Source organism: Pseudomonas sp. RIT-PI-S (assembly GCF_025642975.1).
In the GTDB taxonomy this organism is placed as follows: Bacteria; Pseudomonadota; Gammaproteobacteria; order Pseudomonadales; family Pseudomonadaceae; genus Aquipseudomonas.
This window is the reverse complement of sequence record NZ_JANZKJ010000010.1, coordinates 1-112,892: the sequence shown is the minus strand read 5'-3', so window position 1 is coordinate 112,892 and position 112,892 is coordinate 1. Positions and strand designations below refer to the sequence as shown.

The following is a 112,892-nucleotide window of genomic DNA, read 5'->3' as shown; positions in this document are numbered from 1 at the left end:
GCTCGAAGCTGCCGATCTTGAGGATCTCGACGTCGGTCAGGAAACCACGCTCGGCGGCGTACAGCGACAGGGACATCTCAGCGATGGACATTGGCGCATATTGCTTCTGCTTCATCAGCTCGGTAACGCGCTGACCATGCTCGAGCTGCTTGCGGGTCGCTTCGTCCAGGTCGGAAGCGAACTGCGCGAACGCAGCCAGTTCACGGTACTGGGCCAGCGCGGTACGAATACCACCGGAAAGCTTCTTGATGATCTTGGTCTGAGCGGCGCCACCCACACGGGATACCGACACACCGGCGTTGACCGCCGGGCGGATGCCCGAGTTGAACATGGCCGACTCCAGGAAGATCTGGCCGTCGGTGATCGAGATCACGTTGGTTGGAACGAACGCCGAAACGTCGCCAGCCTGGGTTTCGATCAGCGGCAGAGCGGTCAAGGAACCGGTCTTGCCAGTGACTGCGCCATTGGTGAACTTCTCTACGTATTCCTCGGAAACGCGCGAAGCACGCTCCAGCAGGCGGGAGTGGAGATAGAACACGTCGCCTGGGTACGCTTCGCGTCCTGGCGGACGGCGCAGCAGCAGGGAGATCTGGCGGTAGGCCACGGCCTGCTTGGACAGGTCATCGTAAACGATCAGCGCATCTTCGCCGCGATCGCGGAAGTACTCGCCCATGGTGCAGCCAGAGTACGGTGCCAGATACTGCAGCGCGGCCGATTCGGAAGCCGAGGCGGCAACGATGATGGTGTTGGCCAGTGCGCCGTGCTCTTCGAGCTTGCGAACGATGTTGGCGATGGTCGATTGCTTCTGACCGATAGCTACATATACGCAGAAGATACCGCTGTTCTTCTGGTTGATGATGGCGTCGATGGCCATCGCGGTCTTGCCGATCTGACGGTCGCCAATGATCAGCTCGCGCTGGCCACGGCCGACAGGGATCATCGCGTCGACGGCTTTATAGCCGGTCTGCAGAGGCTGATCTACGGATTTACGCCAGATCACGCCCGGCGCGACTTTCTCGACCGCGTCGGTTTCGGTGTGGCCCAAAGGGCCTTTGCCGTCAACCGGGTTACCCAAGGCATCGACCACACGGCCCAGCAGTGCCTTACCGACTGGCACTTCGAGGATACGGCCGGTGCACTTGGCGCTCATGCCTTCGGCCAGGGTGGTATAGGCACCCAGAACCACGGCACCCACCGAGTCTTGTTCCAGGTTGAGCGCCATACCGAAGACGCCATCCGGGAACTCGATCATCTCGCCGTACATGACGTCGGTCAGACCATGAATCCGCACGATACCGTCAGACACGCTGACCACGGTACCTTCGTTGCGGGCTTGAGAGGTGACATCGAGCTGGTCGATGCGCCCCTTGATAATTTCGCTAATTTCGGAAGGATTGAGTTGCTGCATTGCTCTGCTGCCCCTTCAAACTCAAGATTTCAGTGCTTCGGCCAGTTGCGCGACTTTCCCGCGCACCGAGCCATCGATTACCAGGTCACCGGCGCGAATGACGACACCACCTATAAGGCTGGCGTCCTCCGCAGCGTGCAGTCGCACTTCCCGGCCGAGCCGTGCACTGAGAACCTTGGCGAGTTTGTCTTGCTGTTCTTGGTTCAATGCGAAGGCACTGGTGACTTCCACATCCACGGACTTTTCCTGTTCGGCCTTGTACAGGTCGAACAAGGCCGAGATCTCCGGCAACAGCAGGAGACGGTCGTTTTCCGCGGCAACGTGGATGAAATTACGTGCCTGTGCATCAAACTTTTCACCGCATACCTGAATAAAGGCTGCGGCCTTTTCTGCGCTCGTCAGTCGCGGGGCCTTGAGCAATTGCCGCATGGTGTCGTCTTCCGACACCGCTGCAGCCAGGCCGAGCATGGCTGACCAATTGGCCAGTTGCTGGTGGGCCTGGGCATGCTCGAAGGCCGCCTTGGCGTAAGGTCGGGCCAACGTGGTCAGTTCTGCCATGATCGCCCTCGCTTAAATTTCAGCGGCCAGTTTATTGACCAGCTCCGCGTGCGCGTTTTGATCGATAGACGATCCCAGGATCTTCTCGGCGCCCGAGACTGCCAGCAAGCCCACTTGGGCACGCAAGGCGTCCTTGGCGCTGTTGAGTTCCTGCTCGATCTCCGCCGAAGCTTGTGCCTTCACGCGTTCAGCCTCGAGACGCGCCTGTTCACGGGCCTCGTCGACGATCTGGGTACCGCGCTTCTTGGCCTGCTCGATAATCTCGGCAGCTTGTGCCTTGGCTTCGCGCAGTTGTTGACCCGCTTTGTCTTGGGCCAATTCCAGGTCGCGAGCAGCACGGCTGGCAGCGTCCAGACCATCAGCGATCTTCTTCTGGCGTTCCTGCAGAGCCGCGATGACCGGAGGCCATACGCACTTCATGCAGAACCACACGAAAATGAAGAACGCAACGGACTGGCCTATCAGGGTTGCATTAATGTTCACGCCAACACCTCGCTCGTTCGTTGTACATCACACCAATCACTCAAAATGAGTGATCAGCCGGCGATCTGACCAACGAAGGGGTTCGCGAAGGTGAAGAACAGAGCGATACCAACACCGATCATGGTCACGGCGTCGAGCAGGCCGGCGACGATGAACATTTTGACTTGCAGCATTGGGACCATTTCTGGCTGGCGAGCTGCGCCTTCCAGGAACTTGCCGCCCAACAGGCCGAAGCCGATAGCGGTACCCAGTGCGCCCAGGCCGATCAGCAGAGCAACAGCGATAGCGGTCAGACCAACTACAGTTTCCATCTTTCCTCCCGACTTTTTACGTCGTATTGGTTAGGTTTTCTTAGGTTTAAAGCGGTAAAGCAAAGTATTTACAAAGCCGTCTCGGCACAGCGCCGGGTGCGGCCCTCTTTCCCTGGAACCGAAGCTCTGGGAAAAGACATAAGACGCGCCAGACGAGCCTTAATGGTTATCTTCGTGCGCCATCGACAAGTAAACGATGGTCAACATCATGAAGATGAACGCTTGCAGGGTGATGATCAGGATGTGGAACACCGCCCACGCCCACTGCAGCACTACACCCAGGCCACTGAGCCAGAGCAGGCCGCTACCGAACATCACCGCGATCAGGATGAACACCAGCTCACCGGCATACATGTTGCCGAACAACCGGAGGGCCAGAGAAATAGGCTTGGCGATCAGGGTCACGAACTCGAGCAGGAAGTTCACCGGAATCAGAAGAATCTGCACGGCCATGTTCTTGCTGCTGAATGGGTGCAGGGTCAGTTCACCGATGAACCCGCCCAGGCCCTTGATCTTGATGCTGTAGAAGATGATCAAGGCAAACACCGAGAACGCCATAGCCAGCGTGGCGTTCGGATCGGTCGTGGAAACGGCACGGAAGGGAATTTCGTGGTCGCCGGTCAGCTTTGCTGCGATCTGGGGAATCCAGTCGACCGGGATCAGGTCGATGGCGTTCATGAGGAACACCCATACGAAGATGGTTAGCGCCAGGGGAGCGATTACGGCGCTACGGCCGTGGAAGCTGTCCTTCACGCTGCCATCGACGAACTCGACCAACACTTCGACGAAGTTCTGCAGGCAACCAGGCTGGCCGGAAGTCGCCTTGCGTGCCGCCAGGCGGAACAGCAAGACGAAGATCAGGCCGAGCGCCACGGACCAGCCGAGCGTATCGACGTGGAATGCCCAGAAGCCCATTGCCTTGGCTTCGACGGCATTGTGGGCAAAGCCCCAGCTACCGTCAGCAAGCTTGCCGAAGGTAAGGTTCTGAAGGTGGTGCTGTATATAGCCCGAAGCGGTTTCTGCTGCCATGGTTGCCTCAAACGCCCTAAGGTCTCGAAAATCTTGTTCTCATGAGCAGAGGTGCGAACCAGTTGACCCCTTGGGTCAATAGGAACACGCCGAACAACGCCAGTGGCGCCAGCGGCTTTACCCCCACGAACGCCAGCGCGAAGAGCACTGCCGTTAAAATCAGTTTGCCTGCCTCGCCGGCATAAAAGGACCGGACGATAGCCTGTGCCGCTCGGGCGCCGCTAAAGCGGAATGCCTTCGTGGCGAAATAAATATTAGGTAACCAGCCAATCAGGCCCCCACATAAGCCTGAATACCCGCTGACCGCCCCATGCCACTGCCACAACACCAGCGCTGCAACCAGCAGCGTGATCAATTGAGCCAGCAGAACCGGAAACACTGCCCACCGATGGAAGGGCAAGCGGTTTGGCGTGCGGGTTTCCATTGATTCGGCTCCTCGGGGTCGGCCCGCCATACAACGACGACTTGGCATAAAATGTGCCGACAAAATGCGCGCAGAGTATAGGGGCGGTTCAGCCCCTGTTCAACTGCCGGGTAGGCTTTTCCGACTGGCCGCTAGAAACTCAATTGTTTCAGCGGATGTGGGCAAGAACACCTTGTAGTTCATCGAGCGAGTTATAGCGGATCACCAGCTGCCCCTTGCCTTTCTGCCCATGGCGAATCTGTACCGCCGAGCCCAGCCGCTCTGCCAGGCGCTGTTCCAGCCGAGTGATATCGGGGTCAAGGCGTGGTACCGCCTGGGGTTGCTCGGTAGTGTTCAGCCACTGACGCACCAATGCCTCAGTCTGGCGCACGGTAAGGCCCCGTGCGACAACATGTCGCGCCCCGTCCAACTGCCGATCTTCTGGTAAACCCAGCAAAGCACGAGCATGGCCCATTTCTAGATCACCGTGGGCGAGCATCGTCTTGATGCCTTCGGGAAGGCTGATTAGCCGTAATAGGTTGGTGACAGTCGCCCTGGACTTGCCCACTGCTTCGGCCACCTGCTGCTGGGTAAGCTGAAATTCCTGCTGTAAGCGCTGAAGCGCGATGGCTTCTTCAAGGGGGTTCAGGTCTTCGCGCTGAATGTTTTCGATCAGCGCCATGGCGATGGCTGTTTCATCTGGCACTTCGCGTACCATGGCCGGGATCCGCTCCTGCCCTGCCTGTTGGCTAGCGCGCCAACGACGTTCACCAGCAATGATCTCAAAGCGGCCACCGCCGATCGGGCGTACCACGATCGGTTGCATTACCCCCTGGGAACGGATGGACTGAGCGAGCTCTTCCAGCGCCTGAGGATCCATATCGCGGCGTGGTTGGTATTTACCGCGCTGGATCACGTCCAGGGGTAGGTACTGCAGTTCCTTTTCGTCGAGCCGAACGGCCTGCGCTTCAAGCGCAGAGGCGGTGGGGCCGCTTAGCAGTGCATCGAGCCCCCGCCCCAGTCCTCGTTTCTTCACAGCCATTGCGTTTCCTTAAACCGCCGCAGCGGTACGAGCCTTGCGGCGTTGACGGCGGACCATTTCATTGGCCAGTTCCAGGTAAGCCAAGGCGCCCCGGGATTGCTTGTCGTAGGCCAACGCCGGCATACCGAAGCTCGGCGCTTCGGCCAGACGGATGTTGCGCGGGATGACGGTGTCGTACAGCTGCTCGCCGAAATGCTCCTTGAGCTGCGCCGACACATCATTGATCAGGCTCAACCGCGGGTCGTACATAGTGCGCAGCAAGCCCTCGATCTTCAGCTCAGGATTTATCTTCGCGCCGATTCGCTTGATGTTATCCACAAGGTCGCTAAGACCTTCGAGAGCAAAGTACTCGCACTGCATGGGGATAATTACCCCATCAGCGGCGACCAGGGCATTGAGAGTGAGCATCGACAACGAGGGTGGGCAGTCGATGAGGATGTAGTCATAGTTTTCTCTGATCGGCGCCAAGGCATTACGCAGACGGCTTTCTTTCATCTGCATTTCGAGAAGCACCACCTCAGCGGCCGTGAGGTCTCGGTTCGCTGGCAACAGCTGATAACCGCCGTGCTCGGAAAAATGCATGGCTTCGCCCAGGTCGCACTCCCCGATCAACAGGTCATAAACCGAGCGCTCGAGGGCATGCTTATCCACACCACTGCCCATGGTGGCGTTGCCCTGCGGATCGAGGTCAATCAACAGCACCCGCCGCTTGGTAGCGACCAGCGAAGCCGCGAGGTTGATGCAGGTTGTGGTTTTACCGACCCCGCCTTTCTGGTTCGCGATCGCGAATACCTTAGCCATTGTCGCTCGTATTCCCCGTCATGCCTTGCGGCGCAGTATCAATAGGTGCCGTTGGCCTTGGCAACCTGGCACGGCCAAAGCATGCGCGCTATCTATTTCAAAGTCAGCGGGCAATGCTACCAGTTCGTCCGCCGGATGCAGCCCTTTCATTGCCAGCCAATGGGTGTTGCTATCGCCAAGATGGCGCGTCCAGTTGGTGAAATCCTCAAGGCTACTGAAGGCTCGCGAGATAATGCCTTGATACGGCTGCTGAGGAGTATGGCCTTCTACCCTGCTGTGGATAACTTCAAGATTGCCTAGCTTCAGCTCGAGCTTCACCTGGGTTTGGAAGCGGGTTTTTTTGCCATTGCTGTCCAGCGTCGCGATGACCTTGTGTGGATAAAGAATCGCCAGCGGTATGCCTGGCATACCTCCTCCGCTGCCTACGTCGAGCCATCGATCAGCAGCGCCGATGTAGGGAGCGATGCTCAAGCTGTCCAGCAGATGACGGGACACCATCTCGTCCGGATCCCTAACGGCGGTAAGGTTATAAGCCTTGTTCCACTTGATCAGCAAAGCTAGATAACCAAGCAGAAGATCTTCTTGCTGCGGACTCAGGGCAACGCCCAGCGCTTGAGCACCTGTGGACAACTCTTCACGCTGGCGCGCAGTAATCGAACTGATCAAGCACTGTGCTCCACTTGCCGGGCCGCGCCGCGTTTTTTCAGGTGAATCATCAACAGCGAAATAGCCGCAGGCGTCACACCCGGGATACGCGAGGCTTGGCCGAGGGTTTCTGGACGAGCCTGGCTGAGCTTCGCCTGAATTTCCTTAGACAAGCCCGAGATCGTTGGATAGTCGATATCCACAGGCAGGCGCACGCTTTCGCTGGCGCGCAGCCGTTCGATTTCTTCCTGTTGACGATCGATATAACCGGCATATTTCACTTTGATTTCCACCTGCTCAGCCACCTGTGGATCGATTTCCTCGGCCCCCGTGAGGGCGGTCAGGCTTGCGTAATCCACTTCGGGCCGGCTGAGCAGGCTCAACAGATTGTATTCATGGGTCAACGGTGTGCCGTAATGCTCTGCCACGGCTTCACCAACGCTGGTACCAGGCCGCACCCATGTGGTTTTCAAACGCTGCTCTTCACGTTCGATCGCTTCGCGCTTCGTGCAGAACGCGGCCCAACGGGCATCGTCGACCAAGCCAAGGCGCCGACCAGTTTCGGTCAGGCGAAGATCCGCGTTGTCCTCACGCAGAATCAGCCGATATTCCGCCCGAGAAGTGAACATCCGGTAGGGCTCTTGGGTACCCAATGTAATCAGGTCATCTACAAGCACACCGATGTACGCTTCATCACGGCGCGGGCACCAGGCGTCTTGGCCCCTAGCGCGCAACGCGGCATTTGTTCCCGCCAGCAGGCCTTGAGCGCCCGCCTCTTCGTAGCCGGTGGTGCCGTTTATCTGCCCGGCAAAGAACAGCCCGCCGATTGCCTTGGTTTCCAGGCTGTACTTCAGATCCCGTGGATCGAAGTAGTCGTATTCGATGGCATACCCGGGGCGCATGATGTGTGCGTTTTCTAGCCCGCGAATCGAACGCACGATCTGCAGTTGCACGTCGAAGGGTAGCGAAGTGGAAATGCCGTTCGGGTACAGCTCATGGGTGGTCAAGCCTTCCGGCTCGATGAACACCTGGTGGCTGTCCTTGTCGGCAAACCTGTGGATCTTGTCTTCGATGGATGGGCAATAGCGCGGCCCGACTCCTTCGATAACCCCGGAATACATCGGCGAGCGGTCCAGGTTCGCGGCAATGATTTCATGGGTGCGTGCATTGGTGTGGGTAATCCAGCAACTGACCTGCCGCGGATGCAGGCTGGCATCCCCCATGAACGACATGACTGGAATCGGCGTATCGCCTGGCTGCTCGGTCATCACCGAGAAATCCACAGTCTTGCCGTCGATGCGCGGTGGGGTGCCTGTTTTCAAGCGGCCTACGCGCAGCGGCAATTCGCGCAGCCGCCTGGCCAATGCGATGGAAGGTGGGTCCCCGGCGCGACCCCCAGAATAGTTATCCAGCCCGATGTGGATAAGCCCACCCAGGAAGGTGCCTGCCGTTAGGACAACCGAGTCTGCAAGAAAACGCAGGCCCATTTGCGTGACAACTCCGCAGACCTGATCAGCTTCCACGATCAGATCGTCACAGGCCTGCTGAAATATCCACAGGTTCGGCTGGTTTTCCAGAATGTCGCGAATGGCAGCTTTGTAGAGCACACGGTCCGCCTGAGCGCGAGTAGCCCTCACGGCTGGGCCTTTGCGGTTATTCAGTACACGGAACTGAATGCCACCTTTATCGGTGGCCAACGCCATGGCTCCGCCCAGCGCATCGATTTCCTTTACCAGGTGGCTCTTGCCAATCCCACCGATGGCTGGATTGCAGCTCATCTGGCCAAGGGTTTCGACGTTATGTGTCAGCAGCAAGGTCTTGGCGCCCATACGCGCGGAAGCGAGTGCGGCCTCGGTACCGGCATGTCCACCGCCGATGACGATCACTTCAAAACGGGAAGGGAAATCCACCACGCACCTCGTGCCTGTTCATATGGGTAATTAGGGATAGCTGCGCAGTATAGGGAATTTGCCCGCTTGAAAGAAACCATCTGTGCAAAAAATAGCCAGCCCTGATGAATGGTTGTTAACAAAAACATAAAAGAAGAGAGATTTATAAAAGCTTTGTTTTTATGTTTATTCTTATGTACGCCTTCTTCTGTGGATAACCATTGAAAGACCTACAGCGCTGCGATTTACAGGGATGCGGAAAACTGTCGATAGGTGCCCTTGGGGCCTCTTGATAAGCTGCTATAAGCTGTGCATAAAACCGTACTTATCCACTCGTCAGTTCTATGCCCAGGTTGAACGATGGGTTATCACAAGGGCTCGGTGATGCTTATCCACAGAGCTCCTGCAGGGCGGGCGCAAAAAAAACCGGCCTTCTAGGCCGGCTGAGTCGAGCGAAGGCGATTATTTGCCGATGCAAAAGCTCGTGAATATTCGCCCCAATAGGTCGTCGGAACTGAATGCCCCAGTGATCTCACCCAGGCAGTGCTGGGCTTGCCGCAAGTCATCAGCCAGAAGCTCCCCAGCCTGTGCGTGGACAAGTTGCTCCCGACCATGCTCCAGGTATCGTTGCGCTTGTCGTAGGGCGTCCAGATGCCTGCGGCGGGCGCTGAAGCTGCCTTCCGTGGTCTGTTCGTACCCCATCACCGCTTTCAAGTGATCCCGCAGTAGCGCCAGGCCTTGCCCAGTGTCCAGTGCACTCAGGGTCAGCGTGGCTTGCCCGTTGGGCTCCAGGCGAAGCTGAGGGGCCTCCCCGGTGAGGTCGGCCTTGTTTCGCACCACGGTCACCTTACCCGCCGGGGGCGCGTTATCCGTGAATTCCGGCCACAATGCGTGCGGGTCCCCGGCGTCAGGGCTATTGGAATCCACCACGAGGAAAATCCGGTCCGCATCCTGTATGGCTTTGAGCGCGCGCTCTACACCAATCTTTTCCACAAGGTCGCCTGTTGCCCTCAACCCTGCTGTATCGATCACGTGCAGCGGCATGCCGTCGATGTGGATATGTTCCCGGAGGATGTCCCGCGTGGTACCCGCGATATCGGTGACAATCGCTGCGTCGCGCCCGGCCAGCAGGTTAAGCAGGCTCGATTTACCGGCATTAGGCCTACCGGCGATCACCAAGGTCATGCCATCGCGCACCAGTGCACCCTGGCTGGCTTCCTGCAGCACTGTAGCCAGGGCGGTGCGGACACCGTCCAGGCGCGTTAATACTACGCCGTCTGCCAGAAAATCGATTTCTTCCTCCGGGAAATCAATCGCCGCTTCCACGTAGATGCGTAGCTGGATCAACGCCTCGGTCAGCGCTTCCACGCGTGTCGAGAAAGCCCCCTGGAGCGAACGCACTGCATTGCGTGCCGCCTGTTCGGAACTGGCCTCGATAAGGTCCGCGATGGCCTCGGCCTGGGCCAGATCGAGCTTGTCGTTAAGAAAGGCGCGTTCGCTGAATTCACCTGGGCGAGCGAGCCGGCAGCCAAGACCGACACAACGTTTGAGAAGCATATCCAGCACAACCGGGCCGCCGTGGCCGTGCAGTTCAAGCACGTCTTCACCGGTAAAGGAATTCGGGCCCCGGAAGAAAATGGCGAGCCCTTCGTCTAGCAGATCGCCCCCGCTGCCATGAAATACACCATGGTGTGCATAGCGCGGCTCGAGAGGACGCCTCAGCACCTCGTCAGCGACTCGTTTAGCCGCAGGCCCAGATACTCGAACAATTCCCACGCCCCCCCGACCTTGGGCGGTGGCGATCGCAGCAATAGTGTCTTTCGAAAGGCTCATGAGTTATCCACAGTTCCGGAAAGCAAAACGCCCCTATCAAGGGGCGTCGTGCGTAAGTGTAGCGGTCAGGCCGAAGCGTTGGCGTTTGCTCGCTCGATGCTGCGGGTGATGAACCACTGCTGAAGGATGGACAAAGTATTGTTAGTGATCCAGTACAGCACCAGGCCAGCTGGGAACCAGAGGAAGAAGAACGTGAAGACGATCGGCATCAGCTTCATGACCTTCGCTTGCATCGGATCAGGCGGCGCCGGGTTCAGACGCTGCTGGATGAACATGGTAGCGCCCATGATGATTGGCAGGATGAAGAACGGATCCTTGATCGACAGGTCGGTGATCCAGAACATCCAAGGTGCCTGACGCATTTCCACGCTTTCAAGCAGTACCCAGTACAAGGCAAGGAAGACCGGCATTTGAACCACGATAGGCAAGCAGCCGCCCAGCGGGTTGATCTTCTCTTTCTTGTACAGCTCCATCATCGCCTGGGACATTTTCTGGCGATCATCGCCAAACTGCTCTTTCAGCGCGGCGAGGCGAGGGGCAACGGCACGCATGCGCGCCATCGACTTGTAGCTGGCAGCCGAAAGCGGGAAGAACAGCAGCTTGATCAGCACCGTCAGGCAGATGATCGACCAGCCCCAGTTACCAAGCAGGGCGTGGATATGTTTTAGCAGCCAGAAGATCGGTTGAGCGATGAACCACAGGAATCCATAGTCGACCGTCAGCTCCAGCCCTGGGGACAACTCTTTAAGACGGTTTTGAATTTTCGGACCCGCGTACAACGTGGCACTGGTTTCAACTTTCGCACCTGGTGCAGCTGTCAGTGTGGGGCCAGTGAAACCAACGATGTAGTTACCCTGGCTGTCCTTGCGGGTCATTACATTGTTGCTGTCACCCTTGGCAGGTACCCATGCGGTAACGAAGTAGTGTTGCAGCCATGCGACCCAGCCACCTTGGACCGTTTCTTTGAACTGACCCTTGTCGATGTCCTTCATCGGGACTTTCTTGTAGGGCTCAGAAGTTGTCCACAGCGCGGCGCCGAGGTAGGTCGCGGTGCCGGTGGCGGTGCTCGACGACGGGTCGGCACTGGCATCGCGCTTGAGCTGTGCGAACAGGTTGCCCACCCAGGCCTGATTGCTTTGGTTGTCGATCAGATAGCTGACCGTTAGGTCGTATTCGCCGCGGGTGAAAGAAAAGCGCTTGATGTAATTTACGCCGCCTTGGCTGAACGCCAAGTCAACTGCCAGTTGGTCCTGGCCGTCAGCCAGTTGATAACTGGGTTTTGCACTGGTGTACAAAGGCCGGCCTGCAGCCTGCACATCCGGGCCATTCGCACCGGTAAGGCCACTCTGTGCGAGATAAAGTCGTTCACCGCCATTATCGAACAGCTGGAACGGGATCTCAGGATGGTCCTGGCGGCGAGGATACTGAGGCAGGGTCAGTTGAACGATGTCGCCACCCTTGGGATCGATGGCCAAGTCCAGCACGTCGGTGCGAACACGGATCAGTTCCTGGCTCGCGGGGGCAGCTGGCGTCGCCGTCGCGACCGCTGGCGCACTGGTATCAGGCACATCGGAAGCATTGGCATTAGCTCCGGGAGCCTGCGGCAAATCCGAAGGGATCGCCGCCTGGCTCGCCACGCTCTGGGTTGGCAGAGCAGCTTGGCCGTAATCCTGATTCCACTTCAGGACCAGAACGTAGGCCACGACTGCCAGGGCGCCCATCAGGATCGTACGTTTTATATCCATGATTACTCGGCTATCGAATTATTACGAAGGGTGGACACGGGCGGGACCGGATCGAAGCCGCCAGCATTCCAGGGATGACAGCGCCCCAGCCGGCGAACGGTCAGCCAGCTCCCACGCCAAACGCCGTGCAGGCTAATGGCTTCATGGGCGTAGCAGGAGCAACTGGGATAGAAACGGCAATGGCTGGCCATCAGGGGACTAATGGCATAGCGGTAAAACTGGATCGGAAGCAGGACCAGTTTACGCATCTTGGCTGTGCTGTTCCTTCGGTTCGGTGTGGGCAGCTGGCCGAGTTCGGGCCAGACGCTTCCAAAGCTTGGCGAAATGCTGGTGCAGCTCGGTATTTTCGACGTCTCCGAGCCCCTTTCGAGCCACGATGACGACGTCCCAGCCAGCCAGGGAAGCCTGGTGATGGCGGAAGGATTCACGAATCACGCGCTTGATGCGGTTGCGCTGCACGGACAGCTTGACGCTTTTTTTGCCGATCACCAGCCCGAGGCGTGGATGATCGAGCTGGTTGTCCTTGGCAAGGATCAGGAGATGCTTCCCCGGGACCTTACCGGTCGGGGAGTCAAAGACTGCCTTGAATTGCTTCGGAACGAGCAGTCGCTTGTTCCGGCTGAAGTCCTGACTCACCTACCTGTGCCGGCAAATCAGACAGCCAGACGCTTACGGCCCTTGGCGCGACGACGCGACAGGACTGCGCGACCGTTCTTGGTAGCCATGCGGGCACGGAAACCGTGGGTGCGAGCGCGCTTGATGGTGCTGGGTTGGAAAGTACGTTTCATGGAAGTTTACCTGGTTGGGCGGTTGGGCCCCAATGGCCCGGTTTTCAAGAGACCGGCGATTCTATTGAAAGCACGGGCATAGGTCAATTTCCGACCAGCTTTTCCTTACATATGGTTACAGCCGCCGTACGGGTAGGAACGCTCGCAGAAATAGAATTAAAAGAAGGACGTATAAAAAGCTTTTTTGAAGAGTTTATAGAGCTTGAGGAGCCGTTTCTTTGTGGATAACCTCTTCAAGCCCTTTAGCCATAGTGGTTTACAGGCATCAAAAGGTTGTCCACAAGCCGCTTGTATCCTGTTTGATGGATGGAGACAGGCTGTTGATAAAACGTGAAGATATCCCCAGACGAATTATCCACAGGCAAAGCAGCCTTGTAATCCCCTGGGCTTAACCTGCGTTTTCCACAGGGCTCGGCCGACCGCTTGCGTTCCATTTCTCATGGGTTGCGGCCTGGATAATCTCGCCACTGGGCCCACAGGTGTGGATAACTAGCCAAGCGCTAGGTACAATGGCCGACGCTTTCTTGCCCACCGGGGCTTATCTATCTCAGGGGATTCCTGTGTCAGTGGAAATCTGGCAGCAGTGCGTGGAATTGCTCCGCGAGGAACTGCCTGCTCAACTGTTCAATACCTGGATACGTCCGCTTCAAGCCGAAGCGGAAGGTGACGAGCTGCGCATTTATGCGCCTAACCGCTTCGTCCTGGATTGGGTCAACGAAAAGTATCTGGGCCGTTTGCTCGAATTGATGTCCGATCATGGGGATGGAGCAGTGCCAGCGCTCTCCCTTTTGATCGGTAGCCGTCGCAGTTCCGCTCCACGGGCTGCCTCAACTGCTCCTATCGCTTCGGCAGCGATGCCAACCCCACCGCAACCGGCTTCGCCTGCACCTCTCGCGGCAGCGGTTGCTGCGATTGCCGAGGCGGACCCGGCTCCTTCGCGCGACAGCTTCGATTCGATGACCGCGCCGGCGAGTAACCGTGGCGAGGCTCGTAGCGTGCAGGTTGAGGGGGCTTTAAAGCACACCAGCTATCTGAACCGGACATTCACCTTCGAAAACTTTGTAGAAGGTAAGTCGAACCAGCTGGCCCGTGCCGCCGCGTGGCAAGTTGCTGACAACCCTAAGCATGGATATAACCCGCTCTTTCTATATGGCGGTGTCGGCCTGGGTAAAACCCACCTCATGCATGCAGTGGGGAATCACCTGCTCAAGAAGAACCCGAACGCCAAGGTGGTTTACCTTCACTCCGAGCGGTTCGTTGCTGATATGGTGAAGGCGCTGCAGTTGAACGCAATCAACGAGTTCAAGCGTTTCTATCGGTCGGTAGATGCGTTATTGATCGACGATATTCAGTTTTTCGCCCGTAAAGAGCGATCTCAGGAAGAATTTTTCCACACCTTCAACGCCTTGTTGGAAGGTGGCCAGCAGGTCATCCTGACCAGCGATCGTTATCCGAAGGAAATCGAAGGGCTTGAAGAACGGCTCAAGTCTCGGTTCGGATGGGGCCTGACTGTGGCGGTAGAGCCTCCTGAATTGGAGACCCGCGTAGCCATCCTGATGAAGAAAGCCGACCAGGCCAAGGTCGAACTACCTCACGATGCAGCATTCTTTATCGCCCAGCGAATCCGCTCCAACGTGCGTGAACTCGAGGGCGCGCTAAAGCGGGTGATTGCCCATGCGCACTTCATGGGGCGTGATATTACTATCGAGCTGATCCGCGAATCACTCAAGGACCTGCTCGCCCTTCAAGACAAACTGGTCAGTGTGGATAACATCCAACGAACGGTTGCCGAATACTACAAAATAAAAATCTCTGACCTGTTGTCCAAACGCCGTTCGCGTTCAGTAGCCAGGCCCAGGCAGGTCGCGATGGCGCTCTCCAAGGAGTTGACGAACCATAGCCTTCCGGAAATTGGTGATGTGTTTGGAGGCCGTGATCACACCACCGTGCTACACGCCTGCAGAAAGATCAATGAATTGAAAGAATCTGACGCGGATATTCGCGAGGATTACAAGAACCTGCTCCGTACGTTGACTACTTGACGCTTACGTAGCCGCCACAAAAGGCCAGGGAACAGACGCCATGCATTTTTCCATTCAACGTGAGGCTTTGCTCAAGCCGTTGCAACTGGTTGCCGGAGTGGTCGAACGCCGCCAAACGCTGCCCGTGCTCTCCAACGTCCTGCTGGTCGTCCAGGGGCAACAGTTGTCTCTAACCGGTACCGACTTGGAAGTTGAACTCGTAGGGCGGGTACAACTCGAGGAGCCGGCGGAACCCGGTGAGATCACGGTACCTGCTCGCAAGCTTATGGATATCTGCAAAAGCTTGCCTAACGATGCGCTGATAGACATACGGCTTGATGAGCAAAAGCTGTTGGTAAAGGCTGGGCGCAGTCGGTTCACTTTGTCTACCTTGCCCGCCGATACTTTTCCTACCGTGGAAGAAGGTCCTGGATCGCTGACCTGCACCTTGGATCAAGCCAGGTTACGTAGGCTTATCGAGCGCACTGGCTTCGCAATGGCGCAACAGGATGTCCGTTACTATCTCAATGGAATGCTCCTTGAGGTGTCCAGCGGAGTTATCCGCGCCGTAGCCACTGATGGGCATCGCTTGGCGATGTGCTCGATGACTGCTGACCTGGGCCAAGCGGACAAGCATCAAGTTATCGTACCGCGCAAAGGTATCCTTGAGCTTGCTCGCCTGCTCACCGAACCCGACGGCACGGTAAGCATCGTATTGGGTATGCATCATATCCGCGCCACCACGGGTGAATTTACATTCACCTCTAAACTGGTGGACGGTAAATTCCCTGATTACGAGCGCGTGCTTCCTAAAGGTGGAGACAAGCTCGTGCTAGGCGATCGTCAAGCGCTGAAGGAAGCTTTCAGCCGCACCGCTATTCTCTCTAATGAAAAATACCGCGGGATCCGCTTGCAACTAGGGGCCGGGCAATTAAAGATTCAGGCCAATAACCCGGAGCAGGAAGAAGCCGAGGAAGAGATCAGCGTTGACTACAACGGTGGTAGCCTGGAGATCGGCTTTAACGTCAGTTATTTGCTGGATGTACTTGGGGTCATGACCACTGAACAGGTTCGCTTGGTACTTTCTGATTCCAATAGCAGTGCTTTGCTTCAAGAGGCAGACAACGACGATTCTTCTTACGTCGTGATGCCAATGCGGCTTTGATCGCGCCTGAATGTCCCTTTCTCGTGTTTCAGTCACCGCGGTGCGCAATCTGCACCCGGTGACCCTGCTCCCCTCCCCCCGTATCAATATCCTCCACGGTGCTAACGGCAGCGGGAAAACAAGCGTCCTGGAAGCCGTGCATCTATTGGCGTTGGCGCGCTCATTTCGTAGCACTCGCCTGCAGCCGGTGATTCAATATGATCAGCCCGCTTGCACAGTATTTGGACAGGTCAAGCTTGAGCACGAGCGCTTGTGCAACCTCGGCGTGTCTCGCCAGCGTGATGGTGATTTTCTTATCCGAATTGATGGAGAAAACGCCAAGAGTGCTGCTCAGTTGGCCGAATTGTTGCCGCTGCAACTCATTAATCCAGATAGCTTCAGGCTGCTTGAAGGCTCGCCGAAAGTCCGACGACAATTCTTGGACTGGGGTGTGTTCCACGTGGAACCACGGTTTCTGCCCGTTTGGCAGCGGCTGCAGAAGGCTTTGAAGCAGCGAAACTCGTGGCTACGCCGTGGTACACTTGACGCTGTTTCCCAAGCCGCCTGGGACCGTGAACTGACGCTCTCAAGTACGCAAATTGACGAATTTAGACGTGCTTATATCCAGGCGCTCAAACCGGTTTTCGAGCGTATCCTTGCCGAGCTCGTGGAGCTCCCGGGTCTTACTTTGAGTTACTACCGGGGATGGGACAAGGACCGAGATTTAGGTGACGTACTCGCCGCTTCATTGATCCGTGATCGCCAAATGGGACATACCCATTCCGGACCGCAGCGTGCCGATTTGAGGCTACGCCTGGGAAGCCATAACGCCGCTGAAATCCTTTCTCGGGGTCAACAGAAGCTTGTGGTCTGTGCACTACGCATCGCCCAGGGCCATTTACTAGGTCAGGTGCGCCGAACTCAGTGTGTATACCTGGTTGACGACCTGCCTTCTGAGCTTGATGAGCAGCATCGCAAAGCACTTTGCGGGTTGCTTGAAGAACTGAACTGTCAGGTGTTTATCACCTGCGTGAACCATGAATTGCTGAGTAGTGACTGGCACAGGGATACCCCGGTCTCGCTGTTCCACGTGGAACATGGTCGCATTACTCAGACCGCGAAACATCAGGAGTGAAGCATGAGTGACAACCAGACGTACGACTCCTCGAGTATCAAGGTCCTTAAAGGGCTCGATGCAGTCCGCAAGCGCCCTGGCATGTATATCGGCGACACCGACGACGGCAGCGGCCTGCATCATATGGTATTCGAGGTTTTGGACAACTCCATCGACGAAGCCCTGGCCGGTCATTGCGATGACATCACCGTCACCATTCACCCGGACGAGTCCATTTCGGTCCGGGATAATGGTCGTGGCATCCCGGTAGATGTGCATAAGGAAGAAGGCGTCTCAGCAGCTGAGGTCATCATGACCGTGCTGCATGCCGGGGGTAAGTTCGACGATAACTCCTATAAAGTCTCTGGCGGCTTGCATGGCGTAGGCGTGTCAGTGGTGAATGCGCTGTCCGAGTCACTTCTGTTGACAGTGCGCCGAAGCGGGAAGATCTGGGAGCAGCTTTACGTTCACGGTGTGCCTCAGGAGCCCATGAAGGTGGTGGGCGAAAGCGAGACCACGGGTACTGAAATTCACTTCAAGCCCTCTGCTGAGACGTTCAAGAACATCCACTTCAGCTGGGATATTCTTGCCAAGCGTATTCGCGAGCTGTCGTTCCTCAATTCCGGAGTTGGCATTTTCCTCAAGGATGAACGTAGCGGTAAAGAAGAGTTCTTCAAATATGAAGGTGGTCTGCGTGCATTTGTTGAGTATCTGAACACCAACAAAACCACGGTTAACCAGCAAGTATTCCACTTTACTGTTCAGCGCGAAGATGGCGTGGGTGTTGAAATTGCCCTTCAGTGGAACGACGGTTTCAACGAAAACCTTCTGTGTTTCACGAACAACATTCCGCAGCGGGACGGTGGTACTCACCTCGTGGGCTTCCGATCTGCCCTCACTCGCAACCTGAATACCTATATCGAACAGGAAGGGTTGGCGAAGAAGAACAAGGTTGCGACAACCGGGGACGATGCCCGGGAAGGTCTCACCGCTATTATTTCAGTAAAAGTACCGGATCCGAAGTTCAGCTCCCAAACCAAAGACAAGCTAGTTTCTTCCGAGGTAAAAACCGCGGTCGAGCAGGAGATGGGCAAATATTTCTCGGACTTCCTGCTCGAGAACCCCAACGAAGCGAAAGCGGTGGTCGGCAAGATGATCGACGCCGCCCGTGCCCGGGAAGCGGCTCGGAAAGCCCGTGAGATGACCCGTCGTAAAGGCGCTCTGGATATCGCCGGCTTGCCTGGTAAGTTAGCGGACTGTCAGGAGAAGGATCCGGCTCTGTCGGAACTGTACCTGGTGGAAGGTGACTCGGCCGGCGGCTCTGCCAAGCAAGGTCGCAACCGTCGCACCCAAGCGATTCTCCCGTTGAAGGGCAAGATCCTCAACGTGGAGAAAGCTCGCTTCGATAAGATGATCTCATCTCAGGAAGTCGGCACGCTGATTACGGCGCTCGGCTGTGGTATTGGTCGTGACGAATACAACATCGAGAAGCTGCGCTACCACAACATCATCATCATGACCGACGCTGACGTGGATGGATCACACATCCGCACGTTGCTGCTGACGTTCTTCTTCCGCCAGTTACCAGAACTGATCGAACGCGGCTATGTGTATATCGCCCAGCCGCCGCTTTATAAGGTCAAGAAAGGCAAGCAGGAACAGTACATCAAGGATGACGAGGCCATGGAGGAATACATGACCCAGACCGCCTTGGAAGACGCCAGCTTGCACTTGGGGGAAGACGCCCCCGGTATCAAGGGGGAGGCGCTGGAGCGCCTGGTGAACGATTACCGCATGGTGATGAAGACGCTCAAGCGGCTGTCTCGGTTGTATCCTCAGGAAATCACCGAGCACTTCGTTTACCTGCCCGCCGTACCGCTGGAACAACTGGGCAATCACGCCGCAATGACCGACTGGCTTGGCCGCTTCGCCAGCCGGCTGCAGCGCTCGCAGAAGTCTGGCCTGACCTACAAGGCTACGCTGCGCGAAGATCGCGAGCGCAATGTATGGTTACCTGAGGTGGAGATCGTTTCCCACGGTTTGGCAAGTTACGTGACCTTCAACCGGGACTTCTTCGGTAGCAACGATTACCGGACCGTCACGGCCTTGGGCGAGCAGCTCAACAGCTTGCTTGATGAGGGCGCCTATGTGCAACGTGGGGAGCGCAAGCGGCCGGTTAGCGAGTTTAAGGAAGCACTCGACTGGCTGATGACCGAGACTTCCAAGCGCTACAGCATTCAGCGGTACAAGGGGTTAGGTGAAATGAACCCAGACCAGCTGTGGGAAACTACTATGGACCCCACCGTTCGCCGCATGCTGAAGGTCACCATCGAGGATGCGATCGCTGCAGATCAGATCTTCAATACCTTGATGGGTGATGCTGTGGAACCGCGCCGCGACTTTATCGAAAGCAATGCGTTGGCCGTTTCCAACCTTGATTTCTGATACCTGAGGTGCTCGGCAACTAGCTGTTAGCCGAAGGAGGTATCGCAAACCAAAAAAGCCCCGGCATAAGCCGGGGCTTTTTTATTGGTAGGTGCCGGAGGTGGCCCGAATCACTATCAACGGTTATTCAGATCGTTGCGGATAATTGCGCTAGGCCGGCCTGGCCAGGTACCCACAAGGTCTACGTGCATCTGCCCCATTGGCCATTGAGCGAGCGGAAGATCCCAGGCTAGGATCTGGGTTTCGTTGGTAATGAGGCCAATGAACGTCACTTCCAACGTTACTTGGCTTGCGGCTAACGGGATATTTGCAAAGCTGCCAGACAGCCCGCCGGTAATGGTCAGAGTCGGTTCTTGATGGTGCTTGCCATCGACCATATAACGCAGCGTGGCTTTGGCGGTGTAGGTGGTAACCTGGCTAGCCTTGCTGTCCAGGTAGATAGCGAGACGCTTGATTCGATTGCGCCATGCGGGTAACACAGTAGTGCCTTCGAACGAGGCGAAGGCGAACGCTAGTGGGATAGGCGCGGACGTATTCTCGCCCTGCTTCGCTGGCCATACATGCTTATCGATAGAGTTGGTCTCACGGCTATAGGCGTAATTTCCTTTGCCGCTTGCACTGGGCCCGCCTTCACCTAGCAATGCATGTAGCCCCTTTACGCTCCCGCCCAGGGTATAACTGGAATTGCTTTCGTTAGCCCCCAGGTTCAAGCCGCTGGCTGCATAAATAACTTCCGTGACAACCCCAAACCCTTGAGCAATCCTGCCCTGTTGGGCGAAACCAACCTTCTGTGCTTCGGCAAGCAGCCAGCTGTATTGCTCGCTCAATACACTAAGGTTAGTAACCGCCGCCTCCTTAGCGATAGCGAACTCCGAGGCAATCGAGTCGCGGTTCTGAAAACTCCACACCATTTCGGCTTCTGGGGTAATACGCAGACCGGTGCTAGGGTCCACTATAGACCCGCTGCCTTTTACATCGATTTGGCGGCGGCTAACCCCTTCGCTGCTGAGTTTCCAGGTTGATGAGGTCGGGCTCTCGCTAATCGAAACGGCCGGTAGCTGCTGCGCGGTCAGTTTAAAGGCGCCGGTGGATGGGTCTACAAATCCTACGGCGCCAGGTTGGATATGGGAGGCTAATGCCCAGTTACCCCACAGGTGAGGTCGGCTTTGGCGGATGAGTTGAGTAAAACGGTTATTCCAGTCAGACATTGCGCAGTCCTTGCACAGTGATACGGAAAGCGGACTGTACCTGGGGCTTGCAACACCACCGAGCCGGAAGCGCTTCCGCGCCGCTGCCTTACCAACCGTCTTATCTGTTCACTTTTTGACTATTCGCCGATGACGAGCCCGTTCGGTGGCAGCGGTAACGCGGTTTTATAGCGGACCTGTTTAAGTGCAAAGCTGGAGCGGATATTTGCAACGCCAGGGAAGCGGGTGAGGTGATTGATGATAAATCGCTCAAGGGCGTGAATATCAGGCACCAAAACTCGAATAAGGTAGTCGGCGTCCCCGCTCATGAGGTAGCACTCCATGACTTCCGGGCGTTGGGAGATCGCATCCTCAAAGCGAGCTAAAGCGCCATCCACTTGTTTTTCCAAGCTTACATGGATAAACACGTTCACATGCAGACCGAGCATTTCCGGCGCGAGCAAGGTGACCTGCTGCTTGATCAGGCCCAATTCCTCCATGGCCTTCACTCTATTAAAACAAGGCGTGGGAGACAGGTTTACCGAGCGGGCGAGTTCAGCATTAGTGATGCGTGCATTGTCCTGAAGCGCGTTCAAGATAGTAATGTCGGTCCTGTCGAGTTTACGCATGGTGTGAGTCCTGATAGTCACAACTTATCTCCTACCACAGGTGACTCTGAGGGAGGATGGCATTTTGATTGCAGTGGTGCGCTACTGATAGAGCGCAGAAATGGAACGTGGTATGTAATATGTGTAGAGGTAAAAATTTCCAGAAAATAAGCCTAAAAAATAATAAGCCAGTACAGTAGTACAGAATATTAGAGCGCAAGCAAAATTTCAGATTCGCTTTGGCACAACTCCATGAGGAAATCCCAGACTACCCGGAGCCTTACGGACTTGTGCAACTCTTTGCGTGTGCTGATCCAGTAGGTGCGCTGGATGCTTTCCTCTGGCAGCACACGGCGTAGCAATGGATCGTTGGCGGCCATGTATTGAGGTAGCACGGCTATCCCCAGCCCGGCGTGGGCAGCTAATTGCTGGGCAAAGACACTGGTGCTTCGATACACCACGTCCGGGGCCCGGCAGAACGCATTGAGCAGGAGTAACTCCTGGCTGAACAAAAGATCGTCCACATAACCGATCCAACGGTGCTGGCCTAGCTGATCACGGTGGGTCAATTTCGGCGCGGTGGCCAAATAGCCAGGGCTCGCATATAGGCCAAGGCGGTAGTCACTGAGCTTGCGGGTGATCAATACATCAGCATTAGGGCGCTCGAGGTGGATGCTGATTTCAGCTTCGCGGTTAAGGATGCTGACGAAGCGCGGCACCGCCACCATCTCTACTTGCAAGCCTGGATAGCGAGCAAACAACAGCGGCATGCGCGGCGTGAGAAAACAAACCCCAATGCCTTCAGCTGCGCCAAGGCGGATCTTCCCCAACGGCATAATGCTCTGGCTGACTTCCTCCTGCGCCAGTAGCGCGGCATTCTCCATGGTTTCTGCATGCTTGAGCAGCGCCTGGCCGGCCGGGGTCAGCTCATAGCCTTGGGCCTGCTGGACGAACAATGCGGCGCCAAGGTGGCCCTCGATGCGCTCGATATGTCGAGCGACAGTGCTGTGGGTGGTATTGAGCCGCTTTGCTGCGGTCAGCAAGCGCCCGCTGCGCTGCAGCTCGAGGAAGAAACGCAGGTCATCCCAGTCGAACATCGCCGCTCCGGTAATTATCGTTGTAAATCAGGAGGCTGTTCCCGCTGTGCAAAAACGCACAGGCAGTGGGCAAAAACTATCGTTTTCAAAGCGGCTTTAATCAATACCATGAGCCTGAGAACAATAAAAATGCGAGGCCAAGGCTATGCCGTCCGCCCATGAACCTTATGACTACATCATCGTGGGAGCTGGTCCGGCGGGGTGTCTTTTGGCTAATCGGCTTTCGGCTGATCCCAGCCAGCGCGTACTGCTTCTTGAGGCAGGAGGCGAAGACAATTACGCCTGGATACACATTCCCGTCGGCTATCTGTTCTGTATCGGCAACCCTCGTACTGACTGGTGTTTTAAGACCGAGCCCCAGCAAGGGCTGCATGGCCGCAGCCTGAACTACCCCAGAGGTAAAGTGCTTGGTGGCTGTTCGTCCATTAACGGCATGATTTATATGCGCGGTCAGGCTCAGGATTACGACAATTGGGCGGCGCTAGGTAATACCGGTTGGAGCTGGGCGGATGTGATGCCGCTGTTTAAAAAAACCGAGCTGCATGCTGCCGGCGGTGATGAATGGCACGGCGCCGGAGGCGAATGGCGGGTGGAAGCGCAGCGCTACCGCTGGCCCATTCTCGACGCATTTCGCGAAGCCGCCGGCCAGGCCGGTATCGCGCCTGTGGATGACTTCAATCGAGGCGACAACGAGGGTTGTGGATACTTTCAGGTCAACCAGCGCGCTGGGGTCCGTTGGAACTCAGCGAAGGCTTTTCTGAGGCCAGTGCTCAAGCGACCTAATCTCACGGTGCTCACCAAGGTCGCGGTAGACCAGGTGATGTTCGAGAACAATCGCGCCTGCGGGGTGAGCGCGGACTGGCTCGGCAGCCGTCGCACGTTCGAAGCCCGCCGCGAGGTAATCCTCAGCGCCGGAGCCATTGGCTCTCCCACGATTTTGCAGCGCTCTGGGATAGGCCCGCGGGCGCTGCTGAACAGGCTAGGCATCCCCGTGCGGGTAGATGCGCCCGGTGTGGGGGCGAACCTTCAGGACCATCTCCAGCTCAGGCTCATATACCAGGTGACCAACGTGCGCACCCTTAACCAGGTTGCCAATAGCCTGTGGGGCAAATGTGGCATGGGGCTCCGCTACATGTATGACCGCAGCGGCCCATTGGCGATGGCGCCCAGCCAGCTCGGCGCCTTTGTTCGCTCGGACCCCAGCCAGCCAAGCGCCAACCTGCAATACCATGTGCAGCCGCTGTCGCTGGATCGCTTTGGCGAACCCTTGCACCGGTTTGCGGCTTTTACCGCCTCGGTCTGCAATTTGCGCCCCAAGAGCCGTGGATGTGTGGAAATAACATCCCAAGCATTGGACCAGGCCCCGCTAATCGACCCGAACTACCTTAGCCACCCCGAGGACCGGCGTGTTGCCGCGGCAGCGATTCGCATGACCCGGAAGATAGTCGAGGCGCCGGCGCTTCAACGCTACCGGCCGGTGGAATATTTGCCAGGCGCTGCTCTGCAGTCAGAAGAGTCCTTGCAAGAAGCGGCGGGAACCATTGGAACGACTATATTTCATCCGGTCGGCAGCTGCCGCATGGGCACCGACTCAGGTGCGGTGGTCGACCCTTGCCTGCGTGTGAAAGGGGTCGAGGGTTTGCGCGTAGCCGACGCATCGATCATGCCGGCCATCGTGTCAGGTAATACTTGCTCCCCTACCCTGATGATCGCCGAGAAGGCAGCGCAGTTGATCCTTCATCCCGAAGGAGGCGATATAAAAGGCCCGGTGCGCATTGAGCGCGAGCCCGTCGTGGAACATTGATCGCTGGTTTATTTGTGGGTAACTCGATGTAGGTACCATGATTTAGCGATGTAAAAGCGCCTGGGGCAGTCTGCCCAGGCGGACAGTGGAACAAAAAGAACAATCACTGTGCCCTCTGGGCCGAGGACAGGACCAATGACGGACTACATACAACCCCAGGCCGCCCAGGCGGCGCCCAATGCCGCCAGGGAAGAACGCAAGATCATCTTTGCGTCCTCGTTAGGTACGGTATTCGAGTGGTATGACTTTTTCCTTTACGGCGCTTTGGCAGCCGTCATCAGCAAGCAGTTCTTTGCCGGGGTTAACGACACCACCGCGTTCATCTTCGCGCTTATGGCATTTGCTGCCGGGTTCCTGGTGCGGCCGTTCGGGGCGTTGGTGTTCGGCCGCCTAGGCGACATGATCGGCCGTAAATACACCTTCCTGGTGACCATCGTGTTGATGGGGCTGTCGACGTTCGCCGTTGGGTTACTGCCGACCTATGCCAGCATCGGCCTGGCGGCGCCGGTCATCCTCATCGTGCTGCGTATGCTCCAGGGGCTGGCATTGGGCGGCGAGTACGGCGGCGCTGCAACCTATGTGGCCGAGCACGCCCCGGCCAATCGCCGCGGGCACCACACCGGCTGGATTCAATCCACCGCCACCCTGGGCCTGCTGCTGTCGCTGATCGTGGTAGCCGCGTGCCGATACTTCTCAGGGGACCAGTTCGAAACTTGGGGGTGGCGCCTGCCGTTCCTGCTATCGATCATCCTGCTGGGCATTTCTACCTGGATTCGCCTCAGCCTGCACGAATCCCCAGCGTTCGTGAAAATGAAAGCCGAAGGCAAGGCGAGCAAGGCGCCCATCCGCGAATCGTTTGGCGCTTGGCCAAACCTGAAGATCGTGTTGACCGCGTTGTTCAGCATCAACGCCGGGCAGGCCGTGACGTTCTATACCGCCCAGTTCTATGTGATGTTTTTCCTTACCCAGATGCTGAAGCTGGACCCCGCCCAAGCCACTAACCTGATGATCATCAGTGTGATCATCGGTGCGCCCTTCTTCGTGTTCTTTGGCTGGCTATCCGACCGGGTGGGGCGCAAGCCGATCCTGATGCTAGGTTTGTTGCTTGCGACCGTGTTGTACTTCCCGCTGTTCAAAGCGCTAAGCCATTACGCTAACCCTCAGATCGACCAGGCCAGCCGCCAAACGCCAGTGGTAGTGATGGCGGACCCGGCCACCTGCACATTCCAGTTCGACCCTGTCGGCAAGGCCCGCTTCGATAGCCCCTGCGACAAGATCAAGACACTGCTGGTCAAGGCTGGCGTGCCCTACACCTCTGAGAACGCCGCGGCGGGCAGTACCGTAGCGGTAACGGTCGGCCAAACCCGCTTGGAAGGCTATGACGAAACGGCCTTGCGGGGTGCGATCACCGCAGCGGGCTATCCGACCAAAGCCGAGCCGGCGCAGGTCAACCAACCAATGGTGGTGGGGATTATCGTTGCGCTGATCCTGATCGCCACCATGACCTACGGGCCCCTCGCGGCAGTGATGGTAGAACTGTTCCCCACACGCATCCGCTACACGTCCATGTCTTTGCCATATCACATCGGCAATGGCTGGTTTGGCGGCTTCTTACCGACAGTTTCGTTCGCGCTGGTGGTGTACACGGGGGATATCTACTACGGGCTCTGGTACCCAATTGCTGTGACCGCAATCAGCTTGGTAGTAGGGACGCTGTGCCTGAAGGAAACCCGGCACGTGGATCTGGATAACGCCTAAGCCACAGGTTCGCGGGCTTTGCCCGCTACTTGCGCCCGGTCCCAGGAACGGGCAAAAAGTTATGCACGTTTTTGGCGCGGGAACATGGATGATAATTATCCATAAAATTCAATGGCTTGTAGCAGTTTTCCGGAAATCTCTGGAAAAACTGCTCACAAGTTATCCACAAATTAGATCGGGTTGCCGGTGTTCACTGGCACGGGGTCCACTAATGCTCCCATGCGGCGTTGAGCATCGGTAATCCATGCCGCAGCGCGATCATTGAGCTCGGCAGTTGCCCGCGGGCCGCTCCCTTCAGCGAACAGAGGAGCTCCGATCATCACATCGATTACCCCGGGACGCTTGCCCCAGCCTTCCTTCGGCCAGAATTTCCCGGCGTTATGAGCGATCGGCAGAACCGGCAAGCCGGCATTGACCGCTAGCGCGGCCCCGCTGCGGGTGAATTTCCCAATGCTGCCATAAGGCACTCGCGTACCTTCCGGGAAGATCAATACCCACACGCCGTCTTTCAACAGCACATCGCCTTTGCTAGCGACCTGGCGCAGGGCTTCCTTGGGATTGTCCCGGTTGATGGCTATGGGGCGGAGCATGGCCATGGCCCAGCCGAAAAATGGTACGTATAACAGTTCCTTCTTCAGTACTTGGCTCAGCGGCTGAAAGTAGGCTGAGAGAAAGAACGTCTCCCAGGTGCTCTGGTGGTTGGAGAGGATCACGCAGGGCGTGGCTGGGATGTTTTCCGCGCCAGTCACCCGGACCTGAATGCCGAGGAATATCCGCGTCAACAGCAGTGCGAAGCGGCACCAGTACACATTGATAAAGCGATAGCGAGCGGGAAACTTGAGAAACGGGCAAACGAAGAAGCCCAATGTGCACCAGATCAGCGCACTCAAGGCCAGCAACACGTAAAAGACTGTGATTCTGATGGCCAACAGTGGGGACATGTAGTGGTTACCGTGCGGGGCCGGCCCCGTAGAAAAGTGACATTCGCCCCAGGCCGGCGCCAGGTTCAGGGGGCGGTGTTTGAGTTAAGTAGCGCCCTGGCCACCGCGGCTAGGTCATCGAACTGCAAGGTACCGGGTGGTAACGTGCCAACAGCGGTTTGTGTGCCTTTGCCGGTTTTAACCAGTATGGGCTGCGCATTCACGGTTACGGCGGCGGCGAGGTCGCTGCGGCTGTCACCCACAAACCATAGGCCGGGCAGCGCGACCCCGTAGTGCCGGGCAATCGTGTGTAGCATGCCGGCCTTTGGCTTGCGACAGTCGCAGCCTTCGTCCGGGCCGTGCGGGCAATAAACAATCAACCCAACTTCGCCACCCTCCTCGGCTACCCGCTCGCGCAAGCGAGCGTGCATGGCGTCCAAGGTGGCCAGCGAATAATAGCCCCGGGCAATGCCAGATTGGTTGGTCGCGACGGCCACCGTCCAGCCAGCCTGGCTCAACCGGGCGATCGCCTCGATCGAGCCGGGGATGGGTATCCATTCTTCAACCGTCTTGATGTAGGCATCGGAGTCCTGATTGATGACCCCGTCCCGGTCGAGGATGATCAGCTTCACGGCTTAACCTAGCAACGAGATGTCGGCCACACCCAGGAACAACCCCCGCAGTCGCGCCAGCAAGGCATACCGGTTCGCCCGTACGCTGGCGTCCTCGGCGTTGACCATCACGGCCTCGAAGAACGCGTCCACGGGCTCGCGCAGCGCCGCCAGGCGGGTCAGCGCTTCGCTGTACTGACGGGCCTGCGCCATGGGTGCAACGGCGTGATCGGCTTGCTGGATGGCCGAGTACAGCGAGAACTCATGGGCGTTGTCGAAGTATTTAGGCTCCACGCTGTGAGCCACGGCGCCCTCGGCCTTGCCCAGCAGGTTCGACACCCGCTTGTTCACGGCGGCAAGGGCTTCGGCTTCGGGTAGGCGGCGGAAGGCCTGCACGGCCTGAACACGCTGATCGAAGTCCAGTGCAGACCCGGGCTTGAGCGCACGCACGGCCAGGTAGCTGGCCACTTCCACACCTTCGTCTTCATATCGGGCGCGCAGGCGATCGAAGATGAATTCGAGCACTTGCTCGGCCAATGCAGCCGAATCCACCTTGGCGCCATAGAGCGCGACGGCGAACTGCACGGTTTCGGCCAGGTCCAGGTCAAGCTGCTTGTCGATCAGGATACGCAGCACGCCCAATGCCGCGCGGCGCAGGGCGTAGGGGTCCTTGCTGCCGGTGGGCAGCATGCCGATGCCGAAGATCCCGGTCAGGGTGTCGAGCTTGTCGGCAATGGCCACAGCGGCGCCGGTCAGCGTTTGCGGCAATTCGGCGCCGGCGCCACGAGGCATGTACTGCTCGTTCAGGGCCTGGGCGATGTCGGCGGGCTCACCGTCGTTGAGCGCGTAGTAATAGCCGGCGACCCCTTGCATCTCAGGGAATTCGCCGACCATCTCGGTGGCCAGGTCGCATTTGCTCAGCAAGCCGGCACGGCCAGCGTGACCTGCGTCGCCACCAATGCGCGGCGCGATGAACGCGGCCAGCTTGGAAACCCGTACGGCCTTGTCGTACACGCTGCCGAGCTGGGCCTGGAACACTACGTTCTGCAGGCGTGCGTTGAAGCTTTCCAGGGGCTGTTTCTTGTCCTGGTTAAAGAAAAACTCGGCATCGGTCAGGCGCGGGCGCACCACTTTCTCGTTGCCTTCGATAATCTGCTTCGGGTCGCGGCTCTCGATGTTCGCCACAGTGATGAAGCGCGGCAACAGCTTGCCTTCGGCGTCGAGCAGGCAGAAGTATTTCTGGTTGTCCTGCATGGTGGTGATCAGTGCTTCCTGCGGCACTTGCAGGAAGCGCTCCTCGAAGGAACACACCAGCGGCACTGGCCACTCAACCAGCGCGGAAACCTCGTCCAGCAGCGCCGGTGGCACGATCGCACGGCCTTCCTGCTGCAAGGCCAGCTCGGCCACGCGCTTGCTGATGATCTCTCGCCGTTCGGCGAAGTCCGCCAGCACATAAGCCTTGCGCAGGTCATCAGCGTAGGTAGCCGGCGAGCTGATCCGCACAGCTTCAGGGTGATGGAAACGGTGGCCACGGGATTCGCGACCGGCGCGTTGCGCAAGCAGGGTGCAATCCACTACCTGGTCGCCGAACAGCATCACCAGCCATTGGGTAGGCCGCACGAACTCATCCTTGCGCACACCCCAGCGCATGCGCTTGGGGATGGGCAGGTCATTGAGCGAATCCTCGACGATGGTCGGCAGCAGGCTCAGGGTCGGCTTGCCGGTGATGGTCTGGCTATAGCGCAGTTTTTGCCCACTCTGGTCGATCTCGCTGATGTCCACGCCGCATTTGCGCGCGAAGCCCAGGGCGGCCTGGGTGGGATTGCCCTCTGCATCGAAAGCGGCCTGGCGTGGGGGACCATCCAGGTTGACGCTGCGATCTGCCTGCTGGGTTTCGAGGCCAGTGATCTGCACGGCCAGGCGCCGCGGCGCGGCGTAGTAGCGGCTGGCGGTGTAATTCAGGCCAGCGCTTTGCAGGCCCTTCTGGATGCCGGCAAGAAACGCTTCGCCCAACGTGGCGAGGGCCTTGGGTGGCAATTCCTCGGTTCCAAGTTCAACCAGAAAATCTTGCGCACTCATTGTGCAGCCTCCAGCTTAGCCAACACTTCATCTCGCACTTCGGGGGTCGCCATCGGGAAGCCCAGGCGTGCCCGGGCATGCAGGTAGCTCTGCGCCACGGCGCGGGCCAGGGTGCGCACGCGCAGGATGTAGCGCTGGCGCTCGGTGACCGAGATGGCCCGGCGCGCATCCAGCAGGTTGAAGGTGTGCGATGCTTTCAACACCATTTCGTAGGTCGGCAGCGGCAGTTGCAATTCGATCAGGCGGTTGGCTTCGCTTTCGTAGAAGTCGAACAGTTCGAACAGCTTCTCGACGTTGGCATGCTCGAAGTTATAGGTCGACTGCTCCACCTCGTTCTGATGGAACACGTCGCCATAGGTCACCTTGCCGAACGGGCCGTCGGTCCATACCAGGTCATAGACCGAGTCCACGCCCTGCAGGTACATCGCCAGGCGTTCCAGGCCATAGGTGATCTCGCCAGTGACCGGGTAGCACTCGATCCCGCCAACCTGCTGGAAGTAGGTGAACTGCGTCACCTCCATGCCGTTGAGCCACACTTCCCAGCCCAGGCCCCAGGCACCGAGGGTCGGCGATTCCCAGTTGTCCTCGACGAAGCGGATGTCGTGTACGGTCGGGTCCAGGCCGATGTGGCGCAGCGAACCCAGGTACAGCTCCTGGAAGTTTTCTGGGTTGGGCTTGAGCACCACCTGGAACTGGTAATAGTGCTGCAGGCGGTTGGGGTTTTCGCCATAACGGCCATCGGCTGGGCGGCGGCTGGGCTGCACATAGGCGGCGTTCCAGTTCTCCGGCCCTACCGCGCGAAGGAAGGTCGCGGTGTGAAAGGTGCCCGCGCCCACTTCCATATCGTAAGGCTGAAGCACCACGCAACCTTGCTCGGCCCAGTACTGTTGCAGGGCCAGAATCAAGTCTTGGAAGGTACGCACGGCTGGCGTAGGCTGGTTCACAAATTCACCTGTATCTTGGGCTGCGAATATAAAGAGCGGGAGTATACCCCGAATCGTTCGAGCCACTAGCCTGGAGCCTTATGCCACGCTGCTTTTGGTGTACCGCCGACCCGCTTTACCAGCAGTACCACGATCATGAATGGGGTATCCCACTGCGCGATGCGCAGCGCTTGTTCGAGCTGCTGGTGCTCGAAGGGTTCCAGGCCGGTTTGTCCTGGATCACTATCCTGAAGAAGCGCCAACGCTATCGCGAGGTGTTGTTCGGCTTCGACCCTGTGCGGCTGGCCGCCATGACCGACGATGAGATCGAAATCCGGATGCAAGACGCCGGGATCATCCGCAATCGCATGAAGCTCAAGGCCGCGCGGCAAAATGCCCAGGCCTGGCTGCGGCTCGAAGATCCGGTCGGCTTTTTGTGGTCGTTCGTGGGCGGTACGCCGCGCATCAACCACTTTGCGGTACACCGCGACATCCCCACCCAGACCCCCGAGGCTCAGGCGATGAGCAAGGCCTTGAAGAAGGCCGGCTTCAGTTTCGTTGGCCCTACCATTTGCTACGCCTACATGCAGGCCGCGGGCATGGTCATGGATCACACTACCGATTGCGACCGGTATCAGGCTTTATGCCAACCGGCCACCGGTTGAGGGCGGCCGGCTAATGTAGAATGCCCAGCTCGATACCAGGAGAGTGAGCTGTGGAAAAGTTCAAGGGCGCCGTGATGGTAGGCATGCTCAAGGCGTTCGCGATGCTGCCATGGAGCGCCGTGCAAGGGGTGGGCGCTGCTATCGGCTGGCTGATGTGGAAATTGCCGAATCGCTCTCGCGAGGTGGTGCGGATAAACCTCGCCAAATGCTTCCCCGAGTTGTCGCCCGCCGAGCGTGAACAGCTGACCGGGGAAAGCCTCAAGGGCATTGGCCGCTCATTCACTGAAAGCGCTTGCGCGTGGATCTGGCCGGCCGAACGCTCGCTCGGGTTGATCCGCGAAGTGGAAGGGCTAGAGGTACTGCAGCAGGCATTGGCCAGCGGCAAGGGTGTGGTGGGTATCACCAGCCACTTGGGTAACTGGGAGGTGCTCAACCACTTCTATTGCAACCAGTGCAAGCCGATCATTTTTTATCGGCCGCCCAAGCTCAAGGCCGTGGATGAACTGCTGCGCAAGCAGCGCGTGCAACTGGGCAACCGGGTCGCGGCTTCCACAAAGGAAGGCATCCTCAGCGTGATCAAGGAAGTGCGCAAGGGCGGCCAGGTGGGTATCCCCGCGGACCCGGAACCTGCCGAGTCGGCCGGAGTATTCGTGCCGTTCCTGGGTACTCAGGCGCTGACCAGCAAGTTCGTGCCCAACATGCTTGCGGGCGGCAAAGCCGTGGGGGTGTTCCTGCATGCGGTGCGGCTGCCTGACGGCTCTGGCTTCAAAGTCATGCTCAAGGCCGCGCCGGAAGCGATGTATAGCACCGACGTGGAAGTATCTGCAGCGGCCATGAGCCAGGTGGTCGAGGGCTACGTGCGGGCCTACCCGGATCAGTACATGTGGAGCATGAAGCGGTTCAAGAAACGACCGGCGGGTGAGGCGCGCTGGTATTGATGGGAGTTCTTCGCCCGGCTGCCCGGCCCCACGTTCAAGGTCGAGGCCGAATGAGCCGGGCACCTTCGAAAGGTGCCTCAGGCGTTGCGCTCCAGCTTTCGTAAGAACACCGTGATTTCCTTTTCCGCTTGCTTGTCCCCTTTTGCCTGCGCCGCTGCCAAGCCCTGCTCCCAGGCGGTTCGCGCAGCGTCCAACTCACCGCTTTGTTTCAAGGCCTTGCCGAGCAGCTTCCAGGCGGCGGAGTAGCCGGGGTCTTGCTTTACGCAGCGGCGCAGGTGTTCGGCGGCTCGAGATGCGTCGCCGGCATCCAGATAGCCTTTGCCCAAGCCGAAACGCAGCAGTGGGTTATCCATGCCCTTGGCGAGCATCTTTTCCAGCGATTCGATCATCCCCTGCCCCTTTAGAAAAAGCTCAGCCCAACATGGAAAAGCTTTTCCACATCGCGGATGTATTTTTTATCCACAAGGAACAGGATCACGTGGTCACCGCTTTCGATCACGGTGTTGGCCCGCGCGATGATCACTTCCTGGTCCCGGATGATTGCCCCGATCGATGTGCCTGGCGGCATCTGGATCGCTTCCAGGGCACGGCCCACCACCTTGCTGGATCTGGCATCGCCATGGGCAATGGCTTCGATGGCCTCGGCGGCGCCGCGCCGCAGGGAATGCACGCTGACAATATCCCCGCGCCGCACATAGGTCAGCAAACTACCGATAGTGGCGAGCTGGGGGTTGATGGCGATGTCGATCTCACCCCCTTGTACGAGGTCAACATAAGCGGCGTTGTTGATCAGCGTCATCACCTTCTTCGCGCCCAGCCGTTTGGCCAGTAGCGACGACATGATATTGGCCTCGTCGTCGTTGGTCAGGGCGAGGAAGATATCCGCGTCGGCGATATTCTCTTCCACCATCAGGTCACGGTCCGAAGCGCTGCCCTGAAGCACCACGGTACTGTTGAGCGTATCCGACAAGTACCGGCAGCGCGCCGGGCTCATTTCGATGATCTTCACCTGGTAGCGGCTTTCGATGGCCTCAGCCAGGCGCTCGCCGATGTGCCCGCCTCCGGCGATGACCACTCGTTTGTTGTTCTCGTCCAGCCGGCGCAGTTCGCCCATGACCGCGCGAATATCCGCCTTGGCTGCGATGAAGAACACCTCGTCGTCGGCTTCGATCACCGTGTCACCACGGGGCAGGATCGGCCGGTCCCGGCGGAAGATCGCGGCTACGCGGGTTTCCACGTTGGGCATGTGGTGGCGGATCTGACGCAGCTGCTGGCCCACCAGCGGGCCGCCGTAATAGGCCCGAACCGCCACCAACTGCGCCTTGCCCCCGGCGAAGTCGATTACCTGCAGCGCACCGGGATGTTCTATCAGCCGCTTGATGTAATGGGTGACCACCTGCTCGGGGCTGATCAGTACATCGACCGGGATCGCTTCGTTGCTGAACAGGTCTGCGCGGTTGAGGTAAGCGGCCTCTCGCACTCGGGCGATGCGCCTGGGGGTCTGGAATAGCGTATAGGCCACCTGGCAGGCGACCATGTTGGTTTCGTCGCTGTTGGTGACCGCTACCAGCATGTCTGCGTCGTCTGCGCCAGCCTGGCGGAGCACAGCGGGGAATGACGCCTTGCCCTGTACCGTGCGGATGTCCAGGCGGTCCCCGAGGCTGCGCAGCCGTTCGCTGTCGGTGTCGACGATGGTGATGTCGTTGGCTTCGCCCGCCAGGTGCTCAGCCAGGGTGCCGCCGACCTGGCCGGCACCCAGGATGATGATCTTCATCAGTCAGCTCGCTCAGCGGCCGCCGGCGGCGGCTATCTTCATCAGTTTGGCGTAATAAAAGCCGTCATGCTGGCCGCTTTGCGGGAACAGCTGGCGACCATGGGGTTGGCGCACGCCCGCTACGAGGGGCAGGTCCAGCTCGCGGGCCCCGGGGGTGCGGGAGAGGAAGGCACCGATGGTGTCGCTGTTTTCCATTGGCAGTACCGAACAGGTGGCGTACAGCAAGATGCCGCCCACTTCCAGCGCACCCCACATGGCATCGAGTAGCTCGCCTTGCAGGCTGGCGAGCGCGGGGATGTCATCGGCCTGGCGTGTCAGCTTGATGTCGGGATGGCGCCGGATCACGCCGGTGGCCGAGCATGGGGCATCGAGCAGGATGCGCTGGAAAGGTACGCCATCCCACCAGGCAGCGGTGTCGCGGCCATCGGCGGCACGCAGTTCAGCGCTCAGGCCAAGGCGGGCGAGGTTCTGCTCTACTCGTTGCAGCCGCTTGGCCTCCAGATCAATCCCCAGCACGTAGCCAAGCGCCGGTGTGTGCTCGAGCAGATGGCAGGTTTTGCCTCCAGGAGCGCAGCAGGCATCCAGCACGCGTTGCCCCGGCTTGAGCTCGAGCAGGCTGGCGGCAAGCTGCGCCGCTTCGTCCTGCACGCTGACCCACCCTTCGGCGAAGCCCGGCAGGCCGTTGACGTCCAAGGCGTTAGCCAGGGTGATGCCATCGGTGCTGAACTGGCAGGCGCTAGCGGCGATGCCTGCGTCGGCCAACAGGGCCAGGTAGGCGTCGCGGCTGTGGTGGCGGCGGTTGACCCGCAGGGTCATTGGCGGATGTTCATTGTTGGCAGCGCACACGGCTTCCCACTGTTCCGGCCAGGCTGCCTTGAGCGCCTTCTGCAGCCAGCGTGGGTGTGCGGTGCGAACGACCGGGTCCCGCTCCAGGTTGGCGAGCAGCGCCTCGCCTTCACGCTGCGCGCCCCGCAATACGGCGTTGAGCAGGCCCTTGGCCCAGGTTTTCTTCAGGGCGTCGGCGCAGCCTACGGTTTCGGCGATGGCCGCATGCGCCGGGATGCGGGTGTAAAACAGCTGATACAGGCCCAACAGCAACAGCGCGTAAAGGTCCGCGTCGGCGGCCTTGAACGGTTTTTGTAGCAGCTGCTGCGCCAACAGCGCCAGGCGTGGCTCCCAGCGCGCGGTGCCGAAGGCCAGTTCCTGGGTCAACCCGCGATCCCGCGCCTCAACCCGCTCGAGCTGTATCGGCAGTGCGCTATTGAGCGACGCCTTGCCGTTGAGCACGGCCGCCAGGGCCCGTGCGGCCGCCAACCGCGGGGTCATTGAGCGAACACCGCGCCGGGGCTGAAGAATTCTCGCCGGCTGTTGTACAGGTCGCTGAAGGCTAGCGGCTTGCCGCCGGGCAATTGCAGGCGGGTCAGGCAGAGGGCGCCTTCGCCACAAGCCACGGTCAGGCCGTGCTTGCCGCTGGCGATGATTTCCCCAGGCACGCCTGAACCCTCGACCACTTGGGCGGCGAGCACCTTGACCACCTCGCCATGCAGCAGGCCATGGCAAACCGGCCACGGGAAGAATGCCCGCACCTGACGCTCCAGCTCTGCCGCCGGGCGGCCCCAAGCGAGCCGGGCTTCGTCCTTGTTGAGCTTGTGCGCGTAGGTGGCATCGGCGTCAGTCTGCGGCTCGCCTTCCAGCGTGCCGGCAGCCAACCCCTCGATGGCCTCGACTACCGCCGGCGGCCCGAGCCGTGCCAGCCGGTCATGCAGGCTGCCGCCGGTATCCTCGGCGCTGATCGGCGTGGTTGCCTTAAGCAGCATCGGCCCGGTGTCCAGGCCCGCTTCCATGCGCATCACGGTTACACCACTGAGGCTGTCTCCGGCTTCGATGGCCCGCTGAATGGGCGCCGCGCCACGCCAGCGTGGCAGCAGCGATGCATGGCTGTTGATACAGCCCAGGCGTGGGATATCCAGCACCGCCTGGGGCAGGATCAGCCCATACGCCACCACGACCATCAGGTCCGGAGTGAGTGCGGCGAGTTCGGCCTGGGCTTCGGCGTTGCGCAGGGTCTGCGGCTGGTATACCGGGATGCCATGGGCCAGTGCCAGCTGTTTGACCGGGCTCGGCATGAGTTTTTGACCGCGGCCGGCTGGGCGGTCAGGTTGGGTATAAACGGCAACTATTTGGTGAGCACCGCCAAGCAGCGCCTGCAAATGCTCGGCAGCGAATTCTGGGGTACCTGCAAAAACTAGGCGCATGAGGGTCTCGCTGAAATGAAAAGGGCTTGCCGAAGCAAGCCCTTGGACAGTGACGTTTGTAGGAGTAGGCGCCAGCCCGCGAACTGGCCTGCCCGTCACCGGTTAAGCCTGCTGGCGGTGCTGTTTTTCGAGTTTTTTCTTGATCCGATCCCGCTTGAGCGTGGACAGGTAATCGACGAACAGCTTGCCGTTGAGGTGATCGCATTCGTGCTGGATGCACACGGCCAACAGGCCCTCGGCAATGATTTCATAAGGGTTGCCGTCGCGGTCCAGCGCCTTCACCTTGACCTTCTGCGGGCGGTCGACGTTCTCGTAGAACCCGGGAACCGACAAGCAGCCTTCCTGATATTGGTCCATCTCGTCGGTGAGCGATTCGAACTCCGGGTTGATGAATACCCGGGGTTCGCTGCGATCTTCGCTCAGGTCCATGACCACGACCCGCTTGTGGACGTTTACCTGGGTAGCGGCCAAGCCGATGCCTGGCGCCTCGTACATGGTTTCAAACATGTCGTCGATCAGCGTACGCAGCTCGTCGTCCACAACCGTGACCGGCTTGGCGATGGTACGCAGGCGCGGATCCGGAAATTCGAGGATGTTTAAAATAGCCATATGCTTAAGTGCTGCACTGTAAGGTAAAGTCAGTGGGAATGGCGCCGAGCGCTTGTTGAGCAGCCACTGCTCATGGAAAGCCCGGCCGGCACGGCGGTTGACCGTTGCCCACGGCAGGGTTTGACGAATGCGTACATGATAAAGGGATTCACGGCATGAGGAAATCATTACTCGCCCTGCTGCTGCTCGCCGGTGCAAGCCTGGCCCATGGCGACGAACTGCTGCGTGAGGGGCATCCACAGCGTTACACCGTGGTGCAGGGCGATACCTTGTGGGACATCGCCGGGAAGTTTCTCAACCAGCCGTGGCAGTGGCCGCACATCTGGCATGCCAACCCGCAGATCGCCAACCCGGACCTGATCTACCCTGGGGACTCGCTGGTGCTGGGCATGGTCAACGGGCAGCCGCAGCTGTTCCTAGAACGTGGGCAGTCCAGGGGCACGGTGAAGCTTTCGCCGCATGTACGCTCCAGTCCCGTGGCCGAGGCCATTCCCAGTATTCCGCTGGGTGCCATCAATGCTTTTCTGATCAATAACCGCATCGTCGACGACCTGGCGTCCTTCGATACCGCGCCCTACATCGTTGCCGGTAACCAGGAACGGGTGCTCAGTGGCATGGGCGACCGTATCTATGCCCGGGGCCAGTTCGAGCCGGGGCATACCGTGTACGGCGTATTCCGCCAAGGTAAGGTGTACACCGACCCCGCCACACAGGAAGTACTGGGCATTAACGCCGACAACATCGGGGGTGGGGAAATCGTGGCCACCGAGGGCGACATCGCCACACTGACCTTGCAGCGCTCCAATGCCGAGGTCCGCCTGGGCGATCGCCTGTTCACCAGCGAGGAACACCCGATCAATTCGACCTTCCTGCCGAGCCCGCCGGCCGCGCAGATCGAAGGCAAGATCATCGACGTACCACGAGGGGTTACCCAGATTGGCAAGTACGACGTGGTGACCCTCGACAAAGGCCAGCGTGACGGCCTCGCGGAGGGCAATGTATTGGCGATCTATAAAACCGGTGAGACGGTGCGCGACCGGATCACCGGCGAACAAGTAAAGATTCCGGACGAGCGCGCTGGCTTGGTGATGGTGTTCCGCACTTACCAGAAACTGAGCTATGGTCTGGTACTGAACGCAAGCCGCTCCCTGGCGGTGCTCGATAAAGTTCGTAACCCATGAGCCGCGCTCTTCAAAAGTTACCAACATAGTTATCCACAGGCACGCCTGCCGGTGGAGGCTGGATCAAGGATGATCGAATGCCACTGTTTACCCCTCAAACGCCGCCCCCGGCGGAACTGGAGGCGCGGTTGCGCCTGCATCGGCTACCTGACACTGGCGCCGCGCATTTCCGCTTGTTGCTCGATGCCTTCGGCTCGGCCAGTGCTGCCCTGAGTGCACCGGCGGCCGCCTGGCGAGCGCTTGGCTTGTCCCAGGCCTCGGCCGACGCCCGCCGCAGTGCGGCCGTTCGCGAGGCCGCCAGTGCTGCATTGCGGTGGCTAGAGGCCCCGCAGCACCACGTGCTGGCCATCGATAGCCCGACTTACCCCGCCCTGCTTAAGGAAATACCTAACCCGCCTGCGCTTTTGTTCGTCGCGGGGGACCCTGGCGTGCTCGAACGCCCGCAGCTGGCGATGGTAGGCAGCCGGCGAGCTTCGGCACCGGGGTTGGACACCGCCCGGGCATTTTCGCGCAGCCTTGCGAGCGCTGGGTTTGTGATCACGTCCGGGCTGGCTGTGGGCATCGACGGGGCCGCTCACCGTGCCGCCCTGGATGCAGGCGGCGCCACGGTTGCCGTGCTCGGCAGCGGGCTTGAAAATATTTATCCACAACGCCACTTGCGCCTGGCCAGTGCCATCGCGGAGCAAGGCGGCGCGCTGGTCTCGGAATTTCCACTGGATTCGCCGCCCACGCGGGAGACCTTCCCGCAGCGTAACCGCATCATCAGCGGGCTGTCGCTGGGGGTGCTGGTGGTTGAGGCGAATATCGCCAGCGGTTCGTTGATTACCGCGCGGCTGGCCGCCGAGCAGGGGCGCGAAGTGTTCGCCGTTCCCGGCTCGATCCATCACCCAGGCATGAAGGGTTGCCATCAGCTGATCCGGGACGGCGCCCAATTGGTAGAAACCGTGCAGCACATTCTCGAAGGCCTGCGGGGCTGGCAAGGTCTGGCACCCAGCGCGGTCATCGAGCCGGCTGCCGCGCCTCGGCGCGATCCTTTGATCCAGCGGCTGCTTGCCGCTCCGCAAAGCGCCGAGCAGTTGGCCGCCAGCCTAGGTTGGCCGTTGCCGAAGGTCCTGGTGGCACTTACCGAGCATGAACTGGCGGGTGCGGTGGTTTGCGAAGCGGGGCGTTGGTTTGGACGCCCCGGCTAGTTACACTTCGCAGCATTCAAACCTAAAGGAAGACCACAATGGAGAGCAGTTGGCGTGTGCAACAGGCTGCCCGGGAAATTCGCGCCGGCGCGGTGCTTGCCTATCCAACCGAAGCCGTTTGGGGATTGGGTTGCGACCCTTGGAACGAAGACGCCGTTTATCGCCTTCTGGCGATCAAAGGGCGGTCCGTGGAAAAAGGGGTGATTCTCGTCGCTGATAACATCCGCCAGTTCGACTTTCTCTTCGAAGACTTCCCCCAGGCCTGGCTCGATCGGATGTCCAGCACCTGGCCGGGGCCCAATACCTGGCTGGTGCCCCACCGGGATCTGTTGCCCGCGTGGATCACCGGCCAGCATGACAGCGTAGCCGTGCGGGTGAGCGACCATCCGCTGGTGCGCGAGCTGTGCGCGCTGGTTGGCCCGCTGGTGTCGACGTCCGCCAACCCCCAGGGCCGGCCACCGGCGCGCAGCCGGCTGCGGGTGGAGCAATACTTCCGCGGCGAGGTGGATCTGGTTCTAGGCGGGGCCCTGGGCGGCCGCAAGAATCCTAGCGTGATTCGCGACCTGCGCAGCGGCGAGGTGGTACGGCCGTAGCAGAGTGTCTAGTCGAACCCTGTGGGGCCGGGCCAAACCTGGGAATGTGCGGGCCATTCACGGGTTTGGCCGAATGGCCCGTACATTCCCCACAGCACCCTCAGGGCTTCAAGGCAGGAGGATCGTCGAACCTGTGGTCTTGCGGCCCGAGAGGTCGGTATGGGCCTTGGCAACGTCTTCGAGCTTGTAGCGCTGGTTGATGTCCACCTCGACCTTGCCGCTGGCGAGCATTTCGAACAGTTCGTCCGCCATCCCTTGGAGGGCGCCGGGGACCGCATAGGTGCCCAAGGTCGGGCGTGTCACATACAGCGAGCCTTTGCTTGCCAGCACCCCGAGGTTCACCCCGCTTACCGCCCCGGAGGCGTTCCCGAAGCTTACCAACAGGCCGCGCGGGGCGACGCAGTCCAGAGACACGTCCCAGGTGTCCTTGCCCACGCCGTCGTATACCACGGGGCATTTTTGCCCATTGGTGAGTTCAAGCACGCGCTTGGCGACATCCTCGCGGCTGTAGTCGATCACTTCCCAGGCCCCGGCGGCCTTGGCCTTTTCGGCTTTTTCGGCCGAGCTGACGGTGCCGATCACCTTAGCGCCCAGCGCTGCCGCCCACTGGCACGCCAGCAGGCCAACGCCGCCAGCGGCAGCGTGGAAGAGGATGGTTTCGCCGCTTTGCAGCCGGTAGGTCTGGCGCAGCAGGTATTGAACGGTGAGCCCTTTGAGCATCACCGCCGCGGCTTGTTCGAAGCTGATCGACTCCGGCAATTTCACCACCACAGCCGCGGGCAAAACATGCACCTCGCTGTAGGCGCCCAGAGGGCCGCCGGCATAGGCCACGCGATCACCTACCTGCACCGTGGTGACCTGAGCGCCCACGGCTTCCACCACTCCGGCGGCTTCAGTGCCGAGGCCGGACGGCAATGAAGGCGCGGGATAGAGCCCGCTGCGGAAATAGGTGTCGATGTAGTTCAGGCCAATGGCATGGTTGCGTACGCGCACTTCAAGCGGGCCGGGCTCGGCCGGCTGGAAGTCGACGAGCTCAAGCACCTCGGGGCCGCCATTGCTGGAAAACTGAATGCGCCTTGCCATCGATTGTTCCCTCGCTTTTTCTGTGATTAAGGCACCTATCGGACGCTTTCCTTAGACCGGCGTCAACTATCGGAGGTAACGGCCGGTGGTATGCTACGCGCCGATTTCACTGGCCGCCGCGGCGGCTGGTTGGCGTATGTGTGCACGAGGTCATCGATGAACATTCGTACCGAGGCTGTGAAGGCTTACCTGCTCGAGCTGCAAGATCGCATCTGCGAGGCGCTGGAAAACGAAGACGGTGGCGCCCGTTTCATCGAAGACGCCTGGGCGCGGCCCGGTGGCGGCGGTGGCCGCACCCGGGTGATCGATGGCGGCACGGTAATTGAAAAAGGCGGGGTGAATTTCTCCCACGTGCACGGCGCCGGCCTACCGCCCTCGGCCAGTGCCCACCGGCCAGAACTGGCTGGCCGCTCGTTCGAGGCGCTTGGTGTGTCGTTGGTCATGCACCCGCGCAACCCGCATGTGCCTACCTCCCATGCCAACGTGCGGTTCTTCATTGCCGAGCAAGAAGGCGAGGCGCCGGTGTGGTGGTTCGGCGGTGGCTTCGACCTGACCCCTTACTACGCTTACGAAGAAGACTGCATCCATTGGCACCGTGTGGCCGAACGTGCCTGCGCGCCTTTCGGCGATGACGTCTACCCCCGCTACAAAGCCTGGTGCGACCGGTACTTCCACCTCAAGCACCGTAACGAGCCGCGGGGCGTGGGCGGGCTGTTCTTCGATGACCTTAACAGCTGGGACTTCGACACCAGCTTCGCCTTCCTCCGCGCCGTTGGCGACGCCTATGTCGAGGCGTGGCTGCCAATCGTGCAGCGGCGCCGCGAAACCCCTTGGACCGAAGCGCAGAAAGAATTCCAGGCCTATCGCCGCGGCCGCTATGTGGAGTTCAACCTGGTGTACGACCGCGGAACGCTGTTCGGCCTACAGTCGGGCGGGCGCACGGAGTCGATCCTGATGTCGTTGCCGCCGGAAGTGCGCTGGGGGTATGACTGGAAACCCGAACCCGGTAGTGAAGAAGCGCGCCTGACCGATTATTTCCTGCAGGATCGCGACTGGTTGGGCATGGCGCCCGCGGCGCGCCTTGAACCCTGAGGAGCAGTAATGGATCGCTACGTTGTATTCGGTAACCCGGTGGGCCATAGCAAGTCGCCATATATCCATGGCCGCTTCGCCGAGCAAACCGGCCAGGTCATGGACTATGCAACGCTGCTCACCCCGCTGGATGGGTTTACGGCCACGGCCAAGGCGTTTTTCGAGCAGGGCCTGGGCGGTAATGTCACCGTGCCCTTCAAGGAAGAAGCCTGGCGCCTGTGCGATGAGCTCACCCCACGTGCCCAGCGAGCTGGCGCGGTGAACATGCTAAGCCGCCTGGGCGATGGCCGGCTGCGGGGCGATAACACCGATGGCGAAGGCCTGGTGCGAGACCTGCTGAGCAACTGTGGCGTGATACTCCAAGGCGCACGCGTTCTTCTATTGGGCGCCGGTGGCGCCGCGCGAGGCGTGATCGAGCCCCTGCTGGAACAGCGCCCCGAGGCCCTGGTGATCGCCAATCGCACGCTGGAAAAGGCCGAAGCCCTTGCCGCGCTGTTTGCCGACATCGGCCCGGTATCGGCCGCGCCCTTCGAAGCGTTGCAAGGCCCGGTGGATCTGATCATCAACGCCACGGCCGCCAGCCTCGCTGGCGAGGTGCCGCCCTTGCCAAAGGGCGTGATAAAGCCCGGCCACACGGTCTGCTATGACATGATGTACGGCGACTCGCCGACCCCGTTCAACGCCTGGGCGCAGCAGCTAGGAGCGGCCAAGGCCCTGGACGGCCTGGGTATGCTGGTGGAGCAGGCCGCCGTGGCATTTCGCTACTGGCGTGGGGTCGAGGTAAACACCACGCCAGTATTGGCCGCGCTGCGCCAGGGGCTGTAAGCCCCCGGCCTCGCCGCAATCAAAGCGTTGCCTGGACCGCTGGCAACGCATCCTTGCCATCGAGGGTCTTCAGGCCCCCAAGCCATTTCTCGAGTGTTTGTGGATGCGCCTTGAGCCAAGCCTTGGCTGCATCGGCGTTGCTGATTTTTTTATCCACAACCTCAGCCATGATGGCGTTCTCCATTTCCTGGCTGAAGGTCATCTGGGTGAATAGCTTGGCCACTTCCGGGCAGGCCTGGGCGTAACCGTTGCGGGTCAGCGTGTACACACTGCCGCTGGCGCCGAAGTACGCTTCGCCGCCGGTGAGGTAATGCATCTTGAGCTTCACGTTCATCGGGTGAGGGGTCCAGCCGAGGAAGGTCACGAAGCGCTGGTGTTTCACCGCCCGGTCCACTTCGGCCAGCATGGCCTGCTCGCTGGATTCGACTAGCTTCCATTGGCCCAGGTTGAAGTCGTTCTTTTTGATCATCTCCTGTATCGACTGGTTTGCCGGCGCACCGGAACCGATGCCGAAGATCTTGTGATCGAACTTGTCGGCGAAGGCGTTCAGGTCCTTGAAGTCATGAACACCGGCGTCGTAAACGTAGTCTGGTACCGCCAGGGTGAACTCGGTGCCTTGAAGGTTTTCCGCCAAGCGGGTGACCTTCCCGCTGGCCACGAACTGTTCGTCGAAGCCTTTTTGCGCGGGCATCCAGTTGCCTAGGAACACATCGATCTGGCCGTCCCGCAAGCCGCCGTAAGTGATGGGTACCGCCAGTGCATCCACCTTGGTTTTATAGCCCATGCCCTCGAGCACGATCCCGGCCAGGGCGTTGGTGGCGGCAATGTCGCTCCAGCCTGGGTCTGCGAGCTTTACCGGGCTGCAGTTGTCCGCGGCCTGGGCGGCCAGGCTTACTGCGCCAAGCCCAGCGAACAACAACGCTGTGGATAACGTTTTCATGGTCTTCCCCCTTCGTTCTCGTTTAATTGGCAGGGTTGTGGAAAACGCGCTCTACGCTCCAGATCGTCTAGGTCGATATGGTTGCGCATATATTGCTGGCTGGCGTCTACCTGCGGCTGGTGGTCCCAGCTCTTGAGCGTGCCTAAAGCCAGCGCCTGGCCAACGAAACGGCGGCGGCGCTGGCTTGCCAGTACTTGGCGGTGAATGCTTGGTATGTCCCACTTCGCTCGCGCTTCAGCCATGAAGGCTTCGAACGCCTGTGCATGCGACGGCGAGCTGGCGAGGTTTTCTCGCTCGGCCGGGTCATTGCTCAGGTCGAAGAACAAGCAAGGGTCGGTTTCACTGTAGATCAGCTTGTAATTTCCACGACGGATCATCATCAGCGGGCTGACGGTACCTTCGGCCATGTACTCGCCGAACACCTCGTCGTGGCCGCCTTCGCCGCGCAGGTGGGGCACCAGGGAACGGCCGTCCAGCGGCAGCCCGGCCGCAGGGCTGCCTCCGGCCAGTTCGACCAGCGTGGGCAGCAGGTCCGCGGTGGACACTGATGCCGCGACCCGCCCGGGCTCGAATTGACCCGGCGCCCACACCAGCAGCGGCACCCGGGCGGCCATCTCGAACCAGTGCATCTTGTACCAGAGCCCACGCTCCCCGAGCATGTCGCCGTGGTCCCCGCTGAACACGATGAGCGTGTCTTGCAGCAGGCCGGTTTCTTCGAGCACGGCAAGCAGGCTACCGACCTGGTCGTCGATATAGCTGCAGGCGCCAAAGTAGGCTCGCCGGGCATCGCGCACTTTTTCCTCGGGCAAAGGCTTGCCCCACAGGTCATAAACCTTCAACAAGCGTTTGGAGTGCGGGTCCAGCGCTTCCTGGGGCGGCACCGCTTCTGGCTGCGGGATGTCGGCGTCGCTGTAGCGGTCCCAATAGGCCCGCGGGATGGTATAGGGGTCGTGCGGGTGGGTCATCGACACGGTCAGGCAGAAGGGCCGGGCGTCATCCTTGCGCACATGGTCGTAGAGGTACTGGCGCGCCTTGAACACCACCTCGTCGTCGAAATCCAGCTGGTTGGTGCGCACGCAGGGCCCCGCCTGCAACACCGAAGACATGTTGTGATACCAGCTCGGCCGGGTGTCAGGCTCGTCCCAGTTCACCGCCCAGCCGTAATCGGCCGGGTAGATGTCGCTGGTCAAACGCTCTTCGTAACCGTGCAGTTGGTCCGGCCCGCAGAAGTGCATCTTGCCTGAAAGCGCGGTGTGGTAACCGAGGCGGCGCAGGTAATGAGCGTAGGTAGGAATGTCTGCGGGAAAGTCCGCTGCGTTGTCATAGGCACCGATGCGGCTGGGCAGTTGGCCGCTCACCAGGGTAAAGCGCGAAGGTGCGCACAGCGGGCTGTTGCAGTAGGCCGAATCAAACACCACGCCGCCCGTGGCGAGGCGGGAGAGGTTCGGCATTCTGATGGGTGAGGGTTGGTAGAACGGCAACATGGGCGCGGCCATCTGGTCGGCCATGATGAACAGAATGTTCTTGCGCGGCGCCGTCGTTGAGCGTTCCATAGTTCGACCTTATGCCAGAGTGCTTTCAGCCAGCATGAAGGCGCTGCATCAGGCGGTAAATCCCGTTTCGGCTAATGCCTAGGATAAGCACCACTTATGTTTGCGCAGCTTGGGGAGTTGTCTCTCGACACGCTTCGTACCTTCGAAGCCGCGGCTCGTCATTGCAGCTTCACCGCAGCGGCAATGGAGCTTGGCACCACACAGCCGGCAATAAGCCAGCAGATCAAGCGGCTGGAGGGGCAGTTGAAGGTTCGGCTGTTCGACCGGGTGTATCGAGGCATCGCGCTCACCGAGCCCGGTAACCGCCTTTATCAGCAAGTAGCCGAGGGTTTGCAGTGCATCGAAAGCGGCCTGCTGGAGGTCGCAAGCCAGGGCCAGCATGAGGTGCTGCAGGTCGCCACGGATTTTGCCTTTGCCGCCTACTGGCTGATGCCGCGGCTGCACCGTTTCCACCAGGCCCACCCGCAGGTGGACGTGAGTATCGTCACCGGCGAACGGGCCCACGCCATGCTACGCAGCGATACCGACATCGCCATCCTGTTTGGCGATGGGCGTGCGCCGGGCAATGCTCAAAGCCATTGGCTGTTCGACGAAGAGGTGTTCCCGGTCTGCAGCCCCGGCCTGCTCAAAGGGCACACCTTGCCCTTGACCACAGCGGCGCTGCGCAGCCTGCCGTTGCTGCACTTGCGCAGCGGCCAGGGCAACCGCTGGTTCGACTGGGCGGCGTTATTCCAGGCGCTGAGCATTCCCGTGGCGCCGGCGCCCGGGCAATTGCGCTTCGATAACTACACGTTGTTGATCCAAGCGGCCATCGGCGGCCAAGGCGTTGCGATCGGCTGGCGGCACTTGGTCGATGGCCTGCTGGAGCAGGGTTTGCTCTGTCGCCCCATCACCGCCAGCGTGCGCTCGGTGCTCGGGTACCACTTGGTGCTGCCGCCTCGCAAACGGCGCGGCCCGATGATCGAGCGGTTCGTTGACTGGCTGATGGCCGAGCAGGCGCCGTGATAGGGGCTGACGGGTGTTTTGCCTTGGAGGCGCGGGCGTTTCGCTTGGCGCGCTGGTGCAGCCACAACTTTTGGGTATTGCGCGGCCCGCACGGGCAGTGGCTGGGGGAGCTCCACGGGTTGGCCACCGACCGCCGGCATGGCCGCCCGGTGCCCATCGGCTACGCCCGCTGGCATGCGCTGCAAGCGTGGCATTTCACCCCTGCACAAGGCTTGTTTCTATGCCGCCCTGGGCAGCCTCATCACTTGGTGTGGTGCGGTGATGAAGCAGCGGTGCGCGAGCGCTGGGCAGCGGCGCTCGCTTGTGTCGAACCGATCAACCGGCAAAACCTCACCTACCCCCGCGGCGGCATTCGCCTCTGGGGGCCTACCTGCAACAGCAACTCGGTGTTCAGCACCTTTGCGCTGGCCATGGGGCTGGCGCCACCCCGCTTTGCCGGCTTGTGGCAACCGGGCCTGAGCCAGCCGATCGCCTTGTAGGCTGCCGGTTATTCAAGTACGCCGTTGAGGATCTCGTACACGATGCCTGTGCCGACCGAGATCAGCACCACGTCGGTGCCCAACCGGCGCCATTCATAACCCTCGTAGTGAGGCAACCGGGAGAGCGCGGCGCGGTCCAGGCGGCGGCCGTAACCGTGTGGCAGAGGATGGCCCTTGGCGACCTGAACGCCCGGCGGCAGTGGTGTACCACGGCCGAAGTCGGTGCGGTGCTCGCGAATGCTGTCGCGCACGGGGCCGAAGTCCTGTGGTGGCCGAGCGCCGTGGTCCTGGTTGCCGCGTTGACCATTTTGGCTGTGCCCATCGGCCTCGCCATGCTCAGGGCCCTGCTGCTGGTGTTGTTGTTGAGGGCCGCCTTGCGGAAGGTTGTCCGGGCCGGGCGCGGCCTGTGCCAGGGGCAGGCCCAAGCTGATGAGGGTGCCGAGCGTGGCGGCGAGAACGGTGCGGGACGTCTTCATGCGGTTCCTCTACGGATGTAAAAAGGGAGCGAACATCGCTCCCTTCGTTCATGCCCGTTAGTCTTTCGAAACCGGGGGCAATTCCTCTGTATCAGGAACTTTACCTAGCGCCACGCACACCCTCTGCCAGTTCACCGCACAGCGCCAGCACGTCGGTGACCGCCTGCTGTTCGCTGGAAGCATTGGCAATCTTGTCGACCAGGGCGGAACCCACCACCACGCCGTCGGCCAAGCGGGCAATGGCCGCGGCCTGCGCGGGGGTACGAATGCCGAAGCCAACGCTCACCGGCAACGAGGTGTGTTTGCGCAACCGGGCGATGGCTGCCGTAACGTGCTCGGTGGTCGCCGACCCGGCGCCGGTCACACCCGCCACGGACACGTAGTACACAAAGCCGGAGCTGCGCTCCAGCACCCGCGGCAACCGGCTGTCATCGGTGGTGGGTGTGGTCAGGCGGATGAAGTCGATCCCCGCGGCCTGGGCCGGTGTTGCCAGCTCGGCGTCATGCTCTGGTGGCAGGTCGACGATGATCAAGCCATCTACCCCCACCTCCCGCGCCTGGGCGACGAAGGCGTCGACGCCGAAGCGGTGGATCGGGTTGTAATAGCCCATCAGCACCAGCGGCGTGGTGGTGTCGGTCTCCCGGAACGCACGCACCATTTCCAGGGTTTTGAGCAGGGTTTGCCCGGCACTCAACGCGCGCAGGGTGGCCAATTGAATGGCAACGCCGTCGGCCATGGGGTCCGTGAACGGCATGCCCAGTTCGATTACGTCGGCGCCGGCAGCCGGTAGCCCCTTGAGGATGTCCAGCGAGGCTTGGTAGCCCGGATCCCCGGCGGTCACGAACGTTACCAGCGCGGCGCGGCCTTCGGCCTTCAGTTGGGCAAAGCGTTGTTCGAGGCGGCTCATGCCTGGGTCTCCTGCTGGTCGGCCATGTGGTTCATCACGGTCTGCATGTCTTTGTCGCCACGGCCAGACAAGCACACTACCATCAAGTGGTCCTTGGGCAGGGTCGGCGCACGGCGGATGGCCTCGGCCAGCGCGTGGGCGGTTTCCAGCGCAGGGATGATGCCCTCGGTACGGCAGGTGATGTGGAACGCGGCCAGGGCTTCGTCGTCGGTGATGCTGACGTATTCGACCCGCTTGATCTCATGTAGCCAGGCGTGCTCGGGGCCAATGCCGGGATAGTCCAGGCCCGCGGAAATGGAATGAGCGTCGGTGATCTGGCCGTCGCTGTCTTGCAGCAGGTACGTACGGTTGCCGTGGAGCACGCCGGGCACACCGCCGTTGAGGCTGGCGGCATGCTTGTCGGTGGTCACGCCGTGGCCGCCCGCCTCCACGCCGATGATCTCAACGCTGCTGTCATCGAGGAACGGGTGGAACAGCCCCATGGCATTGGAGCCGCCGCCTACACAGGCGACCAGACTGTCGGGCAGGCGGCCTTCTTTTTCGTGCAGCTGCTCGCGGGTTTCCTTGCCGATGATCGACTGGAAGTCCCGAACCATCGCTGGGTACGGATGCGGGCCGGCCACGGTGCCGATGAGGTAGAAGGTGTCTTCGACGTTCGTTACCCAATCGCGCAGCGCTTCGTTCATGGCGTCTTTGAGGGTACCGGTACCTGCGGTCACTGGCACGATCTCCGCGCCCAGCAGCCTCATGCGGAACACGTTGGCCTGCTGGCGTTCGATGTCCGTGGCGCCCATGTAGATCACGCAGGGCAAGCCGAAGCGCGCCGCGACCGTTGCAGTGGCCACGCCGTGCATGCCCGCGCCGGTTTCAGCGATCAGGCGCTTTTTACCCATGCGCTTGGCCAACAGCACTTGGCCGATGCAGTTGTTCACCTTGTGCGCGCCGGTGTGGTTCAGCTCTTCGCGCTTGAAGTAGATTTTTGCCCCGCCGCAGTATTCGGTCAGCCGTTCGGCGAAGTACAGCGGGTTGGGGCGGCCGATATAGTCGCGCTGGAAGTAGGCCAGCTCCTCTAGGAAGGCTGGGTCCTGCTTGGCGGCCTCGTATTCGCGAGCGAGGTCCAGCACCAAAGGCATGAGAGTTTCAGCGACGTAGCGGCCGCCGAAGGCGCCGAACAGGCCGTTGGTGTCGGGGCCGTTGCGCAAGGTTTGAGCGGTCATGGCAAGCTTCCGGGCAGAGGACAGATGCCCTGACTTTAGCCGCGACAGCGCCGGTTGAAAACCGATAAGATCGCAGCAACCTGTCAGGAAAACTCACAGATCATGAGCCGTGACCTGCCCTCACTCAATGCCCTGCGGGCGTTCGAAGCCGCAGCCCGCCTTGGCAGCCTAAGCCAGGCGGCGCGGCAGCTAAACGTCACCCATGGGGCGATCAGCCGGCAGCTCAAAGCCCTCGAGGCGGAGCTGGGCGTCGCCCTGTTCGCCAAGGATGGCCGCGGCCTTAAGCTCACGGATGCCGGCCAACGCCTGCGAGAGGTCAGCACTCAGGCTTTCGATAAGTTGCGCGCTGTATGCGCCGAGTTGGCCGTGACAGACGCCGACGCGCCTTTCGTGTTGGGGTGCTCGGGCAGCTTGCTGGCACGCTGGTTTATCCCGCGGCTTGGCCGCCTCAATGCCGAGTTGCCGGACCTGCGCTTGCACCTGTCGGCCGGCGAAGGCGACTTGGACCCTAAAAGCTCGGGCATCGATGCCTTGTTGGTGTTCGCAGAGCCACCTTGGCCCGCAGACGTACAGGTGCATGAGCTGATCCCCGAGCGAATAGGCCCGGTGCTCAGCCCGCACTATCGTCACTGCGCGCGCTTGCTGGGCTCGGCGCCCCAGGCTGTGTTAAGTGAGACGCTGCTGCAAACCGCCTCGCGGCCACAAGCGTGGCCCAATTGGGCAATGGCAGAGGGGTTAGACACCACCGGGTTGGTGTTCAGCCAGAGCTTCGAGCATTTGTATTACTTGCTCGAAGCTGCGGTGACCGGTTTGGGAGTGGCGATCGCTCCCCAGGCACTGGTTGCCGATGACCTCCAGGCCGGGCGCTTGGTCGCACCCTGGGGGTTCTCGCAAACGCCAGCCAGCCTTGCGCTATGGGTGCCCCATCGACGCACCGGGCGGCGCGCCGAACGGTTGGCCGAGTGGTTACGGCTGGAGCTGGCGCATCAGGCGGATCAGTGGGAGCGCTTGCACAGCAGGTAGGCAGCCAGCAGGCCAACGGCGCCGACAGCAATGCCAGCGGTGGTCAGCGGGTGCTCCTGTGCGTATTCCTTGGTCGCCAAGCTGGTTTCGCGGGTTTTGACCTTCACGTCTTCATACACGTCGGCCAGCAAGCTGCGAGAGTGCTTGAGCGCGGTTTCGGCGTTGGCTTTCAGCGCCTTGAGGGTTTTACGGGACTCTTCCGAGGTGTCGCCTTTGAGGCTTTCCAGCGAGCGGAGCAGGCTTTCGATTTCTGCTTCCATGCTTTGCAGCGACGCTTTACGTAGCGAATTATTGGCCATGGTTCACTCCTGCTAGGTAGTTGCGGTGTAAGTGTCCGACTGCGCCGCTTCGTAAAAGTGCGGTGCCTGTGAACTTTTGCCCGCCCTTGGCGCACAGATGTAAACGAAGCCATTAGCCAGTCGCCGATGGCAGTGCCACTGACCGAGGAGCTGCATATGACCGATCATCACACTTATAAGAAGATCGACCTTGTGGGGTCGTCGACCATCAGCATCGACGATGCTATCAAGAACGCCATTGCTGAAGCGGCCAAGACGGTGCGGCATCTTGAATGGTTCGAAGTGACCGAAACACGCGGTCATATTGAAGACGGGCAGGTGAAGCACTTCCAGGTCACCCTGAAAGTCGGCTTCAGAATTGGCGATAGCTGATCGTTGGCGGTCGCTACACTTCTTTAAAGCTGCTGGCGGTTTCGCCGACTTTGTTCCAATCGAATCAAGGACCGTGAACGATGAAAAAAGTCTTGTTGGCTACCCTGATGTTCAGCTTTGCCGGTGGCGCCTTTGCCGCAGGCAAATCATGCGACGACCTCAAAAGCGAGATCGACGCCAAAATCCAGGCCAAGGGCGCCTCGGGTTATTCGCTGGAAGTCGTGAATAAAGGCGGCACGGCGAATGGCAAGGTGGTTGGTACTTGTGAAGGTGGGACGAAGGAAATCGTCTACAAGCGCTGACCAGCAAAGCCAATGCCCGCCCGGCGCGGGCAATGGCAGCCCGCTTAGCCGTGCATCAACTGCGCGAGCAGTTCATAGGAATGAACGCGGTCGCTGTGCTCGTACAGGTCGCAGGTGAAGATCAACTCATCTACCTGGGTTTGCGCTAGTAGCACTTCGAGCTTTGCGCGGATCTTTTGCGGGCTTCCCACCATGGCCATGGCCAGGAAACTTCCCACCGCTTCTTTCTCGTGCGGCAACCATAAGCCCTGCATGGTTTCGACAGGGGGCTGAAGCACTAGGCTCTGCCCACGAATCAGGTTCAGGATGCGCTGGTAGACCGATGTCGCCAGGTAGTCCGCGCGCTCGTCGGTGTCGGCTGCAACCAGCGGAATACCCAGCATCACGTAGGGCTTGTCGAGAAACACGGAGGGCGTGAAGTGATCCCGGTAGATGCGAATCGCCTCATGCATCATCCGAGGGGCAAAGTGCGAGGCAAAGGCATAGGGCAGGCCACGCATGCCGGCCAACTGCGCGCTGAACAGGCTGGAGCCTAGCAGCCACACCGGTACCTGCGTGCCGCTGCCCGGCACGGCGATCACCCGCTGTTCTGGCGTACGTTCGCCCAGGTACCCCAGCAGTTCCTCCACATCTTGAGGAAAGTCATCGGCACTGCCGCTGCGCTCGCGACGCAGCGCCCGGGCGGTCAGTTGATCCGAACCGGGCGCGCGCCCCAGCCCCAGATCGATGCGGCCCGGATAGAGGCTTTCCAGCGTGCCGAACTGTTCAGCGATTACCAATGGGGCATGGTTAGGCAGCATCACGCCGCCCGAACCTATGCGGATGGTCGAGGTACCGCCGGCCAGGTAGCCCAGCAACACCGCGGTCGCCGAGCTGGCGATGCCGTCCATGTTGTGGTGCTCGGCGACCCAGAAGCGGTTGAAACCCGCACGTTCGAGATGTTGAGCCAGGTCCAGCGAATTGCGTAGCGCCTGGGCCGGCCCCGTTTCCTTGCGAACAGGTACCAGGTCCAGCGCGGAATATTTAACGTCGGATAACGATTTCATAAGCACTCCAGAAAGAGACACCCCCGCGCCTTTTTTCTCTGCTTTCACATTGAACGCTTTGATCCGCTTTCGCAAATATGTGCTGAACTTGCTCAGGCGCTCCCCCCTCTGAAAAACCAGACGTTCCAACAATGAGGAAGCATGTGATGATCAAGAAAGCATCCGCGGTCTGGAAAGGCGACCTGAAGAACGGTATTGGCGAGATTTCTACCGAAACCAACGTGCTCAAAAGTGCACCTTACGGCTTCAAGGCTCGTTTCGAAGGCGGCAAGGGCACCAATCCGGAAGAGCTGATCGGCGCGGCACATGCCGGCTGTTTCTCTATGGCGTTGTCGATGATCCTGGGCGAGGCGAACCTGACTGCCGAAGAGATACGTACCGAGGCCCAAGTCACGCTGGACAAACAGGCCGACGGCTTTGCCATTACCAAGATCCATTTGGTCCTCAAGGCGAAGATCCCCGGCGCCAGCGAAGCGCAATTCAAAGAGTTGGCCGACAAGGCCAAGGCCGGTTGCCCGGTGTCCAAGGTGCTCAACGCTGAGATTACCCTCGATGCCTCGCTGGTTGGCTGAAGTGCGTAGGCCGGGCAAGCCAGCTCGGGCCTTGGTAGCCGGGGCGTTCGCCCTGGCCGCCGCCACGGTGAGCGCTGCGCCGAAGGACTGCGCCGAACTCAAGGCCGAAATCGAGGCCAAGATCCAGGCGCAGGGCGTGGTGGCCTACACTTTGGAGGTTGTGCCGGCCGCGGAAGCGAACGACCCGAACATGGTCGTGGGCAGTTGTGAATATGGCACCCGCAAGATTGTTTACCAAAAGAACGACACCTAAGCGCTCGGCTGCGAATAAGCCTTTAGGCATCAGGGTTCGCCCCACTTGTGAAGGCTATTCACAGGCACACGAGTTCGAGTTCAACCTCCCTTGGCTTCAAAACAAGCAATTCACCTGGCGCTCCGTAGCTACCGTATTGCCGTGGGCGTCGTACAGGAACGCAAAGGTCTGTAGCCCAAGGTTGCGAGCCTCGAAACGATAGCGTTGGCCCGCTTCGAAGTTGTTGTAGCGCAGGGTGATATAGCACAGGCGCTCGTAGGGCTGCGCCATGATGGCAAGCACCGCCTGAGCCACGTCATAGTCGTAGCGCACGAGCAGCTCATGGCTCCCTGGCGGGAACTGGAAATAACGACCATCGTCCAGGTGCTGGCCGTCCAGCCGTTCGGCCATTACCAGCTTGCCGGTGCGGGTAAACATCTCGACCCAGGCTTGTTGCGGGTCGGGCGGCGGCACCGGCGTAGTGGTGCAAGCGGTGAGTAGCGCTGCGAGAGGCAGCAGGGCGTAACGGTGCATGATGGTTTACCTCAAAGAGGCCTCAAGCATACCCCGCATTCTCCCTTCAAGCGCGCTGGCAACCGGCAGGTTGCGCACGCCCCACTAGCCGGCGCTGTTGATCGTATAGCTTGGCCCATGGGGTAAAGCCCAAGCTGCCCGCTTCGAGTTGGTAGCGCTCGCCGGCGTTGAAGTTGGCGTATTTGATGTTGAGCTGGCAATCACGCGACAGTGGCGCCGCTTCGGGCCCAATGTTGCCTGGCGCAACAGTGAACAGGTAGCGCACGGTCAGCTCATGGCTGCCAGGTTGCACTTCGAAATAGCGGTGGTCGTCCCAAGCCTGGGCATCGACCTGTTGAGCGCGCAGGGCGTTCTCTTCTGGCACCTGTAAGTCGACCCAGGCTTGGTTCGGGTCTGGCTTGGGCAAACCCATGCAGCCGATGAGGGTCAGCAGGGCGCCGAGCAGTAATATTTCACGCATGGAGGGCTCCAGGCAGGCATGATTAGGCGCATGTTCGAATTTTTTGTCAGGCGTTCACGCCACCGCCCACTCGACCGTTTTTGCAGAGGGTTGGTTCCCTTACTGGGTATTTTCCTGCTCAACGGTTGCGCCACCGTGGACTATTACCAGCAACTGGCCAGCGGCCAATGGTCGCTGTTGCGCGCGCGTGAGCCAGTGGAGAAGGTCATCGCCGACCCCACACGTGCCCCGACGTTACGCAGCCGCTTGGCTGAGGCCGAGCAGGCGCGCACGTTTGCCAGTGAACGGCTTGGCCTGCCGAACAACCGTAGCTACCGCCTGTACGCGGACATCCACCGACCGTTCGTGGTGTGGAATGTGTTCGCTACCGCGGAGTTCTCGCTCGACCCTGTCCAGTATTGCTTCCCCATTGCCGGCTGCGTGGCGTATCGCGGCTATTACCAGCAAGGCCGGGCCCGTGGTGCCGCGGCGTTGCTCCGCCAGCAGGGCCTGGACGTTTACATGGGTGGGGTGGAGGCTTACTCGACGCTAGGCTGGTTCGATGACCCTATCGTCAGCTCGATGATGGGATGGGGTAGCGAACGCCTCGCCACGCTGATCTTCCATGAGCTGGCCCACCAGCGGTTCTACCTGCCGGGCGACACGCCGTTCAACGAGTCCTTCGCGACCTTCGTCGAGCAGGAGGGTACCCGCCAGTGGCGTGCAGCACGCGGCCTGCCCGCCGAAACCGATGACCAGAATGCTCGTAGGGACGCCTTCGTTCGCTTGGTGCTGGACCTGCGCAAGCGCCTTGAGACGCTTTATAGCCAGCCGTTGGCACCTGATGCGATGCGCGTGGCCAAACAAGCGGAGATCGATCGGCTGCGGCGGGAGTACCGTCAACTGCGCGACAGCCAATGGGGCGGCAGAGGCGCATACGACGCTTGGGTAGAGGCGCCTATCAACAATGCCAAGTTGCTGCCGTTTGGTTTGTATGACCAGTGGGTGCCGGCATTCGCTGTCTTGTACCGGCAGGCTGGGGGAGATTGGCCTGCCTTCTACCGGGCGGTGCGTACGTTGGGCGCGCTTCCTGCGCCACAGCGGCAGCAGGCGTTAGAGGCGTTGCTCGCTAAAAGCCAGGTGTAGTTGTTCAAGCGTGGCGAAGTGGAACGCCGGCGCTTCGGCGCTGAGCTCCTCGAAACTGCCGAAGCCGTAACCCACGGCAACGGCGGCCAGGCCATTACGGTGAGCGCCGATGAGGTCGTGTTTACGGTCACCGATCATCAGCGTTTGTGTGCGGTCCAGCTGTTCGGCTTCGAGCAGGTGGGCGATCAGCTCGACCTTGTTGGTGCGAGTGCCGTCGAATTCGCTGCCATAAATCACCTTGAAGTGCCGGTCAAAGCCGAAGTGTCGGGCGATCTCCCGGGCAAACTCCCAGGGTTTGGACGTAGCTACGAACAAGTCCCGGCCTTGGGCGCGCAGGGTGTCTAGCAGTTCGATCACCCCTTCGAATACTTCGTTTTCATACAGGCCGGTCACCTTGAAGCGTTCCCTGTAGTGATTGACCGCTTCCCAGGCACGGGTTTCGTCGAACCCATAGAACTGCATGAAGGCTTCGAGCAAGGGTGGGCCGATGAAGTGCTCCAGCGTGCGCAGGTCGGGCTCATCGATGCCCATTTTGGCCAGTGCATACTGGATGGAACGGGTGATCCCTTCGCGAGGGTCGGTGAGGGTGCCGTCAAGGTCGAAGAGAATGGTCTGGTAGCGCATGGAGGTACTCAAGAGGTAAGGCCATCAAAGCCTTCGGCCAGGTGCAGGTCTTTCAGCTTGACGTAGTTGCCGGCGGTGTAACTGAAAAACCCCCGCTCCTTATCGGTCAACGGCCGTATTTGTTTCACTGGGCTGCCAACATACAAGAAGCCGCTTTGAAGCACCTTGCCCGGCGGCACCAAGCTGCCGGCCCCGATGATTACATCGTCTTCCACCACAGCGCCGTCCATTACCGTGCTGCCCATGCCTACCAGAATCCGGCTGCCCAACGTGCACCCATGAAGCATGACCTTGTGACCGATAGTCACCTCGTCGCCGATCAGCAGCGGGAAGCCCTCCTCGTTGTAAGGCCCTGCATGGGTGATATGCAGCACGCTGCCATCTTGGACGCTGGTGCGGTTGCCGATCCGAATGCGGTGCATATCGCCGCGAATCACGGTCAAAGGCCAAACAGAGCTGTCTTCGCCAATATGCACGTCGCCAATGACCACCGCGCTGGCATCGACAAAGGCGCGTGGGCCTACAACCGGGCTGACCCCGGCGAAAGTGCGAATCACGATAGTCTCCTTCTGTAGGGGCAATAGTGGCCGCCGTTGCTGCGCGGGCCCATGATTGTAATTAAGATGACCGGTGTTTCTTCTTCAGCCAAGGTGTGTGACCGTGACCGAGACCAATCCGCTGCTCCAGCCTTACGACCTGCCGCCCTTTTCGGCCATTCGCCCTGAGCATGTGCAGCCGGCGATCGAGCGTATTCTCGCGGATAACCGTGCCGCGGTCAGCGCGATTCTAGAACGCCAGGGCAACGAGCCGAGCTGGGAAGGGCTGGTGCTGGCCATGGACGAGCTCAACGACCGCCTTGGCGCGGCCTGGAGCCCGGTCAGCCATCTCAACGCCGTCTGCAACAGCCCGGAACTACGCCAGGCCTATGAAGCGTGCCTGCCTGCGCTGAGCGCCTACTCCACCGAGCTGGGCCAGAATCGCCAATTGTTCGAAGCCTTCCAGGCATTGGCCAATAGCCCGGCCAGTGGCGCCTTCGACGTTGCCCAGAAGACCATCATCGAGCACTCGCTGCGTGATTTCCGCTTGTCTGGTATCGACCTGCCGGCGGATCAGCAAAAGCGTTATGCCGAAGTGCAAAGCAAGCTGTCGGAGCTTGGCAGCAAGTTCTCCAACCAGCTGCTCGACGCTACCCAGGCGTGGACCAAGCACGTTACCGACGAAGGCGCCCTGGCCGGGCTGACCGATTCGGCGCGGGCCCAGATGGCTGCCGCGGCGCAGGCCAAAGGCTTGGAAGGCTGGTTGATCACCTTGGAATTCCCCAGCTACTACGCGGTAATGACCTACGCCCAGGACCGCGCCCTGCGCGAGGAAGTGTACGTGGCCTATTGCACCCGGGCCTCGGAGCAAGGCCCTAATGCCGGCCAGAACGATAACGGCCCGGTGATGGAGCAGATCCTGGACCTGCGCCAGGAGTTGGCCCACCTGCTGGGCTTCGCCAACTACGCCGAGCTCAGCCTGGCGACGAAAATGGCCGAATCCAGCGACCAGGTGCTGGGGTTCCTGCGCGACCTTGCCCAGCGCAGCAAGCCGTTCGCCGAGAAAGACCTGCAACAGCTCAAGGCGTTCGCCGCCGAGCAGGGTTGCCCAGACCTACAAAGCTGGGACAGCGGCTATTACGGCGAGAAATTGCGCGAGCAGCGTTACAGCGTGTCTCAGGAAACCCTGCGCGCATACTTCCCGATCGACAAGGTGCTTAGCGGGCTGTTCGCTATCGTGCAGCGCCTGTATGGGATCGAAATCGCAGAGCTATCCGGCTTCGACAGCTGGCACCCCGACGTGCGCCTGTTCGAAATCAAAGAAAACGGCCAGCACGTGGGGCGGTTCTTCTTTGACCTGTATGCCCGGGCCAACAAGCGTGGTGGCGCCTGGATGGACGGCGCCAAGGACCGCCGGCGTACCGCCGAAGGCGCGTTGCAAAGCCCGGTCGCCAACTTGGTTTGTAACTTCACCCCGGCAGTGGCCGGCGAGCCTGCGCTGCTGACCCACGATGAAGTGACTACCCTCTTCCATGAGTTCGGCCATGGCCTGCATCACCTGCTCACCCGTATCGAGCACGCCGGTGTTTCGGGCATCAACGGCGTGGCCTGGGATGCCGTGGAACTGCCGAGCCAGTTCATGGAGAACTGGTGCTGGGAGCCCGAAGGCCTGGCGCTGATCTCCGGGCACTACAAAACAGGCGAGCCGCTGCCGCAAGACCTGCTGGAGAAAATGCTCGCCGCCAAGAACTTCCAGTCGGGGCTGATGATGGTCCGCCAGCTGGAGTTCTCGTTGTTCGACTTCGAGCTGCATGCCACCCACGGCGATGGCCGCACGGCCCTGCAGGTGCTCGAACAGATCCGCGACCAAGTGTCGGTGATGCGCCCGCCGGCCTACAACCGCTTCCCCAACAGCTTCTCGCATATTTTCGCTGGCGGTTATGCCGCAGGTTATTACAGCTACAAATGGGCCGAAGTGCTGTCGGCAGACGCGTTCTCGCGCTTCGAGGAAGACGGCGTGCTCAACCCCGACACCGGGCGGGCATTCCGCGAAGCGATCCTGGCCCGTGGCGGATCGCAGGCCCCGTTGGTGCTGTTCGTGGACTTCCGTGGTCGTGAGCCATCCATCGATGCCCTGCTGCGGCACAGTGGGCTGGTGGAAGGCGAGGCGGCGTAATGGAGGCACCAGTGAGTAAAACAACCAAGCGCTTTATCGCCGGGGCTGTCTGCCCGGCCTGCAGCGAAATGGACAAGCTCATGATGTGGAGCGAAGACGACGTTCCGCACCGTGAGTGCGTGGCCTGCGGTTATGCAGACACCCTTAACGCCCAAGGGCAATCCATTCCGAAAGAGTTGGGCACCCGCGTCAACCAAGCGCAGCCTAAGCCTGCGCAACCTAAAGTGCAGACTGTGCAGTTCTTCCCCAACCCGAAGTTGAAAAAGCCATAGCGGCAAGGCTTTGGGAGGCCTGCGGGCCGGCCTTGTAGGAACCGGCGAAGCCTGTGAACAGCGCTTCGCTCGGCCCTACCGCCCTGCATCAAACCGCTCCAGGCTGTTGCTTAGATGCAGCAGCATGGCGGCGCGGGCGGCGTCCGGGTCTTTTCGGCGTATGGCGCGGTAAATGGCCTCATGTTCGGCCTGGGCCATTTTGCCTAACTGAGTAAAGTCCTCACCCCCGCGTTCTTGGCTGTTGAGCTGGGTGCGCGGAATCAACGCCGTGCCCAAGTGGAGCAACATTTCCGGAAAGCAGTTATTGCCTGTGGCTTGGGCGATCAGCAGATGGAACTTGCGGTCCGCTGCAACGCAATCGTCATTGTTAGCCAGTAGCCGGCCGTATTCGTCCAGTGCCTCCCGCATTTGTGTCAGCTGGGTGTCGCTACGGCGCCCGGCGGCCAGTGCCGCGGCTTGGGTTTCCAGCCCCATGCGCAACTCCAGCACGCTGCGCACATTGGTCAGGGTGGCCACGTTCAGGCGCAGCCCGCCATGCCCCTGCCGCTCAACAACGAAGGTGCCCACGCCATGGCGGGTTTCCACTAGCCCCGCCGCCTGCAATTTGGACAGGGCCTCGCGGACCACCGTGCGGCTGACCCCATGTTCACTGACGATGACGGTTTCCGGCGGCAGCTTCTGCCCGGTCGCATAGTCTCCGCGCAGAATGCGCTGGGTCAGCTCATTGACCAAATCGTGGGCCAGGTTTGGCGTGCGTCGCCGTGCCAGAGGGTCGCTTTCCATGGGCCATGTTCCACCTGCCAGGTAAGCGCGCATCTTAGCACTGAGATTCTCGAAAAGGCCGCTAGTTGTATGACAACGATAACTAATAAAGTGATATGAGAGGGAAATGTCTCGATAACTCACCGTAAAGACAGGCAGTGGATTGTCGGCTTAAATCTTTAAGTTGTATGATGACTGTTGAGGAGGACGTGCCTGCACGGTGGTGCCATACCTCCTGGACCCCTAATCGTCTCGACAAGGACCATAACAATGAACGATTTTTCCAGCGCGGCCGGCCAGGCCCCAGTCGTCACTGAACTGCAGGTCATTCCCGTGGCCGGTCACGACAGCATGTTGCTCAACCTGAGCGGCGCCCACGGCCCCTTTTTCACCCGCAACATTGTGATCCTGAAGGACAACGCTGGGCATATCGGAGTGGGGGAAGTACCCGGAGGCGAGCGCATACGCGAAACCCTGGAGGATGCTCGGAGCCTGGTGGTCGGCCAGCCGATTGGTCAGTATCAGCAGACGCTCAACCGCATGCGTGAGGCGTTCGCCGCGCGTGACAGTGCGGGCCGTGGCCTGCAGACCTTCGACCTTCGCATCACCATCCATGCGGTAACTGCCATCGAAGCCGCCCTACTGGACCTGCTCGGGCAATTTCTCGAAGTGCCGGTGGCGGCGTTGCTTGGCGAAGGCCAGCAGCGCGACGCAGTGAAGATGCTGGGTTACCTGTTCTACATCGGCGACCGCCACCGGACCGACCTAGGCTACCGCCGCGAGGGCGAAGGCGACGACTGGTTCCGGCTGCGCAATGAGCCCGCGCTCACTCCAGAGGCCGTGGTGCGTTTGGCCGAAGCGGCCAAGGCTCGCTATGGCTTCAATGACTTCAAGCTCAAGGGCGGCGTACTGCGCGGCGATGAAGAAATCGAAGCGGTAACGGCGCTTGCCGAGCGCTTTCCTCAGGCACGCATCACCCTGGACCCCAACGGCGCGTGGTCGCTCAAAGAAGCGATCCGCCTGTGCCGGGATCAGCATCAGGTACTGGCCTACGCTGAGGACCCCTGCGGGGCCGAGGACGGTTATTCCGGGCGCGAGGTAATGGCTGAATTCCGCCGCGCTACCGGGCTGCCGACTGCCACGAACATGATTGCCACTGACTGGCGGCAGATGGGGCACGCCATCCAGGCGCAAGCAGTGGACATCCCCCTGGCAGATCCGCACTTCTGGACGATGCAAGGCTCGGTTCGGGTCGCCCAGATGTGCAACGACTGGGGCCTGACCTGGGGCTCCCACTCCAACAACCACTTCGATATCTCCTTGGCAATGTTCACCCAGGTGGCCGCCGCGGCGCCGGGCCAGATCACCGCCATCGATACTCACTGGATCTGGCAAGACGGCCAACGGCTTACGCGCGAGCCGCTGAAGATCGTCGAGGGCCATGTGCAGGTGCCAAAAAAACCGGGGCTGGGGGTCGAGATCGATATGGGCGCTGTCGCGCGCGCGCATGAGTTGTACAAAGGCATGGGTTTGGGGGCACGGGACGATGCCGTAGCGATGCAGTATCTGATCCCGAACTGGCGCTTCGATAACAAGCGGCCATGCCTGGTGCGTTGAACCGACGGAGGGAAAACCAGGGCGTGGTGGAGGTGTTTATACTGTGTGCATATACAGTATGGAGGCCTCCATGTTACCTAGAGCTCCCCAGCGTGGCCGGGGCACGGTCAGCAACCCGGACAACCGCTTCCATGGGCGTCATTCAGCGGCGGAGGATGACGGTTGGTATCAGGAAATGCCGCCTAGCGTGCATACCGAAGTGCGGATCGAAGCCGCCAAAACCATCATTGCCCGCAACACCTCACCGGATATTCCGTTTGATCGCTCCATCAACCCGTACCGGGGTTGTGAGCACGGCTGCATCTACTGCTTTGCCAGGCCAACCCATGCCTATTGGGACATGTCCCCTGGGCTGGACTTCGAAACCCGGCTGATCGCCAAGACCAACGCCGCACAGCGCCTGGAAGAAGCGCTAAGCAAGCCGGGGTACCGCTGCGCGCCCATCGCCTTGGGCGCCAATACCGACCCCTACCAGCCCATCGAACAGCAATACCGCATCACCCGGCAGCTGCTCGAAACACTGCTGCGCTACCGCCATCCGGTCACCATCACCACCAAAGGCGCCATGGTATTGCGCGACCTGGATGTGCTGCAGGAGTTGGCGAGCCAGCAACTGGTGCGGGTAATGATCAGCCTGACCACGCTGGACGACGAGCTCAAGCGCACCCTTGAACCGCGCGCGGCGGCGCCTAAGGCACGGCTGCGGGCTATTCGCGTGCTGGCCGAGGCCGGCGTGCCAGTCGGGGCGATTTGCGCGCCGGTGATTCCGATGATCAACGACCACGAAATCGAGGCGTTGGTACAAGCAGCCAGCGACGCCGGGGCGCGTAGTGCTCACTACATATTGCTGCGCCTGCCGCTGGAGGTCGCACCGCTGTTCGAGGAATGGCTGGCTGACCATTATCCGCAACGCGCCACCCATGTGCTGAGCCTCATACGGCAAAGCCGTGGCGGGGAACTGTACGATTCACGCTTTGGTGAGCGGATGAAGGGGGAAGGCGTTTTTGCCCAGCTGATTGCCCGGCGCTTCCATGCGGCGGTCAAGCGGGCCGGGCTGGCGGGCCGCGAGCGCGACGCCTTGGATTGCTCGCGTTTCTGCCCGCCTGGCCGGCAGATGGCGCTGCTGTAACACACCGTCAAACGCCCTTCAGGTAGCCGGTTGTCGCGGCGCGGCTTGCGGCGCCGAGGCGCTCAGCGCTAACAGCCGGACGTCGGCAAGCAGCGGTGTTGCCGGCGAGCCATGCCAGCACTTCAGCTTTAATTAAGGGGCAGACCATAGTTTAAGAATTGTCTTATCCGGTCACAGTTTCCCTAACACGCGAGTTAAAGCTTTCGGTGTAGGATTTTTCACCCGACCTTGTGGGACTTTCCTACCGTCAAGAGGATCAAGCATGACTTCCAAGGATCAACCTCTCCCAGACCCGTCCACCGGGGCCGAAAGCGCGGACGAGGCGCTCAAGCACATTGTTGATGGCTTTCGTCACTTCCATCAGGAAGTCTTCCCACAGCAACAAGCGTTGTTCAAGAAGCTGGCGACTGCCCAGCGGCCGCGCGCGATGATCATCACCTGTGCCGATTCGCGCATCGTGCCGGAATTGATCACCAACAGTTCTCCGGGCGACCTGTTCGTGACCCGCAACGTAGGCAACGTGGTTCCGCCCTATGGGCAAATGAACGGCGGCGTGTCCACTGCCTTGGAATACGCGGTGATGGCCCTGGGCGTACAGCACGTCATCGTCTGTGGCCACTCGGACTGCGGCGCCATGCGGGCAGTGCTCAACCCGGACAGCCTGGAGCGCATGCCGACGGTCAAGGCCTGGCTGCGCCATGCCGAAGTGGCCAAGACTGTGGTGCACGAGAATTGCAGTTGCGGCACCGAAGCCGAAACCATGGCCGTGCTCACCGAAGAAAACGTAATTGCCCAGCTGCAGCACTTGCGCACCCATCCCTCCGTGGCTGCTCGCCTGGCCAGCGGCCAGTTGTTCATACATGGCTGGGTATACAACATTGAAACCAGCGAGATAAAAGCCTACGACGCCGAGCAGGATCGCTTTCTGCCTCTGGACGGGCCTTACCCAACGCCAAGCGCAACCCCGAAAGGCCGGTTTTGAACACCGGGCAGTAATCACTAGAAGGCCAACGCGGGCTGCGCTCAAGCGCGGCTCGGGCCGTTTCCGCTCCGATAAAAACAATTAAACGGGTGCACGCCTGCGCACTCTGGAGGTGGCGTTCGGCTGCCTGTCAGGTAAAGGCGCGGCTGCGCCTATGGCAACGGTTCAGCCGCGGCCTGATGAACTTCAGGAGAGCGACGTGAATATTTCGCAGATAAAAGCGGCGTTGCCGCGCGAGTTGATGGCTTCGGTGGTGGTGTTTCTGGTCGCGTTGCCCTTGTGCATGGGCATTGCCATCGCTTCCGGGGTACCTCCCGCCAAGGGTTTGGTAACAGGCATCATTGGCGGCCTAGTGGTGGGTTTTCTAGCCGGCTCGCCGCTGCAGGTCAGTGGTCCGGCGGCTGGCTTGGCGGTGTTGGTATTCGAATTGGTGCGCCAGCATGGCCTGGCTATGCTCGGCCCCATTCTGCTGCTGGCCGGTGCGTTGCAATTCATCGCTGGGCGCTTTCGCCTCGGTTGTTGGTTCCGGGTAACTGCGCCGGCAGTGGTGTACGGCATGTTGGCCGGCATCGGGGTGCTGATCGTGCTATCGCAGATACACGTGATGCTTGACCAGGCGCCGCAACCTTCGGGCATGAGCAACCTGTTGGAGTTTCCCGGCGCGGTGAGTGAGGCGCTGCCGCTACTGGGCGGCGGCCTTGGCTGGCAGGCGGGCCTGCTCGGGGTGCTCACCATGGCCGTCATGTGGGGCTGGGAGAAGCTACGTCCGGCCCGGTTGCGGTTCGTGCCCGGCGCCTTGTTGGGCGTCAGCGCCGCTACCTTGCTCAGCCTGCTGCTGCCGCTACAGGTCAAGCGGGTGCAAGTGCCGGCCGACCTTACGCAAGCCATCGACTGGCTCAAGCCCGCGGACCTGCTGGCCTTCGCGGACCCTGCCCTGCTGGTCGCGGCGGTCGCCCTGGCGTTTATCGCCAGTGCCGAAACGCTGTTGTCGGCGGCGGCAGTCGACCGCATGCACAGCGGCGTCCGCTCGGATTTCGACCGCGAGCTCTCGGCGCAAGGTATCGGAAACATGTTGTGCGGGGTGCTAGGTGCTTTGCCAATGACTGGGGTGATCGTGCGTAGCTCGGCCAACGTCCAGGCCGGTGCGCAAACCCGCATGTCGGCGATACTCCACGGCGCCTGGCTGTTGGCCTTCGTGGTGTTGCTGTCGAGCGTGCTGCAACGCATTCCAGTGGCGAGCCTGGCGGGCGTATTGGTGTTCACGGGTATCAAGCTGGTTGATTTCAAGGCATTTCGCGGCCTTGGCCGCTATGGGCGCATGCCGATGTTCACCTATGCGGCGACCGCACTGGCGATCGTTTTCACCGACCTGCTGACCGGCGTATTGCTGGGCTTTGCCTTGACCCTGCTTAAGCTGGCGCTGAAAGCGGCGCGGCTGAAGATCGCCCTGGTGCCAGTGGGGGAGCGTCGGCTGGAGCTAAGGCTTACGGGCGCTGCGACTTTTCTCAAGGTTCCAGCCCTGACCAAGGCCCTCGCCAAGATCCCCCCTGGCAGCGAAGTGCATGTGCCGCTCAATGGCTTGAGTTATATCGATCACGCTTGCCTGGAGCTACTTGAAGACTGGGGTCGCGCCAACCAGGCCAGCGGTTCACAGCTGATCATCGAGCGCCGTGGCCTCAAGCGCCGTACCGAAGGCCGCCTGCGCACAACGAGCGGCCTGGGCGCTGGTTAAGCGATATTGATCTCGATCCCCAATTGCCGGGACAGGCACGGCCAGCGCTTCCAGGCCGCACCTGTTTCCGGGCTGGTGAGCCGGTCCTTGTAGGCCTGCACGGTTTCCTGCTCGAAGGCTTCTTCGTTTAGCAACTGGTCTATAGAGTGATGCACCACTTCGTCCAGCTCGTTGGCGAACGGCTCGCCAATCAGGTTATGGGCAATAAGGTTGGCCACAGTGGTGTCCAGCGGGATCAGTGGCTGGGAAAAGTGGCGGATATACAGGTCGTTGACTTCTTCTACCAGGCGGTGCGCCAGGTACGCTTCATCCAGCAGGCTGTCCAGGCCCTCGTGCCCAGCCATGATCTTCGGCGGCTGGATAAAGTATTCCAGGGCGATATTGAGCACCGGCTGGATCTGTGCGCCGATGCCGGCATCGATGGCGACCTGTGCGGCGGCGTCGATAAGGTCCGGCACTTGCTCGATATAGGCATCGACGAAGCGGTGCAGAATGGCCTCCGCTTCGGCCTGTGCCCCACTCAGGGTTATGGAGCGGTGCAATTCGCTCAGCCGCCCATTGAGAAGCCCAGCCAGTTGCCCGGTTTGCGCCTCGTGTGCGTTGGCACGGTCTATCAGCTCGCGCAATGCGGCGGTATTCATGTTCACTCCGGCTAATACGTTCACGCAAAGCCCCTAAGATAGTTGGCCCTCGAGGGGCGAACAGATGAAATTCTCATAACTACGGCAGCGTTATTTCGTTGAGTTCTGGATGGGAAGTTCGGCGGATGTTCCAAGCGGATGGCATAGCCGGCCCGAGCTTTAAGCGTAGCCCTTTTCCCCCAAGGCAAGATCGCCGTACCCTGTGCAGCCGCCAGCAAGAGTTCGTGTCATGACCCGTATCGAGAAAATCGCCGCAGCCTGTATCGTCGTCGCGGCCCTTGGGGTGGGCTGGATGATCGAAACCAAGCTCAGTGGTAGCGATCTCGATGGCAGCGCAGAGCTGCTCGAGGCCGGGATCGTGCTGTTACAGCAAGGCCGCCCGATGCCCAGGCTGAGCATGACCAACCAGGACGGCCAGGCCGTCATCATGAACGAGCTCAAAGGTGGCTGGAGCCTGCTGTTCTTTGGCTATACCTTTTGCCCGGACATCTGCCCGACCACCCTGGCGCAGTTGCGCGAAATTCAACGCAAGCTTGCGCCAGCCGACGCGAAGCGTTTGCAGGTGTATTTCGTGAGCGTCGACCCGCACCGGGATACAGCCGCGCAGTTGAAAAGCTACCTGGGCTATTTCGACAAAGCCTTCAAAGGCCTCACGGCGCCTGAGGCGGTGCTGCTGGAGTTTTCCACGGCCACTGGCATTCCCTACCTGCCGCCTGATACCAGCCAGCCCAACTACACCGTGCAGCACAGCGGTAACCTGGCGCTGGTTGGCCCGGACGGGCAGCTGCGCGGGTTCATCCGCGCGCCTTTCGATACTGCCATGCTGCTGCGGCGGCTGCCGGGCTTGCTGGAGCGGGACTAGCGGCTCAAAAAGCTGGCACTACCGCGCCCTTGTACTTCTCCTGAATGAACTGCTTGAGCTCAGGGCTGTGCAGTGCTGCGGCGAGCTTCTGCATGGCAGGCGAGTCTTTGTTGTCGGGCCGGGCTACCAGAATGTTCACGTAAGGCGAGTCGTTGCCTTCGATCACCAAGGCGTCGTGCGCCGGGTCGAGCTTGGCTTCCAGCGCATAGTTAGTGTTGATCAGGGCAAGGTCGACCTGGGTCAGCACGCGTGGCAGGGTCGCCGCTTCTAGCTCACGGAACTTCAGGTCCTTCGGGTTCTCGATGATGTCCTTGGGGCTGGCGAGGATGTCCCGGGGGTTTTTCAGCTTGATCAGCCCCGCCCCTTGCAGCAGCAGCAATGCACGGCCGCCGTTGGTGGCGTCGTTGGGAATGACCACGTTGGCGCCGCCGGGCAGCTCATCGAGCTTTTTATACTTGCTGGAGTACGCGCCCAAGGGCTCCAGGTGCACGCCAGTTACCGCGACCAGGTCCGTGCCTTTGCCGTTGTTGAACTCGGTGAGGTAGGGCTGGTGCTGGAAGAAGTTGGCGTCGAGGCGCTTTTGCGCCACTTGAAGGTTCGGCTGGATGTAATCAGTGAATACTTTCACGTCCAGGTCCACACCCTCTGCCGCCAGGGCCGGTTTGACGAACTCGAGGATTTCAGCGTGAGGCACCGCGGTGGCGGCGACCGTGAGGGTTTCGTTGGCCTGGGCGGTCAAGGTGAAAAAGGCGGCAACGGCCACCAGCAGGTGTTTCATGGGCAAGGCTCCTGTAGGCCGCCGGGTTGACGGCGGCCTGGCTGCTTATTTACGAGAGAAATGGATAACCAGGCGGTCGCCGATGCTTTGCAGCACCTGCACCAGCACCAGCAGCAAAATAACGGTCACGACCATGACGTCGGTCTGGAAACGCTGGTAGCCGAAGCGGATCGCCAGGTCCCCTAACCCGCCCGCGCCTACCACACCGGCCATGGCGGTGTAGGACACCAGGGTAATCGCCGTCACGGTGATAGCGGCGAAAATCCCCGGCCGCGCTTCCGGCAGCAGCGCGTTGAGGATGATCTGCCGAGTGGTGGCCCCCATGGACTGAGTGGCTTCGATAATGCCGCGGTCGACTTCCCGCAGGGCGGTTTCCACCAGCCGCGCGAAGAACGGGGTAGCGCCCACCACCAGCGGCGGAATCGCGCCTGGAACGCCCAGCGAGGTGCCGGTGATCAGCACCGTGAACGGGATCATTACGATCAGCAGGATGATGAATGGCAAAGAGCGCAGCACGTTGACCATGAACGACAACAGCGCATACACCCGCCGCTCTTCGAACAATTGGCGTGGCCCACACAGGAACAGCAACACGCCCAGCGGCAGGCCCAGCAGCACCGTGAACAGCAGCGACCCACCGAGCATCAGCAGGGTGTCGACGGTAGCCAGCCAGATTTCAACCCAGTCGATATTGGCAAAGAATTCCATCAGCGCAGTACCTCCATATGAACGTCCGCCTGCGTGAAGCGAGCGAAGGCCGCGTCCAGGTCGCCGCCGGTGATGGCGAGGGTCAGTTGCCCATAGGGGGCATCCTTGATGCGGTCGATGCGGCCGGCCAGGATGCTGTAATCCACGCCAGTCTCCCGCGCTACGGTCCCCAGCAGCGGCGCATAGGTGGCCTCCCCCTGGAACGTCAGGCGTACGATGCGCCCCGGCACATGGGCGAAGTCATCGCGTTGTTCCGCTTCATCGACCTGCTCGTCTTCCTGCACGAAGCGCTTGGTGGTGGGGTGGCTGGGGTGCAGGAACACCTCGGCGACCGGCCCCTGCTCGACGATACGGCCGGCATCCATGACCGCGACCTGGTCGCACACCCGGCGGATCACGTCCATCTCGTGGGTGATGAGCACGATGGTCAGGTTGAGCTCGCGGTTGATTTCCGCCAGCAGGCGCAGCACAGACGCCGTGGTTTGCGGGTCCAGGGCGCTGGTGGCTTCGTCGCACAGCAGAATCTTTGGCTGGGTTGCCAGGGCACGGGCGATGCCGACCCGCTGCTTTTGGCCGCCGGACAGCTGCGCGGGGTATTTGCGCGCATGTTCGCTCAAGCCAACCCGTGCCAGCAGGCTCGCCACCCGGGCGTCGATCTCGGCGGCGGGCAGTTCGCCCGCCAGGCGCAAGGGCAAGGCGACGTTATCGGCTACGGTCTTCGAGGCCAGCAGGTTGAAGTGCTGGAAGATCATACCTACCTGCTGGCGCAGCCGGCGAAGGCGATCCGGGCCGAAGGCGGTGACGTCTTCGCCATCAATGAAGATTTTTCCGCCGCTGGGCTGCTCCAGCCGGTTGATAAGCCGCAGAAGGGTACTTTTACCCGCGCCAGAATGGCCGACCAGGCCGAACACCTGGCCTGCGGGAATCACCAGCCGGGTGGGATGCAAGGCAGGAATGTCCTTGCCTGCTACCCGGTAGGTCTTGTGGGCGTCTTGAAACTCGATCACGGGTCACCTGCGTGCCACGCACCTGAGGGCGCGTATGGAGGGCGGTTGGCCAAAACCGCGCATTTTAGCCTGAGCGCAGCCGTAGCTTCAGCATTTCTTTCATATCCGGCACCGGCGCAGTGTGTCGTGCTTGAAACGAAATTAACGGAACGGGGTTGCCGTGGCCCGGTCACTAACAAAGCACCGCGAAACACGCCAGGCCATTAGGCCAACACGAGCCCTCAAGGGGCCGCAGCCATCGAGGAGTGAGCCACATGACAGCCGACACCGGAAAGCCCAGCGAACTAGCAGGCACCGACGCCCCCGACCGCGCCAACACCAACGATAAGCTTGAGGCCCTAGAGACGTTCCGTTCGGACGCCACCGGAGAAGCGCTTCGGACCAATCAAGGGCTGAAGATCAGCGACAACCAGAACACTTTGAAAGTCGGCCAGCGAGGCCCTTCGCTGCTCGAAGATTTCATCATGCGGGAGAAGATCACCCACTTCGACCACGAGCGCATTCCCGAGCGCATCGTGCATGCCCGCGGCACTGCGGCGCACGGGTACTTCCAGAGTTACGAGTGCCACTCGGCGCTGACCAAGGCGGCCTTCCTGCAGGACCCCGGCAAGCAAACGCCGGTGTTCGTGCGTTTCTCCACCGTACAGGGCCCTCGCGGATCGGGCGATACCGTGCGTGATGTGCGCGGCTTCGCCACCAAGTTCTATACCGACGAAGGTAACTTCGACCTGGTCGGCAACAACATGCCGGTGTTCTTCATTCAAGATGCGATCAAGTTCCCAGACTTCGTTCACGCGGTGAAACCCGAGCCGCATAATGAAATCCCTACGGGCGGCTCGGCTCACGATACCTTCTGGGACTTCGTCTCGCTGGTGCCAGAATCGGCGCACATGGTCATCTGGGCCATGTCGGACCGTGCAATCCCGAAAAGCCTGCGTACCATGCAAGGTTTCGGTATCCACACCTTCCGCCTGGTCAACGCCGAAGGCAAAGGTACCTTCGTCAAGTTCCACTGGAAGCCCAAGCAGGGCGTATGCTCGCTGGTGTGGGACGAAGCGCAGAAGCTGGCCGGTAAGGACACGGACTACCACCGTCGCGATCTGTGGGAAGCCATCGAGATGGGCGACTACCCCGAGTGGGAGCTGGGCGTGCAGATCGTTCCGGAAGAAGACGAGCACAAGTTCGAATTCGACCTGCTGGACCCGACCAAGATCATCCCCGAAGAGCTGGTGCCGGTGACGCCGCTGGGCAAGCTGGTGCTCAACCGCAACCCTGACAACTTCTTCGCCGAAACCGAGCAGGTTGCCTTCTGCCCTGCCCACATCGTGCCGGGGATCGACTTCACCAACGATCCGCTGCTTCAGGGCCGGCTGTTCTCCTACACCGACACCCAGATCAGCCGCCTTGGCGGGCCGAACTTCCATGAAATCCCGATCAACCGGCCCGTGGCGCCGAACCATAACGGCCAGCGCGACGGCATGCACCGTATGACCCTGGACCGCGGCCGCGCCTCCTATGAGCCCAACTCCATCGACGGTGGCTGGCCCAAGGAGACCCCGGCCGGCCCACGCGATGGCGGCTTCGAGACGTATCAAGAGCGGGTGGATGGCTACAAGATCCGCCAGCGCAGCGATTCGTTCGCCGACCACTTCTCCCAGGCCACGCTGTTCTTCAACAGCATGAGCGAGCCTGAGAAAGAGCACATCATTGCCGCTTACAGCTTCGAGCTGGGCAAGGTCGACCGTGAATTCATCCGCGCCCGCCAGGTCAACGAGATCCTCGCCAACATCGACCTGACCCTGGCCCAGCGGGTAGCCGCCAACCTCGGCCTGCCTGCACCGACCGCGGGCACGGTGCCGGTAAAACCGTCGAGCCTGAAGCAGTCGCCAGCCCTGAGCCAGATGAACCTGCTGGTCGACAGCATCAAAGGGCGCAAGGTAGCGGTATTGGTGGCAGATGGCGTGGACGAAGGGACTGTCGCGTCGATCAAGGCCGCGCTGGAAGCCGAAGGCGCGCACGCCAAGGTGCTGGGCCCGACCTCCGCGCCGGTGAAGACCGCTGCTGGCGGTACCCTGCCGGTGGATGCATCTATGGAAGGGCTGCCGTCCATTGCCTTCGACGCCGTATGGATTCCAGGCAGCCAGCAGTCGGTCCAGGCCCTGAGCGGCAATGGGGTTGCGCTGCATTACGTGCTCGAAGCCTACAAGCACCTCAAGGCCATTGGGGTCAGCGATGACGCCAAGGACCTGCTTGACCTGCTCCGGCTCGACCAGGATGCGGGCCTGCTGGTAGGCGACGGCAAGGTGGCGGACTTCATCGCTGCGATCAAGCAGCACCGGGTGTGGGCTCGCGAGCCTAAGGCCAAGGCTGTGCCGGCCTGACCCTAGGGCTGGTAAATAAAATCCGATGCCTGTGATGGGCATCGGATTTTTTTTTGCCCTGGTTTACGTGGCTCAGAAGGCGCCATCCGTAGAGGCAGAAAGCTCAGCCAAGGCCAGGCGTTCGGCTGAGCGGGTTTCGAGGGATACCGTCGCCATCGCCAGTGCGTCGCTGCCCGCCAGAAATTGCTTAGGAGGCACCGCCATGGCCGCTAGCTGCACGATAACTGCCCCCAGCTTGGCCGGGTCGCCCTGCTGCTTGCCTTGATACGGGCGGAAGGCGTCCTCGACGGTGCCCCGGGCGGCATAGTCGTCGATAGTTTCGGTGCCATACTTGACCGATACGGGATCGAGGAACTCAGTGCGGAAAAAGCCCGGCTCGACCACAGTAGTTTTAATGCCGAAGGGTTCCAGTTCCGGCCCCAGCGATGCAGTCAGGCCCTCGATCGCATACTTGGTAGCGCAATACACCGAGGCGCCGCTAAAGCCGATCACCCCGCCCACCGATGAAATATTGATGACATGCCCTGCCCGTTGGCCGCGCATCACCGGCAGCACGGCCCGCAGCACGTGCATCAGGCCGAACACGTTCACAGCGAACTGCTGCTCGATATCCGCCGTCGGGGTTTCTTCGAAGTGGCCGAGCAGCCCGTAGCCGGCGTTGTTGACCAGCACGTCGATGCGTCCAAAGGCGCTCAGCGCCGCCTTCACCGCAGGCTTAGCCTGGGATGCTTGGGATACGTCCAGCTCGACCAGGATCAGACGATCCGCCGGCAGTGATTGAAATGCTGTGCGCAGTTGCGCCAGGTTGCGGCCCGTGGCGATTACCCGGTCGCCGGCGCCTATCGCCGAACGGACGATCTCGGCGCCAATGCCTCGGCCGGCACCCGTGACAAACCAGACTTTGCTCATGCTTTTACCTCTCGCGGTCGTTGGCCCGTTCCGGGCGCCATGGAGGGGTAAAGGGTAAGGCGACGCGCTAGGGCTGGTTTGCCTGAAACTCCGAGGCCCTAGCGCGATACTGTTGAAGGGCTGCCCCTGCACGTGAGCCGGTAGGAGATTCCATGGTTGCCCGCACGCACCACGGCTTGCCGACGACAGGCGTTACATGGCGTTGCGCTCGGTCGCGGGCGAGCCCGCTGCTACGGTGTTGGCGTTGTAGGAACTCAGGGCTTGGCTGGGCTCAGGATGATGATCGCAGGCTGCCGCCGTTCGATGCGATGGCTGAGCTTCCACTGCAGGTCGGGCGCGCGGCGGGCCACACGGGTGCGGATCAAGGTTTCGAGCCAGGGGATATCGGCCTGGCGCGGGGCTTGAACCACCACATCGCAGCGGTAGTTGACGATATCCGTGGTGATGTCGTCCAGTTGCGCCCAAAGCTGATGAAGATCACGAGTAGCCAGGGTGACTGGCGTGCTGTTCGCCGTAGGGTCGATCACATGAGCGACCGGCTTGGCTTCTGCCGCCCGCAGTGCCGCTTCGGCTTTTTCCAGCTCAGCCTTGCGCGCCTGGGCGATCGCGCCATTGACCCCGCCGGTCAGTGCCGGCGCCTTGGGCATCAGGGCACGGGCGCGAGCCAGCGCGGTGGCGGCGGCGTTGACATCACCTTTTTGCAGCACGATCTGGCTGCGCTTGAGGTAGGCCTCGGCCAACTGGCGCTGCAGGCTCTCGAGCTGCGGGTCGTTCGGCGTTTGCGCTTGCACGGCGGCCAGCTGATCTTCAGCGGTGGCCAGCTCGTTGCTGGTAATGCTCTGCTGCAGCACCTCGACGGCGCTGGGCGGTGCCGGCGGCGCTTCGACCGGCGCGCTCTGGCAACCGGCCAGCACCAGCGAAACAGCTGCGATCAGCAGACAACGAGACGTGAAAGGCTTCATTGCACCACTCTCTTTATGGGCAAAATCGAGCAAGTCTACACGCCGGACGGCCGCCGGAAAAAGCCCCACGTGGCGGGCGACCTTCAGGCGCGACGCGGCAGGCCATAACTGCACAGGAACAGCGCCGCTGCGCACACCACGATAGAGGGCCCGGCGGGGGTGTCCTTGAACCACGACATGGCCAGGCCCGCGCACACCGAGGCCACGCCAAGCACGCTGGCACCGAGCGCCATTTGTTCGGGAGAGCGCGCGTGGCGCTGCGCGGCCGCGGCCGGGATGATCAGCAATGAGGTGATCAGCAGCACGCCTACGATTTTCATCGCCACTGCAATCACGATGGCGATCAACAGCATCAACGCCAGCCGCAGAGGTGCCACCGGCAACCCCTCGACCCGGGCCAGCTCTTCGTGCACGGTGATTGCGATCAGGGGCCGCCACAGCACCAGCAGCAAACCGAGCACCACGGCACTGCCGCCGAGAATCCAGGCAAGGTCGGTTGGGCTCACCGCCAGCAGGTCGCCGAACAGGTAGCCCATGAGGTCAATGCGTACATCGCGCATAAAGCTCAGCGCCACCAGGCCCAGCGAGAGCGTGCTCGGTGCCAAGATGCCCAGCAACGTGTCCGAGGCCAGCGGCTGGCGTTGTTGCAAGGTCACCAGGATGACCGCCAGCAGCAGGCAACCGGCCGTCACTGCCAGGGTAGGGCTGACCTGCAACGCCAGGCCCAGCGCTACCCCGAGCAAAGCCGCGTGAGACAGGGTATCGCCGAAATAGGCCATGCGCCGCCAGACCACGAACGAGCCGAGCGGCCCCGCTACCAGCGCCAGCGCCAGGCCAGCGGCCAGGGCATAAACCAGAAAGTCATCCATGCTTGCACTGCGCTCCGTGCTGGTGGCCTTGGCCTTCGACCACTTCGCCGTGGAGCGTGTGGGCATGGTCATGGTGGTGGTGGTAAATCGCCAGGCCCGGTGCGTGCTCACCAAACAACTCGATATAGGCGGGATCGCCGCTCACTTGCTCGGGGTGGCCCGAGCAGCACACGTGGCGGTTCAGGCACACCACTTGGTCGGTGGTGCTCATCACCAGGTGAAGGTCGTGCGACACCATCAGCACGCCGCAACCGTGGCGGTCTCTGAGGCGGGTAATCAACCCATACAGCTCCGCCTGGCCGGCGACGTCCACACCCTGTACGGGTTCGTCCAGCACCAGCAACTGCGGTTCACGCAGCAAGGCACGAGCCAGCAGCACCCGCTGCATCTCGCCGCCGGAGATGGTTTGCACGGGTTTGTCGATCACTTGCGCGGCACCGACCTCGGCCAGCGCGGCGGCGGCGCGAGCGCGGTCTACGCCGGGCAGCAACCGCAGAAAGCGCAGCACCGAAAGCGGTAGCGTTTGTTCGACCACCAGTTTTTGCGGCATGTAGCCCACACGCAGCCGAGGCTGGCGCCATACCGAACCGCTCGTAGGCTTGAGCAGGCCGAGCACCGCGCGCACCAGGGTGGTCTTGCCAGCGCCATTGGGGCCGATGAGGGTGACGATTTCCCCAGGCCGAACCTGCAGGTCGATGCCTTCGAGGGTGGCCTGGCCGCCGAAGTTGACCGTGACCTGCTCCAGCCGAATAAGCGCGTCGTTCATCAGGTTGCCTTGCAACTGGCGCACAACCCCACCACTTCCACCGTTTGGGTCTCTACCGCAAACCCTACGGTCGCCGCGCCCTGGTTGATCGCCTGGCTGATGGCTGGATGTTCAAGCTCCACTGCGACGTGGCAGCTGCGGCAGATCAGGAATTGCCCCTGATGGACGTGCTCGGGGTGTATGCAGCCGATGAAGGCATTCAGCGAGGCGATACGGTGGACCAGGCCGTTCTCTAGCAGAAAATCCAGCGCGCGATACACCGTTGGCGGCGCTGCACGGCGCCCGTCTTGCTCGCTCAGCACCGCGAGGATGTCGTAGGCGCCCAGTGGCTTATGGCTTTGCCACACCAGTTCGAGCACGCGACGGCGCAGCGCGGTCAGCCGCAGGCCTTTTTGCTCGCACAGTACGTCGGCTTCCGTCAGGGCGGAATGCACGCAGTGAGAATGATCATGAGGGCGGTTGGCCAACGGGGTGATGAACATGAGCAGGACGCATCGGAATGGAGACGTTATTATGTTACCTCTTTCTACTGCCCAAGGTGCCCACCGTGTCTCGGCTTTTTTTGTGGTTTGTCTGTAGCGCCTTCGGCCTGGGCCTGAGCCCGCTGGCCTGTGCGCAGTTGAAGGTACTCACCAGCATCAAGCCGCTGCAGCTCATTGCCGCGGCAGTCCAGGACGGCACCGGCATCCCAGACGTACTGCTTCCGCCAGGCGCTTCCCCCCATAACTATGCGTTGCGCCCTTCTGAGGTTCGCAGGGTAGCGGAGGCTGACCTGCTGTACTGGATCGGCCCAGACCTCGAAGGCTTCATGCAGCGGCCACTGGCCCTGCGCAAGCTGCCAAGCGTGGCGGTTCAGGCGCTGCCCGGCCTGCATCTGCGGCGCTTCAGCGAGGACAGCCAGTCCCATGACGAAGATACCGACGAGCATGACCACGACCATCGCCCAGGCTCGCTGGACGCACACCTCTGGCTGGACCCAGCCAACGCGCGGGTGATCGCCGAGAAGATGGCGGCCGACTTTGCCCAGGCGGACCCGGCCAATGCCGCGCGCTATCAGCAGAACCTTGTGAGCTTCAAACAGCGCCTCGAACAGCTGGACGCGAGCATCCGCCAGCGGCTTTCGGGTGTTGCTGGCAAGCCATTCTTCGTCTTCCACGAAGGCTTCGATTATTTCGAGCAGGCATACGGGCTCAAGCACGCTGGCGTCTTCACCGTAGGCGCCGAAGTACAGCCGGGGGCCGCACATGTGGCGGCCATGCGCGCGCGGTTGAGTGAAGCTGGTAAAAGTTGCGTGTTCAGCGAGCCACCAGCGCGCCCACGGCTGGCCGAAACCTTGACCGCCGGCCTGCCAGTGCGCCTGGCGGAGCTGGATGCCCTGGGAGGGTTCGACGAACCTAGCCCCCAGGGTTATGAGCACCTGCTGCAGCGGCTGGCCGATAGCCTGGCCGGTTGTTTGGAAGAGATTTAGCCAGCCTCAGAGTGGGAACGGCAGGGCCACCGTGACTTCCTGGCGTTGCGCCAGGCGGCGCTCGAACTCGGCCGGGTCATGAATGAGCACGTCGCGGCCGGCAAAGGACTGTGCCGCGATCAACCGCGACAACCAGAACCGCACGCACGCAACCCGCAGCAGTACCGGCCACAGCTGCACCTCGGCGGGGGTGAAGCGGCGCAGGCGCGCGTAACTGGCCAGCAGGGCGTTGGCCAGCGCGGGTTGCAGGTGCCCGTCTGCCGCCGAGCACCAGTCGTTGAGGCTGATAGCCAGGTCGTAGAGCATTGGGCCGGCGCTGGCGTTGTAGAAGTCAATCACGCCCGTAAGGTGGTTGCCTTCGAACATCGCGTTATCGCGGAACAGGTCGCCGTGAAGGTTCGCCATGGGCAGCGCGAGAATCCCCTCCCGGTGCTGGCGTATCTCTTCCAGCGCGCCGTTCAACATTTCGGCGGCCTTGGGTGCCAGGCTGGGTAACAGCCGCTCACCCTCGCGCAGCATCCAGGTCATGCCGCGATCGGTGCGCCGTTGCAGGATGCGATCGCGTGTGGCCAGGTGCAGCCGCGCTAGCAGCGCGCCGATTTCCGCGCAATGATGCGCGTTCGGTGCGCTGATGTGCTTGCCGGCGAGGCGCGGTTGCAGCAAGGCAGGCTTGCCCGCGAGTTCACGCAGGGCAACGCCGTCCTTGGCCTGAAGGGCGAAGGGCACCGGCAGGCCGGCCTGGTGCAGCACTTCGAGCAGCTCGACGAAGAACGGCAGGTCCTGGCTGGGGCCGCGTTCTACCAACGTGAGCACGAACTCGCCTTTTTCCAGGCTGACAAAGAAGTTGCTGTTCTCGGTGCCTGCGGCGATGCCCTGGAAGTCCCGCAGCCGCCCCAGGTCGTAGGCTTCGAGGAAGGTTTCGAGTTGTGGGCGCGACAGCGGTGTAAACACGGACATGATTCGAGGCCTTAGGAGGCCCCGCCGCGCGGAGCCTGATTTGGATTAGCGCCGCGAGTCTACCACTTGAAGATTTCCCATTGGGGAATGAGCATGTCGGGCTGGTCGGAGCGGATGAAATTCGGGCTGGTCCCGTCGGCCCGCACCAGGAAGTACGGCTTGCCATGCTTGGGGGTGACCTTCACCGCGTAGAGGAAGCCGTTCTGCCGATACTCCTGGATCATCTTGTCGCCTTCTTGACGGATGGTGACGTCCGGGTCGGCCGAAGGCGCGTCGTCCGCGGCTAGCGCCGCCAGCGGAGCGGTGAGCAGGAACCCAGTGAGCATCAAGCGTTTAAGCGAGCACATGATAACCTTGTCCCTTTGTGGTCCATTGAACCGGCATTCTAACGCCGGCTTAGCTGAAAAGGTTGATACCGCTCATGAGCCAAGCGCCCCTCGTCCTGGTGGACGGATCGTCCTACCTGTACCGCGCCTTCCATGCCCTGCCGCCGCTGACCACGTCCCGGGGCCTGCCTACCGGGGCGGTGAAGGGTGTGCTGAACATGCTGCGCAGCCTGCGCAGGCAATACCCCGACAGCCCCTTCGCCGTGGTGTTCGACGCCAAGGGCGGGACTTTCCGCGACGAACTGTTCGCGGAATACAAAGCCAACCGGCCGAGCATGCCCGAGGACCTGCGTGTGCAGGTTGAGCCTTTGCATGCCGCGGTGAAGGCCAGCGGCTACCCGCTGCTGTGCGTAGAGGGCGTGGAAGCGGACGACGTCATCGGCACCTTGGCCAAGACCTGCGCCGCACAAGGGCGGCCGGTGGTGATCTCCACCGGCGACAAGGACATGGCCCAGTTGGTGAATGAGCACATCACCCTGGTCAACACCATGACCGGCACCGTGCTGGATATCCCCGGCGTGCGAGAAAAGTTCGGCGTTGGGCCAGAGCACATCATCGACTACCTGGCGCTGATGGGCGATAAGGTCGACAACATTCCCGGCGTACCCGGGGTGGGCGAAAAGACCGCCCAAGGCTTGTTGCTCGGCATCGGCGGCGGGCTGGCAGAGCTGTACGAAAACCTCGACCAGGTGCCGGCGCTACCGATCCGGGGCGCCAAGTCACTGCCGGCCAAGCTCGAGGAGCACCGCCAGATGGCGTTCCTGTCCTACGAGCTTGCTACCATCAAGACCGACGTGATGCTGGACATCGCCGTGGATGACCTGATGTGTGGCGAGCCGGAGCGGGAAATGCTCATGGCGCTGTACTCGGAACTGGAGTTCAAAAGCTGGCTCGACGAGCTCAAGCGTGATGCCCAGGCCACTGGCGCGCCGCTGAGCCTGCCCGACGCACCGGCGGCGGTGGACCCTACCTATGAAATCATCCTCGAGCCCGAACAATTCGAGATGTGGCTGGAGAAGCTTCACAACGCCGAGCTGTTCGCGTTCGACACCGAGACCACTGGCCTTGACGCGCAAACGGCGCAGCTGGTGGGGCTTTCCTTCGCCGTGCAAGCTCATGAAGCGGCGTATATACCGCTGACCCACTCCTACATGGGAGCGCCCCCCCAGCTGGACCGAGACATGGTTCTGCGCGCGATCAAGCCGCTGCTCGAAGATCCCGCCAAGCGCAAGGTGGCTCAACACGCCAAGTACGACATGAATATCCTCGCCAACTGCGCCATTGGCGGTGATCTCGATGAAGGCATCACCGTGCGAGGCGTGGCCTTCGACACCATGCTCGAGTCCTATGTGCTGGACTCGACCGCCACCCGCCATGACATGGACAGCCTGGCGGACAAGTACCTGAACCACAAAACCATCCTGTTCACTGACGTCGCCGGCAAGGGCGCCAAGCAGCTGACCTTCGACCAGGTCCCGCTGGAGCAGGCCGGCCCCTACGCTGCAGAAGATGCCGACGTGACCTTGCGGCTGCACCAGACGCTCGCGCCACGGCTCGCCGCGGTCCCGAGCGTGGAGAGCGTGCTGCGCGATATCGAAATGCCGCTGGTGCCCGTGCTCGCCCGCATGGAGCGCAACGGGGCCCTCGTGGATGCCGGCCTGCTGGCGGCACAAAGCCTTGAGCTGGGCGAGAAACTGGTGACGCTGGAGCGCGAGGCCTATGACATCGCCGGAGAGGAATTCAACCTTGGCTCGCCCAAACAGCTTGGCGTGATCCTTTATGAAAAGCTCGGCATGCCGGTGCTCAGCAAGACGGCCAAGGGCCAGGCGTCGACCGCCGAAGCGGTACTGGCCGAGCTGGCCGAGCAGGATTACCCGCTCCCTAGGGTGCTGATGCAGTACCGCACGCTGAGCAAGCTCAAAAGCACTTACACCGACAAGCTGCCCGAGCAGATCAACCCCCGCACCGGGCGCATTCATACCTCTTACCAACAGGCGGTGGCGGCTACCGGGCGGCTGTCGTCGAGCGACCCGAACCTGCAGAACATCCCTATTCGTACCGCCGAGGGCCGGCGTATCCGCCAGGCGTTCGTACCGGCGCGAGGGTACAAGCTGCTGGCGGCGGACTACTCGCAGATCGAGTTGCGGATCATGGCGCACCTGGCCCGTGACGAAGGCCTGCTGCACGCCTTCCAGAATGACCTGGACGTGCACCGGGCAACGGCTGCAGAGGTATTCGGCGTCGAGCTCGAGGCGGTAAGCCACGATCAGCGGCGCAGCGCCAAAGCGATCAACTTCGGCCTGATCTATGGCATGAGCGCCTTTGGCCTGGCCAAGCAGATCGGCGTGGACCGCAAGCAGTCACAGGAATACATCGACCGCTATTTCACCCGCTACCCCGGTGTGCTCGGTTATATGGAGCGCACTCGCGCCCAGGCCGCGGAAAAGGGGTATGTCGAAACCCTCTTTGGGCGACGGCTGTATGTGCCGGACATCAATGCAAAGAACCCTGCCTTGCGCCGCGGCGCCGAGCGCACCGCAATCAACGCGCCCATGCAGGGCACGGCGGCGGATATCGTCAAGCGGGCCATGATCGCTGTGGATAACTGGCTGACGGAGACCGGGCTGGATGCGCGAATGATCCTTCAGGTGCACGACGAACTCGTGCTGGAAGTGCGTGAGGACCTGGTCGAGCGGGTGCGTGAGCAGATCCAGCCGCACATGGCCAGTGCCGCGAGCCTCGATGTGCCGTTGCTGGTGGAAGTGGGCGTGGGTGATAACTGGGATGAAGCGCACTGAGGCGCGCCCGGAGGCTTGGGGCGGCTAGGATCGCAGGCTGCGGCCTGCTCCTGCCGGGCAGGTTCAGTTGATGAAATATCGCGGGTTATTGCGATTAATTTGCATCGCCCAGGAACTAAACCCGTGAATTTCGGCTCAGAGCTCCTGAATGGCTGTGAAGCCCTTCATGCTCCTATGTTGTGTTAAGTGTTGGCAGATATCCGGCGCCGTGCGAGCGGGCCGGACCTTGGACCCCGAACTTCTCCCTCCCCATATGAAGTCCGGGGTTTTTTTTGCCCGCCGTTCCAGCCCGGCTGGCGCTTTACGGCGCGGCGGGTTCGTCTGCGGGCTCCTCTGGCATCAGGTCCAGCCAGCCAGCCAGCACTTCATAGGCTTCGTCCAGGCCGCTGCGCTTTGGCGCCGAGAACAATTGAGCGCTAACGCCGGTGCCCCAGCCCTTGCGGATTTCAGTCTGCACCTTGAGCAGGGTGTTCTTTGCCGCGCCGTAGGTGAGTTTGTCTGCCTTGGTCAGCAGGATATGCATCGGCATGCCGCTGGCCACCGACCAGTCGAGCATCATCTTGTCGAAGTCCGTCATGGGGTGGCGAACGTCCATCAGCAGAATGATCCCCTTGAGGCTTTCCCGGCTGCCCAAGTAAGCCTCCAAGTGACGCTGCCAGTGCTGTTTGAGCGGAATCGGCACCTTGGCGTAGCCGTAACCGGGCAGGTCGACCAGGCGGCGGCTGTCATCGAGGCTGAAGAAGTTCAGCAACTGGGTGCGCCCCGGCGTTTTGGAGGTACGGGCCAGGCTGGCATGGGTCAGGGTGTTGAGCGCGCTCGACTTGCCGGCATTGGAACGCCCGGCGAAGGCGACCTCGAAGCCCTGATCTTCCGGGCACTGGTCGACCTTGGCGGCGCTGAGCATGAAAGTAGCTTGCTGGCACAGGCCCAGCACGGGGTTTTTAAACGACATTGGAATCCTGAAGGCGCGAGCGCCGTGGCACGATGCGCGGCAGTATATCGCCTTGGCCGCGCCGCTGTCGTTGCCGTGCGGCATTGGGCGGTTACAACTGCGAATGTATTGTTACTTGCCATGCCAGCCTCGGCCATGTATTGAAGGCCATCCCTAAACGCTCAGGAGTAAAGCATGCGTAATCTGTTCATCGGCGCGGTAATGGCGCTGGCCAGCCTGTTCGGCGTCGCCGCCCACGCGGATGACGCCCAGGCCCCCGCGAAATACACCGTGCTGGAAAGCCCGCTGCCGGTAGCGGACCCGGGCAAGATCGAAGTCGTGGAGCTGTTCTGGTACGGCTGTCCTCATTGCTATGCCTTCGAGCCTGTGATCAATCCATGGATCGCCAAGCTGCCCGCGGACGTCGCATTCCGTCGCGTGCCGGCCATGTTCGGCGGTATCTGGGACGTACACGGCCAGATGTTCATCACGCTGGAAGCCATGGGCGTGGAGCACAAGGTGCATACCGCGGTGTTCGACGCTATCCACAAGGAACACAAGATGTTCAAGACCCCTGAGGAAATGGCCGATTTCGTCGCCACTCAAGGCGTGGACAAGGCTCAGTTCCTCAGCACCTATAATTCCTTCGCCGTGAAAGGCGCGGTGAACAAGGATAAAGAGTACGCCCAGAAATCCGGCGTCACCGGCGTGCCAACGCTGATCGTCAACGGCAAATACCGTTTTGACCTCGGTTCGTCGGGTGGCCCTGAAGAAGCCTTGAAAGTGGCCGATAGCCTGATCGAGAAAGAGCGCGCGGCCAAGGGCGCCGGCCAATAAACCCTCCGTGTTGCCTTTCTGCACCCTTGCCTTGGCGAGGGTGCTGATCAGTTCCGTTCCCCTTGCGCCGGCCTCGTTTGCCCATGACTGATGAAGCCCTGCGCTGGAAAGAAAAATACCTCAAAAGCATTGAGGATCAGGAAAAGCTCGAGCGTCGCTGGAATGCTCGGCTTGACCTGCTGCGCCAGGGCCTGGTGCGCAGCACGCTCGCCGCCGAGGGCTCGGACAAAGCGGTGGACGAGTGCATGAAGGAGATGCGCGAGGTCGTGCGTAGCGACAGCATGGACGCCGCCCTTGCCAACCTGATACCCCGCCTCGAAAGAACAGTGCTGGACTCCGAGCAGCGGCGGGAAGCCCGCCTGGAGCAGATCAGCACCGCGCTCAATGCCCTGGTGGATCAACTGCAAACCCTGCCCCTGCCCCGCGATGCGGCAAAACCCCTGAAAAAATTTGCAGGAGGCCTGGATAAACGCCTGGCCCACGTTCGCGAGCTGCCCCTGCTGCTCAGCGAGCTAAGTGTGCTGCAGGGCAATGCCTTGGCGGCGCTGGAACCGCACGTGGAACCAGCCCGGCCCGGTCTTCTCGAGCGCCTGTTCGGGCAACGTGAAACGGAGCCGGCGGAGCCGCTGCTTGAACAAGCGCAGGCCATGCCAGCAGCGGTGACAGCGTTCGTATCCTTGCCTGTCGACGAAACGGCGCTGATCCCGGCTAATGACGAGCCCGAGCTTGAGGAGCAGCCCAGGCTGCTGGTCATAGAGGTGGCGTCGGGCGTCGGTAGCCCGGCCGCCGCCCCCCTGGCCTACCCTGAATCGGAGGTTGCTAGCGAGCCGTCTCCTCCTGAGCCGTTGGAGCTTGCCATTGATCAAGCGCAGCCTGCCCCCCTCGAACAGGCAGGCGACGAGGCTCTTCCCCCTTCCGCCGAGGGTTCACCGCCCTGCGACCTTGCCCGGCCAGCGCCCGCGGCCGGGGTATTGGACATCCTGCCGCTGCCGCAGGAAATAGCCGCGGCGCTTACCGCTTCGGCCTTGGGTAGCGGAACCGAAGGCGATACCAGCGCGGATGGTTTTGGTCTGTCGGCCAACCAGGAGCCAACCTATAGCTCGGTTGCAGCGCACATTGAGGGCACGCTGCTGAAGATGCTCGACGATCTGGTGCTGCCACAAAGGCTGCAGGAGAAGGCCGAGTCCATGCGCGAGCGCCTCGAACATGGGCTCAACTGGTATGAACTGCTACCGATGCTCGACGATCTTGCAGTGATGATGTTGGCAATCAGCGATAACGGCCAGCAAGAGCTGCAGCGTTACCTGCAGCAGATCAACGAGCGGCTGGCCTGGTTCCAGGACCAGCTTCATTTGGCCAGCCAAGGCCAGGCCGAGACCCAGGACGAGGCCAGGCTGTTGGACAGCGAGCTGCGTGAGCAAGTAGGCGGGCTTCACCAGAGCATGGCCGCCGCCGATGATGCCGATGGCCTCAAGCGGCTGCTCGAATCAAGGCTGGATGGCTTGCTGGGTTCCATGGATGAGCATCGCCGCCGCCGCGAGGCGCGCGAGGAGGAAGTGGCTGAGCGGATGCGCGGGCTGTCCGAACGGGTAGCCAGCATGGAGCGCGAAGCACAGGCTCACCGCGATGTGCTCGAAGAGCAACGGCAGAAGGCCCTGCTCGATCCGCTGACCGGCCTGCCTAACCGGGCTGGCTGGAATGAACGACTCGAAACATTGGCAACGCAGCGTGAGGCTGGAGAGGCGCCGGCGCAGGTCGCGATCATGGACCTGGACCACTTCAAATCCATCAATGACGGCTATGGCCACCTGGCGGGCGATCGCGTGCTGAAGATCGTCGCCGACCAACTGCGGCGGCAATTGCGCGAAGGAGATTTTCTGGCGCGCTTCGGTGGCGAGGAGTTCGTCGCGCTGTTCCCCGATTCGGCCCCCGAAGCGGCCCGCGAAGTGATGGAAAAAATGCGCCAGGTCATCGAGGCCTGCCCCTTCCACTTTAAAGGCATGCGCATCGTGGTCACCGTTTCCATCGGCACGGCCTCGCTACGGGCCAAAGAACTGGTGGAGGCTGCCCTCCAGCGCGCTGACCAGGCCCTTTACCGGGCTAAGGACACAGGGCGCAACCGGATCGAAAGCGCCTGAGCCACCCTGGCCCGGGTGAGCATGTAAACTAGCGGTTTGCCCTGGGCCTTATTACACACCATGAACTTGCGAACACTCGCTTGGGTGCTGCTGGCGGCACTACTGGCTGGCTGTGGCAGCAGCGGCCTGCGTGTCGATACCAGCCATCCTTCCGTCAATTACGACAGCCGCGTGCAATTCGTTGTACTGCATTACACGGCCGCGCCGCTCGATCGTTCCCTGGCCCTGCTCACCCATGGGGAAGTCAGTGCTCATTATTTGATCGGTGATGGCCCAGCAACCGTTTACCGGCTGGCAGACGAGCAATACCGCACCTGGCATGCGGGCGAGAGCGAATGGGATGGCCGCACATGGCTCAACTCAAGTTCGATCGGCATCGAAATCGTCAACCCTGGCTATCGCGATACTCCCACCGGGCGCGTGTGGTACCCCTACAGCGAGGCGCAGGTAAAGGCGGTGTTGGCCTTGCTCAGGGATATCCGCTCGCGGTACCGCATCGACCCCCGCTATTTCGTGGGGCACAGCGATATCGCCCCGCTGCGAAAACTCGACCCCGGCCCCATGTTCCCCTGGCAACGCCTGGCTCAGGAAGGCTTTGGCCTATGGCCCGATGCTGGAGCGGTCAGTCGTGCGAGGCAGCGCTTCGAGGCAAGCCCCCCGAGCATTGCCTGGTATCAGGAGCAATTGGCGCGGGTCGGGTATTCGGTGGTGCGCAGCGGCACATTGGACGTCACCACCCGGCACGTGTTGGCTGCATTTCAGATGCATTACCGGCCCGCCCGTTTTGATGGCGAGCCGGACGCTGAAACAGCGGCAATGCTGCAGGTATTGGCTGGCATGCACTGAGCACGAAGCCCAGTGCTGAGATCAGATCGGTAACGCCATATAGAACTGCGTGCCCTGCCCTGGCCGCGAATACACGCCCATGCGGCCGCCGTGCAACTGCACGATCTCCTTGCACAGCGCTAGCCCAAGGCCGGCACCGCCTTTCTTGCGCCCGACCTGCACGAAGGGCTCGAAGATGCGCCCCTGCTGGCCGTAGGCGATACCTTCGCCGTTATCCTCCACGCTGATGATCACCCGTTCGGCATGCCGCCTGGCTTGCAGGCGGATATGCCCGTTGTTGGGCGTATGGCGCAGTGCGTTATCGATCAGGTTGTCCAGTACGCGGTCGAGCTGGGCTTCATCGGCATGAAGGCGTGGCAAGGTTTCGGTAAGTTCGATGGTCAGCTCAGTGCCCTGAGCGACGGCGGCCTCCTGGAAGCGGTCGCAGGCGCGGCGCAGCAGTTCATCCACGGCGCAAGGTGCCAAGGTAAGTTTTTGCAGGCCGCTTTGATAGCGAGAGAAGTTAAGCAGGTCGTTGATCAGCTGCATCAGCCGCTGCATCTCTTCGTTGACCGTTTTAAGCAGGTCTGCCTCACGGGAATGCGCCTCGAAGCGCACCCGTTCTTGCAGCAGGCCGAACGCCATATGCATACCGGTCACCGGTGTGCGCAACTCATGGGAAGCGCGCAACACGAACTCGCTGCGCACTCGCTCGAATGCGCGCTGCTCGGTCACGTCATGCAACACCATCACCGCGCCGAGGATGTCCCCCTGCACGTGGCTCACCGGGGTCAAGCTATATGCCAGCAGGCGAGTCTCGCCGTCTACCTCGAAGCTCAGGTCCTCCAAGGCGCGCTCCAAGGTGCCGCCGCGCAATACCGTATGCAGCTGTGCGTCCAGATCGGGGCGGCCGAGCGCGGCGCCTAGGCTCAGGCCTTTGCGATCACTCTCCCAGCCCAGTTGGCGCTGGGCCACCGGGTTCAAGTGTTCGAGCAAGCCCTGGCGATCGATCATCAGCAGACCATCGTCGATGCTGTCCAGCACCGCTTGCATGCGCTGCTGCCCAGCGATGAGTTCGTTGACATTAGTGGCCTGGTGGGTTCGCAGCGCTTCGGCCATGGTCGCGAAGCGCTGGCTGAGGCGATTCATTTCTACGGCGGACGAAACCGGCAACGCCACATCGTAGCGGCCCCGGCTGATATCGTCGGCAGCGGTCGCCAGCGCCTCGATGGGTTCGCCAAAGCGTCTGGCAATGCGGTGCGCGGTAATGAACCCCACGCACAGCACTGCGATGCCTACCAGCCCAAGCAGCGCCGACACCATCACGGCGTGCTCGTGAGACGCTTGCTCGCTCGCGGTGATGGCCGCCAGTGCACCCTTGTGCGCCTCTATCAGTTCACCGCGCACGGTGTTGAAGGCATTGCTCAACACGTCGTCGACCCGAGGGTTGCCTTTGCTGGCCAACACCTCGACAAAGCGCTGGTGGAAGGTCTGGTAATCCTGGCCAATCCGTTCGAAACGCTGCTGTTGCTGCCCGGCAGGCGCTTCGACCCGCGCTTGTTCCAGCGCGAGCTCAAACTGCTGCTGGGACAGCTCCAGCGCCTCTGGGTTTGGCGCGCCGGCCCAGACCATCGCCAGCTGATCGCCCAACAATTGCCGTAGTTTCAGGCCGTTATCCAGCGCGCGAAAGCTACCCTGCAGCGCTTCCTGATGGCTGGAGGCGATTTGCATTACGCTGACCAAACCTAGCACCAACCCCAGCAGGGCCACGGTAATCAGGGCAGAAATGCTCAGGAAGAGCCGGGTCCGCAACTTCATCCAAGGCATCACAGGTTGTATTGCTTACGTTTGCGATACAGCGTGGACGCGTCGATGCCGAGGGTCTTCGCTGCTTGGTCCAGGGTATCGCTGTTGGCGAGTATCGCCCCGATATGAGCTTTTTCCAGCTCGTCCAGGCTTAGCGCCGCGCCCACTCTCGGCGCATTGTTGACCGGTTGCTCGGCCATGCCCAGGTGGCTGACCTCCACGCGTTCCTGCGGGCAGATGATGCTGGCGCGTTCGATCACGTTGCGCAGCTCGCGGATGTTTCCTGGCCAGCGGTAATTGAGCAGCGCTGAGCGCGCCTCTTCGCTAAACGTCCGCGCCGGCCGCGCATATTCCTTGACGAACCGGGCAAGGAAACGATCCGCCAAGGTCAGGATGTCCTCGCTGCGTTCGCGCAGAGGGGGCAGGTGCAGGGTGATCACGTTCAACCGGTAGAGCAGGTCTTCACGGAAGCGCCCTTCCTTGACCATGTCTTCGAGGTTCAGGTTGGTGGCGGCGAGAATGCGTACATCCGCCCGACGGGTAACTGCATCGCCTACCCGTTCGTATTCCTTGTCCTGGATAAAACGCAACAACTTGGGCTGCAACGCGAGTGGAAAATCACCGATCTCGTCGAGGAACAGCGTACCGCCGTCAGCCTGGTTGACACGCCCCAGGGTGCTTTCACTGGCACCGGTGAACGCGCCGCGGCTGTGGCCGAACAGCTCGCTTTCCATCAGGTCTGCCGACAGCGACGGGCAGTTGATGGTCACGCATGCTTTCTTGGCGCGCTTGCTCCAACCGTGGATGGCGCGCGCCAACTCGCCCTTACCGGTACCGGACTCACCCAGAATCAGGATGTTGGCGTCGGTGTTGGCCACTTGGCGGGCGGTTTCCAACACCACCATCATCGCAGGGCTGTGCGAATCCAGGCCATCCTTAGGCTTGCGTATCTGCCCTTCCAACGCTTCGAGCCGTTGCGACAACTGCCGTACTTCCAGCTGCTTGGCCGTGGCGAGGCGCAATTGATCGGGGCTGCAAGGTTTTACCAAGTAATCCGCGGCGCCCGCCTGGATCGAGTCCACTGCGGTATCCACCGCAGAATGCGCGGTAACGATCACCACCCGCATCCAGGGTGCCAGAGTGCGCATCTGCGCGAGCACGTCCAGGCCGTTGTCCTCACCCAGCCGAAGGTCAAGGAAACACAGGTCGAATACCTGGCGCTGCAAGAGTGCTTCGGCTTGGGCCGCACTGCTGGCTGTGGCGACGCTGTAGCCTTCGTCTTCGAGGCAATAGCGGAAGGTGCGAAGAATGGCCGCTTCATCATCAACCAGCAGGATACGGCCTTGATGATCCGCACCAGATTCCATTTCTTACGCTCCTGTGAAAAAGATCTTCTCTTAGTCCGAGAATTATCGGGCAAGTTGCAATGTCAATTCTGAACGATTTCAGCCTTCGCAGGGTAGCGCTAGCTGCGTTGCCAGCGAAACGGTTGGCGCGTGGCGAGTTGCACTGCTCGAGTCGCGCCAAGACCGGCCGTTTTCCTGACGAAGGTGCAACCTTTGGAGTGAAGATGATCCGCTTGGACCGAACATTAAGAACCTGGGCCCTGGCCATTGTGTTAAGCAGTGTCAGCCTGGTGGGCATGACCGACGCCGAAGCGGACTCTCTCGCTGACGCGCGCAGCGAGGGCGCGGCTAGCACGGCGCTGGCTCTCAACAGCCGGTTGGCCGCCGATACGATAAAGGTCCAGGTGGCCGGGCCCAAGTTGACCCTTACCGGCTCGGTCGAGAGCGAAGGCGACAAAACCCTCGCCGGGTCGCTCGCCCAGGCGGTAACCGGCGCCGCCACTATCGACAACAGGCTCACCTTGGACCCTGCCCTTGCCGAGCGCCCACCGCTCAAGCCGCCAGAGTTGATCCAGCTGGACGACCTCACTTTGGCCGCGATCATCAGGGCCAGGCTGAGCTGGAATAGAGACACTGCCGGTACGCCTGTCAGCGTAGAGGTTGCAGGCGGTGTAGTGACCCTCAAGGGCGAGGCAACCACGGTGGACGCCAAAGAGTGGGCGGGTGCGCTTGCCGCCGATACCGACGGCAGCATTGTGATCAACAATCTGATCAGCTTGCGTTCCGCCGGCACCGGCGCTGCCCCAGCGCAGGCCCAAGCCAAGGCAGACGATGCGGAGATGAGCGACGCCTGGATTTCCAGCAAGGTCGCCAGCAGCCTGCAGTACGACCGCGGCCTCGATGCGTTGCGCCTGGAGGTCAAGGTAAAGGACGGAATGGTCACCCTGGCCGGGGAGGTGGACAGCGATGTCCATAAGAAGCAGGCGATGGAGGTGACCCGACGGATTCTTGGGGTTCGTGGGGTCGACGCGGACCTACTTAAGGTAGCGGTGAAACCTTCAGCGTAAGCCGGGGTCACGATCATCGTGCAAAACGCCCGAGCCGCTTAAGGTCATCGTGCAGGTTGCGCGCAGGCAGCCGCTAAATAGGAGCCGCAAACCCCCGTAAAATAAGACTTTTCCTACAAAACCAAACCTGGCATGCAGCCTGCAATAACTCTTCTCAAACGCATCGGTGTGCGGTGCAGGCCGCTTTGGAGGGGTGAACATGAAACAGCCAGGTCAACATATTGCTTCGGTCTCTTTCATTACCGCACATCACCTGCGCCAAGGTCTTTTTGCTTCGCTGGCACTGATGCTGACCCTGCTTGGCACCCAGCAATATCATTATTGGAACCAGCCGGCCGAGCCGCTGATCCATACCTTGCACTCAATGCAAACCCCTGCCTTGAACGCAGTCAGTGCTTCTGCTGCCCAGGCGTCCCGCTTGCAACAGGTCGATAACAGCGACCAATTTCAGCGCCCCACCGAGCCACGTTGGGTGTTCTGAACAGGCGTAACGGATCACACATAAAAGGAGTATTACCATGCTGAGTTGGGCCATTACCTTTCTGATCATTGCAATCATCGCAGCAGTGCTGGGCTTCGGCGGCATCGCCGGTACCGCAGCCGGTATTGCCAAGATCCTCTTTATTATTTTCCTGGTGCTGTTCGTGGTGTCCTTCTTCTTCGGCCGTCGTGGGCGCCCGTGACATGAAGGTAGTGATCCGCGGCATGCTGCTGGCAGCTTTCGTAGCTGCCACAGCGCCGGTACTCGCTGATAACGACGGGCAGGAGCGCGCCGGTAACCTGGTTGCAACAGACCCTGAGTACCGTCAGGCATGGCAGGACGCCGTGCGGAAGCAAGAACGCCTTCCCGATTGGGTGTTAAACCTTTCCGGAACTTCTGCTCCAATGACTGCCGTCACGGAAGGCGGCGACAAATATCTGGTTGGGCAGGTCTGCGAGAAAGCCGATGACTGCCTGCACAACCGCTTGGTAGTTGCTTTTAGTTGGAACAAGGCTCACGCCTATGTGCTGTGGGTAAAGGTTCCGACGGGTGTGCCTGAGGACAAGACGCCTTCCAAGCGTGCGGACTACCGCTGGCTGGGCGACCCGGACGAAGACATGCAAAAGATGTTGATGGAGCAGCTCAAGAACGATCCGCAGTGGTACTAGACCCGTTCTAGTGCGTGAATCAACGGCGTTCCAGTTCGCCATTAGCTTGTACGGCCTGAGGAAGGCCGCTACATGACCAAGGGGCCGGGATGCTCTAGCTGAAGTATCGCTGGAGTGACCTAGGGGTACAGGGAGTGCCTCCGCCGAGGGCCGGGTCAGGAAAGAAGCCTCGTTATGCACGGGTGTGCGGTGTATCGCGCCTGGGTGTGACGGGGCTTTTTTAATGCCCACCTGTCGCGTCGAGCGCCAATTCGTTCTGTCGCGGCCTTCGTTCGGTAAGCCGAACGGGCCGTTTGAATGGTGTGCGCAAACCATTGCATGCCTTGCCGGCGGCTATTCGGTATTCCGAATATGATCTGCTTTTCGCCTCCAAAGCCGTAAAATCAAGGGCTTGCCCATGCCGAAACGGCATAAGCTAGGCGTTTACGGCATTAGACGGCAACTGGCCATCCCTCGATAGTTCCCCGCTTTTTGTTGCCAAAGGCCTGCCCTCTGGTGGCATTCCATCGCATGCGCGCTTGCGCCATGGCCTCGATGAACCTGACACAGAGTTGAATAATGACAAAGCCAAAACTCAGCCTTGCATGGCAAATTCTCATTGGTTTGGTCCTGGGCATTGCCCTGGGCGCTGCCCTCAATCACTTCAGCGCGGAAAAAGCTTGGTGGATCAGCAATGTGCTGCAACCCGCCGGTGATATTTTCATCCGCCTGATCAAGATGATCGTGATCCCTATCGTGATCTCCTCGCTCATCGTCGGTATTGCTGGCGTAGGCGATGCCAAGAAGCTTGGGCGCATCGGTGTAAAGACGATCGTCTACTTCGAGATCATCACGACGCTGGCGATCGTGCTCGGGTTAGTGCTGGCCAATTTGGTCCACCCAGGCAGCGGCATCGACATGAGTACGCTCGGTACCGTGGATATCTCGCAATATCAGAAAACCACGGACGAGGTTCAGCATAACCACGCGCTGGTTGCGACCCTGTTGAACCTGATCCCGTCGAACGTATTCGCGGCGATCGTAGCTGGGCAAATGTTGCCGATCATCTTCTTCTCGGTGATCTTCGGCTTGGGGCTGTCGAGCCTCGCGCCGGAAACCCGGGACCCGCTGGTGCGCACTTTCCAGGGCATCTCGGAAACCATGTTCCGGGTTACCCATATGATCATGAACTACGCCCCGATCGGCGTATTCGCGCTCATTGCGGTAACAGTGGCCAACTTTGGCTTCGCTTCCCTGCTGCCGCTGGCCAAGCTGGTCGTGCTGGTATATGCCGCGGTGCTGTTCTTCGCCCTGGGCGTGCTGGGGCTAGTAGCCCGTCTGTTTGGCTTCTCGGTGTTCAAGCTGATCCGCATCTTCAAGGATGAGCTGATCCTGGCCTATTCCACTGCCAGTTCGGAAACCGTGTTGCCACGAGTGATCGAGAAGATGGAGGCCTACGGCGCGCCTAAGGCGATCAGCAGCTTTGTGGTCCCTACCGGTTACTCGTTCAACCTGGACGGTTCCACGCTGTACCAGAGCATTGCCGCGCTGTTCATCGCCCAGCTGTACGGGATCGACATGCCTATTTCCCAGCAGGTAATGCTGGTGCTGACCCTGATGGTGACCTCCAAGGGGATTGCCGGGGTTCCTGGCGTATCGTTCGTGGTCTTGCTGGCCACCTTGGGGAGCGTGGGGATCCCGCTCGAAGGCTTGGCGTTCATCGCTGGCGTAGACCGCATCATGGACATGGCCCGCACGGCGTTGAACGTGATAGGCAACGCCCTGGCCGTGCTGGTCATTTCCCGCTGGGAAGGCATGTACGACGACGCCAAGGGCGCGCGTTACTGGAATTCCCTGCCGCACTGGCGCCGCCGTGCCGCTGCGGGCGAGGCTAGCAGCGTCACGCGCTGACCCTTCCTTGGCCGGCCGGGCCGCAAGCCCGGCCGTAGCCTACCCCCGCTGGGCCGACTATCATGCCGGCATTCGCAGACACGGGGGTTCACAATGCTCAATGGCCTTTGGCTCGGCTTTTTCGTCGTGGCGGCGGTGTCTGCCCTGGCCCAATGGCTGATGGCAGGCAACAGCGCCATTTTCGCCGCCATGGTCGAAGCCATCTTCAACATGGCCAAGTTGTCGGTAGATGTGATGGTGCTGCTGTTCGGCACCCTCACCCTCTGGCTGGGCTTTTTGCGAATCGCCGAAAAAGCCGGCATCGTCGACTGGGTCGCCCGCCTGCTGGGGCCGCTGTTCGCACGCTTGATGCCCGAAGTGCCGCGCGGCCACCCCTCGCTTGGCCTGATCACCATGAATTTCGCGGCCAATGCGCTGGGCCTCGATAACGCCGCTACCCCGATTGGCCTCAAGGCCATGCGCGCGTTGCAGGAGCTGAACCCGCGGCCAGACACGGCCACCAACGCGCAAATTCTTTTTCTGGTGCTCAATGCCTCGTCGCTGACGCTATTGCCGGTGACCATTTTCATGTACCGCGCCCAACAAGGCGCCCCAGATCCGACCATGGTCTTTTTGCCAATCCTGCTCGCCACCAGCGGGTCCACCCTAGTGGGGTTGCTGTCAGTGGCGTTCATGCAGCGCCTGCGCCTGTGGGACCCAGTAGTGCTGGCCTATCTGCTGCCTGGCGCGCTGCTGCTGGGTGGCTTCATGGCGTTCCTCGCCGGGCTCTCGGCCACAGCGGTGGCCAGCCTGTCCTCACTGTTGGGCAACCTCACGCTGTTCGGGTTGATACTGCTGTTCCTGCTGATTGGCGCGTTGCGCCGTGTGCGGGTGTACGAAGCCTTCGTGGAAGGCGCCAAGGAGGGCTTCGAGGTTGCCAAGGGCCTGTTGCCCTACCTGGTGGCCATGCTCTGCGCGGTGGGGGTGCTGCGGGCATCGGGTGCGCTGGACCTCGCGCTGGAAGGCATTCGCCATGGCGTGCAGTGGCTGGGGTTGGATACCCGTTTCGTCGATGCGCTGCCCACGGCCCTGGTCAAGCCGTTTTCCGGAAGCGCGGCACGGGCGATGCTCATCGACACCATGCACAGCAAGGGAGTTGATAGCTTCCCGGCGCTGGTGGCGGCCACTATCCAGGGCAGCACTGAAACCACCTTCTACGTACTGGCCGTGTACTTCGGCGCCGTGGGCATCCAGCGCGCACGCCACGCGGTAGGCTGCGCCCTGCTTGCGGAATTGGCGGGTGTGATCAGTGCCATCGCGGTCTGTTACTGGTTCTTTGCCTGAGCGGCGTCCGCGGTAATGGTGAAGCGCAGGGCGCCGATGATTTGCCCGTCTTCGGTTTCCACCCGCACTTTCCAGTTACCCGCGGGGTCGCCTGGGAAGTTCTGCTTGCGGGTCCATGCGCGGTAGCCTTCTTTTCGCCCGCCATGGATGTCCAGTGCAATGCGGTCCACTTCGGCGCCGTTGAACTCCCACACATGGAAAATGCGCTCATCCAAGCCCCGAGGCGCATTGATCGCCGTATAGGCGAACACGCCGCCGCGCGCTTGGCTGACGCTCAGGCGAGTCAGGCTGTCGCCGGGGCTGCGGGCTTGATCATCTAAGGTCAGGGTGATGGCGTCTTCGGTGAGCCATAGGGTCGCCGGCGGCACCCAGGTGCGCAACAGCCAGCCAGCGCCGCCAATGGCCAGGGTGAGTACAACCAGCCCCACTGCCCGGCGCCAATGGTGCAAAGGAAAGGTGGTAGCCAGGCTAGGGAACGACAGCAGCATGGCCACGCCCAGCGCGATCTTGAAGGTCTCGGCCGTGGTCAGGTGGAGGATGATCGGCATCGCGGTCAACATGGCCGCAAACAGGGTGAAGGTGTGCATGGCCAGGAACAGCCAGCGCCGTGGCGCCACCCAGTGGTAGTAGAGGGGATCGGTGATCGACACTAGCCCAGCGAGGGTTAACAGCCCGGTAAACACCAGCTGGCCGCTGTTCCAAGTGGTAGTGACGTAAAAGAACGGCAACACGAAGAACAAGCTTTCCTGGTGGATCATCTGCGTTGCATAGCGCAGCAAGGGTGCGGGGATTTCTCGCTTGAAAAACCGGCTGAACAGGCGGTTGAAGCTGTTTTCCAGCATCAGCCATACCCAACTGACCAACAGCAGTATGGCGATAGGGCTGGCCAGCTTGGCCTGGCGGTCGACCAACACGAAGCTGCCGATCCCCGAACAGAAGCCAAAGGCGGCGACGATGCCCGGATAGCGTTTGATCAGGTCGATGATCTTCAGAACAAAGGGGGGTAGTGACTTCATGACAGCGGCACAAGCGGGGCGAACCGCAAGGATAGCGACTTCACGCCTTCGCCGCTCATTTGGTGCCGCTCATTGGGGTTGCCCGACGGCCGCGGCGGCGCCCAATGGCAATGCAGAGCGCCAGGCCAAGCAACGCCGCCAGCACGGTCGCGGCGGTGATCAGCGTGGCGAGCTCGTCGTACCCTAGCAAGGGCTTTTCGACCCGCACGTAGCCAGGGTCGGCGAACAGCCGCCGCACGGCCTCGTTGGCCTGGGCCAGGGTCACCTCGCGCAGGGCTTGGGCAGGGTCAGCAAAGTGGCCATCTTCGTAGTCCCCCAGCGCGCCCCAGTAGTAGTCCGCCAGCCCACTGTCCCCTTGGATCGCCCAGGCTTGCCGAGCGATGACGCCCGCCTTGAGGCGCTCGAACGTGGCACTGTCGAGGCCATCGCGGTGAAGCTGGCTGGTCAACGCCTGCACCGCCTGGCGAGCCTGCGGGATATCGTCCCGGTCCAGGTCGGCGTTGAGGCTTAACAGGGTGCTATCGCCAAAGGGTTCATTCTGGCTACCGGGCCCGTAAGACAACCCTTCTTCGAGCCGCAGCTTCTTGTACAGCGCCCAATCGAAATACACCTGAAGCAGGTCCCACACCGCTGGCGGCAGGCTTTCCACGTCTGGCTCGAGGAAATACCAGTGAAGCTTGGCGGCATCCCCAACCCAGCCCTGGATCAGGGTGCGCTCCCGCTCGGCGCTGCGCCGTTCAAGGGCGGGAGGCGAGCGGTCACTGGGCGTCACCGCGGCCAGCTCACCGAACGTGCGCTCCACGTAGGCTGGCAAGAGCTTGTCCAGTTCACCGACCACAATCAGTGTCATGTTGTTAGGCGCGTACCACTGCTGACGGACCTGCCGCACTTGCGCCAGTGTCAACCCCGCCGCCGAGGCGCGATCGGCGCAGCGCAACCCCAATTCCACAGCCAGCTGGTTACTGGCGTCCTTGCCGAGGTCTTGGTGGTCCAGCCAGCGTTGCAGGTGCGAATAGTGCCCCCCGTCCTCGCGCTCCACGATGCGCCTGGCGGTGTCGAGCCTGGCTTCGGTCAGCTCGGTGCGAGTGACGGCGCTAAGCAGAAGGTCAAGCACCTTGCGCTGGTTGCGCGCAGGTGCCTCGATCACAAAGGTAGTGTCTGTGTCGCTGGTAAAGGCATTCCACTCGCCACCCAGGGCTTGCATGCGTTCTTCCAGGCCGCCTTCGCCGCTGTCGTCCAGGCCGCTGAACAGCAGATGCTCGAGCAAGTGGGGCAATTCCTGGTCGGCGCAGCCAAAGTCGGCAAAACCTACCCCCACCACCAGGCGGATGGCCACGTGTGCGCGGTCGTTGCCCGGCTTGAGCAGCAGTTGCAGGCCGTTGTTCAGCAAGTAGCCTTCGGCCTGCAAACGGTCCAGCGCGGCGCTGGGTAGGGAGGCCAATAGCAGGCAGGCGAACAGGATGAAACGCATTAAAGCTTCCTTGCGCTGACGAAAGGGCCGAGCGCGCCCGGCCCAGCAACAGACTGCATTAGCGCGGGGACGTTCAAGACAGCTGAGCGGCCGCGCTTTCGTCGTCGGCCAGCAAGGCCCCGGTGTCGCCTGTGCCAAGCACGGCGTAGGCGCTGCCGCAGAACAGCGAGTTGAGCCGCTTCATGTCGGCGATCAGCTCCAGGTGCAACGAGCTGGTTTCGATGCTTTGCAGCACTTTGCGCTGCAAGCGGCTGACGTGGGCATGGGTCAGGCGCCGCTCGTGGGTACGAAAGCGGCGTTTTTCTCGCAGCAGGTGGCGGGCACTCTCCTCGTCGCGGCTGAGGAATACGTTCAGGCCCAGGCGCAGGTTGCTTAGCAGCTGGCCATGCAGGGTGGTCAACTCCTCCAGCCCTACCTCGGAGAACGAACGCCGCTGCGAGGTCTTTTGCTGCTGGATCTTGCGCAGCATGCGCTCGATCAAGTCGCTGGCCAGGTTGAGGTTCACCGACAACTCGATCACCTCGGCCCAGCGGTGGCTGTCCAAGGCGCTGAGGTCTTCCCTGGGCATCTGCGCCAGGTACAGCTTGATTGCGCTGGACAGCGCCTCGGCCTCATCGCCCAGTGCCCGTACCTCTTGGGTAACTGCCGTTTGCGTGCCTCGCAGCACGTTCAACATGGCCCCCATCATGCTTTCGACGATATCGCCGATGCGCAAGGTTTCGCGCACCGCATTGGCTAAGGCCAGGCTCGGCGTGCCAAGTGCAGCGGGGTCTAGATGGCGCGGCCCGGTGTTGGCTACGGCATCGGCCCGCTCCGGCAGCAAGGTGGCACACAGCCGGCCCATCAGGCCAGTAGTAGGCAGCAGCACCAGGCACCGTGCGCTGTTGTAAAGCACATGGAAGCCAATGACCATCGACTGGGGATCGAAGCCCAGGCTGTCCATCCAGGTCACCAGAGGCCCCAGCACGGGAATGATCACGACCAGGCCGATCAGCTTGTACAGCAGGCTGCCCAGCGCCACCTGGCGGCCAGGCGTGTTCTGCAGGTTGGTGGAAATGAATGCCAGCAGGCCGCTGCCGATGTTGGCGCCGATCACCAGCCCCACCGCTACCGGCAGGCTGATCACCCCGGCCGCGGCGAGGGTCGCGGTCAGCAGTACCGCTGCCAGGCTCGAATACGACACCATGGCGAAGAGTGCGCCCACCAGCGCATCGAGGAGGATGTCTCCGGTGAGCGAGCCAAAAAGCACTTGCACGCCTTTGGCCTGGGTAATAGGCGTGGCGGCTTCGACGATCAGCTGCAGCGCGAGGATGATCAAGCCCAGGCCAATGCTCACCCGGCCCATCTGCCCCAGGCGGGTTTGCTTGCGAGACAGGAAAAACACCACGCCGAGGAAAATCAGCAAGGGCGATAGCCAGGACAGGTCGAACGTCAGCACCCGGGACATAACCGCGGTGCCCACGTCGGCGCCGAGCATGATCGCCAGCGCCGGGGTCAGCCCCATCAGCCCTTGGCCAACGAATGAGGTGGTCAACATGGCCGTGGCGTTGCTGCTTTGCACCACGGCGGTGACCAGCACCCCGGCGAGGAACGCCAGCGGCCGGTTGGTCATGTTCTGGCCCAGGAGCCTGCGCAGGGCTGTGCCGTAGACGCGCAGGATGCCGGTGCGCACGATATGCGCGCCCCACACCAGTAGCGCTACGGCGGAGAGAAGATCCAGCAGGGTGAGCATGCGAAACGGCCTCCCTGATAAAACCCCGAGGGGCGAACATCCAGATACCGCAGAGGCATTTGCCAGTGGCCAGCATGGCACAGCGTTACTTGAAACAAAACTGTAACATCTGTTAAGCCCGGCGCAGACGCTACGTCTTTGCCGGGCTGCTCGTTGCCTGTGTCAGGCGTCTTGGCTGCGTTTCTTGGCGATGCTGGTGCGCATTTTGATGTTGATCGCTTCCACAGCCAACGAAAACGCCATGGCAAAGTAAACGTAGCCCTTGGGCACGTGTACGTCGAAGGCCTCGGCGATCAATACCGTACCGACCACCAGCAGGAAGGAAAGTGCGAGCATCTTCAGCGAGGGATGCTGATCGATGAACCGGCTGATGGTCCCGGAGGCGAGCATCATCACCAGCACCGCTACGATGATTGCAGCGATCATCACCGGAACATGAGACACCATGCCCACCGCGGTGATGACCGAGTCCAGCGAGAACACGATGTCGATGATCGCGATCTGGACAATGGTGTAAAGGAAGTTACCGCCCTTGCCGGAAGGCTCATCGCCGCCCTCCTCTTCACCTTCCATCCCGTGGTAGATCTCTTGCGCGCTTTTCCACAATAGGAACAAGCCACCGAAGAACAGGATCAAGTCGCGGCCGGAAATGCCTTGGCCGAATACCTCGAACAAGTCGGCGGTCAGGCGCATGACCCAGGTAATCGACAGCAGCAGCATGATCCGGGTGATCATCGCCAACGCCAGCCCGAACAGCCGGGTGCGGGGTTGCATCGCCTTGGGCATGCGGCTCACCAAGATCGAGATCATGATGATGTTGTCGATGCCCAGAACGATCTCTAGTGCCGTGAGGGTGAAAAAGGCAACCCAGAGTTCAGGGCTGGTCAACCATTCCATTTTGTAATCCTTTGATAAAGCGTTCGCCTGCTAGGGCGCGAAACGAACTTAGAGGCTACCGGCCAGCGGGAAAATTCCCAATAGCAGCGCGGCGAACATTATGCACAGGCACACCAGCACTGCCCACTTCAGGGTAAAGCGCTGATGGTCGCCGAACTCGATGCCGGCCAACGCCACCAGCAGGTAGGTCGAGGGCACCAACGGGCTGAGCAGGTGGACCGGCTGCCCAACGATGGAGGCCCGGGCCATTTCGACCGGGGAGATGCCGTAATGCGCGGCAGCTTCGGCAAGCACCGGTAGCACGCCGTAGTAGAAGGCATCGTTGGACATGAAGAACGTAAACGGCAGGCTTGCCAGCGCGGTGATCACCGCCAGGTAAGGCCCCAGCGCTTCCGGAATGACGGCCAGCAGGCTTTTCGACATGGCGTCGACCATACCGGTGCCCGAGAGGATGCCGGTGAAAATGCCCGCGGCGAAGATCAGCCCGACGACTGCCAGCACGCTGCCGGCATGGGCGGCAACGCGGTCTTTTTGTGCCTGCAGGCAAGGGTAGTTAACGATCATGGCAATGCTGAAGGCGATCATGAACAGCACTGGCAGCGGCAGCAGGCCCTTGATCAGCGCCACCATCAATACGATGGTGAGCAGGCCGTTGAACCAGATCAGTTTAGGCCGGCGCGCCTCGGGGAACTGCGAAACGCTGATCTCGCTGGCCGGTGCATCGTCGCCCGGCAGGTGAAGCTCACCCAGCCGTGCCCGTTCACGCTTGCCGTACCACCAGGCGATCGCCAGGATCGCTACCACGCCGGCGACCATGGCCGGAATCATCGGCACGAAGATATCCGAGGGGTCCACATGCAGGGCGCTTGCGGCACGGGCCGTGGGCCCGCCCCAAGGGGTCATGTTCATCACCCCGCCGGCGAGGATGATCAACCCGGCCATGATCCGCGGGCTCATGCCGAGGCGGCTGTACAGCGGCAACATGGCGGCGCAGCAGATCATGTAGGTGGTGGCGCCATCTCCGTCGAGCGAAACCACCAGGGCGAGGACGGCAGTGCCGACCGACACCTTCAGAGGGTCACCCTTTACCAGCTTGAGGATCTTGCGTACGGCCGGGTCGAACAGGCCGGAGTCGATCATCAGGGCGAAATAGAGGATGGCGAACATCAACATGACCCCGGTGGGAGCCAGTTTACTGATGCCCTCGAGCATCATGGGGCCGATTTTGCTGGCGAAACCGCCAAACAGTGCGAACAGGATTGGGATGATGATCAGGGCAATCAGGGCAGACAGTCGTTTGGTCATGATCAGAAACATGAACGTCACGACCATGGCGAAGCCAAGGAACGTCAGCATGGCGGGATCTCTTGTTGTTTTCTTATGAACGCACGAGCACGGCGCCCGAGGGTTCGGGGATGCTAAGCGCCTTGGCTTTCAGCTGCCTTTCAGTGGTCGTGCAGGAGCGCGCGCAGCCTGCGAACGTTTTTCACCGCCAATTCGCGAGCTGGCCCCGCCCCTACAGGATCAGCCCGCCGCTGGCCTTGTGCAGCTCCCGCAAGTGCTGGCCAATGAGCGTGAGGTTGGTCTCGCTGGCGGCAATGGCGTCAGCCCGCTCTGGGGTAAGCAGCGCGCGCACTTCCTTGTCTAGATCGACACTCAACTGTTGCAGCTGCTGCTGGCGTTCACTGGAGGCCTGCTCGAGGCGTTTGAGTTCGTCTACCTGCGGCAGGCCATAGCCGCTGCTGCCGAGCAGCTCCGCGGGGCGGCTGAGAAAGCCGCTGTTGGCAAGGATCGCCTGTAGGGTCTTGTTGGCGTCGCCAACGCTGCTGTCGCCAGCGTTACGGGCACCCAGGTAGCGCTGCTTGACCTCTTCCTGGGCCAACAGCAGTTGCCGCCGATACCCGGCTTGCTCCAGCAGCAGCAGCGCCGCGCTGGTGCGCAGGTCGGCCCGGGTGAACCAGGCCCGGCGCTCGGCGGCAGGTTGCTCCAGCCAGGCCTCGACGGTTTGCTGCGGCACCGGCAGCTGCTGCTTGAGGATGCTGAACATGGCTTGGTAGCGATCCCGGAAAGAATCGAACAGGTAGCCACGGCGCAGGGCCTCGCGCTTGTCCTTCAATACGCTGCTGTCAGCCAGGCCGCGCCCTTCGAGCACGCTCAGCAGCCCGTTAGGCACAATGCTGTCCATTGTCTGCAGGCGCGGGTCACCGGTGCCAGTGCGTAACAACTTGAGGGTTTCTACCGCGCAGTTGTTGGAGAGGAAGTAGTAGTTGCCGTCGTAACTCCAGTGCAGTTCGGCGGCATGACGCACCAATGACTCGGTCTCCTCGCGATTGAGCTTCAGGGGCACCGAGGCGAGGCTGCGCAGCTCGGTTTTGGTGTACTCGTCGATTACTTGAGCTAGCGGCAGCACGAACAGGCGCGAGGGGTAGGCGCCGTTGAGGCCGCCCCAGGTGGACAGCTGAACGTCATCCACGAAGGCGCGGAACGACAACACCAGACTGTATTCGAGGTCCAGCCGGCAATCCGGCCCTCGCGGGCGGCCAGGCGCGCAAATCACCAGCCGCAGCATGCTGTGGCCCCAGCGGCTGACCCAATTCTGATTGGCTTCGGCCAGCAGATAGTCCACCTCATACACCCGCTCTGGGTCGATCAACCCCAGGGGCTGGCGGGCGAAGTCGCTGCCTGCGTTCAGGAACGGCAAGGCGCTCGGGCACTGGGCTGCGTTGGCTGGCGCCCAGCCAAAGTGGTCGCGAAGGTAGGCGTATAACGCCGGGCGCCGACAGGCGAACGTGGGGTCTAACAGGAAGTACTCCATGTTGACCGCGACGTATTCCTTGGGGCTGCTGGTTTCGTAGAGATCAGGGCTGCGCGCAACCTGCCGGTTACCTTGTTCACGCTCGCCGCGACGGCCCACGGCTTGCGGCCAGCCGGCGAGGTCCAACAGGCGTGGATCGTCGCTCAAGGTAAAGCGCCGCTCAGCCTGCCCACGGCATGCCTCGGCGAGGCCCACGGTACCGAACGTTGACTGCTGCTGGCGGCAGCGCGCCAATAACTGCCTTTGCGCAGGTGACCACAGCCGCGCGCGGTCATAAAGGTGAGTCAGTTCATGCAGCACGGTGGCCAGCAGTTCCTGGCGAACGGTGCCATGGGGGCGGTCGGTTTTTTGGGTGGCGGCGCTGCCATCGACCAGGCCGGCCAACAGCTTGCGATTAAGCTCCAGGGTGGACACCAGCGATGCCTGCCCATAAGCCTGCGCCGGCATGCTATCCACCCAACTAACCCGCACTGGACGATCCAGCGCAGCCACGAAACTTGGAGGCAAAGCGGTGACGGCTTCGTCCAGGAGGGCCTGGGTGGCGGCGCGTTCTTGCAAGCTTAGGGCTGGATCGTCGATGAGCAGCCGCAGGCCGGCGCTGGCCGTCAGGCTAACTAGAGCGAGGCCGCTGGCCAGCAGCCAGGCGGCCAGGATTTTCACAGGGCGAGGATGGCTTCGGCCAGGGCTTGGTCGCTAGCGCCTTTTGCTTCGGGTAGCCGCGCGCGAAGGGTGGCGAAGGCCGCTTCAAGCTGGGCACCGCGGATATCACCATGGCTCGCTACGTAGCTGGCCGCGTCGTCCCGGGCCTGCAAGACGACTTTGGAATCCCGGATCGAGGTGGTGGTATCGGAGGTGAAATCGATCGACCGGCCGAAGGCGCGAACGATGATATTGCTGGTTTGCACCACAGTGTGGGCCTGTGCCACGTCAACTAGGGCAAGCAGGCCCAGGGTGGCGGCGATCAATGTGTTGCGCATCGGTATCTCCGGAAACACAGGGTGTAAAAGTGACTATTGGACGAGGATCGCCTGGGCCAGTTCAAGGTCGCTAGCGTTAAGCGCGGGGCTTGCCTGCCTTAGTGCCCGCAGGGCGGCTTCCAGCCTTGCGCCGCGTGCCAGGCCTTGGCTGGCGACAAACACCGCGGCGTCGTCGCGGGCATCGACGATTAACTTCTGGTCGAAGGGCGCGCTGGTGACTTTGCTGCTCACATAACCGGTGACGATCACACCTTGGGTGGTGCTGTCGAAAGCGCGGGCAGCGGTCGCCCAGAGCAGGCAGGTACAAAGCAAAAGCAGGTAGCGCATGGTCCGTAAAGGCAACCTCAAACGAAGCGGCTAGGCTAGCGCAAGCGCGGGCCTGCTGCCAGCGCGGGCGCTCGCCTGGCCCGCCTTTTAGGAAAGTTTCATGCGGGGCGGATCAACTGCCGAGAATAGCCTGGGCTAGCTCGGTGTCTGATGCCTGCAAGTCGGGCAGCTGTACACGCAGCCAGGCGAGCGCGCTTTCGAGCCGAGCGCCGCGAATCTCGCCACCGCTGGCTACGAAGCTTGCGGCATCGTCTCGCGCCTGCTGCACGATCTTATGGTCGCGTAGAGATGAGGAAAGATCCGACGTTGTATCGGTGCTGGCATTCACGGCCCGCACTACCGCATCGGTAGTGACTACAAAGCTGGAGGCTTGCGCGCCGCCTGCCAACGCCAGGGCAGCTGCGCCTAATGCGCAAAGCCATTGCTTACCAGCTCGCATGATCGTTCCTCTCTCTAATAAGGCACCGGATAAGGCCTATAAACGGCTTATTAGAGCGTGCTGGCTGGAAAGGTTCCACGCATCGGTCGCGGTGTGCAGACCAGTACAGTTTGAAAAATAAAGTTTTTATATGAAAATTGAATTATCCGAAGCGTAGGCAATAAAAAACCCGCTGCGGCGACCGGAGCGGGTTTCTAGCGAGCCTGAAGGCCCGAGCTTAGCGCCAGAACGGCTTGCTCAGCTCTTCGAAGCGCTGGGCTTCACTGATGCCGGCATCGGCCAACAAGCGCGAATCAAGACGCGCGAGCTGATGGCGGCTGGCCAGACGACGCTGCCACAGGCTCAAGTTGGCCAGAACGCGCAGAGGCAGGGAAGCTTTGGCGTGGGTAACGCTGTCGTTGAAACGCAGATCGGAACGTAGGGTATGTTCCATGGTTGACATCCTTCCGCTTGTGGCGGGATTTAAGTGTGTTCTGAAGATGGAACAAATGATGCGCTTCAGCCGCTCGATTTCATATGTACAGTTCACAATTAAGAGTAGCGCGCAGTTATCTGTTTTTTGGAACTGTGGCAGCCTTCTTGGTGCAATCTGTACTGGTCCGCACCGGCTTGGTGCATTTAAGCGTTTTGCCACGCTACGAAACGGCCATAACCCGTTTAAACGACAGGTACAGTAGTACAGTTTATGAAAAAACAGGTATGAAGCATGGGAGTACAGGGCACTGCTGCTGTGCAGCTGCTGCTGAAAAACGCGCTATTGAACCAGCATCTGCCCTGTTTCTTCAGCATTGATATGCCAGCTCAGGGCCTCGCGGAGGCTGTGCGGGGTATGACCGCCCTTCGCGCAAGCTTTGCTGAAGTACTGCTGTAGTGGTTGGCGATAGGTCGGATGCACGCAGTTATTGATGATGACTTGGGCCCGCTCTCGGGGCGCCAGGCCACGCAGGTCCGCCAGCCCTTGCTCGGTGACCAAGATGTCGACATCGTGTTCAGTGTGGTCCACATGGCTGACCATCGGCACCACGCTGGAGATGGCGCCGCCCTTGGCGGTGGACTTGGTCACAAAGATCGCCAAGTGCGCATTGCGCGCGAAATCTCCAGAGCCGCCAATACCATTCATCATCCGGGTACCCGCCACATGGGTGGAATTCACATTGCCGTAAATGTCGAATTCCAATGCAGTGTTGATACCGATGATCCCCAACCGACGGATTACCTCCGGGTGATTGGATATTTCTTGCGGGCGCAGCACCAGCCGAGATTTGTACCGTTCCAGTTCGTCGAACACTTGATGGTGGCGTCGCGCCGAAAGGGTAATGGAGCTACCGGAAGCGAAGCTTAGTTTGCCGGCGTCGAAGAGGTCGAAGGTCGAATCTTGAAGCACTTCGGAGTACATCGTTAGGTCGTGGAAGGGCGAGTCCAGCAGGCCATGCATCACCGCATTGGCGATGGTGCCTATTCCCGCTTGCAGGGGCATCAGCCGGTGGGTCAGCCGGCCGAGCGAGACTTCGCGGCTGAAGAACGCCACCAGGTGATCGGCGATGGCCTTGGTTTCGCTGTCGGGTGGCAGCACGGTGGAATTGGAGTCTGCCTGGTTGCTGATCACGATCGCGGCTATTTTCGCCGGATCGATAGGGATCGCAGTGCTGCCGATCCGGCTATCGCAGGCCACTACGGGAATCGGGCTGCGGGTGGGGCGGTAGGTGGGAATGTAGATGTCGTGCAGCCCTTCGAGCGCCAACGGCTGTGCCAGATTGATTTCAACGATGACTTGGCGCGCGAGGATGGCAAAGCTGGCGGAGTTGCCTACCGAAGTGGTAGGCACGATATGCCCCTGCTCGGTGATCGCCACCGCTTCGATGACTGCCAAGTCGACAGGTTTGAGTTGCAGATTGCGCAACTGCTCGACCGTTTCAGACAGGTGCTGGTCGATAAACATCACCTTGCCGTCGTTGATAGCTTTGCGCAGGGTGCTGTCGACCTGGAACGGCATGCGCCGGGCAAGCACGCCAGCTTCGGTGAGCTGCTTATCCAGGTCATTGCCCAGGCTCGCGCCAGTCATCAGGGTGATCTGCAGGGGGTGTTCGCGGGCTCGATCGGCCAGCGCTTGCGGCACCGCCTTGGCTTCGCCTGCACGGGTAAAGCCGCTCATGCCCACGGTCATGCCGTTTTCGATCAAGGCAGCGGCTTGCGAGGCAGGCATCACCTTACTGTGAAGGGAAGCCAGGCGGATGCGGTCAGGGTACATGGGTGAAGCCTCTTGCAGCGGTGGGCAGGTCGAGAAGTCTATTCAACCGGCGCGCCGCATGGCCTCCGACAAAGGTCGAAGGAAAGGCTCTATTTAGGGGTTTATGACGTAAAACACTGTTACCGAAAAGGTAAAGACACCGGCCCGGAGGGTTCTGGGCCGGTTGGGGCGGGGCGTCAATCGACGGCTTTTACCATGTCCTCGATAACCTTTTTGGCATCGCCGAACACCATCATGGTTTTGTCCATGTAGAACAGTTCGTTATCCAAACCGGCGTAGCCGCTTGCCATGGAGCGCTTGTTGACGATGATGGTGCGCGCCTTGAACGCCTCCAGAATGGGCATCCCTGCGATAGGCGATTTGGGATCGTTCTTGGCAGCCGGGTTGACCACGTCGTTAGCGCCGAGCACCAGCACCACATCCGCCTGACCGAACTCGGAGTTGATGTCCTCCATCTCGAATACCTGGTCGTACGGCACTTCGGCTTCTGCCAGCAGCACGTTCATATGCCCAGGCATGCGCCCGGCGACCGGGTGAATGGCGTATTTCACCGTCACGCCGTTATGGGTGAGCTTTTCGGTGAGCTCCTTGAGTGCGTGTTGAGCGCGCGCGACCGCCAGGCCGTAGCCCGGCACGATGATCACGGTGTCGGCGTTGCTCAGCAGGAAGCTGGCGTCGTCGGCAGAGCCGGACTTCACCGGGCGCGCTTCCTGGCTGCCTGCCGCAGAGGCGACATCAGTATTCCCGCCGAAGCCGCCGAGGATCACGTTGAAGAACGACCGGTTCATCGCCTTGCACATGATGTAAGAGAGGATTGCCCCGGATGAACCTACCAGCGAGCCGGCAATGATCAGCATGGAGTTATTCAGGGAAAACCCGATGCCGGCGGCCGCCCACCCAGAGTAGCTATTGAGCATCGACACCACGACCGGCATGTCGGCGCCGCCGATGGGGATGATGATCAGCACGCCCATTACGAACGCCAGGGCGAGCATCAAGGCGAAGGCAGCGTGGCTGCCAGTGAGCATAAAGAAGATGCCCAGGCCGACGGTCAGCAGGCCGAGCAGCAGGTTGAGCTTATGCTGGCCGGCGAACTGTACGGGTGCTCCTTGGAACAGCCTGAACTTGTACTTGCCAGACAGTTTGCCGAAAGCGATTACCGAACCGGAGAAAGTAACCGCGCCGATGGCCGCGCCGAGGAACAGCTCCAGGCGGTTACCGCTAGGGATCGGGTCCCCCAACTGCGCCACGATACCGAGGGACTGAGGTTCGACCACGGCAGCGATGGCGATGAACACCGCGGCCAGGCCGATCATGCTGTGCATGAAGGCGACCAGCTCCGGCATTTTGGTCATCTCGACGCGCCGCGCCATGATCGAACCGGCGCTACCGCCGATCAGCAAGCCCAGCACGACGTAGCCGATACCTACACCAGCCAGCTCCGAACCGAGCTTGAAGATCAGCACGACCGTGGTAAGCACTGCCAAGGCCATCCCGGCCATGCCGAACAGGTTACCGCGCCGTGACGTGGTCGGGTGCGAAAGCCCCTTGAGCGCCTGGATGAAGCAGACCGAGGCGACCAGGTAAAGCAGGGTGATCAGGTTCATGCTCATTGCGAGTTCGCTCCGGGCTTGGCTTTCTTCTTGAACATTTCCAGCATGCGGCGGGTAACCAAAAAGCCCCCGAATACATTGACCGCTGCCAGCGCTACCGCCGCGGTGCCCATGACCTTGCCCAGCGGGGTCACCGTCAAGGCAGCCGCCAGCATGGCCCCGACGATCACGATCGCCGAGATAGCGTTAGTGACCGCCATCAACGGTGTATGCAGGGCGGGGGTAACGTTCCAGACCACGTGGTAACCCACATAGATCGCCAGCACGAAAATGATCAGGTTGTAGATGCCGTGGGAAATCAGCATGTCTTCCATTGCGGTATTCCTCGTCAGGATTGCTTGCGCAGAAGTTGGCCGTCACGGCACATCAGGCAGGCCGCGACTATGTCGTCTTCAAGTGGAATTTCCAGGGCGCCGTCCTTGCCGAGGATCAGTTTGAGGAAGTCGAGCAGGTTGCGCGCATAAAGCGCGGAGGCATCGGCCGGCACCTGCGCGGCCAAGTTGGTCGGGCCGAGGATAGTCACCCCGTGTGCGCTCACTACTTGGTCGGCTACGGTCAGCGGGCAGTTGCCACCTTGGGCAGCGGCGAGGTCCACCACCACAGCGCCCGGTTTCATCTGCGCCACGGTATCGGCGCTGAGCAACGTAGGGGCCTTGCGGCCCGGAATCAGCGCCGTGGTGATGACGATATCGGCCTGCTTGGCGCGCTCATGCACCGCCTGAGCCTGGCGCTGCATCCAGCTGGCGGGCATAGGGCGCGCATAACCGCCAACGCCTTGCGCGCAGTCCCGCTCCTCGTCGGTCTCATACGGGACGTCGATGAATTTAGCGCCCAAGGATTCGATCTGCTCCTTCACCGCTGGCCGCACGTCCGAGGCTTCAATTACTGCCCCCAGGCGCTTGGCTGTGGCGATGGCCTGTAGCCCGGCCACACCTGCACCCAATATCAACACCCGTGCAGCCTTTACGGTACCGGCTGCGGTCATGAGCATGGGCATGAAGCGAGGGTAGTGCTGAGTGGCCAGCAGCACGGCTTTATAGCCGGCGATGTTGGCTTGCGAAGACAGCACGTCCAGGCTCTGCGCACGCGAGGTGCGGGGAGCGGCTTCCAGCGAGAACGCGGTGATCCCCTGTTCAGCCATGCGCGCAAGGTTGTCGGTATCGAAGGGGTTAAGCATGCCCACCACGACCGTGCCCGCCGCCAAGCTGCTCAGCTCCTGAGGGTTGGGGGCAACTACCTTTAAAACCAGTTGAGCGGCAAAGGCTTGTGCTGCGCTGCCCAGGGTTGCCCCGGCAGCTTCATAAGCGGCATCCGGAATGCTGGCAGCCACTCCAGCGCCGGTCTCGATCACCACGCTGTGGCCCTGCCCAATGAGCTTTTTTACGGTTTCGGGAGTGGCCGCCACACGGGTTTCGCCCGGGTGGGTTTCAAGTGGGACGCCTATGTGCACGATATTTCTCCTGGCTGGAACTCTTGTTGGGATCTTGCACTTTGAAAACGGGCGTATTGCCCTACAAATAAAAATGCAGGTTGAGCTTATAGCGGTATCGCGTGGCTGCATTTTGCATAGGCGACTCCGCACGAGCAACTACTAATATCAGCATTCAAGCTTAAGTGATCTTTTTGCTCGAAACGAACAAGGGAATGCTGACCACGACATGCATCAAAAGTTACCAAGGCGCAATGCTGTAACCCGCTCAACCCCTTGCAGGATGGGCGGTCCGGCTTAGACTGGGCAGTCCTTTCATGGCGCTGGCGTCGAGCTGGCGGAAGCCTCGAAAGTTATAGCAGCTATTCTTTGCCGTAATGTTATTGGTCAAAGTTATAGCTGCTAGTCTTTTGTGGAATAGTTTCGGGCAGTGCTAACTAACCAGTCCCTGAATGCTTTCAGCGACGCCGATTCAACTTTCCTTTCGGGAATCATCAAGTGATAGGCGCGCGAATCCGAGAACACATGTTCATGTGCTATCACCAATTCGCCGCGTAGCAATTCTTGCTCAATTAAGAACGGAGGAATAAGGGCCACCCCCATTTGGTGGATAGCCGCTTGGGCAAGCATCGAAAACAGTTCATAGCGGGGGCCGGTCAGGTCCCGGGCCACCTGCAGGCCCGCCGACGCAAACCAATGGCGCCAGGCGTAAGGGCGGGTTGTCTGCTGCAGCAAGGGTAGCTCTGCCAGGCGCGATGGGTCCGACGGTGCCCGCCCGGCCAACAGGGCCGGGCTGCACACCGGTTGCGAATGCTCAGCCATCAGGCGGTAGGCACGGGCGCCCGGCCACTCTCCGTCACCGAAATAAATAGCGGCATCGAATGGGGTGTCAGCGAACAGGAAGGGCCGGGTGCGGTTGGTAAGGTTGACGGTCACCTGTGGATGCAGCTGCTGAAACTCTTTGAGCCTCGGTAGTAACCAGCGGGTGCCGAAGGTAGGGACCACCGCCAGTTCGATGGCCGCCGCACCCTGTTGGCCCATCACCGAAAGCGTGTCGCGTTCCACGGCGTCTAGCTGGGCCGACACTTGCCGGCTGTAAGACAAACCCGCCTCGGTCAATGTCACCCCGCGGCGCGAACGGCGGAACAGCTCCACGTTGAGAAAGGCTTCCAGCGCAGCGATCTGCCTGCAGACTGCGCCCTGGGTAAGCGACAGCTCGGTTGCCGCCTTGGTGAAGCTCTGGTGGCGGGCGGCGGCTTCGAAGCTGACCAATGCAGCGGTGCTCGGAATTTTTCTGCGCATGGCTCATGACCCGTGCTTGAGGAATAAGCCTTTGTGAGCCTTTCGGAGTGAGAAATCAACACAACGTGTTGCTGAAACCTCGTTTGAGTCATTACCGGCGGGCATCTAGGCTTACTGCACTGTCACCAAGCCTCAAGGAATTAGCGACCATGGCTACCAAAGCGAGCTTTAACTGGATCGACCCGCTGCTGCTGGATCAGCAGCTTTCGGAAGAGGAGCGCATGGTGCGCGACAGCGCGGCCCAGTTCGCCCAGGCCAGCCTGGCGCCCAGGGTCCTGGAAGCTTTTCGACACGAACTGACAGACCCGGCCATCTTCCGCGAAATGGGCGATATGGGGCTGCTCGGTGCCACTATTCCCGAACAGTACGGCGGCAGTGGCCTCAACTACGTCAGCTACGGTTTGATCGCCCGGGAAGTTGAGCGCATCGACTCCGGTTACCGCTCGATGATGAGCGTGCAGTCATCGCTGGTCATGGTGCCCATCAATGAGTTCGGTACCGAGGCGCAGAAGCAGAAATACCTACCCAAACTCGCTAGCGGCCACTGGATCGGATGTTTCGGCCTGACCGAACCCAACCATGGCTCCGACCCCGGAGCGATGATCACCCGCGCCAAGAAGGCCGACGGTGGCTATCGGTTGAGCGGCAGCAAGATGTGGATCACCAACAGCCCGATCGCAGATGTATTCGTGGTCTGGGCCAAGGACGACGCCGGCGACATCCGCGGCTTCATTCTGGAAAAAGGCTGGGAGGGCCTGACCGCCCCGGCAATCCACGGCAAGGTTGGGCTGCGAGCCTCGATCACCGGTGAGATCGTTATGGACAACGTATTCGTGCCGGAAGAAAACGCCTTCCCAGACGTGCGTGGCTTGAAAGGGCCGTTCACTTGCCTCAATTCCGCACGTTATGGCATTTCCTGGGGGGCACTGGGGGCGGCTGAATACTGCTGGCACACTGCGCGCCAATACACACTGGACCGGCAGCAGTTCGGCCGTCCCCTGGCGGCCACCCAGCTGGTACAGAAGAAACTGGCCGACATGCAGACCGAGATCACCCTCGCGCTGCAAGGCTGCCTGCGGCTTGGGCGGATGAAAGACGAAGGCACCGCCGCGGTTGAAATTACTTCCATCATGAAGCGCAACTCCTGTGGCAAGGCGCTGGACATCGCCCGGGTGGCGCGAGACATGCTGGGCGGTAACGGCATCTCCGATGAATTTGGCGTGGCTCGCCACTTGGTGAACCTCGAAGTGGTGAACACCTATGAAGGTACCCACGACGTTCACGCGCTGATCCTTGGGCGTGCGCAAACCGGCATTCAGGCCTTCTATTAATAAGGAGCGGCTTGCCATGGGCGCGTTGTCGCATTTGAAAGTCCTCGACCTCTCCCGGGTGCTCGCCGGCCCTTGGGCGGGCCAGATCCTCGGGGATTTGGGAGCGGACGTCATAAAGGTGGAGCGGCCGGGCAGCGGCGACGACACTCGCGCCTGGGGCCCGCCCTATCTAAAGGATGGACAAGGTAACTCCACCGGCGAGGCCGCCTATTACCTCTCGGCCAACCGCAACAAGGCATCCGTCACCATTGACTTCACCCGGCCTGAGGGCCAAAGCCTGGTGCGGGCACTGGCGGCGAAGTCCGACATCGTGATCGAGAACTTCAAGGTCGGTGGCCTGGCGGCGTATGGCCTCGACTACGCTTCGCTCAAGGCCATCAACCCGCGGCTTATCTATTGTTCCATTACAGGCTTTGGCCAAACCGGGCCTTACGCTCGGCGAGCAGGCTATGACTTCATGGTGCAGGGCTTGGGTGGGCTGATGAGCCTTACCGGGCGGGCCGAGGGCGAAGAAGGCGAAGGGCCGGTGAAAGTCGGTGTAGCGCTGACGGACATCCTTACGGGGCTTTATTCCACCGTGGCGGTGCTGGCCGCGTTGTCTGAGCGCGAGCTCAGCGGCGAAGGGCAACATATAGATATGGCCTTGCTCGACGTGCAGGTGGCTTGCCTGGCCAACCAGGCCATGAACTACCTGACCACCGGGGTGGCACCAAAGCGCCTGGGCAATGCCCATCCGAACATCGTGCCGTACCAGGACTTCCCTACGGCCGATGGCGATATCATCCTTACCGTCGGCAACGATCAGCAGTTTCGCAAGTTCGCCCGTGTCGCAGGCTGCGAAAGCTGGGCGGACGACCCGCGCTTCGCAACCAATTCGGCTCGCGTTGCCAACCGTGCAGTGCTGGTACCGCTCATTCGCCAGGCAACGGTTTTCAAAACGACCGCCCAGTGGGTCGAATCCCTCGAGCAGGCTGGCGTGCCCTGCGGCCCGATCAATGATCTGGCACAAGTGTTCGCGGATCCGCAGGTGTTAGCTCGTGATCTGGCAGTGGAACTCAGCCATCCATTGGCTGGTGTGCTCAAGCAGGTAGCCAGCCCATTGCGTCTGTCTCGTACCCCTGTCGAATATCGAATGGCGCCGCCGCTGCTGGGCGAACACACTGACGCTTTATTAGCGCGAGAGCTGGGCTTGAGTGAACAGGATCTTGCTGAACTGAGGGCAAAAGGCGTTATTTGAAGGCTTCGGAAAATAACTGTTGACGCCCCTC

Annotated in this window: 110 protein-coding genes and 1 pseudogene (1 of these 111 running past the window's edge); 42 read left to right on the top strand and 69 right to left on the bottom strand. The window is 61.0% G+C overall.

From position 1 onward, the window contains the following. From atpA to rpmH, 15 genes are all read right to left on the bottom strand, one after another. On the bottom strand, positions 1-1,408 hold the 5' portion of the coding sequence (atpA, locus tag OGL93_RS15235) for a F0F1 ATP synthase subunit alpha (RefSeq protein ID WP_263263645.1). The gene continues 137 nt to the left of window position 1, outside the view; 1,408 of the gene's 1,545 nt are visible here — the first part of the coding sequence; its start codon is at positions 1,406-1,408; its stop codon lies beyond the left edge, outside the window. 21 nt (positions 1,409-1,429) lie between these two features. After that, positions 1,430-1,966 carry a F0F1 ATP synthase subunit delta gene (locus tag OGL93_RS15230; RefSeq protein ID WP_263263644.1) on the bottom strand — a complete coding sequence of 179 codons (537 nt, stop codon included), beginning with the start codon at positions 1,964-1,966 and terminating at the stop codon, positions 1,430-1,432. Between the two features lie 12 nt (positions 1,967-1,978). Next, positions 1,979-2,449, bottom strand: a complete 471-nt coding sequence (locus OGL93_RS15225; protein WP_263263643.1) for a F0F1 ATP synthase subunit B — start codon at positions 2,447-2,449, stop codon at positions 1,979-1,981. A 53-nt stretch (positions 2,450-2,502) separates the two neighbouring features. Next, positions 2,503-2,760, bottom strand: coding sequence for a F0F1 ATP synthase subunit C (gene atpE / locus OGL93_RS15220; RefSeq protein ID WP_003097235.1), 258 nt, complete (start codon positions 2,758-2,760; stop codon positions 2,503-2,505). A 159-nt stretch (positions 2,761-2,919) separates the two neighbouring features. Further along, entirely contained in the window at positions 2,920-3,789 is an 870-nt protein-coding gene (atpB, locus tag OGL93_RS15215; RefSeq protein ID WP_263263642.1) for a F0F1 ATP synthase subunit A, read from the bottom strand. A gap of 16 nt (positions 3,790-3,805) precedes the next feature. After that, positions 3,806-4,213 carry a F0F1 ATP synthase subunit I gene (locus OGL93_RS15210; RefSeq protein WP_263263641.1) on the bottom strand — a complete coding sequence of 136 codons (408 nt, stop codon included), beginning with the start codon at positions 4,211-4,213 and terminating at the stop codon, positions 3,806-3,808. 148 nt (positions 4,214-4,361) lie between these two features. Beyond that, positions 4,362-5,234: a ParB/RepB/Spo0J family partition protein gene (locus OGL93_RS15205; protein ID WP_263263640.1), complete on the bottom strand. Its 873-nt coding sequence runs from the start codon at positions 5,232-5,234 to the stop codon at positions 4,362-4,364. Positions 5,235-5,243: 9 nt separating this feature from the next. Continuing rightward, positions 5,244-6,035: a ParA family protein gene (locus OGL93_RS15200; protein WP_263263639.1), complete on the bottom strand. Its 792-nt coding sequence runs from the start codon at positions 6,033-6,035 to the stop codon at positions 5,244-5,246. A gap of 18 nt (positions 6,036-6,053) precedes the next feature. After that, positions 6,054-6,701, bottom strand: a complete 648-nt coding sequence (gene rsmG, locus OGL93_RS15195; RefSeq protein ID WP_263263638.1) for a 16S rRNA (guanine(527)-N(7))-methyltransferase RsmG — start codon at positions 6,699-6,701, stop codon at positions 6,054-6,056. Beyond that, positions 6,698-8,590, bottom strand: a complete 1,893-nt coding sequence (gene mnmG / locus OGL93_RS15190; RefSeq protein WP_263263637.1) for a tRNA uridine-5-carboxymethylaminomethyl(34) synthesis enzyme MnmG — start codon at positions 8,588-8,590, stop codon at positions 6,698-6,700. The genes rsmG and mnmG overlap by 4 nt, the downstream gene beginning before the upstream one ends. Positions 8,591-9,031: 441 nt before the next feature. Further along, complete coding sequence (gene mnmE, locus OGL93_RS15185) at positions 9,032-10,402, bottom strand: tRNA uridine-5-carboxymethylaminomethyl(34) synthesis GTPase MnmE (protein ID WP_263263636.1); 1,371 nt, start codon at positions 10,400-10,402, stop codon at positions 9,032-9,034. A gap of 65 nt (positions 10,403-10,467) precedes the next feature. Beyond that, a complete protein-coding gene (gene yidC / locus OGL93_RS15180) occupies positions 10,468-12,147 on the bottom strand; it encodes a membrane protein insertase YidC (RefSeq protein ID WP_263263635.1) in 1,680 nt (559 codons plus the stop codon). A gap of 2 nt (positions 12,148-12,149) precedes the next feature. Then, complete coding sequence (yidD, locus tag OGL93_RS15175) at positions 12,150-12,395, bottom strand: membrane protein insertion efficiency factor YidD (protein WP_263263634.1); 246 nt, start codon at positions 12,393-12,395, stop codon at positions 12,150-12,152. After that, positions 12,388-12,783: a ribonuclease P protein component gene (rnpA, locus tag OGL93_RS15170; protein WP_263263633.1), complete on the bottom strand. Its 396-nt coding sequence runs from the start codon at positions 12,781-12,783 to the stop codon at positions 12,388-12,390. Before rnpA ends, yidD begins: the two co-directional genes overlap by 8 nt. Before the next feature lie 17 nt (positions 12,784-12,800). Next, positions 12,801-12,935 carry a 50S ribosomal protein L34 gene (gene rpmH / locus OGL93_RS15165; RefSeq protein ID WP_002551315.1) on the bottom strand — a complete coding sequence of 45 codons (135 nt, stop codon included), beginning with the start codon at positions 12,933-12,935 and terminating at the stop codon, positions 12,801-12,803. Between the two features lie 560 nt (positions 12,936-13,495). Between rpmH and dnaA the strand changes: the two genes are divergently transcribed. From dnaA to gyrB, 4 genes are read left to right on the top strand one after another with little or no spacing between them, the layout of a single operon-like run. Continuing rightward, positions 13,496-14,977 (top strand): chromosomal replication initiator protein DnaA, encoded by a 1,482-nt coding sequence (dnaA, locus tag OGL93_RS15160; RefSeq protein ID WP_263263708.1) that lies wholly within the window; start codon positions 13,496-13,498, stop codon positions 14,975-14,977. A gap of 40 nt (positions 14,978-15,017) precedes the next feature. Further along, positions 15,018-16,121, top strand: a complete 1,104-nt coding sequence (dnaN, locus tag OGL93_RS15155) for a DNA polymerase III subunit beta (RefSeq protein ID WP_263263632.1) — start codon at positions 15,018-15,020, stop codon at positions 16,119-16,121. Positions 16,122-16,131: 10 nt separating this feature from the next. Continuing rightward, on the top strand, positions 16,132-17,235 hold the full coding sequence (recF, locus tag OGL93_RS15150; protein WP_263263631.1) for a DNA replication/repair protein RecF: 1,104 nt from the start codon (positions 16,132-16,134) through the stop codon (positions 17,233-17,235). A gap of 3 nt (positions 17,236-17,238) precedes the next feature. After that, positions 17,239-19,659 (top strand): DNA topoisomerase (ATP-hydrolyzing) subunit B, encoded by a 2,421-nt coding sequence (gene gyrB / locus OGL93_RS15145; RefSeq protein WP_263263630.1) that lies wholly within the window; start codon positions 17,239-17,241, stop codon positions 19,657-19,659. A gap of 116 nt (positions 19,660-19,775) precedes the next feature. Here gyrB and OGL93_RS15140 read toward each other — a convergent pair whose 3' ends face one another. From OGL93_RS15140 to OGL93_RS15130, 3 genes are all read right to left on the bottom strand, one after another. After that, entirely contained in the window at positions 19,776-20,867 is a 1,092-nt protein-coding gene (locus tag OGL93_RS15140) for a hypothetical protein (protein WP_263263629.1), read from the bottom strand. Between the two features lie 119 nt (positions 20,868-20,986). Beyond that, on the bottom strand, positions 20,987-21,475 hold the full coding sequence (locus OGL93_RS15135; RefSeq protein WP_263263628.1) for an Lrp/AsnC family transcriptional regulator: 489 nt from the start codon (positions 21,473-21,475) through the stop codon (positions 20,987-20,989). A 188-nt stretch (positions 21,476-21,663) separates the two neighbouring features. After that, entirely contained in the window at positions 21,664-22,551 is an 888-nt protein-coding gene (locus OGL93_RS15130; protein WP_263263627.1) for a LysR family transcriptional regulator, read from the bottom strand. Positions 22,552-22,696: 145 nt separating this feature from the next. Between OGL93_RS15130 and OGL93_RS15125 the strand changes: the two genes are divergently transcribed. After that, entirely contained in the window at positions 22,697-24,355 is a 1,659-nt protein-coding gene (locus tag OGL93_RS15125) for a GMC family oxidoreductase N-terminal domain-containing protein (protein ID WP_263263626.1), read from the top strand. Positions 24,356-24,490: 135 nt separating this feature from the next. After that, entirely contained in the window at positions 24,491-26,113 is a 1,623-nt protein-coding gene (locus tag OGL93_RS15120; RefSeq protein WP_263263625.1) for an MFS transporter, read from the top strand. 170 nt (positions 26,114-26,283) lie between these two features. Here the strand turns inward: OGL93_RS15120 and OGL93_RS15115 are convergent, their stop codons facing one another. The 4 genes from OGL93_RS15115 to glyQ form a co-directional block, all read right to left on the bottom strand. Further along, positions 26,284-27,054: a lysophospholipid acyltransferase family protein gene (locus OGL93_RS15115; protein ID WP_263263624.1), complete on the bottom strand. Its 771-nt coding sequence runs from the start codon at positions 27,052-27,054 to the stop codon at positions 26,284-26,286. 65 nt (positions 27,055-27,119) lie between these two features. Beyond that, positions 27,120-27,665 (bottom strand): D-glycero-beta-D-manno-heptose 1,7-bisphosphate 7-phosphatase, encoded by a 546-nt coding sequence (gmhB, locus tag OGL93_RS15110; protein WP_263263623.1) that lies wholly within the window; start codon positions 27,663-27,665, stop codon positions 27,120-27,122. Between the two features lie 3 nt (positions 27,666-27,668). Next, on the bottom strand, positions 27,669-29,723 hold the full coding sequence (gene glyS / locus OGL93_RS15105) for a glycine--tRNA ligase subunit beta (protein ID WP_263263622.1): 2,055 nt from the start codon (positions 29,721-29,723) through the stop codon (positions 27,669-27,671). Beyond that, a complete protein-coding gene (gene glyQ, locus OGL93_RS15100; protein WP_263263620.1) occupies positions 29,720-30,667 on the bottom strand; it encodes a glycine--tRNA ligase subunit alpha in 948 nt (315 codons plus the stop codon). Before glyQ ends, glyS begins: the two co-directional genes overlap by 4 nt. Before the next feature lie 80 nt (positions 30,668-30,747). Between glyQ and OGL93_RS15095 the strand changes: the two genes are divergently transcribed. Beyond that, positions 30,748-31,311, top strand: coding sequence for a DNA-3-methyladenine glycosylase I (locus OGL93_RS15095; RefSeq protein ID WP_263263618.1), 564 nt, complete (start codon positions 30,748-30,750; stop codon positions 31,309-31,311). A 50-nt stretch (positions 31,312-31,361) separates the two neighbouring features. Then, on the top strand, positions 31,362-32,249 hold the full coding sequence (locus OGL93_RS15090; RefSeq protein WP_263263617.1) for a lysophospholipid acyltransferase: 888 nt from the start codon (positions 31,362-31,364) through the stop codon (positions 32,247-32,249). Positions 32,250-32,326: 77 nt separating this feature from the next. Here OGL93_RS15090 and OGL93_RS15085 read toward each other — a convergent pair whose 3' ends face one another. The 5 genes from OGL93_RS15085 to def all read right to left on the bottom strand — a co-directional run bounded on the left by OGL93_RS15085 (position 32,327) and on the right by def (position 36,887). After that, positions 32,327-32,638, bottom strand: a complete 312-nt coding sequence (locus OGL93_RS15085) for a tetratricopeptide repeat protein (RefSeq protein ID WP_263263615.1) — start codon at positions 32,636-32,638, stop codon at positions 32,327-32,329. Between the two features lie 11 nt (positions 32,639-32,649). Continuing rightward, on the bottom strand, positions 32,650-34,023 hold the full coding sequence (gene trkA, locus OGL93_RS15080; RefSeq protein ID WP_263263613.1) for a Trk system potassium transporter TrkA: 1,374 nt from the start codon (positions 34,021-34,023) through the stop codon (positions 32,650-32,652). A gap of 12 nt (positions 34,024-34,035) precedes the next feature. Next, a complete protein-coding gene (rsmB, locus tag OGL93_RS15075; protein WP_263263611.1) occupies positions 34,036-35,349 on the bottom strand; it encodes a 16S rRNA (cytosine(967)-C(5))-methyltransferase RsmB in 1,314 nt (437 codons plus the stop codon). Continuing rightward, positions 35,346-36,278, bottom strand: a complete 933-nt coding sequence (fmt, locus tag OGL93_RS15070) for a methionyl-tRNA formyltransferase (protein ID WP_263263609.1) — start codon at positions 36,276-36,278, stop codon at positions 35,346-35,348. The genes rsmB and fmt overlap by 4 nt, the downstream gene beginning before the upstream one ends. 102 nt (positions 36,279-36,380) lie before the next feature. Next, complete coding sequence (def, locus tag OGL93_RS15065; protein WP_263263608.1) at positions 36,381-36,887, bottom strand: peptide deformylase; 507 nt, start codon at positions 36,885-36,887, stop codon at positions 36,381-36,383. 155 nt (positions 36,888-37,042) lie between these two features. Here def and OGL93_RS15060 point away from each other — a divergent pair, with 155 nt between their 5' ends. The 3 genes from OGL93_RS15060 to OGL93_RS15050 all read left to right on the top strand — a co-directional run bounded on the left by OGL93_RS15060 (position 37,043) and on the right by OGL93_RS15050 (position 39,851). Then, complete coding sequence (locus OGL93_RS15060) at positions 37,043-38,068, top strand: LysM domain-containing protein (protein WP_263263606.1); 1,026 nt, start codon at positions 37,043-37,045, stop codon at positions 38,066-38,068. 77 nt (positions 38,069-38,145) lie between these two features. Beyond that, complete coding sequence (gene dprA / locus OGL93_RS15055) at positions 38,146-39,258, top strand: DNA-processing protein DprA (protein WP_263263603.1); 1,113 nt, start codon at positions 38,146-38,148, stop codon at positions 39,256-39,258. A 38-nt stretch (positions 39,259-39,296) separates the two neighbouring features. Then, a complete protein-coding gene (locus OGL93_RS15050; RefSeq protein ID WP_263263601.1) occupies positions 39,297-39,851 on the top strand; it encodes an L-threonylcarbamoyladenylate synthase in 555 nt (184 codons plus the stop codon). 108 nt (positions 39,852-39,959) lie between these two features. Here OGL93_RS15050 and OGL93_RS15045 read toward each other — a convergent pair whose 3' ends face one another. Continuing rightward, the gene (locus tag OGL93_RS15045) at positions 39,960-40,934 is read right to left on the bottom strand and encodes an NADPH:quinone reductase (RefSeq protein ID WP_263263600.1); all 975 of its coding nucleotides are present in this window, start codon (positions 40,932-40,934) and stop codon (positions 39,960-39,962) included. Positions 40,935-41,090: 156 nt separating this feature from the next. Between OGL93_RS15045 and hemF the strand changes: the two genes are divergently transcribed. Together hemF and aroE are read left to right on the top strand one after the other, a co-directional pair. Beyond that, complete coding sequence (gene hemF, locus OGL93_RS15040; protein WP_263263598.1) at positions 41,091-42,026, top strand: oxygen-dependent coproporphyrinogen oxidase; 936 nt, start codon at positions 41,091-41,093, stop codon at positions 42,024-42,026. Positions 42,027-42,035: 9 nt separating this feature from the next. Beyond that, positions 42,036-42,851, top strand: coding sequence for a shikimate dehydrogenase (gene aroE / locus OGL93_RS15035; RefSeq protein WP_263263596.1), 816 nt, complete (start codon positions 42,036-42,038; stop codon positions 42,849-42,851). Between the two features lie 19 nt (positions 42,852-42,870). Here the strand turns inward: aroE and choX are convergent, their stop codons facing one another. Then, positions 42,871-43,791 carry a choline ABC transporter substrate-binding protein gene (gene choX, locus OGL93_RS15030; protein WP_263263594.1) on the bottom strand — a complete coding sequence of 307 codons (921 nt, stop codon included), beginning with the start codon at positions 43,789-43,791 and terminating at the stop codon, positions 42,871-42,873. Next, positions 43,788-45,344, bottom strand: coding sequence for a choline-sulfatase (gene betC, locus OGL93_RS15025; RefSeq protein WP_263263593.1), 1,557 nt, complete (start codon positions 45,342-45,344; stop codon positions 43,788-43,790). The genes choX and betC overlap by 4 nt, the downstream gene beginning before the upstream one ends. Before the next feature lie 96 nt (positions 45,345-45,440). Between betC and OGL93_RS15020 the strand changes: the two genes are divergently transcribed. Beyond that, positions 45,441-46,349, top strand: a complete 909-nt coding sequence (locus tag OGL93_RS15020) for a LysR family transcriptional regulator (protein WP_263263591.1) — start codon at positions 45,441-45,443, stop codon at positions 46,347-46,349. A 44-nt stretch (positions 46,350-46,393) separates the two neighbouring features. After that, complete coding sequence (locus OGL93_RS15015; RefSeq protein ID WP_263263590.1) at positions 46,394-46,828, top strand: hypothetical protein; 435 nt, start codon at positions 46,394-46,396, stop codon at positions 46,826-46,828. Positions 46,829-46,836: 8 nt separating this feature from the next. On the opposite strand, the gene OGL93_RS15010 is transcribed toward OGL93_RS15015, so the two are convergent. The 3 genes from OGL93_RS15010 to trpB form a co-directional block, all read right to left on the bottom strand. Further along, on the bottom strand, positions 46,837-47,304 hold the full coding sequence (locus OGL93_RS15010; RefSeq protein ID WP_263263589.1) for an RcnB family protein: 468 nt from the start codon (positions 47,302-47,304) through the stop codon (positions 46,837-46,839). Positions 47,305-47,404: 100 nt separating this feature from the next. Beyond that, entirely contained in the window at positions 47,405-48,211 is an 807-nt protein-coding gene (gene trpA, locus OGL93_RS15005) for a tryptophan synthase subunit alpha (protein WP_263263587.1), read from the bottom strand. Continuing rightward, positions 48,208-49,428: a tryptophan synthase subunit beta gene (trpB, locus tag OGL93_RS15000; RefSeq protein WP_263263585.1), complete on the bottom strand. Its 1,221-nt coding sequence runs from the start codon at positions 49,426-49,428 to the stop codon at positions 48,208-48,210. Before trpB ends, trpA begins: the two co-directional genes overlap by 4 nt. Before the next feature lie 54 nt (positions 49,429-49,482). Here trpB and OGL93_RS14995 point away from each other — a divergent pair, with 54 nt between their 5' ends. Beyond that, complete coding sequence (locus OGL93_RS14995) at positions 49,483-50,451, top strand: LysR family transcriptional regulator (RefSeq protein WP_276583549.1); 969 nt, start codon at positions 49,483-49,485, stop codon at positions 50,449-50,451. Here OGL93_RS14995 and OGL93_RS14990 read toward each other — a convergent pair. Then, positions 50,424-50,750, bottom strand: a complete 327-nt coding sequence (locus OGL93_RS14990) for a DUF883 family protein (RefSeq protein WP_263263582.1) — start codon at positions 50,748-50,750, stop codon at positions 50,424-50,426. The genes OGL93_RS14995 and OGL93_RS14990 overlap by 28 nt on opposite strands. A gap of 156 nt (positions 50,751-50,906) precedes the next feature. Here OGL93_RS14990 and OGL93_RS14985 point away from each other — a divergent pair, with 156 nt between their 5' ends. Together OGL93_RS14985 and OGL93_RS14980 are read left to right on the top strand one after the other, a co-directional pair. Then, positions 50,907-51,122 (top strand): dodecin, encoded by a 216-nt coding sequence (locus tag OGL93_RS14985; protein WP_263263581.1) that lies wholly within the window; start codon positions 50,907-50,909, stop codon positions 51,120-51,122. Between the two features lie 80 nt (positions 51,123-51,202). Next, a complete protein-coding gene (locus OGL93_RS14980; RefSeq protein WP_263263579.1) occupies positions 51,203-51,424 on the top strand; it encodes a DUF1161 domain-containing protein in 222 nt (73 codons plus the stop codon). Between the two features lie 44 nt (positions 51,425-51,468). On the opposite strand, the gene OGL93_RS14975 is transcribed toward OGL93_RS14980, so the two are convergent. Further along, positions 51,469-52,470 (bottom strand): LLM class flavin-dependent oxidoreductase, encoded by a 1,002-nt coding sequence (locus OGL93_RS14975; RefSeq protein WP_263263578.1) that lies wholly within the window; start codon positions 52,468-52,470, stop codon positions 51,469-51,471. Between the two features lie 146 nt (positions 52,471-52,616). On the opposite strand from OGL93_RS14975, the gene OGL93_RS14970 reads away from it, so the two are divergent. Continuing rightward, complete coding sequence (locus tag OGL93_RS14970) at positions 52,617-53,042, top strand: OsmC family protein (RefSeq protein ID WP_263263576.1); 426 nt, start codon at positions 52,617-52,619, stop codon at positions 53,040-53,042. Further along, entirely contained in the window at positions 53,023-53,295 is a 273-nt protein-coding gene (locus OGL93_RS14965; RefSeq protein ID WP_263263574.1) for a DUF1161 domain-containing protein, read from the top strand. Before OGL93_RS14970 ends, OGL93_RS14965 begins: the two co-directional genes overlap by 20 nt. Positions 53,296-53,391: 96 nt before the next feature. Here the strand turns inward: OGL93_RS14965 and OGL93_RS14960 are convergent, their stop codons facing one another. Further along, positions 53,392-53,808, bottom strand: coding sequence for a hypothetical protein (locus tag OGL93_RS14960; protein ID WP_263263573.1), 417 nt, complete (start codon positions 53,806-53,808; stop codon positions 53,392-53,394). A 46-nt stretch (positions 53,809-53,854) separates the two neighbouring features. Next, complete coding sequence (locus tag OGL93_RS14955; protein ID WP_263263571.1) at positions 53,855-54,268, bottom strand: hypothetical protein; 414 nt, start codon at positions 54,266-54,268, stop codon at positions 53,855-53,857. Between the two features lie 30 nt (positions 54,269-54,298). On the opposite strand from OGL93_RS14955, the gene OGL93_RS14950 reads away from it, so the two are divergent. Beyond that, entirely contained in the window at positions 54,299-55,393 is a 1,095-nt protein-coding gene (locus OGL93_RS14950) for an aminopeptidase (protein ID WP_263263569.1), read from the top strand. Here the strand turns inward: OGL93_RS14950 and OGL93_RS14945 are convergent. Both OGL93_RS14945 and OGL93_RS14940 read right to left on the bottom strand, forming a co-directional pair. Further along, a complete protein-coding gene (locus tag OGL93_RS14945; protein WP_263263568.1) occupies positions 55,361-56,017 on the bottom strand; it encodes an HAD family hydrolase in 657 nt (218 codons plus the stop codon). The genes OGL93_RS14950 and OGL93_RS14945 overlap by 33 nt on opposite strands. A gap of 8 nt (positions 56,018-56,025) precedes the next feature. Then, positions 56,026-56,577 carry a gamma carbonic anhydrase family protein gene (locus tag OGL93_RS14940; RefSeq protein WP_263263707.1) on the bottom strand — a complete coding sequence of 184 codons (552 nt, stop codon included), beginning with the start codon at positions 56,575-56,577 and terminating at the stop codon, positions 56,026-56,028. Positions 56,578-56,677: 100 nt separating this feature from the next. Here OGL93_RS14940 and prlC point away from each other — a divergent pair, with 100 nt between their 5' ends. Both prlC and OGL93_RS14930 read left to right on the top strand, forming a co-directional pair. Further along, complete coding sequence (gene prlC / locus OGL93_RS14935; protein ID WP_263263567.1) at positions 56,678-58,729, top strand: oligopeptidase A; 2,052 nt, start codon at positions 56,678-56,680, stop codon at positions 58,727-58,729. Continuing rightward, a complete protein-coding gene (locus tag OGL93_RS14930) occupies positions 58,729-59,001 on the top strand; it encodes a YheV family putative zinc ribbon protein (protein WP_263263565.1) in 273 nt (90 codons plus the stop codon). The genes prlC and OGL93_RS14930 overlap by 1 nt, the downstream gene beginning before the upstream one ends. Positions 59,002-59,076: 75 nt before the next feature. Here OGL93_RS14930 and OGL93_RS14925 read toward each other — a convergent pair whose 3' ends face one another. Beyond that, complete coding sequence (locus OGL93_RS14925; protein ID WP_263263563.1) at positions 59,077-59,784, bottom strand: FadR/GntR family transcriptional regulator; 708 nt, start codon at positions 59,782-59,784, stop codon at positions 59,077-59,079. 249 nt (positions 59,785-60,033) lie between these two features. Here OGL93_RS14925 and gudD point away from each other — a divergent pair, with 249 nt between their 5' ends. From gudD to OGL93_RS14905, 4 genes are all read left to right on the top strand, one after another. Then, positions 60,034-61,380 carry a glucarate dehydratase gene (gudD, locus tag OGL93_RS14920; RefSeq protein ID WP_263263561.1) on the top strand — a complete coding sequence of 449 codons (1,347 nt, stop codon included), beginning with the start codon at positions 60,034-60,036 and terminating at the stop codon, positions 61,378-61,380. A 70-nt stretch (positions 61,381-61,450) separates the two neighbouring features. Next, positions 61,451-62,509 (top strand): PA0069 family radical SAM protein, encoded by a 1,059-nt coding sequence (locus tag OGL93_RS14915; RefSeq protein ID WP_263263559.1) that lies wholly within the window; start codon positions 61,451-61,453, stop codon positions 62,507-62,509. 262 nt (positions 62,510-62,771) lie between these two features. Continuing rightward, positions 62,772-63,491, top strand: coding sequence for a carbonic anhydrase (locus OGL93_RS14910; protein ID WP_263263558.1), 720 nt, complete (start codon positions 62,772-62,774; stop codon positions 63,489-63,491). A gap of 199 nt (positions 63,492-63,690) precedes the next feature. Then, complete coding sequence (locus OGL93_RS14905) at positions 63,691-65,223, top strand: SulP family inorganic anion transporter (RefSeq protein WP_263263557.1); 1,533 nt, start codon at positions 63,691-63,693, stop codon at positions 65,221-65,223. Here the strand turns inward: OGL93_RS14905 and OGL93_RS14900 are convergent. Beyond that, the gene (locus tag OGL93_RS14900; RefSeq protein ID WP_263263556.1) at positions 65,220-65,864 is read right to left on the bottom strand and encodes a hypothetical protein; all 645 of its coding nucleotides are present in this window, start codon (positions 65,862-65,864) and stop codon (positions 65,220-65,222) included. The two genes, OGL93_RS14905 and OGL93_RS14900, sit on opposite strands and share 4 nt — an antisense overlap. A 229-nt stretch (positions 65,865-66,093) precedes the next feature. Here OGL93_RS14900 and OGL93_RS14895 point away from each other — a divergent pair, with 229 nt between their 5' ends. After that, positions 66,094-66,726 carry an SCO family protein gene (locus OGL93_RS14895; RefSeq protein ID WP_263263555.1) on the top strand — a complete coding sequence of 211 codons (633 nt, stop codon included), beginning with the start codon at positions 66,094-66,096 and terminating at the stop codon, positions 66,724-66,726. Positions 66,727-66,730: 4 nt separating this feature from the next. On the opposite strand, the gene OGL93_RS14890 is transcribed toward OGL93_RS14895, so the two are convergent. Genes OGL93_RS14890 through OGL93_RS14880 form a run of 3 tightly spaced genes read right to left on the bottom strand, consistent with a single transcriptional unit; the run spans position 66,731 to position 69,219 of the window. Then, the gene (locus OGL93_RS14890; RefSeq protein ID WP_263263553.1) at positions 66,731-67,504 is read right to left on the bottom strand and encodes a MetQ/NlpA family ABC transporter substrate-binding protein; all 774 of its coding nucleotides are present in this window, start codon (positions 67,502-67,504) and stop codon (positions 66,731-66,733) included. Between the two features lie 45 nt (positions 67,505-67,549). Beyond that, entirely contained in the window at positions 67,550-68,212 is a 663-nt protein-coding gene (locus tag OGL93_RS14885) for a methionine ABC transporter permease (protein WP_263263551.1), read from the bottom strand. Then, positions 68,212-69,219, bottom strand: coding sequence for a methionine ABC transporter ATP-binding protein (locus OGL93_RS14880; protein WP_263263550.1), 1,008 nt, complete (start codon positions 69,217-69,219; stop codon positions 68,212-68,214). The genes OGL93_RS14885 and OGL93_RS14880 overlap by 1 nt, the downstream gene beginning before the upstream one ends. 242 nt (positions 69,220-69,461) lie before the next feature. Between OGL93_RS14880 and katE the strand changes: the two are divergent. Then, positions 69,462-71,600: pseudogene (gene katE / locus OGL93_RS14875) on the top strand (catalase HPII); the annotation flags it as partial. A gap of 72 nt (positions 71,601-71,672) precedes the next feature. Here katE and OGL93_RS14870 read toward each other — a convergent pair. The 5 genes from OGL93_RS14870 to OGL93_RS14850 form a co-directional block, all read right to left on the bottom strand. After that, the gene (locus OGL93_RS14870) at positions 71,673-72,509 is read right to left on the bottom strand and encodes an SDR family NAD(P)-dependent oxidoreductase (RefSeq protein ID WP_263263549.1); all 837 of its coding nucleotides are present in this window, start codon (positions 72,507-72,509) and stop codon (positions 71,673-71,675) included. A gap of 254 nt (positions 72,510-72,763) precedes the next feature. Continuing rightward, complete coding sequence (locus tag OGL93_RS14865; RefSeq protein WP_263263548.1) at positions 72,764-73,471, bottom strand: PA5502 family lipoprotein; 708 nt, start codon at positions 73,469-73,471, stop codon at positions 72,764-72,766. Positions 73,472-73,554: 83 nt separating this feature from the next. Beyond that, complete coding sequence (gene znuB / locus OGL93_RS14860; protein ID WP_263263547.1) at positions 73,555-74,340, bottom strand: zinc ABC transporter permease subunit ZnuB; 786 nt, start codon at positions 74,338-74,340, stop codon at positions 73,555-73,557. Then, positions 74,333-75,106, bottom strand: a complete 774-nt coding sequence (gene znuC, locus OGL93_RS14855) for a zinc ABC transporter ATP-binding protein ZnuC (RefSeq protein WP_263263546.1) — start codon at positions 75,104-75,106, stop codon at positions 74,333-74,335. Before znuC ends, znuB begins: the two co-directional genes overlap by 8 nt. Further along, positions 75,106-75,588 (bottom strand): Fur family transcriptional regulator, encoded by a 483-nt coding sequence (locus tag OGL93_RS14850; protein WP_263263545.1) that lies wholly within the window; start codon positions 75,586-75,588, stop codon positions 75,106-75,108. Before OGL93_RS14850 ends, znuC begins: the two co-directional genes overlap by 1 nt. Before the next feature lie 17 nt (positions 75,589-75,605). Between OGL93_RS14850 and OGL93_RS14845 the strand changes: the two genes are divergently transcribed. Next, positions 75,606-76,574, top strand: a complete 969-nt coding sequence (locus OGL93_RS14845) for a zinc ABC transporter substrate-binding protein (RefSeq protein WP_263263544.1) — start codon at positions 75,606-75,608, stop codon at positions 76,572-76,574. Between the two features lie 6 nt (positions 76,575-76,580). On the opposite strand, the gene OGL93_RS14840 is transcribed toward OGL93_RS14845, so the two are convergent. Then, positions 76,581-77,531 (bottom strand): homoserine kinase, encoded by a 951-nt coding sequence (locus tag OGL93_RS14840; RefSeq protein WP_263263543.1) that lies wholly within the window; start codon positions 77,529-77,531, stop codon positions 76,581-76,583. Between the two features lie 59 nt (positions 77,532-77,590). After that, entirely contained in the window at positions 77,591-77,878 is a 288-nt protein-coding gene (locus OGL93_RS14835; RefSeq protein ID WP_263263542.1) for a DUF2782 domain-containing protein, read from the bottom strand. A gap of 74 nt (positions 77,879-77,952) precedes the next feature. Between OGL93_RS14835 and polA the strand changes: the two genes are divergently transcribed. Next, entirely contained in the window at positions 77,953-80,715 is a 2,763-nt protein-coding gene (gene polA, locus OGL93_RS14830) for a DNA polymerase I (RefSeq protein ID WP_263263541.1), read from the top strand. 301 nt (positions 80,716-81,016) lie between these two features. On the opposite strand, the gene yihA is transcribed toward polA, so the two are convergent. Next, positions 81,017-81,667: a ribosome biogenesis GTP-binding protein YihA/YsxC gene (gene yihA, locus OGL93_RS14825; RefSeq protein WP_263263540.1), complete on the bottom strand. Its 651-nt coding sequence runs from the start codon at positions 81,665-81,667 to the stop codon at positions 81,017-81,019. 174 nt (positions 81,668-81,841) lie between these two features. Between yihA and OGL93_RS14820 the strand changes: the two genes are divergently transcribed. The 3 genes from OGL93_RS14820 (at position 81,842) to OGL93_RS14810 (ending at position 85,467) form a co-directional block, all read left to right on the top strand. Beyond that, positions 81,842-82,483, top strand: coding sequence for a thiol:disulfide interchange protein DsbA/DsbL (locus OGL93_RS14820; RefSeq protein ID WP_263263539.1), 642 nt, complete (start codon positions 81,842-81,844; stop codon positions 82,481-82,483). An 83-nt stretch (positions 82,484-82,566) separates the two neighbouring features. Beyond that, complete coding sequence (locus tag OGL93_RS14815; protein ID WP_263263538.1) at positions 82,567-84,621, top strand: diguanylate cyclase; 2,055 nt, start codon at positions 82,567-82,569, stop codon at positions 84,619-84,621. Positions 84,622-84,681: 60 nt separating this feature from the next. Continuing rightward, positions 84,682-85,467, top strand: a complete 786-nt coding sequence (locus OGL93_RS14810) for an N-acetylmuramoyl-L-alanine amidase (protein ID WP_263263536.1) — start codon at positions 84,682-84,684, stop codon at positions 85,465-85,467. Between the two features lie 21 nt (positions 85,468-85,488). On the opposite strand, the gene OGL93_RS14805 is transcribed toward OGL93_RS14810, so the two are convergent. Together OGL93_RS14805 and algB are read right to left on the bottom strand one after the other, a co-directional pair. Further along, positions 85,489-87,276 (bottom strand): ATP-binding protein, encoded by a 1,788-nt coding sequence (locus tag OGL93_RS14805; RefSeq protein WP_263263535.1) that lies wholly within the window; start codon positions 87,274-87,276, stop codon positions 85,489-85,491. After that, complete coding sequence (gene algB / locus OGL93_RS14800; protein ID WP_263263534.1) at positions 87,273-88,619, bottom strand: sigma-54-dependent response regulator transcription factor AlgB; 1,347 nt, start codon at positions 88,617-88,619, stop codon at positions 87,273-87,275. Before algB ends, OGL93_RS14805 begins: the two co-directional genes overlap by 4 nt. Before the next feature lie 203 nt (positions 88,620-88,822). Here algB and OGL93_RS14795 point away from each other — a divergent pair, with 203 nt between their 5' ends. The 6 genes from OGL93_RS14795 to OGL93_RS14770 all read left to right on the top strand — a co-directional run bounded on the left by OGL93_RS14795 (position 88,823) and on the right by OGL93_RS14770 (position 94,027). Then, positions 88,823-89,665 carry a BON domain-containing protein gene (locus OGL93_RS14795; RefSeq protein ID WP_263263532.1) on the top strand — a complete coding sequence of 281 codons (843 nt, stop codon included), beginning with the start codon at positions 88,823-88,825 and terminating at the stop codon, positions 89,663-89,665. A 199-nt stretch (positions 89,666-89,864) separates the two neighbouring features. Next, positions 89,865-90,146: a hypothetical protein gene (locus tag OGL93_RS14790; RefSeq protein WP_263263531.1), complete on the top strand. Its 282-nt coding sequence runs from the start codon at positions 89,865-89,867 to the stop codon at positions 90,144-90,146. Between the two features lie 37 nt (positions 90,147-90,183). Then, entirely contained in the window at positions 90,184-90,348 is a 165-nt protein-coding gene (locus tag OGL93_RS14785) for a DUF1328 domain-containing protein (protein ID WP_263263529.1), read from the top strand. Between the two features lie 22 nt (positions 90,349-90,370). Continuing rightward, positions 90,371-90,814: an inhibitor of vertebrate lysozyme family protein gene (locus tag OGL93_RS14780; RefSeq protein ID WP_263263706.1), complete on the top strand. Its 444-nt coding sequence runs from the start codon at positions 90,371-90,373 to the stop codon at positions 90,812-90,814. 558 nt (positions 90,815-91,372) lie between these two features. Further along, positions 91,373-92,704: a glutamate/aspartate:proton symporter GltP gene (gene gltP, locus OGL93_RS14775; protein ID WP_263263528.1), complete on the top strand. Its 1,332-nt coding sequence runs from the start codon at positions 91,373-91,375 to the stop codon at positions 92,702-92,704. A 93-nt stretch (positions 92,705-92,797) separates the two neighbouring features. After that, entirely contained in the window at positions 92,798-94,027 is a 1,230-nt protein-coding gene (locus OGL93_RS14770) for a spore maturation protein (RefSeq protein WP_263263526.1), read from the top strand. Here OGL93_RS14770 and OGL93_RS14765 read toward each other — a convergent pair. The 15 genes from OGL93_RS14765 to OGL93_RS14695 form a co-directional block, all read right to left on the bottom strand. Then, entirely contained in the window at positions 94,009-95,043 is a 1,035-nt protein-coding gene (locus tag OGL93_RS14765) for a DUF2914 domain-containing protein (RefSeq protein WP_263263524.1), read from the bottom strand. The genes OGL93_RS14770 and OGL93_RS14765 overlap by 19 nt on opposite strands. A gap of 55 nt (positions 95,044-95,098) precedes the next feature. After that, positions 95,099-96,514: a pitrilysin family protein gene (locus tag OGL93_RS14760; protein WP_263263522.1), complete on the bottom strand. Its 1,416-nt coding sequence runs from the start codon at positions 96,512-96,514 to the stop codon at positions 95,099-95,101. Positions 96,515-96,587: 73 nt separating this feature from the next. Beyond that, positions 96,588-98,246 (bottom strand): Na/Pi cotransporter family protein, encoded by a 1,659-nt coding sequence (locus OGL93_RS14755; protein WP_263263521.1) that lies wholly within the window; start codon positions 98,244-98,246, stop codon positions 96,588-96,590. Between the two features lie 162 nt (positions 98,247-98,408). Beyond that, the gene (locus OGL93_RS14750; RefSeq protein ID WP_263263519.1) at positions 98,409-99,143 is read right to left on the bottom strand and encodes a TerC family protein; all 735 of its coding nucleotides are present in this window, start codon (positions 99,141-99,143) and stop codon (positions 98,409-98,411) included. Between the two features lie 48 nt (positions 99,144-99,191). Continuing rightward, complete coding sequence (locus OGL93_RS14745) at positions 99,192-100,499, bottom strand: CitMHS family transporter (RefSeq protein ID WP_263263518.1); 1,308 nt, start codon at positions 100,497-100,499, stop codon at positions 99,192-99,194. A gap of 160 nt (positions 100,500-100,659) precedes the next feature. After that, complete coding sequence (locus OGL93_RS14740) at positions 100,660-102,618, bottom strand: DUF4105 domain-containing protein (RefSeq protein ID WP_263263516.1); 1,959 nt, start codon at positions 102,616-102,618, stop codon at positions 100,660-100,662. Then, entirely contained in the window at positions 102,615-102,935 is a 321-nt protein-coding gene (locus OGL93_RS14735; RefSeq protein WP_263263515.1) for a DUF2388 domain-containing protein, read from the bottom strand. The genes OGL93_RS14740 and OGL93_RS14735 overlap by 4 nt, the downstream gene beginning before the upstream one ends. A 33-nt stretch (positions 102,936-102,968) precedes the next feature. Further along, the gene (locus OGL93_RS14730; RefSeq protein WP_263263513.1) at positions 102,969-103,262 is read right to left on the bottom strand and encodes a DUF2388 domain-containing protein; all 294 of its coding nucleotides are present in this window, start codon (positions 103,260-103,262) and stop codon (positions 102,969-102,971) included. Between the two features lie 112 nt (positions 103,263-103,374). After that, positions 103,375-103,701, bottom strand: coding sequence for a DUF2388 domain-containing protein (locus tag OGL93_RS14725; RefSeq protein ID WP_263263512.1), 327 nt, complete (start codon positions 103,699-103,701; stop codon positions 103,375-103,377). Positions 103,702-103,918: 217 nt separating this feature from the next. Next, positions 103,919-104,134 (bottom strand): DUF1127 domain-containing protein, encoded by a 216-nt coding sequence (locus tag OGL93_RS14720; RefSeq protein ID WP_263263511.1) that lies wholly within the window; start codon positions 104,132-104,134, stop codon positions 103,919-103,921. Positions 104,135-104,455: 321 nt separating this feature from the next. After that, positions 104,456-105,949, bottom strand: a complete 1,494-nt coding sequence (locus OGL93_RS14715) for an acetyl-CoA hydrolase/transferase family protein (protein ID WP_263263510.1) — start codon at positions 105,947-105,949, stop codon at positions 104,456-104,458. A 176-nt stretch (positions 105,950-106,125) separates the two neighbouring features. Next, positions 106,126-107,562 (bottom strand): NAD(P)(+) transhydrogenase (Re/Si-specific) subunit beta, encoded by a 1,437-nt coding sequence (locus tag OGL93_RS14710; protein WP_263263508.1) that lies wholly within the window; start codon positions 107,560-107,562, stop codon positions 106,126-106,128. Beyond that, positions 107,559-107,876 carry an NAD(P) transhydrogenase subunit alpha gene (locus tag OGL93_RS14705; RefSeq protein ID WP_263263506.1) on the bottom strand — a complete coding sequence of 106 codons (318 nt, stop codon included), beginning with the start codon at positions 107,874-107,876 and terminating at the stop codon, positions 107,559-107,561. The genes OGL93_RS14710 and OGL93_RS14705 overlap by 4 nt, the downstream gene beginning before the upstream one ends. A 14-nt stretch (positions 107,877-107,890) precedes the next feature. Further along, complete coding sequence (locus tag OGL93_RS14700; RefSeq protein WP_263263505.1) at positions 107,891-109,012, bottom strand: Re/Si-specific NAD(P)(+) transhydrogenase subunit alpha; 1,122 nt, start codon at positions 109,010-109,012, stop codon at positions 107,891-107,893. Positions 109,013-109,393: 381 nt separating this feature from the next. After that, positions 109,394-110,293: a LysR family transcriptional regulator gene (locus tag OGL93_RS14695; RefSeq protein ID WP_263263504.1), complete on the bottom strand. Its 900-nt coding sequence runs from the start codon at positions 110,291-110,293 to the stop codon at positions 109,394-109,396. Positions 110,294-110,442: 149 nt separating this feature from the next. Here OGL93_RS14695 and OGL93_RS14690 point away from each other — a divergent pair, with 149 nt between their 5' ends. Both OGL93_RS14690 and OGL93_RS14685 read left to right on the top strand, forming a co-directional pair. Further along, positions 110,443-111,624 carry an acyl-CoA dehydrogenase gene (locus OGL93_RS14690; RefSeq protein WP_263263502.1) on the top strand — a complete coding sequence of 394 codons (1,182 nt, stop codon included), beginning with the start codon at positions 110,443-110,445 and terminating at the stop codon, positions 111,622-111,624. Between the two features lie 16 nt (positions 111,625-111,640). Next, positions 111,641-112,861 carry a CaiB/BaiF CoA-transferase family protein gene (locus OGL93_RS14685; protein WP_263263500.1) on the top strand — a complete coding sequence of 407 codons (1,221 nt, stop codon included), beginning with the start codon at positions 111,641-111,643 and terminating at the stop codon, positions 112,859-112,861. Positions 112,862-112,892: the final 31 nt, after the last annotated feature.

Bases quoted from the DNA above. Each gene is read 5' to 3' on its own strand.
- OGL93_RS15230 (WP_263263644.1), bottom strand. From the start codon at position 1,966: ATGGCAGAACTGACCACGTTGGCCCGACCTTACGCCAAGGCGGCCTTC.
- atpE (WP_003097235.1), bottom strand. From the start codon at position 2,760: ATGGAAACTGTAGTTGGTCTGACCGCTATCGCTGTTGCTCTGCTGATC.
- atpB (WP_263263642.1), bottom strand. From the start codon at position 3,789: ATGGCAGCAGAAACCGCTTCGGGCTATATACAGCACCACCTTCAGAAC.
- OGL93_RS15210 (WP_263263641.1), bottom strand. From the start codon at position 4,213: ATGGAAACCCGCACGCCAAACCGCTTGCCCTTCCATCGGTGGGCAGTG.
- OGL93_RS15205 (WP_263263640.1), bottom strand. From the start codon at position 5,234: ATGGCTGTGAAGAAACGAGGACTGGGGCGGGGGCTCGATGCACTGCTA.
- OGL93_RS15200 (WP_263263639.1), bottom strand. From the start codon at position 6,035: ATGGCTAAGGTATTCGCGATCGCGAACCAGAAAGGCGGGGTCGGTAAA.
- mnmE (WP_263263636.1), bottom strand. From the start codon at position 10,402: ATGAGCCTTTCGAAAGACACTATTGCTGCGATCGCCACCGCCCAAGGT.
- yidC (WP_263263635.1), bottom strand. From the start codon at position 12,147: ATGGATATAAAACGTACGATCCTGATGGGCGCCCTGGCAGTCGTGGCC.
- yidD (WP_263263634.1), bottom strand. From the start codon at position 12,395: ATGCGTAAACTGGTCCTGCTTCCGATCCAGTTTTACCGCTATGCCATT.
- rpmH (WP_002551315.1), bottom strand. From the start codon at position 12,935: ATGAAACGTACTTTCCAACCCAGCACCATCAAGCGCGCTCGCACCCAC.
- dnaN (WP_263263632.1), top strand. From the start codon at position 15,018: ATGCATTTTTCCATTCAACGTGAGGCTTTGCTCAAGCCGTTGCAACTG.
- recF (WP_263263631.1), top strand. From the start codon at position 16,132: ATGTCCCTTTCTCGTGTTTCAGTCACCGCGGTGCGCAATCTGCACCCG.
- gyrB (WP_263263630.1), top strand. From the start codon at position 17,239: ATGAGTGACAACCAGACGTACGACTCCTCGAGTATCAAGGTCCTTAAA.
- OGL93_RS15140 (WP_263263629.1), bottom strand. From the start codon at position 20,867: ATGTCTGACTGGAATAACCGTTTTACTCAACTCATCCGCCAAAGCCGA.
- OGL93_RS15135 (WP_263263628.1), bottom strand. From the start codon at position 21,475: ATGCGTAAACTCGACAGGACCGACATTACTATCTTGAACGCGCTTCAG.
- OGL93_RS15130 (WP_263263627.1), bottom strand. From the start codon at position 22,551: ATGTTCGACTGGGATGACCTGCGTTTCTTCCTCGAGCTGCAGCGCAGC.
- OGL93_RS15125 (WP_263263626.1), top strand. From the start codon at position 22,697: ATGCCGTCCGCCCATGAACCTTATGACTACATCATCGTGGGAGCTGGT.
- OGL93_RS15120 (WP_263263625.1), top strand. From the start codon at position 24,491: ATGACGGACTACATACAACCCCAGGCCGCCCAGGCGGCGCCCAATGCC.
- OGL93_RS15115 (WP_263263624.1), bottom strand. From the start codon at position 27,054: ATGTCCCCACTGTTGGCCATCAGAATCACAGTCTTTTACGTGTTGCTG.
- glyS (WP_263263622.1), bottom strand. From the start codon at position 29,723: ATGAGTGCGCAAGATTTTCTGGTTGAACTTGGAACCGAGGAATTGCCA.
- OGL93_RS15095 (WP_263263618.1), top strand. From the start codon at position 30,748: ATGCCACGCTGCTTTTGGTGTACCGCCGACCCGCTTTACCAGCAGTAC.
- OGL93_RS15085 (WP_263263615.1), bottom strand. From the start codon at position 32,638: ATGATCGAATCGCTGGAAAAGATGCTCGCCAAGGGCATGGATAACCCA.
- trkA (WP_263263613.1), bottom strand. From the start codon at position 34,023: ATGAAGATCATCATCCTGGGTGCCGGCCAGGTCGGCGGCACCCTGGCT.
- rsmB (WP_263263611.1), bottom strand. From the start codon at position 35,349: ATGACCCCGCGGTTGGCGGCCGCACGGGCCCTGGCGGCCGTGCTCAAC.
- fmt (WP_263263609.1), bottom strand. From the start codon at position 36,278: ATGCGCCTAGTTTTTGCAGGTACCCCAGAATTCGCTGCCGAGCATTTG.
- def (WP_263263608.1), bottom strand. From the start codon at position 36,887: ATGGCTATTTTAAACATCCTCGAATTTCCGGATCCGCGCCTGCGTACC.
- OGL93_RS15060 (WP_263263606.1), top strand. From the start codon at position 37,043: ATGAGGAAATCATTACTCGCCCTGCTGCTGCTCGCCGGTGCAAGCCTG.
- dprA (WP_263263603.1), top strand. From the start codon at position 38,146: ATGCCACTGTTTACCCCTCAAACGCCGCCCCCGGCGGAACTGGAGGCG.
- OGL93_RS15050 (WP_263263601.1), top strand. From the start codon at position 39,297: ATGGAGAGCAGTTGGCGTGTGCAACAGGCTGCCCGGGAAATTCGCGCC.
- OGL93_RS15045 (WP_263263600.1), bottom strand. From the start codon at position 40,934: ATGGCAAGGCGCATTCAGTTTTCCAGCAATGGCGGCCCCGAGGTGCTT.
- hemF (WP_263263598.1), top strand. From the start codon at position 41,091: ATGAACATTCGTACCGAGGCTGTGAAGGCTTACCTGCTCGAGCTGCAA.
- aroE (WP_263263596.1), top strand. From the start codon at position 42,036: ATGGATCGCTACGTTGTATTCGGTAACCCGGTGGGCCATAGCAAGTCG.
- choX (WP_263263594.1), bottom strand. From the start codon at position 43,791: ATGAAAACGTTATCCACAGCGTTGTTGTTCGCTGGGCTTGGCGCAGTA.
- betC (WP_263263593.1), bottom strand. From the start codon at position 45,344: ATGGAACGCTCAACGACGGCGCCGCGCAAGAACATTCTGTTCATCATG.
- OGL93_RS15020 (WP_263263591.1), top strand. From the start codon at position 45,441: ATGTTTGCGCAGCTTGGGGAGTTGTCTCTCGACACGCTTCGTACCTTC.
- OGL93_RS15010 (WP_263263589.1), bottom strand. From the start codon at position 47,304: ATGAAGACGTCCCGCACCGTTCTCGCCGCCACGCTCGGCACCCTCATC.
- trpA (WP_263263587.1), bottom strand. From the start codon at position 48,211: ATGAGCCGCCTCGAACAACGCTTTGCCCAACTGAAGGCCGAAGGCCGC.
- trpB (WP_263263585.1), bottom strand. From the start codon at position 49,428: ATGACCGCTCAAACCTTGCGCAACGGCCCCGACACCAACGGCCTGTTC.
- OGL93_RS14990 (WP_263263582.1), bottom strand. From the start codon at position 50,750: ATGGCCAATAATTCGCTACGTAAAGCGTCGCTGCAAAGCATGGAAGCA.
- OGL93_RS14985 (WP_263263581.1), top strand. From the start codon at position 50,907: ATGACCGATCATCACACTTATAAGAAGATCGACCTTGTGGGGTCGTCG.
- OGL93_RS14980 (WP_263263579.1), top strand. From the start codon at position 51,203: ATGAAAAAAGTCTTGTTGGCTACCCTGATGTTCAGCTTTGCCGGTGGC.
- OGL93_RS14975 (WP_263263578.1), bottom strand. From the start codon at position 52,470: ATGAAATCGTTATCCGACGTTAAATATTCCGCGCTGGACCTGGTACCT.
- OGL93_RS14970 (WP_263263576.1), top strand. From the start codon at position 52,617: ATGATCAAGAAAGCATCCGCGGTCTGGAAAGGCGACCTGAAGAACGGT.
- OGL93_RS14965 (WP_263263574.1), top strand. From the start codon at position 53,023: ATGCCTCGCTGGTTGGCTGAAGTGCGTAGGCCGGGCAAGCCAGCTCGG.
- OGL93_RS14960 (WP_263263573.1), bottom strand. From the start codon at position 53,808: ATGCACCGTTACGCCCTGCTGCCTCTCGCAGCGCTACTCACCGCTTGC.
- OGL93_RS14955 (WP_263263571.1), bottom strand. From the start codon at position 54,268: ATGCGTGAAATATTACTGCTCGGCGCCCTGCTGACCCTCATCGGCTGC.
- OGL93_RS14950 (WP_263263569.1), top strand. From the start codon at position 54,299: ATGTTCGAATTTTTTGTCAGGCGTTCACGCCACCGCCCACTCGACCGT.
- OGL93_RS14945 (WP_263263568.1), bottom strand. From the start codon at position 56,017: ATGCGCTACCAGACCATTCTCTTCGACCTTGACGGCACCCTCACCGAC.
- OGL93_RS14930 (WP_263263565.1), top strand. From the start codon at position 58,729: ATGGAGGCACCAGTGAGTAAAACAACCAAGCGCTTTATCGCCGGGGCT.
- OGL93_RS14925 (WP_263263563.1), bottom strand. From the start codon at position 59,784: ATGGAAAGCGACCCTCTGGCACGGCGACGCACGCCAAACCTGGCCCAC.
- gudD (WP_263263561.1), top strand. From the start codon at position 60,034: ATGAACGATTTTTCCAGCGCGGCCGGCCAGGCCCCAGTCGTCACTGAA.
- OGL93_RS14915 (WP_263263559.1), top strand. From the start codon at position 61,451: ATGTTACCTAGAGCTCCCCAGCGTGGCCGGGGCACGGTCAGCAACCCG.
- OGL93_RS14910 (WP_263263558.1), top strand. From the start codon at position 62,772: ATGACTTCCAAGGATCAACCTCTCCCAGACCCGTCCACCGGGGCCGAA.
- OGL93_RS14900 (WP_263263556.1), bottom strand. From the start codon at position 65,864: ATGAATACCGCCGCATTGCGCGAGCTGATAGACCGTGCCAACGCACAC.
- OGL93_RS14895 (WP_263263555.1), top strand. From the start codon at position 66,094: ATGACCCGTATCGAGAAAATCGCCGCAGCCTGTATCGTCGTCGCGGCC.
- OGL93_RS14890 (WP_263263553.1), bottom strand. From the start codon at position 67,504: ATGAAACACCTGCTGGTGGCCGTTGCCGCCTTTTTCACCTTGACCGCC.
- OGL93_RS14885 (WP_263263551.1), bottom strand. From the start codon at position 68,212: ATGGAATTCTTTGCCAATATCGACTGGGTTGAAATCTGGCTGGCTACC.
- OGL93_RS14870 (WP_263263549.1), bottom strand. From the start codon at position 72,509: ATGAGCAAAGTCTGGTTTGTCACGGGTGCCGGCCGAGGCATTGGCGCC.
- OGL93_RS14865 (WP_263263548.1), bottom strand. From the start codon at position 73,471: ATGAAGCCTTTCACGTCTCGTTGTCTGCTGATCGCAGCTGTTTCGCTG.
- znuB (WP_263263547.1), bottom strand. From the start codon at position 74,340: ATGGATGACTTTCTGGTTTATGCCCTGGCCGCTGGCCTGGCGCTGGCG.
- znuC (WP_263263546.1), bottom strand. From the start codon at position 75,106: ATGAACGACGCGCTTATTCGGCTGGAGCAGGTCACGGTCAACTTCGGC.
- OGL93_RS14850 (WP_263263545.1), bottom strand. From the start codon at position 75,588: ATGTTCATCACCCCGTTGGCCAACCGCCCTCATGATCATTCTCACTGC.
- OGL93_RS14845 (WP_263263544.1), top strand. From the start codon at position 75,606: ATGGAGACGTTATTATGTTACCTCTTTCTACTGCCCAAGGTGCCCACC.
- OGL93_RS14840 (WP_263263543.1), bottom strand. From the start codon at position 77,531: ATGTCCGTGTTTACACCGCTGTCGCGCCCACAACTCGAAACCTTCCTC.
- OGL93_RS14835 (WP_263263542.1), bottom strand. From the start codon at position 77,878: ATGTGCTCGCTTAAACGCTTGATGCTCACTGGGTTCCTGCTCACCGCT.
- polA (WP_263263541.1), top strand. From the start codon at position 77,953: ATGAGCCAAGCGCCCCTCGTCCTGGTGGACGGATCGTCCTACCTGTAC.
- yihA (WP_263263540.1), bottom strand. From the start codon at position 81,667: ATGTCGTTTAAAAACCCCGTGCTGGGCCTGTGCCAGCAAGCTACTTTC.
- OGL93_RS14820 (WP_263263539.1), top strand. From the start codon at position 81,842: ATGCGTAATCTGTTCATCGGCGCGGTAATGGCGCTGGCCAGCCTGTTC.
- OGL93_RS14815 (WP_263263538.1), top strand. From the start codon at position 82,567: ATGACTGATGAAGCCCTGCGCTGGAAAGAAAAATACCTCAAAAGCATT.
- OGL93_RS14810 (WP_263263536.1), top strand. From the start codon at position 84,682: ATGAACTTGCGAACACTCGCTTGGGTGCTGCTGGCGGCACTACTGGCT.
- algB (WP_263263534.1), bottom strand. From the start codon at position 88,619: ATGGAATCTGGTGCGGATCATCAAGGCCGTATCCTGCTGGTTGATGAT.
- OGL93_RS14795 (WP_263263532.1), top strand. From the start codon at position 88,823: ATGATCCGCTTGGACCGAACATTAAGAACCTGGGCCCTGGCCATTGTG.
- OGL93_RS14790 (WP_263263531.1), top strand. From the start codon at position 89,865: ATGAAACAGCCAGGTCAACATATTGCTTCGGTCTCTTTCATTACCGCA.
- OGL93_RS14785 (WP_263263529.1), top strand. From the start codon at position 90,184: ATGCTGAGTTGGGCCATTACCTTTCTGATCATTGCAATCATCGCAGCA.
- OGL93_RS14780 (WP_263263706.1), top strand. From the start codon at position 90,371: ATGCTGCTGGCAGCTTTCGTAGCTGCCACAGCGCCGGTACTCGCTGAT.
- gltP (WP_263263528.1), top strand. From the start codon at position 91,373: ATGACAAAGCCAAAACTCAGCCTTGCATGGCAAATTCTCATTGGTTTG.
- OGL93_RS14770 (WP_263263526.1), top strand. From the start codon at position 92,798: ATGCTCAATGGCCTTTGGCTCGGCTTTTTCGTCGTGGCGGCGGTGTCT.
- OGL93_RS14765 (WP_263263524.1), bottom strand. From the start codon at position 95,043: ATGAAGTCACTACCCCCCTTTGTTCTGAAGATCATCGACCTGATCAAA.
- OGL93_RS14760 (WP_263263522.1), bottom strand. From the start codon at position 96,514: ATGCGTTTCATCCTGTTCGCCTGCCTGCTATTGGCCTCCCTACCCAGC.
- OGL93_RS14755 (WP_263263521.1), bottom strand. From the start codon at position 98,246: ATGCTCACCCTGCTGGATCTTCTCTCCGCCGTAGCGCTACTGGTGTGG.
- OGL93_RS14750 (WP_263263519.1), bottom strand. From the start codon at position 99,143: ATGGAATGGTTGACCAGCCCTGAACTCTGGGTTGCCTTTTTCACCCTC.
- OGL93_RS14745 (WP_263263518.1), bottom strand. From the start codon at position 100,499: ATGCTGACGTTCCTTGGCTTCGCCATGGTCGTGACGTTCATGTTTCTG.
- OGL93_RS14735 (WP_263263515.1), bottom strand. From the start codon at position 102,935: ATGCGCAACACATTGATCGCCGCCACCCTGGGCCTGCTTGCCCTAGTT.
- OGL93_RS14730 (WP_263263513.1), bottom strand. From the start codon at position 103,262: ATGCGCTACCTGCTTTTGCTTTGTACCTGCCTGCTCTGGGCGACCGCT.
- OGL93_RS14725 (WP_263263512.1), bottom strand. From the start codon at position 103,701: ATGCGAGCTGGTAAGCAATGGCTTTGCGCATTAGGCGCAGCTGCCCTG.
- OGL93_RS14720 (WP_263263511.1), bottom strand. From the start codon at position 104,134: ATGGAACATACCCTACGTTCCGATCTGCGTTTCAACGACAGCGTTACC.
- OGL93_RS14715 (WP_263263510.1), bottom strand. From the start codon at position 105,949: ATGTACCCTGACCGCATCCGCCTGGCTTCCCTTCACAGTAAGGTGATG.
- OGL93_RS14710 (WP_263263508.1), bottom strand. From the start codon at position 107,562: ATGAGCATGAACCTGATCACCCTGCTTTACCTGGTCGCCTCGGTCTGC.
- OGL93_RS14705 (WP_263263506.1), bottom strand. From the start codon at position 107,876: ATGGAAGACATGCTGATTTCCCACGGCATCTACAACCTGATCATTTTC.
- OGL93_RS14695 (WP_263263504.1), bottom strand. From the start codon at position 110,293: ATGCGCAGAAAAATTCCGAGCACCGCTGCATTGGTCAGCTTCGAAGCC.
- OGL93_RS14690 (WP_263263502.1), top strand. From the start codon at position 110,443: ATGGCTACCAAAGCGAGCTTTAACTGGATCGACCCGCTGCTGCTGGAT.
- OGL93_RS14685 (WP_263263500.1), top strand. From the start codon at position 111,641: ATGGGCGCGTTGTCGCATTTGAAAGTCCTCGACCTCTCCCGGGTGCTC.